The 111330-nt window shown below is 60.0% G+C and carries 116 protein-coding genes, 2 tRNA genes, 3 pseudogenes and 1 CRISPR repeat array (2 of these 122 only partly in view); of the genes and pseudogenes, 36 read left to right on the forward strand and 85 right to left on the reverse strand.

Annotated elements, in window-relative coordinates; translation table 11 throughout:
• The 5 genes from V7747_RS01025 to V7747_RS01045 all read left to right on the forward strand — a co-directional run.
• Positions 1-10, forward strand: partial view of an alpha/beta fold hydrolase gene (locus V7747_RS01025; RefSeq protein WP_442909163.1) — the final stretch only. Its footprint begins 1007 nt before the window's first position; the window shows 10 of its 1017 coding nt (coding positions 1008-1017); its start codon lies off the left edge, out of view; its stop codon occupies positions 8-10.
• Between the two features lie 227 nt (positions 11-237).
• Positions 238-1005: a helix-turn-helix transcriptional regulator gene (locus tag V7747_RS01030; protein ID WP_335614204.1), complete on the forward strand. Its 768-nt coding sequence runs from the start codon at positions 238-240 to the stop codon at positions 1003-1005.
• 107 nt (positions 1006-1112) lie between these two features.
• Entirely contained in the window at positions 1113-3515 is a 2403-nt protein-coding gene (locus tag V7747_RS01035) for a penicillin acylase family protein (protein WP_335614205.1), read from the forward strand.
• A gap of 598 nt (positions 3516-4113) precedes the next feature.
• Positions 4114-6105, forward strand: coding sequence for a carboxylesterase/lipase family protein (locus V7747_RS01040; protein WP_335614206.1), 1992 nt, complete (start codon positions 4114-4116; stop codon positions 6103-6105).
• Positions 6106-6366: 261 nt separating this feature from the next.
• Complete coding sequence (locus V7747_RS01045; RefSeq protein ID WP_442909164.1) at positions 6367-8307, forward strand: PAS domain S-box protein; 1941 nt, start codon at positions 6367-6369, stop codon at positions 8305-8307.
• Positions 8308-8360: 53 nt separating this feature from the next.
• A CRISPR array of direct repeats spans positions 8361-10308; the repeat unit is 28 nt; unit sequence TTTCTGAGCTGCCTGTGCGGCAGTGAAG.
• Between the two features lie 129 nt (positions 10309-10437).
• On the opposite strand, the gene cas6f is transcribed toward V7747_RS01045, so the two are convergent.
• The 9 genes and pseudogenes from cas6f to V7747_RS01095 form a co-directional block, all read right to left on the reverse strand.
• Positions 10438-10995 (reverse strand): type I-F CRISPR-associated endoribonuclease Cas6/Csy4, encoded by a 558-nt coding sequence (cas6f, locus tag V7747_RS01050; protein WP_335614207.1) that lies wholly within the window; start codon positions 10993-10995, stop codon positions 10438-10440.
• A gap of 3 nt (positions 10996-10998) precedes the next feature.
• On the reverse strand, positions 10999-12030 hold the full coding sequence (gene csy3 / locus V7747_RS01055) for a type I-F CRISPR-associated protein Csy3 (RefSeq protein WP_335614208.1): 1032 nt from the start codon (positions 12028-12030) through the stop codon (positions 10999-11001).
• Positions 12031-12042: 12 nt separating this feature from the next.
• Complete coding sequence (csy2, locus tag V7747_RS01060; RefSeq protein WP_335614209.1) at positions 12043-13014, reverse strand: type I-F CRISPR-associated protein Csy2; 972 nt, start codon at positions 13012-13014, stop codon at positions 12043-12045.
• Positions 13007-14314: a type I-F CRISPR-associated protein Csy1 gene (gene csy1, locus V7747_RS01065; protein ID WP_335614210.1), complete on the reverse strand. Its 1308-nt coding sequence runs from the start codon at positions 14312-14314 to the stop codon at positions 13007-13009. The genes csy2 and csy1 overlap by 8 nt, the downstream gene beginning before the upstream one ends.
• A 20-nt stretch (positions 14315-14334) precedes the next feature.
• Entirely contained in the window at positions 14335-17568 is a 3234-nt protein-coding gene (gene cas3f / locus V7747_RS01070) for a type I-F CRISPR-associated helicase Cas3f (protein WP_335614211.1), read from the reverse strand.
• Positions 17565-18541 (reverse strand): annotated as a pseudogene (gene cas1f / locus V7747_RS18595) (type I-F CRISPR-associated endonuclease Cas1f). The gene cas3f and the pseudogene cas1f overlap by 4 nt, the downstream one beginning before the upstream one ends.
• Before the next feature lie 318 nt (positions 18542-18859).
• Positions 18860-19291, reverse strand: a complete 432-nt coding sequence (gene hepT / locus V7747_RS01085; protein WP_335614214.1) for a type VII toxin-antitoxin system HepT family RNase toxin — start codon at positions 19289-19291, stop codon at positions 18860-18862.
• On the reverse strand, positions 19281-19676 hold the full coding sequence (gene mntA, locus V7747_RS01090) for a type VII toxin-antitoxin system MntA family adenylyltransferase antitoxin (RefSeq protein WP_335614215.1): 396 nt from the start codon (positions 19674-19676) through the stop codon (positions 19281-19283). The genes hepT and mntA overlap by 11 nt, the downstream gene beginning before the upstream one ends.
• Positions 19677-20008: 332 nt before the next feature.
• Positions 20009-20098 (reverse strand) — tRNA-Ser (locus tag V7747_RS01095).
• Positions 20099-20310: 212 nt separating this feature from the next.
• Between V7747_RS01095 and V7747_RS01100 the strand changes: the two genes are divergently transcribed.
• The 3 genes from V7747_RS01100 to V7747_RS01110 all read left to right on the forward strand — a co-directional run bounded on the left by V7747_RS01100 (position 20311) and on the right by V7747_RS01110 (position 23462).
• A complete protein-coding gene (locus V7747_RS01100; RefSeq protein WP_335614216.1) occupies positions 20311-21003 on the forward strand; it encodes a crotonase/enoyl-CoA hydratase family protein in 693 nt (230 codons plus the stop codon).
• Positions 21004-21095: 92 nt separating this feature from the next.
• Positions 21096-22160 carry a metal-dependent hydrolase gene (locus tag V7747_RS01105; RefSeq protein WP_335614217.1) on the forward strand — a complete coding sequence of 355 codons (1065 nt, stop codon included), beginning with the start codon at positions 21096-21098 and terminating at the stop codon, positions 22158-22160.
• Between the two features lie 138 nt (positions 22161-22298).
• Entirely contained in the window at positions 22299-23462 is a 1164-nt protein-coding gene (locus tag V7747_RS01110) for an MFS transporter (RefSeq protein WP_335614218.1), read from the forward strand.
• A gap of 13 nt (positions 23463-23475) precedes the next feature.
• On the opposite strand, the gene V7747_RS01115 is transcribed toward V7747_RS01110, so the two are convergent.
• From V7747_RS01115 to V7747_RS01130, 4 genes are all read right to left on the reverse strand, one after another.
• Positions 23476-23802, reverse strand: a complete 327-nt coding sequence (locus V7747_RS01115; RefSeq protein ID WP_335614219.1) for an AzlD domain-containing protein — start codon at positions 23800-23802, stop codon at positions 23476-23478.
• Positions 23789-24523: an AzlC family ABC transporter permease gene (locus V7747_RS01120; protein WP_335614220.1), complete on the reverse strand. Its 735-nt coding sequence runs from the start codon at positions 24521-24523 to the stop codon at positions 23789-23791. Before V7747_RS01120 ends, V7747_RS01115 begins: the two co-directional genes overlap by 14 nt.
• Positions 24524-24638: 115 nt before the next feature.
• On the reverse strand, positions 24639-28136 hold the full coding sequence (locus V7747_RS01125) for a hybrid sensor histidine kinase/response regulator (protein ID WP_335614221.1): 3498 nt from the start codon (positions 28134-28136) through the stop codon (positions 24639-24641).
• A 117-nt stretch (positions 28137-28253) separates the two neighbouring features.
• The gene (locus V7747_RS01130) at positions 28254-28907 is read right to left on the reverse strand and encodes a response regulator transcription factor (RefSeq protein ID WP_335614222.1); all 654 of its coding nucleotides are present in this window, start codon (positions 28905-28907) and stop codon (positions 28254-28256) included.
• A 182-nt stretch (positions 28908-29089) separates the two neighbouring features.
• On the opposite strand from V7747_RS01130, the gene V7747_RS01135 reads away from it, so the two are divergent.
• Complete coding sequence (locus V7747_RS01135; RefSeq protein WP_335614223.1) at positions 29090-30022, forward strand: DMT family transporter; 933 nt, start codon at positions 29090-29092, stop codon at positions 30020-30022.
• 4 nt (positions 30023-30026) lie between these two features.
• Here the strand turns inward: V7747_RS01135 and V7747_RS01140 are convergent, their stop codons facing one another.
• Positions 30027-30728 carry a tRNA-uridine aminocarboxypropyltransferase gene (locus V7747_RS01140; protein WP_335614224.1) on the reverse strand — a complete coding sequence of 234 codons (702 nt, stop codon included), beginning with the start codon at positions 30726-30728 and terminating at the stop codon, positions 30027-30029.
• 170 nt (positions 30729-30898) lie between these two features.
• On the opposite strand from V7747_RS01140, the gene V7747_RS01145 reads away from it, so the two are divergent.
• Together V7747_RS01145 and V7747_RS01150 are read left to right on the forward strand one after the other, a co-directional pair.
• Positions 30899-31297, forward strand: a complete 399-nt coding sequence (locus tag V7747_RS01145) for a PA3611 family quorum-sensing-regulated virulence factor (RefSeq protein ID WP_335614225.1) — start codon at positions 30899-30901, stop codon at positions 31295-31297.
• A 39-nt stretch (positions 31298-31336) separates the two neighbouring features.
• Positions 31337-32422, forward strand: a complete 1086-nt coding sequence (locus V7747_RS01150) for a TIGR00730 family Rossman fold protein (protein ID WP_335614226.1) — start codon at positions 31337-31339, stop codon at positions 32420-32422.
• On the opposite strand, the gene V7747_RS01155 is transcribed toward V7747_RS01150, so the two are convergent.
• From V7747_RS01155 to V7747_RS01165, 3 genes are all read right to left on the reverse strand, one after another.
• Positions 32382-32825 carry a regulatory protein RecX gene (locus V7747_RS01155; RefSeq protein ID WP_335614227.1) on the reverse strand — a complete coding sequence of 148 codons (444 nt, stop codon included), beginning with the start codon at positions 32823-32825 and terminating at the stop codon, positions 32382-32384. The genes V7747_RS01150 and V7747_RS01155 overlap by 41 nt on opposite strands.
• Positions 32826-32837: 12 nt before the next feature.
• The gene (gene recA / locus V7747_RS01160) at positions 32838-33872 is read right to left on the reverse strand and encodes a recombinase RecA (RefSeq protein ID WP_335614228.1); all 1035 of its coding nucleotides are present in this window, start codon (positions 33870-33872) and stop codon (positions 32838-32840) included.
• A 110-nt stretch (positions 33873-33982) separates the two neighbouring features.
• A complete protein-coding gene (locus V7747_RS01165) occupies positions 33983-34504 on the reverse strand; it encodes a CinA family protein (protein ID WP_335614229.1) in 522 nt (173 codons plus the stop codon).
• Positions 34505-34805: 301 nt separating this feature from the next.
• Between V7747_RS01165 and mutS the strand changes: the two genes are divergently transcribed.
• Together mutS and fdxA are read left to right on the forward strand one after the other, a co-directional pair.
• Complete coding sequence (gene mutS / locus V7747_RS01170; RefSeq protein ID WP_335614230.1) at positions 34806-37382, forward strand: DNA mismatch repair protein MutS; 2577 nt, start codon at positions 34806-34808, stop codon at positions 37380-37382.
• 157 nt (positions 37383-37539) lie between these two features.
• Entirely contained in the window at positions 37540-37863 is a 324-nt protein-coding gene (gene fdxA, locus V7747_RS01175; protein WP_092288098.1) for a ferredoxin FdxA, read from the forward strand.
• A gap of 593 nt (positions 37864-38456) precedes the next feature.
• Here fdxA and groL read toward each other — a convergent pair.
• The 3 genes from groL to V7747_RS01190 form a co-directional block, all read right to left on the reverse strand.
• A complete protein-coding gene (gene groL / locus V7747_RS01180) occupies positions 38457-40106 on the reverse strand; it encodes a chaperonin GroEL (protein ID WP_335614231.1) in 1650 nt (549 codons plus the stop codon).
• Between the two features lie 48 nt (positions 40107-40154).
• Complete coding sequence (locus tag V7747_RS01185) at positions 40155-40448, reverse strand: co-chaperone GroES (protein WP_092288096.1); 294 nt, start codon at positions 40446-40448, stop codon at positions 40155-40157.
• 202 nt (positions 40449-40650) lie between these two features.
• Positions 40651-41100 (reverse strand): FxsA family protein, encoded by a 450-nt coding sequence (locus V7747_RS01190; RefSeq protein ID WP_335614232.1) that lies wholly within the window; start codon positions 41098-41100, stop codon positions 40651-40653.
• 191 nt (positions 41101-41291) lie between these two features.
• On the opposite strand from V7747_RS01190, the gene V7747_RS01195 reads away from it, so the two are divergent.
• Positions 41292-42050, forward strand: a complete 759-nt coding sequence (locus tag V7747_RS01195) for an SDR family oxidoreductase (protein ID WP_335614233.1) — start codon at positions 41292-41294, stop codon at positions 42048-42050.
• Positions 42051-42120: 70 nt separating this feature from the next.
• Here V7747_RS01195 and V7747_RS01200 read toward each other — a convergent pair whose 3' ends face one another.
• On the reverse strand, positions 42121-43143 hold the full coding sequence (locus V7747_RS01200; RefSeq protein WP_335614234.1) for a DUF481 domain-containing protein: 1023 nt from the start codon (positions 43141-43143) through the stop codon (positions 42121-42123).
• Positions 43144-43189: 46 nt separating this feature from the next.
• Between V7747_RS01200 and V7747_RS01205 the strand changes: the two genes are divergently transcribed.
• The gene (locus V7747_RS01205; RefSeq protein ID WP_335614235.1) at positions 43190-43546 is read left to right on the forward strand and encodes an MGMT family protein; all 357 of its coding nucleotides are present in this window, start codon (positions 43190-43192) and stop codon (positions 43544-43546) included.
• Positions 43547-43577: 31 nt separating this feature from the next.
• On the forward strand, positions 43578-44951 hold the full coding sequence (locus V7747_RS01210; protein WP_335614236.1) for an AmpG family muropeptide MFS transporter: 1374 nt from the start codon (positions 43578-43580) through the stop codon (positions 44949-44951).
• Positions 44952-45034: 83 nt separating this feature from the next.
• On the opposite strand, the gene V7747_RS01215 is transcribed toward V7747_RS01210, so the two are convergent.
• From V7747_RS01215 to V7747_RS01225, 3 genes are all read right to left on the reverse strand, one after another.
• Positions 45035-45550 carry a hypothetical protein gene (locus tag V7747_RS01215; protein ID WP_335614237.1) on the reverse strand — a complete coding sequence of 172 codons (516 nt, stop codon included), beginning with the start codon at positions 45548-45550 and terminating at the stop codon, positions 45035-45037.
• A gap of 223 nt (positions 45551-45773) precedes the next feature.
• Complete coding sequence (locus tag V7747_RS01220; RefSeq protein ID WP_335614238.1) at positions 45774-46625, reverse strand: mechanosensitive ion channel family protein; 852 nt, start codon at positions 46623-46625, stop codon at positions 45774-45776.
• Between the two features lie 27 nt (positions 46626-46652).
• Positions 46653-47138, reverse strand: coding sequence for a YajQ family cyclic di-GMP-binding protein (locus V7747_RS01225; RefSeq protein WP_335614239.1), 486 nt, complete (start codon positions 47136-47138; stop codon positions 46653-46655).
• Positions 47139-47251: 113 nt separating this feature from the next.
• Here V7747_RS01225 and V7747_RS01230 point away from each other — a divergent pair, with 113 nt between their 5' ends.
• The 3 genes from V7747_RS01230 (at position 47252) to V7747_RS01240 (ending at position 49765) form a co-directional block, all read left to right on the forward strand.
• A complete protein-coding gene (locus V7747_RS01230; protein ID WP_335614240.1) occupies positions 47252-48208 on the forward strand; it encodes a GGDEF domain-containing response regulator in 957 nt (318 codons plus the stop codon).
• Between the two features lie 6 nt (positions 48209-48214).
• A complete protein-coding gene (locus V7747_RS01235; RefSeq protein WP_335614241.1) occupies positions 48215-49126 on the forward strand; it encodes a 2-dehydropantoate 2-reductase in 912 nt (303 codons plus the stop codon).
• A gap of 72 nt (positions 49127-49198) precedes the next feature.
• Positions 49199-49765, forward strand: coding sequence for a cob(I)yrinic acid a,c-diamide adenosyltransferase (locus tag V7747_RS01240; RefSeq protein WP_335614242.1), 567 nt, complete (start codon positions 49199-49201; stop codon positions 49763-49765).
• An 18-nt stretch (positions 49766-49783) separates the two neighbouring features.
• On the opposite strand, the gene V7747_RS01245 is transcribed toward V7747_RS01240, so the two are convergent.
• The 4 genes from V7747_RS01245 to V7747_RS01260 form a co-directional block, all read right to left on the reverse strand.
• Positions 49784-51802 carry a methyl-accepting chemotaxis protein gene (locus tag V7747_RS01245; protein ID WP_335614243.1) on the reverse strand — a complete coding sequence of 673 codons (2019 nt, stop codon included), beginning with the start codon at positions 51800-51802 and terminating at the stop codon, positions 49784-49786.
• A 174-nt stretch (positions 51803-51976) separates the two neighbouring features.
• The gene (ampE, locus tag V7747_RS01250) at positions 51977-52798 is read right to left on the reverse strand and encodes a regulatory signaling modulator protein AmpE (RefSeq protein ID WP_335614244.1); all 822 of its coding nucleotides are present in this window, start codon (positions 52796-52798) and stop codon (positions 51977-51979) included.
• A gap of 12 nt (positions 52799-52810) precedes the next feature.
• The gene (gene ampD / locus V7747_RS01255) at positions 52811-53371 is read right to left on the reverse strand and encodes a 1,6-anhydro-N-acetylmuramyl-L-alanine amidase AmpD (RefSeq protein WP_335614245.1); all 561 of its coding nucleotides are present in this window, start codon (positions 53369-53371) and stop codon (positions 52811-52813) included.
• Positions 53372-53440: 69 nt separating this feature from the next.
• On the reverse strand, positions 53441-55813 hold the full coding sequence (locus V7747_RS01260) for a DUF1631 domain-containing protein (RefSeq protein WP_335614246.1): 2373 nt from the start codon (positions 55811-55813) through the stop codon (positions 53441-53443).
• Between the two features lie 347 nt (positions 55814-56160).
• Here V7747_RS01260 and V7747_RS01265 point away from each other — a divergent pair, with 347 nt between their 5' ends.
• Positions 56161-57525, forward strand: coding sequence for an alanine/glycine:cation symporter family protein (locus V7747_RS01265; protein WP_335614247.1), 1365 nt, complete (start codon positions 56161-56163; stop codon positions 57523-57525).
• A gap of 116 nt (positions 57526-57641) precedes the next feature.
• Complete coding sequence (nadC, locus tag V7747_RS01270) at positions 57642-58499, forward strand: carboxylating nicotinate-nucleotide diphosphorylase (RefSeq protein ID WP_335614248.1); 858 nt, start codon at positions 57642-57644, stop codon at positions 58497-58499.
• A 7-nt stretch (positions 58500-58506) separates the two neighbouring features.
• Here nadC and V7747_RS01275 read toward each other — a convergent pair whose 3' ends face one another.
• Both V7747_RS01275 and tesB read right to left on the reverse strand, forming a co-directional pair.
• Positions 58507-59091 (reverse strand): HAD family hydrolase, encoded by a 585-nt coding sequence (locus V7747_RS01275; protein ID WP_335614472.1) that lies wholly within the window; start codon positions 59089-59091, stop codon positions 58507-58509.
• On the reverse strand, positions 59088-59951 hold the full coding sequence (gene tesB / locus V7747_RS01280; protein WP_335614249.1) for an acyl-CoA thioesterase II: 864 nt from the start codon (positions 59949-59951) through the stop codon (positions 59088-59090). Before tesB ends, V7747_RS01275 begins: the two co-directional genes overlap by 4 nt.
• 208 nt (positions 59952-60159) lie before the next feature.
• Here tesB and V7747_RS01285 point away from each other — a divergent pair, with 208 nt between their 5' ends.
• Together V7747_RS01285 and V7747_RS01290 are read left to right on the forward strand one after the other, a co-directional pair.
• A complete protein-coding gene (locus V7747_RS01285) occupies positions 60160-61080 on the forward strand; it encodes a histone deacetylase family protein (RefSeq protein WP_335614250.1) in 921 nt (306 codons plus the stop codon).
• A gap of 44 nt (positions 61081-61124) precedes the next feature.
• Positions 61125-62369 carry a TIGR03862 family flavoprotein gene (locus tag V7747_RS01290; protein ID WP_335614251.1) on the forward strand — a complete coding sequence of 415 codons (1245 nt, stop codon included), beginning with the start codon at positions 61125-61127 and terminating at the stop codon, positions 62367-62369.
• On the opposite strand, the gene V7747_RS01295 is transcribed toward V7747_RS01290, so the two are convergent.
• From V7747_RS01295 to dinG, 4 genes are all read right to left on the reverse strand, one after another.
• The gene (locus V7747_RS01295; protein WP_335614252.1) at positions 62344-63171 is read right to left on the reverse strand and encodes an SDR family oxidoreductase; all 828 of its coding nucleotides are present in this window, start codon (positions 63169-63171) and stop codon (positions 62344-62346) included. The two genes, V7747_RS01290 and V7747_RS01295, sit on opposite strands and share 26 nt — an antisense overlap.
• Positions 63172-63247: 76 nt before the next feature.
• Positions 63248-63889, reverse strand: coding sequence for a pyridoxamine 5'-phosphate oxidase (gene pdxH, locus V7747_RS01300; RefSeq protein WP_335614253.1), 642 nt, complete (start codon positions 63887-63889; stop codon positions 63248-63250).
• Positions 63890-63969: 80 nt separating this feature from the next.
• Entirely contained in the window at positions 63970-65142 is a 1173-nt protein-coding gene (locus V7747_RS01305) for a serine hydrolase domain-containing protein (protein ID WP_335614254.1), read from the reverse strand.
• Positions 65143-65256: 114 nt separating this feature from the next.
• Entirely contained in the window at positions 65257-67392 is a 2136-nt protein-coding gene (gene dinG, locus V7747_RS01310; RefSeq protein ID WP_335614255.1) for an ATP-dependent DNA helicase DinG, read from the reverse strand.
• Positions 67393-67520: 128 nt separating this feature from the next.
• Here dinG and V7747_RS01315 point away from each other — a divergent pair, with 128 nt between their 5' ends.
• Positions 67521-68012: a DUF6231 family protein gene (locus V7747_RS01315; RefSeq protein WP_335614256.1), complete on the forward strand. Its 492-nt coding sequence runs from the start codon at positions 67521-67523 to the stop codon at positions 68010-68012.
• Between the two features lie 11 nt (positions 68013-68023).
• Positions 68024-68494 (forward strand): YchJ family protein, encoded by a 471-nt coding sequence (locus V7747_RS01320; RefSeq protein ID WP_442909167.1) that lies wholly within the window; start codon positions 68024-68026, stop codon positions 68492-68494.
• A 12-nt stretch (positions 68495-68506) separates the two neighbouring features.
• On the opposite strand, the gene V7747_RS01325 is transcribed toward V7747_RS01320, so the two are convergent.
• Positions 68507-69052 carry a hypothetical protein gene (locus V7747_RS01325; RefSeq protein ID WP_335614258.1) on the reverse strand — a complete coding sequence of 182 codons (546 nt, stop codon included), beginning with the start codon at positions 69050-69052 and terminating at the stop codon, positions 68507-68509.
• 104 nt (positions 69053-69156) lie between these two features.
• Here V7747_RS01325 and V7747_RS01330 point away from each other — a divergent pair, with 104 nt between their 5' ends.
• Positions 69157-69627, forward strand: a complete 471-nt coding sequence (locus V7747_RS01330; RefSeq protein WP_335614259.1) for an LEA type 2 family protein — start codon at positions 69157-69159, stop codon at positions 69625-69627.
• A gap of 5 nt (positions 69628-69632) precedes the next feature.
• The gene (locus V7747_RS01335; RefSeq protein ID WP_335614260.1) at positions 69633-70073 is read left to right on the forward strand and encodes a DUF2489 domain-containing protein; all 441 of its coding nucleotides are present in this window, start codon (positions 69633-69635) and stop codon (positions 70071-70073) included.
• 34 nt (positions 70074-70107) lie between these two features.
• Here V7747_RS01335 and V7747_RS01340 read toward each other — a convergent pair whose 3' ends face one another.
• Complete coding sequence (locus V7747_RS01340) at positions 70108-70890, reverse strand: SDR family oxidoreductase (RefSeq protein WP_335614261.1); 783 nt, start codon at positions 70888-70890, stop codon at positions 70108-70110.
• Between the two features lie 148 nt (positions 70891-71038).
• Between V7747_RS01340 and V7747_RS01345 the strand changes: the two genes are divergently transcribed.
• Positions 71039-71482, forward strand: coding sequence for a hypothetical protein (locus V7747_RS01345; protein ID WP_335614262.1), 444 nt, complete (start codon positions 71039-71041; stop codon positions 71480-71482).
• Here the strand turns inward: V7747_RS01345 and dinB are convergent.
• Together dinB and V7747_RS01355 are read right to left on the reverse strand one after the other, a co-directional pair.
• Positions 71479-72531, reverse strand: coding sequence for a DNA polymerase IV (gene dinB / locus V7747_RS01350; RefSeq protein WP_335614263.1), 1053 nt, complete (start codon positions 72529-72531; stop codon positions 71479-71481). The two genes, V7747_RS01345 and dinB, sit on opposite strands and share 4 nt — an antisense overlap.
• 46 nt (positions 72532-72577) lie before the next feature.
• On the reverse strand, positions 72578-73624 hold the full coding sequence (locus V7747_RS01355; protein WP_335614264.1) for a GGDEF domain-containing protein: 1047 nt from the start codon (positions 73622-73624) through the stop codon (positions 72578-72580).
• Between the two features lie 385 nt (positions 73625-74009).
• Between V7747_RS01355 and V7747_RS01360 the strand changes: the two genes are divergently transcribed.
• Positions 74010-74086: transfer RNA gene (locus tag V7747_RS01360), tRNA-Met, on the forward strand.
• Here V7747_RS01360 and V7747_RS01365 read toward each other — a convergent pair.
• The 18 genes from V7747_RS01365 to V7747_RS01450 all read right to left on the reverse strand — a co-directional run bounded on the left by V7747_RS01365 (position 74065) and on the right by V7747_RS01450 (position 84023).
• Positions 74065-75624, reverse strand: coding sequence for a recombinase family protein (locus tag V7747_RS01365; protein ID WP_335614265.1), 1560 nt, complete (start codon positions 75622-75624; stop codon positions 74065-74067). The two genes, V7747_RS01360 and V7747_RS01365, sit on opposite strands and share 22 nt — an antisense overlap.
• Before the next feature lie 120 nt (positions 75625-75744).
• Positions 75745-75969: a hypothetical protein gene (locus tag V7747_RS01370; RefSeq protein ID WP_335614266.1), complete on the reverse strand. Its 225-nt coding sequence runs from the start codon at positions 75967-75969 to the stop codon at positions 75745-75747.
• Positions 75966-76406, reverse strand: a complete 441-nt coding sequence (locus V7747_RS01375) for a hypothetical protein (protein ID WP_335614267.1) — start codon at positions 76404-76406, stop codon at positions 75966-75968. Before V7747_RS01375 ends, V7747_RS01370 begins: the two co-directional genes overlap by 4 nt.
• Positions 76406-76759 (reverse strand): DUF4031 domain-containing protein, encoded by a 354-nt coding sequence (locus V7747_RS01380; RefSeq protein WP_335614268.1) that lies wholly within the window; start codon positions 76757-76759, stop codon positions 76406-76408. Before V7747_RS01380 ends, V7747_RS01375 begins: the two co-directional genes overlap by 1 nt.
• On the reverse strand, positions 76759-76995 hold the full coding sequence (locus tag V7747_RS01385) for a hypothetical protein (RefSeq protein ID WP_335614269.1): 237 nt from the start codon (positions 76993-76995) through the stop codon (positions 76759-76761). Before V7747_RS01385 ends, V7747_RS01380 begins: the two co-directional genes overlap by 1 nt.
• Positions 76992-77372 (reverse strand): VVA0879 family protein, encoded by a 381-nt coding sequence (locus V7747_RS01390; RefSeq protein WP_335614270.1) that lies wholly within the window; start codon positions 77370-77372, stop codon positions 76992-76994. The genes V7747_RS01385 and V7747_RS01390 overlap by 4 nt, the downstream gene beginning before the upstream one ends.
• 145 nt (positions 77373-77517) lie before the next feature.
• Positions 77518-77736, reverse strand: a complete 219-nt coding sequence (locus V7747_RS01395; protein WP_335614271.1) for a hypothetical protein — start codon at positions 77734-77736, stop codon at positions 77518-77520.
• Positions 77729-78136, reverse strand: a complete 408-nt coding sequence (locus V7747_RS01400; RefSeq protein WP_335614272.1) for a hypothetical protein — start codon at positions 78134-78136, stop codon at positions 77729-77731. The genes V7747_RS01395 and V7747_RS01400 overlap by 8 nt, the downstream gene beginning before the upstream one ends.
• Positions 78129-78737 carry a hypothetical protein gene (locus V7747_RS01405; protein WP_335614273.1) on the reverse strand — a complete coding sequence of 203 codons (609 nt, stop codon included), beginning with the start codon at positions 78735-78737 and terminating at the stop codon, positions 78129-78131. Before V7747_RS01405 ends, V7747_RS01400 begins: the two co-directional genes overlap by 8 nt.
• Positions 78738-78888: 151 nt before the next feature.
• The gene (locus V7747_RS01410; RefSeq protein WP_335614274.1) at positions 78889-79119 is read right to left on the reverse strand and encodes a hypothetical protein; all 231 of its coding nucleotides are present in this window, start codon (positions 79117-79119) and stop codon (positions 78889-78891) included.
• The gene (locus tag V7747_RS01415) at positions 79116-79499 is read right to left on the reverse strand and encodes a DUF7673 family protein (protein WP_335614275.1); all 384 of its coding nucleotides are present in this window, start codon (positions 79497-79499) and stop codon (positions 79116-79118) included. Before V7747_RS01415 ends, V7747_RS01410 begins: the two co-directional genes overlap by 4 nt.
• Positions 79500-79538: 39 nt before the next feature.
• A complete protein-coding gene (locus V7747_RS01420; RefSeq protein WP_335614276.1) occupies positions 79539-82229 on the reverse strand; it encodes a toprim domain-containing protein in 2691 nt (896 codons plus the stop codon).
• Positions 82229-82471: a hypothetical protein gene (locus V7747_RS01425; RefSeq protein ID WP_335614277.1), complete on the reverse strand. Its 243-nt coding sequence runs from the start codon at positions 82469-82471 to the stop codon at positions 82229-82231. Before V7747_RS01425 ends, V7747_RS01420 begins: the two co-directional genes overlap by 1 nt.
• A 13-nt stretch (positions 82472-82484) precedes the next feature.
• The gene (locus V7747_RS01430; RefSeq protein WP_335614278.1) at positions 82485-83033 is read right to left on the reverse strand and encodes a hypothetical protein; all 549 of its coding nucleotides are present in this window, start codon (positions 83031-83033) and stop codon (positions 82485-82487) included.
• Positions 83026-83316: an ogr/Delta-like zinc finger family protein gene (locus V7747_RS01435; RefSeq protein WP_335614279.1), complete on the reverse strand. Its 291-nt coding sequence runs from the start codon at positions 83314-83316 to the stop codon at positions 83026-83028. The genes V7747_RS01430 and V7747_RS01435 overlap by 8 nt, the downstream gene beginning before the upstream one ends.
• 30 nt (positions 83317-83346) lie before the next feature.
• Positions 83347-83526, reverse strand: a complete 180-nt coding sequence (locus tag V7747_RS01440; RefSeq protein ID WP_335614280.1) for a hypothetical protein — start codon at positions 83524-83526, stop codon at positions 83347-83349.
• A gap of 56 nt (positions 83527-83582) precedes the next feature.
• Positions 83583-83774 carry a hypothetical protein gene (locus V7747_RS01445; protein WP_335614281.1) on the reverse strand — a complete coding sequence of 64 codons (192 nt, stop codon included), beginning with the start codon at positions 83772-83774 and terminating at the stop codon, positions 83583-83585.
• A 12-nt stretch (positions 83775-83786) separates the two neighbouring features.
• Positions 83787-84023, reverse strand: coding sequence for a DNA-binding protein (locus V7747_RS01450; RefSeq protein WP_335614282.1), 237 nt, complete (start codon positions 84021-84023; stop codon positions 83787-83789).
• An 18-nt stretch (positions 84024-84041) separates the two neighbouring features.
• Here V7747_RS01450 and V7747_RS01455 point away from each other — a divergent pair, with 18 nt between their 5' ends.
• The 4 genes from V7747_RS01455 (at position 84042) to V7747_RS01470 (ending at position 85686) form a co-directional block, all read left to right on the forward strand.
• On the forward strand, positions 84042-84452 hold the full coding sequence (locus tag V7747_RS01455; RefSeq protein WP_335614283.1) for a helix-turn-helix domain-containing protein: 411 nt from the start codon (positions 84042-84044) through the stop codon (positions 84450-84452).
• A gap of 37 nt (positions 84453-84489) precedes the next feature.
• Positions 84490-85002, forward strand: a complete 513-nt coding sequence (locus V7747_RS01460; protein ID WP_335614284.1) for a BRCT domain-containing protein — start codon at positions 84490-84492, stop codon at positions 85000-85002.
• 132 nt (positions 85003-85134) lie between these two features.
• On the forward strand, positions 85135-85335 hold the full coding sequence (locus V7747_RS01465; RefSeq protein WP_335614285.1) for a hypothetical protein: 201 nt from the start codon (positions 85135-85137) through the stop codon (positions 85333-85335).
• A 12-nt stretch (positions 85336-85347) separates the two neighbouring features.
• On the forward strand, positions 85348-85686 hold the full coding sequence (locus V7747_RS01470) for a hypothetical protein (protein WP_335614286.1): 339 nt from the start codon (positions 85348-85350) through the stop codon (positions 85684-85686).
• Between the two features lie 15 nt (positions 85687-85701).
• Here V7747_RS01470 and V7747_RS01475 read toward each other — a convergent pair whose 3' ends face one another.
• From V7747_RS01475 to V7747_RS01610, 28 genes and pseudogenes are all read right to left on the reverse strand, one after another.
• A complete protein-coding gene (locus V7747_RS01475; protein ID WP_335614287.1) occupies positions 85702-86922 on the reverse strand; it encodes a phage late control D family protein in 1221 nt (406 codons plus the stop codon).
• The gene (locus tag V7747_RS01480; protein WP_335614288.1) at positions 86919-87350 is read right to left on the reverse strand and encodes a phage tail protein; all 432 of its coding nucleotides are present in this window, start codon (positions 87348-87350) and stop codon (positions 86919-86921) included. The genes V7747_RS01475 and V7747_RS01480 overlap by 4 nt, the downstream gene beginning before the upstream one ends.
• Before the next feature lie 10 nt (positions 87351-87360).
• Positions 87361-89844 carry a phage tail tape measure protein gene (locus V7747_RS01485; RefSeq protein ID WP_335614289.1) on the reverse strand — a complete coding sequence of 828 codons (2484 nt, stop codon included), beginning with the start codon at positions 89842-89844 and terminating at the stop codon, positions 87361-87363.
• On the reverse strand, positions 89834-89956 hold the full coding sequence (locus V7747_RS01490; protein WP_335614290.1) for a GpE family phage tail protein: 123 nt from the start codon (positions 89954-89956) through the stop codon (positions 89834-89836). The genes V7747_RS01485 and V7747_RS01490 overlap by 11 nt, the downstream gene beginning before the upstream one ends.
• Before the next feature lie 8 nt (positions 89957-89964).
• The gene (locus V7747_RS01495) at positions 89965-90375 is read right to left on the reverse strand and encodes a phage tail assembly protein (RefSeq protein ID WP_335614291.1); all 411 of its coding nucleotides are present in this window, start codon (positions 90373-90375) and stop codon (positions 89965-89967) included.
• 76 nt (positions 90376-90451) lie between these two features.
• Positions 90452-90967, reverse strand: coding sequence for a phage major tail tube protein (locus V7747_RS01500; protein ID WP_335614292.1), 516 nt, complete (start codon positions 90965-90967; stop codon positions 90452-90454).
• A 61-nt stretch (positions 90968-91028) separates the two neighbouring features.
• The gene (locus V7747_RS01505; RefSeq protein ID WP_335614293.1) at positions 91029-92198 is read right to left on the reverse strand and encodes a phage tail sheath protein; all 1170 of its coding nucleotides are present in this window, start codon (positions 92196-92198) and stop codon (positions 91029-91031) included.
• Between the two features lie 159 nt (positions 92199-92357).
• On the reverse strand, positions 92358-92642 hold the full coding sequence (locus V7747_RS01510; RefSeq protein WP_335614294.1) for a phage tail protein: 285 nt from the start codon (positions 92640-92642) through the stop codon (positions 92358-92360).
• Positions 92643-92652: 10 nt separating this feature from the next.
• Entirely contained in the window at positions 92653-93999 is a 1347-nt protein-coding gene (locus V7747_RS01515; RefSeq protein WP_335614295.1) for a phage tail-collar fiber domain-containing protein, read from the reverse strand.
• 42 nt (positions 94000-94041) lie between these two features.
• Positions 94042-94869, reverse strand: a complete 828-nt coding sequence (locus V7747_RS01520) for a hypothetical protein (protein ID WP_335614296.1) — start codon at positions 94867-94869, stop codon at positions 94042-94044.
• A 1-nt stretch (position 94870) separates the two neighbouring features.
• Positions 94871-96790 carry a hypothetical protein gene (locus V7747_RS01525; RefSeq protein ID WP_335614297.1) on the reverse strand — a complete coding sequence of 640 codons (1920 nt, stop codon included), beginning with the start codon at positions 96788-96790 and terminating at the stop codon, positions 94871-94873.
• A 4-nt stretch (positions 96791-96794) separates the two neighbouring features.
• Positions 96795-97427: a phage tail protein I gene (locus V7747_RS01530; RefSeq protein ID WP_335614298.1), complete on the reverse strand. Its 633-nt coding sequence runs from the start codon at positions 97425-97427 to the stop codon at positions 96795-96797.
• Positions 97420-98319: a baseplate assembly protein gene (locus V7747_RS01535; protein ID WP_335614299.1), complete on the reverse strand. Its 900-nt coding sequence runs from the start codon at positions 98317-98319 to the stop codon at positions 97420-97422. The genes V7747_RS01530 and V7747_RS01535 overlap by 8 nt, the downstream gene beginning before the upstream one ends.
• Positions 98316-98666, reverse strand: coding sequence for a GPW/gp25 family protein (locus tag V7747_RS01540; protein WP_335614300.1), 351 nt, complete (start codon positions 98664-98666; stop codon positions 98316-98318). The genes V7747_RS01535 and V7747_RS01540 overlap by 4 nt, the downstream gene beginning before the upstream one ends.
• On the reverse strand, positions 98663-99205 hold the full coding sequence (locus V7747_RS01545; protein WP_335614301.1) for a phage baseplate assembly protein V: 543 nt from the start codon (positions 99203-99205) through the stop codon (positions 98663-98665). Before V7747_RS01545 ends, V7747_RS01540 begins: the two co-directional genes overlap by 4 nt.
• 60 nt (positions 99206-99265) lie before the next feature.
• Complete coding sequence (locus V7747_RS01550; protein ID WP_335614302.1) at positions 99266-99727, reverse strand: phage virion morphogenesis protein; 462 nt, start codon at positions 99725-99727, stop codon at positions 99266-99268.
• The gene (locus V7747_RS01555) at positions 99724-100209 is read right to left on the reverse strand and encodes a phage tail protein (RefSeq protein ID WP_335614303.1); all 486 of its coding nucleotides are present in this window, start codon (positions 100207-100209) and stop codon (positions 99724-99726) included. Before V7747_RS01555 ends, V7747_RS01550 begins: the two co-directional genes overlap by 4 nt.
• A gap of 64 nt (positions 100210-100273) precedes the next feature.
• A pseudogene (gene lysC / locus V7747_RS01560) lies at positions 100274-100471 on the reverse strand (Rz1-like lysis system protein LysC); the annotation flags it as partial.
• A pseudogene (locus V7747_RS01565) lies at positions 100398-100757 on the reverse strand (Rz-like lysis system protein LysB); the annotation flags it as partial. The pseudogenes lysC and V7747_RS01565, both read right to left, overlap by 74 nt.
• Entirely contained in the window at positions 100754-100966 is a 213-nt protein-coding gene (locus V7747_RS01570; RefSeq protein ID WP_335614304.1) for a hypothetical protein, read from the reverse strand. The gene V7747_RS01570 and the pseudogene V7747_RS01565, both read right to left, overlap by 4 nt.
• Positions 100963-101796 carry an N-acetylmuramidase family protein gene (locus tag V7747_RS01575; protein ID WP_335614305.1) on the reverse strand — a complete coding sequence of 278 codons (834 nt, stop codon included), beginning with the start codon at positions 101794-101796 and terminating at the stop codon, positions 100963-100965. Before V7747_RS01575 ends, V7747_RS01570 begins: the two co-directional genes overlap by 4 nt.
• The gene (locus tag V7747_RS01580; RefSeq protein ID WP_335614306.1) at positions 101793-102089 is read right to left on the reverse strand and encodes a phage holin family protein; all 297 of its coding nucleotides are present in this window, start codon (positions 102087-102089) and stop codon (positions 101793-101795) included. The genes V7747_RS01575 and V7747_RS01580 overlap by 4 nt, the downstream gene beginning before the upstream one ends.
• 1 nt (position 102090) lies before the next feature.
• Positions 102091-102447, reverse strand: a complete 357-nt coding sequence (locus tag V7747_RS01585; protein WP_335614307.1) for a putative holin — start codon at positions 102445-102447, stop codon at positions 102091-102093.
• 8 nt (positions 102448-102455) lie between these two features.
• Entirely contained in the window at positions 102456-102665 is a 210-nt protein-coding gene (locus V7747_RS01590) for a tail protein X (protein ID WP_335614308.1), read from the reverse strand.
• Complete coding sequence (locus V7747_RS01595; RefSeq protein WP_335614309.1) at positions 102665-103123, reverse strand: head completion/stabilization protein; 459 nt, start codon at positions 103121-103123, stop codon at positions 102665-102667. The genes V7747_RS01590 and V7747_RS01595 overlap by 1 nt, the downstream gene beginning before the upstream one ends.
• Positions 103124-103220: 97 nt before the next feature.
• Positions 103221-103997 carry a phage terminase small subunit gene (gene gpM / locus V7747_RS01600; protein ID WP_335614310.1) on the reverse strand — a complete coding sequence of 259 codons (777 nt, stop codon included), beginning with the start codon at positions 103995-103997 and terminating at the stop codon, positions 103221-103223.
• Between the two features lie 69 nt (positions 103998-104066).
• Positions 104067-105083 (reverse strand): phage major capsid protein, P2 family, encoded by a 1017-nt coding sequence (locus tag V7747_RS01605; RefSeq protein ID WP_335614311.1) that lies wholly within the window; start codon positions 105081-105083, stop codon positions 104067-104069.
• A gap of 44 nt (positions 105084-105127) precedes the next feature.
• Positions 105128-105997 (reverse strand): GPO family capsid scaffolding protein, encoded by an 870-nt coding sequence (locus V7747_RS01610; protein ID WP_335614312.1) that lies wholly within the window; start codon positions 105995-105997, stop codon positions 105128-105130.
• Positions 105998-106154: 157 nt separating this feature from the next.
• On the opposite strand from V7747_RS01610, the gene V7747_RS01615 reads away from it, so the two are divergent.
• From V7747_RS01615 to V7747_RS01625, 3 genes are all read left to right on the forward strand, one after another.
• The gene (locus V7747_RS01615) at positions 106155-107918 is read left to right on the forward strand and encodes a terminase ATPase subunit family protein (RefSeq protein WP_335614313.1); all 1764 of its coding nucleotides are present in this window, start codon (positions 106155-106157) and stop codon (positions 107916-107918) included.
• Positions 107919-107931: 13 nt separating this feature from the next.
• The gene (locus V7747_RS01620; protein WP_335614314.1) at positions 107932-108975 is read left to right on the forward strand and encodes a phage portal protein; all 1044 of its coding nucleotides are present in this window, start codon (positions 107932-107934) and stop codon (positions 108973-108975) included.
• A gap of 1184 nt (positions 108976-110159) precedes the next feature.
• Positions 110160-111206 carry an enoyl-CoA hydratase/isomerase family protein gene (locus tag V7747_RS01625; RefSeq protein ID WP_335614315.1) on the forward strand — a complete coding sequence of 349 codons (1047 nt, stop codon included), beginning with the start codon at positions 110160-110162 and terminating at the stop codon, positions 111204-111206.
• A gap of 24 nt (positions 111207-111230) precedes the next feature.
• Here V7747_RS01625 and V7747_RS01630 read toward each other — a convergent pair whose 3' ends face one another.
• On the reverse strand, positions 111231-111330 hold the final stretch of the coding sequence (locus tag V7747_RS01630; RefSeq protein WP_335614316.1) for an error-prone DNA polymerase. The gene runs 3005 nt beyond the window's last position; only the last 100 of its 3105 coding nucleotides appear in the window; its start codon lies beyond the right edge, outside the window; it ends in the stop codon at positions 111231-111233.

The following is a 111330-nucleotide window of genomic DNA, read 5'->3' on the forward strand; positions in this document are numbered from 1 at the left end:
GAACCAGTAACACCGCCCCCCTGACTCAACGGGGCGTCAGGCGCGCCTCGTGCACAACGTACCGCTTCACGCCCCTGTGCTGTGCTGCGTGCGTTGCCGTGTGCGCCAACCAGCGCGTATGCTCAGAGATCGGCCAGGGGCTGTTTGAGCACATAACAGCAGCAGCCGAAAGCCGCTCACCAAGAAGAAAAAAGGAATTGGCACCGCAGTCGGGTGCCTGGCAGGAGTAACGGATCAATGCATTTCCGTAACCACTTGTACGTCTGGGACGACCGCTTTATTTACGTTACCCCGGGCATGGTGTCCGAGATCACCCAACGCCACACCGTCACCCTGCTGATTGCCCTGGACGAGCCGGGCTTCGTGCTCGGCGATACCCATGGCCAACAGCAGCGCTATCAGGCCGCGCTGATTGCCCGACATCGCGCCCGCTCGCTGGATGCCAGCCAGACTCGCCTGCTGTCGATCAACTTTGACCCGCAAAGCTACGAGCACCACGCGCTCAGCCATTTTCTGGGTGAGCATCAGGTACGCGCGGTGATTCTGCAACCGGGCGCGATTGACGCCACGGTCATGCAGCGACTGGGCTGCGGTCAATTGGACAGCGCCGCGCTATTCCGGCTCACCACCACCCTGCCGCGTGCCATCAGCGGCTATCGGCCGGTCACCATCAACCTCGATATGCGCGCCATGCACGTGGCCCAGAAAGTGAAGAAAGAGCTGCCGCTGACCAGCTCGGTGGCTGAGCTGGCCAGTGACGTTGGTCTGTCCGCCGACCGGCTGTCGCACCTGTTTTCTGCCAAGTTGGGCATTCCCATCAAAAGCTACATTCTCTGGTCCCGCATGCGCCGCGCCGTGCAGCTGATTGCGCAGGGCGAAGCCTTGAGCGCGGTGGCCTACGACGCCGGCTTCTCAGACTCGGCGCACCTGACCCGGACCATCAAACAATTTTTCGGCCTGACCCCGTCGTTCATCATCAAAAACATGCAAGTGCATATGCTCTAAAAAAGTGCACGGGTAGCAGCTACGTTCAATTCCCATTCGCATTGTTGGCCTATGCTGCCTGCTGATCACCCAAATGGGTGGCAGTACAACAATAAGAGGAACCAACCATGCACCTGCTACTTCAGCGCCGGGGGCTCACCCAGCTGAGTCTGTTGACCATCGCCCTGACACTCAGCGCCTGCAAGATCGGAGGCGGTGGCGGCAGCGACGACGATACGCCCGCCCAAACCAGTTACAAAGCCACCATCGAACGCACCACTTTTGGCATTCCGCACATTACCGCAGACGACATGGGCGGTGCGGGCTACGGTCACGGCTATGCCATTGCCGAAGACAACCTCTGTGTGCTGGCAGACGCCTTTGTCACTTTCAATGGCGAACGCTCACGCTACTTTGGCCCCACTGCCGCTGCCGCCACCATGGGCACTTTCGGCACCCCGCCCAATCTGGAAGCCGACTTCTTCTTCCGCCTGCTCACTGATCAGGCCGCGGTAGATGCCTTCAAGCAAGACCAGCCCGAGGATCTGATGGAGCTGACTCGCGGCTTTGCTGCCGGTTACAGCCGCTATGTGGAGGAAATTCAGGGCGGGGAACATGCGGGCCGTCACGCCGACTGCCGCAACGCCGAGTGGCTGCAGACCATCGACGAGGACGACGTGCTACGCCGTCTGATTGCTCTCAATCTTGCAGCCAGCAGCGCCAACTGGGTCACCGAAATCACCAGTGCGCAACCACCGGCACCGGCAGCGGCTGCCCGCGCGCTCAGCACACCAGCGGTGGCGCAAAGCCAGGCACTCAACGCCGACCGCGCTGCCGTGGGCCGTGAGGAGGGCATCGGCAGTAACACCTTCGCCTTCGGCGGCGACAGTACCGAAACCGGCCGCAGCCTGCTGTTCGCCAATCCCCACTGGTATTTGCTGGGCGTCGACCGCTTCTATCAACTGCACATGACGGTGCCGGGCAAGCTGGACGTCTCCGGCGCCTCAATCATGGGCGCGCCCATGGTGCTGATGGGGTTCAACGACAACATCGCCTGGGCACATACGGTGTCTACCGCCCGCCGCTTCACTCTGTATCAGCTGCAGCTCAAGGCCGGCGATCCCACCACCTACGTGAAAGACGGCGTCGACAAGCCCCTCACTGCACACGAAATTACCGTGCAGGTGATGGGCGACGACACCAACCTCAGTGACGTCACCCGCACCCTGTACAGCTCCGAATACGGACCAATGATCAACCTCGCCGGCCTCGGCCTGCCCGGCTGGAGCAACGGTGCGGCTTACACGCTGCGTGATGCCAACCTGGAGAATACCCGCGCCTTTCAGAACTTCTTCGCCTTCGACAAGGCCGAATCGCTGGACGATTTCTACGCCAAGGCCAAGGAGTACGTCGGCATCCCCTGGGTGAACACCACCGCCATCGGCCGTGATGACGACCGCGCCCTGTACTCGGACATTACCGTCGTGCCCAACGTACCTGACAGCATGCTTGCCGGTTGTCTGGTCCCCGGCTTGGGCCAGGCAGTACTGGGTCTTGTACCCGGATTGCCGCTGCTTGATGGCAGCCGCGCTGCCTGTGACTGGAAGACGGATGCCGATTCAGTGCAACCCGGCACCTTCGGACCCGGCAAGCTGCCCAGTCTGTTGAGCAAAGACTATGTCGCCAACATGAACGACAGCTACTGGCTGAGCAATCCCGAGCAGCCGCTGACCGGTTACGCCGGCATCATCGGCCGTGAAGACTACGCCCAGAGCCTGCGTACCCGCATGGGCCATACCCTGGTGCGCGAGCGTCTGACCGGCACCGATGGGCTTAACGGCTTCCAGGCCACCAGTGAGAACATCCGCGAAATCACCCTCAACAGCCGCAACTACAGCGCCGAGCAGTTCAAGGCTCCGGTACTGGCGACGGTCTGTGATCCTGAACCGACCGGTGCCGAGTTGCAGGCCTGCCAGATATTGAGCGCCTGGGACAACACCGGCAACCTGGACGCCGTTGGCGCGCATGTGTGGACCGCGTTCTGGGAAACCCTGCAGACCAAGCTTGATGACCAACCTGCCGTCAATCCGTATGCGGTGCCGTTCGACGCCAACGATCCGATCAATACCCCGCGCGGGTTGAGCACCGATGCCAGCGTGCAGAACTTGGTGCAACAATCCTTCAGCGAAGCCATCGCCCAGCTGCAGACCGACGGCGTAGCGCTGGATGCAAGCCTGGGTGAGGTGCAGTTCTACCTCAAGCCCGGCGAGCAGATTCCGCAATATGGTGGCGAAGGCTCAGAGGGCTACTTCACGGTGCTGCGCAACAGCTACATGCACGTGGTGGAATTCCCCGAGGGTGAGCCGGTCAACGCCTACACCTTGCTCTCGCACTCACAGTCCAGCGATCCGGCCAGCCCGAATTACAAGGACTACACCGAAGCCTACTCGCAGAAGCAATGGCACCGCTTCCCGTTCACCCGCGAGCAGATTGAAGCTGAGCGGGTCTCCAAGACCGAAATCAGCCAATAACCAACCGCTGAAAAAAGCCCCGGGCGCTGAATTGACCCGGGGCTTTTTTTCGCACGCAAAGTGCTCTCGCCATTTAAACCTGCAATGCTTGGCCTTGACCGCGCAGAAAACCCATCTATAAGCCACATGAATACAGCTTTATGCCAAACGATTTTACATAAAAACAAATTGCATTTATGTCTCAATCACCCGATTGAATCTTGGTTTGTTTAACCACCCCAGCCCGAACCAGAAGCCCTGAACAAGACACTAAAGTATACGACTGTATACGTATTTTTTCTGTCCGCAAACTCGCTACCGGGAATGCCCAACCCCAATGTGACCCAAGGGTCAATTTAAAAAAATGCCTCCTCATCGAGGCTATCGCACTTGTCCGTAAAAGCCCGGCGCAGCCGCCCTGGCGCCTTGGCGAGCCGACCAGACAGACCATATTCTGTTTGGCGATTGCCTTAACGGTAAATCCTAAGCACTGCCCAACCGACTTCAGAAAGCCGACTCAGCCCTGACCGACGTCGAGCGCATCCAACGCCGCCGACAGGCAGGCGGATACCTGAAACCGCAGGGCCACACCGCTCATCCAAATAACAAAAGGTGGAATATGAAACAGCGCAAAGGCACATTGGCAGCGCCGCGCAAAGCCCTCCCGCTCATCGCCCTGGGCGCCCTGATGCTCGCTGGTATCAGTGGCTGTAATGACGGCGATGGCAACGATGACAATAACCAGACACCCGCAACCCGTACCGGCGTCTTTACCGACAGCCCGGTAGCGGGCCTGCGCTACCAGACCGAGACCCAGCAGGGTGTGACCGGGGCTGATGGCACCTTTCAGTATCAGGATGGCGAACAAGTGAGCTTCAAACTTGGCCAGCTGGAACTGGGCAGCACCCTGGCGGCCGCACAGCTAAGCCCGCTTGACCTGGTTGAGAGCGCCACGCTGACCGATAACAGGGTCACCAACCGGTTGGTGCTGCTGCAAAGCCTGGACGCAGACCGCAATCTCAACAATGGTATCCAGATTTCTGCGGCCATTGCCGAGGCCGTGTCGGTCTGGGCCAGCGCCCTCGTTTTTGATCAGGACCCCGCCAGCTTCGCCAGCAGCCTGCCCGTTCAGTCGCTACTGGCGGAGCTTAACGCGGCAGAGCCAGCGGTATTCACCGAAAGCGACCCGCGGCCACGCAAGCTGCGTAGCGCAGGCGATGCCCGTGCGCACCTGGAGAACACCCTGAGTGAACGCAAGGTTGTCAGCACGCAAAGTGGCGATGTGGCCGGTTTCTCACCGGACGACGACGGCTGGGCTTGGTATGGCATTCCCTACGCCAAACCGCCGGTGGGCGAGCTCCGCTGGAAACCGCCAGTCGCGCCCGAGCCTTGGGACGGCGTGCGAGAAGCCACCGCCTGGGCTGACCAATGCGCGCAGCCTTCCTATCTGGAAGCCTTCGGCAAAGGCAGCATGAGCGAAGATTGCCTGTACCTGAACGTTGTAGTGCCCAAGGGTTACGACGGTGAAAAACTACCCGTTATGGTCTGGCTGCACGGCGGTGGTTACGCCATCCTTACCTCCAACAGCCTTTCCTATAATCATACGGCCCTGCCCAGCCAGGGTGTCATCGTGGTCACGGTAAACCATCGCCTTGGCGCTTTCGGTTACATGGCGCATCCCAAGTTGACCGCTGAATCGGAGCACCAGTCTTCCGGCAATTATTCACAGCTGGACCAGATAGCGGCGTTGGAGTGGGTGCGTGACAACATCAGCGAATTTGGCGGCGATCCGGATAACGTCACCCTCTTTGGCCAGTCGGGCGGCGGCATGAAGGTCATCTCGCTGCTGAATTCGCCTTTGGCAGAGGGGCTGTTCCATCGGGCGGTTATCATGAGCGCAGCGCCACCGCCAGACGATGAAATTCGCCCGATTTACAACCCTCTGGCCATCGAAGAGCAAGGCGGCATCTCATTGACAGAGCGCCTGGGCCTGCAGGATGAGCCTGACGTCATCGCCGCCATGCGTGAGGTGCCCTGGTTTGAGCTGGCCAGTGTGGCGAGCGCCTATGGCGTAGACTTCTTCAAACCCAACGTCGACAACTGGTACGTCAAAACCGATATCCGCGAGAACGGCTTTCACAATGACGTGCCGATCATTCTGGGTACACCCCGCAATGACGCCGAGTGGGTCATTCGCGGCATGCAGTGGTACCTGTCCTTCCTGCAAGACAAGCACGAGTCGGACGTGTTCGCCTACGTCTATGATCACGTACCCGAGAACTGGGCCAATCGCGGCGTGGGCGCCTACCACAGCATCGAGTTGACCTCCGTCTTCGGCTATCCGGACACCTACTACAACCATTACGTGCTTGGTTTGACCGGTCTGCCCAATGCCAACGCCGGCAATTACGCCGACAACCTGCCAGGCTGGGGCCCCGTCGACGAATCGATAGCGGACGACAGCATGGCGTTGTGGGCGCAGTTTGCCAAAACCGGCGATCCCAGCACGGCGGAGATCACTTGGCCGGCCTACAGCAACGCAGGCGAGGAGTTCCTGCTGATGAATTACGACATGCAGGCGCAGGATGATTTCATGAGCTTTTTCCCTTGATCAGGTGATCATCCAGACCAGCCACCTGGGCTGGATTACCGCCAAGCCGGCACCTGCCATCCGGTGCCGGTCTTTTTTTCTCCTGCCCGAAGCAGAGCCGTGCTTCTGCGCAGCCCAAGCGCGGCGCACTGCGCCAGCAAACAGTTGCCATCGGCAGCGCCATCGCGCTAAATATCCCCAGCCCCTTTGCAGGCAACCGGATCCGCTGAGCAGCACGACTCACCGGCCGCCTTATTACTTTTCATCTGAATCTGGACGTCCATGAGCCCCCAAGATGCCAGCGGCCGCGCGCTGCAAGCCGAAGAACGCTACCGCCTGCTGGTCGATGCCATTATCGACTACGCCATTTACATGCTGGCGCCGGACGGTACCGTCGTCAGCTGGAACGCCGGCGCCCAACGCTTCAAGGGCTACACCACCGACGAAATTGTCGGCGCGAATTTTACGCAGTTTTATACCCCGGCAGATCGTGAGGCCGGGCTGCCCGAGCGCGGGCTGAAGAACGCCGCGGAGCAGGGCCGCTATGAAACTGAAGGTTGGCGGGTACGCAAAGACGGCACACGCTTCTGGGCGCATGTGATCATCGACCCCATCCGCACCAGCAGCGGAGAGCTGATCGGTTTTGCCAAGGTCACCCGTGACCTGACCGAGAAACGCGCCGCCGAAGAATCCCTGCGCCAGAGCGAACAGCAGTTACGTCTACTGATTCAAGGCGTGACTGACTATGCCATCTACCTGCTCAGCGCCGACGGCCTTGTTACCAACTGGAACGCCGGCGCGCGGCGTATCAAGGGTTACGAACCGGAGGAAATCATCGGCCAGCACTTCTCGCGCTTCTATACCGATGAAGACCAGGCCGCCAACCGCCCCACCACCAATCTGGCGCTGGCCGCCCGCGAAGGTCGGCTGGAAGAGGAAGGCTGGCGCGTACGCAAGGACGGCACCCGCTTTATGGCCCACGTGGTGCTTGACGCCATCCGCGACGAGCACGGCCACCTGACGGGGTTTGCCAAGGTCACCCGCGATGTCACCGAGCGCTACGAAACCCAGAAGGCCCTCGACAAAACCCGCGAAGCACTCTTTCAAGCACAGAAGATGGAAGCGGTCGGCAGGCTTACCGGCGGCGTAGCGCATGACTTCAACAACCTGCTCACCGTCATTCTCATCAGCCTCGACCTGCTCCGTAAACGCCTTCCCGACTCACCGCTGCTGGAGCTGATCAACAACGCCGCCCAGGCCGGTGAGCGCGGGGCTGCCATGACCCGACGCATGCTCGCCTTTTCACGCCAGCAGACGCTCAAGCTCGAAGCTGTGGCCCTGCCGGAACTGGTGCTCGGTATGCACAGCCTGATCAAGCAATCAATCGGTGCCAAAATCGCCATCGATACCCACTTCGAGCTCGGTTTGCCGCGCATCAAAGCTGACGCCCACCAATTGGAAACCGCCCTCCTCAACCTGGTCCTCAATGCCCGAGACGCCATGCCCGAGGGCGGCAAGATCGTGATTTCCGCGCGCCCCGCGCCGCTCACCGAAACCCCTCCGGGCAGCGCCACCGCCGACCACTACCTGCTGATGGAAGTCGCCGACTCCGGCGAAGGCATGGATGCCGACACCCTGGAAAAAGCCATCGACCCCTTCTTTACTACCAAAGGCGTGGGCAAAGGTACCGGCCTTGGCTTATCCATGGTGCACGGCATCGTCGAGCAGCTGGGTGGCAAACTGAAGTTGCAGAGCATCCCCGGCAGCGGCACCACAGTGCAGCTGTGGTTACCCGTCGCCGACGCCGACAGCACGCCAATCAGCAGCGCCGCAACGCAGTCGCAACCCGCTCAGCCGGCCATCCAAGGGCTCCGCATACTGGCGGTGGACGATAATGAACTGGTGCTGATCAACACCTGCGCCCTGCTGGAAGAGCTCGGCCACCGCCCCATCCGCGCCCACTCAGCGCAGCAAGCGCTAGACATGCTCGAACGCATCGCAGTGGACCTGATCATCACCGACCACGCCATGCCCCGCATGACCGGCAGCGAACTGGCCGAGCACCTCGCCATCAGCCACCCCAACCTACCCGTCATCCTCGCCTCCGGCTACGCCGAAATCACCGACCAGCCAGCACGCGCACTACCGACCCTGGCCAAGCCGTTTGATGAGCGGGGATTGGCGTTGGCGATTGGGCGGGCGATGGAGCTTTCAGACTTCTAAGCAGACTGTGAAGAAGTGAAGCGGCACCCTCTGCAGACCGACGCCTTCCTCATCTTCTGAGCTGCCTGTGCGGCAGTGAAGACACGGCGCGCGTGTCGGCGGCCATCTTGGGATTTCTGAGCTGCCTGTGCGGCAGTGAAGAGGTCAACTATGAATAACCAATCGATGCCAGTTTTCTGAGCTGCCTGTGCGGCAGTGAAGTTATTCACCTGGATGTAGCGCTTACCCTCGCATTTCTGAGCTGCCTGTGCGGCAGTGAAGGAATCCCTCTTCCAGCCCTTTCGTTCGCGCTTTTTCTGAGCTGCCTGTGCGGCAGTGAAGTCGCGCTGGTCGAAGCCGGTGTGGCGAGACATTTTCTGAGCTGCCTGTGCGGCAGTGAAGTGGGGCCATGAGTACAGGACGCGGGGCACTGTTTTCTGAGCTGCCTGTGCGGCAGTGAAGCGGAAAGCTATCAGGGTGCGCGCCATCCCATATTTCTGAGCTGCCTGTGCGGCAGTGAAGGTTGAGGCGTATCGGGCATATGACGCTATACCTTTCTGAGCTGCCTGTGCGGCAGTGAAGGCGTGCCTTTAAATGTTTCCCGCTTCCATTCTTTTCTGAGCTGCCTGTGCGGCAGTGAAGACAGGAACCTGGCCAGAGGCAATAGCGGTGTTTTTCTGAGCTGCCTGTGCGGCAGTGAAGACTGTTTGCCGATGAGGATTTCTCGGAAGCATTTTCTGAGCTGCCTGTGCGGCAGTGAAGGCGTCTCTCTGCTGGCGAGCCTTCGCCTTCATTTTCTGAGCTGCCTGTGCGGCAGTGAAGTGCTGGGCTTGCTCTACCCACACCGGCCAGTCTTTCTGAGCTGCCTGTGCGGCAGTGAAGCCTGACGCTGTTTGATATCGACTCAGGCAAATTTTCTGAGCTGCCTGTGCGGCAGTGAAGCACTTCGGCAAAGAACTTGCCCTGGTTGCGCATTTCTGAGCTGCCTGTGCGGCAGTGAAGGCGCGCTCCTCGAAAGTCCCGGTGGGTGTGTATTTCTGAGCTGCCTGTGCGGCAGTGAAGTTTCCTTTGTTCGCCCGGCTCGACCGACCGCTTTTCTGAGCTGCCTGTGCGGCAGTGAAGTATCTTCAAACGCGCTGGACTTACAACGGCATTTTCTGAGCTGCCTGTGCGGCAGTGAAGAGCCTTGGTGCGCGTGACGTCGTTCTCGGGCATTTCTGAGCTGCCTGTGCGGCAGTGAAGCCAAGCTTGATTCTGTGCTGAATGACATCCAATTTCTGAGCTGCCTGTGCGGCAGTGAAGCGGCAATCTCAGGGATTGTCCCGTTAAGTTTTTTTCTGAGCTGCCTGTGCGGCAGTGAAGTGTCAGGGATAACCGTATACCCGATGAATTCCTTTCTGAGCTGCCTGTGCGGCAGTGAAGCAGGCGCAGCGCGTGAGCCAGGGCATTGTCGATTTCTGAGCTGCCTGTGCGGCAGTGAAGGACCACCCCTCAGCGCCCTATAGGATGCTGAGTTTCTGAGCTGCCTGTGCGGCAGTGAAGTACCCTGACTTTCATCAAATGCCGCGCCATTATTTCTGAGCTGCCTGTGCGGCAGTGAAGTCCAGCTGCGTGACCTACTGGGCCTGACCACGTTTCTGAGCTGCCTGTGCGGCAGTGAAGATCTGGTCGAAGCCGCTATGCGCCAATGTGATTTTCTGAGCTGCCTGTGCGGCAGTGAAGAATATTAAGCGCCGGCTGTGCCGAAGTATTGTTTTCTGAGCTGCCTGTGCGGCAGTGAAGGCCGCCGGTGACGCAACGCTGGCAATCGAGGCTTTCTGAGCTGCCTGTGCGGCAGTGAAGGGGTTTTACAGGCGGAGGCACTGTATCTCTGCTTTCTGAGCTGCCTGTGCGGCAGTGAAGGCTTTCCCCGGCAGTACCAGTGATCTGCAGATTTTCTGAGCTGCCTGTGCGGCAGTGAAGTCACTGCTCTGCGTGCAGAGGCGGCCACCAGTTTTCTGAGCTGCCTGTGCGGCAGTGAAGTAGCGATACTCGCATATAAGATACTGATTTTTAAAGAGCATCACCAATAACTTAGCGTTTCTCCCTTTTCCGGGTGAAATCGCCAAGCTATTGATTTATAAAGAGTTTCTGAGCGCCTCGAAAAAAGGGTCAGAACCAGGGCACGGTAGCCGTGCTGCTGAGGCCGTAGCTATTGAAGTCACCCGGCTGTTGCTGAGCTACCGGGCGTTGCTGAATAAACAGCAGAAACTGCTGATCAGAGCTGCTGCTCTTTATTCGCAGGTAGGGCAACGCCAGGCGACGCTCTGCTTCATCGGGGATCTGATGCACCACCGCCTCCTCGTCGACATCCGGATGACGCTTCAAATAGCGTCGACGCAACCGCTCAGCGCTGGATTTACTCTGAACGCGACGTACTTGGCAGTGCCCGGCGGCGTCAGGAACGGATGAAATAACCCCGATATCCAGGTGGTCGCGCATCCCTTGCAACCACTGTTGGGCCATATGCGTATCCAGCCGCACGGCGGAGCCATGCAACCGCATGACGTCTCCGAGGTGCGATGGCGCCGCACCTGGGAAGCTGATACCAATATCCGTCGTACGCTGGGCAACCAGTGCACGATGCAGTTTGGCAAACAGGGCGTTCATAAGGATAGGCGCTGGAAACTCCGGGTCGGGCAACAGCCGTATATCCAGGTAATGGTCCATGACTCAATCCTTGTCCGATGCGCCAAACACCCCGCCGCGAATCAGGGTAGCCATCACATAATGCTGATCCCCCTCCCCTGGCACCTGCCCTTTGAGTACCCAGCTATCCAGCAGGTTGTAAAAGTCGGCCTTCTGTTTCGGCTGGCGGTAAGCACGCCCCTCCGAGGTAACCGAGCCATAGGGCTCAACGGCAATAGGCCCGATGCTGCCTTCTTCTGCCGGATACCAGGTGTCTATTGTGCGCAGGGCATTGCCCACCTTCTGGCTGTGCATACCAGCTACATTATCGATTACATACAGGGTCTTACTTTTGCCCTTGCCCCTGTCAAGGATCAGCTCCTGTGATGGGTAGACTTCCTGCGCATCGCCCATGCGTGCATAGGCTTGCACGTCCAGCAGTGCGTAACCATCTGGCGAGGCCAGCCCCGCCTCAATGACTGCAGACATTGCAGCCAAATCCTTGCTGTCGTTACCACCAAAATCACGTAGCGAAAAGTCGTGCGCGCTGAATGTCCAGCTGGTTACCGCCTTGCCCTGCTCCAGATGACTTACCCGCACCTCAACAGCTTCCGCTCCCACGCGGTTGCGCCAGAGAAAGCGCCCATTGGCGATATTGCAGGCAAAGCGTTTGGACAACTCGCTGAAACCGTGAGACTGGCTGTAGCCATTCACTACCGCCAGCAACGCCGCCTGATAATCCGCGTTATTACAGGCGGAGGGCGTGCCTGCGCCGCCCAGCACCCGCAGGGTGAAACGTGCGCGCAGAGTGTCCGAGTCTGCCGGCAAGGTGGCAACATCGACCGTCTGCAGGTTGGGCGATTGAATCTGCGCATCCAGCTTGGCCGGGTCTTGGGCGTTTGCCTTTAAACGATTGGAAATGGTGCCGCGTACGGACTTCTCGCGCACGCTGACGGCCGGCCACTGGGCGCCGTTGTCGCGATCATCCCAGCGGCCCGCGCTAAACAGGGCGTCGGACGGGTCCAGCTTACGTTCAAATGCCAGTACGGATGCGGTTTTGAGTTCACTCTTGGCCATGTCACATGCTCCTTATGCTATGCCTTCGGCGGCATCGGTCAGATAGTCGGTGTAGCGATTGGTACAGCGATAGATTCCGCTTTGCGGGTCGGCATCGTGATGCCACAACAGTTGTTCAAGACAGGTAAGGCGGTGTGGGCTGACCCACTCACCCATGCTGTACAGGCTTTCTACAAAGCGGACGGGCGTTTCTGTATCCCGGCTGTTGAGCACTTTGCCGGGCGCGTGCAGCTCGGACAGGCCTGCATAGCCAATAGGCAAAGGCACCAGCCAGCCTTCGCGGCGGCGGATTTGCCATTCGGTAGTGCCATTTGGCTCTGGCTCGGCGCTGGGTTCCACATTCAGGCGCGACAGATCCAGCAGTGCGTCCAGCGCCGTAGCTTGGGGCTGGACTTCACGCAGCTGGTGCAGAGCTTGCGTCAACCGATCCTCGCGCAATGCGAGTGCAAAACCAGGCAACCAGTAGCGGCGCAAGCGCCTGAACAGCTCATGGCGATCAGTCTCGGCTGATGGCCACTCCTCCAGCCGGGGCGCAAAACGCGGACCGGGCCGCTGCGGCAGCAGACTACCGCCGGCCAGTCGCATCGACAGTACCGCTCGGTTTATACGCGCCAGCACGGCGGAACGGTCATCCTCTGGGATCCAGTCGGCCAGAGCGATAACCAGGGTAACCTCAAGATGCGCTTTTCCTTCCTCAACCAGCGACGCAGTGGCACCGTCCTTATCGACTGGATTACGCGTCAGGCAGAATGCATACGTGTAATTACCCGCTGCGCGGTACACCTGCGGTTCAAACCGGTGACAGATGATGCCCACGCCAGCAAAACCGCCGGGCAGCTCAGCTATCAACCTACGCTCAAGTGCATGGGCAAAGCCGGTGAACGCCGTCGGCGCCGGAAAGCCCCAGGTCAGCGGCCCCGACACAGCGTTAGCTGCCTGTACCTGCAAACGCGGCAATACCAACAAGCTATTGATCTCAGTCATGGCGCAACTCCCTGTGCAGCATAGTCAGCTCCCGGTCCAGCAGACGACGCCATTCCAGGGCCTCGTTCTCACCGACCGACAACCCATTGCCCGCATCGAACAGGCGAGCATTAAACCAGTTGGCAAAACGGCGAGTTATATGATCTTGCCAATCCGTCTGCTGATAACGCACGGCAAACTCCTCATCCAGCAGGCTGCGCTGCGGGTCCAGCCAGCATTGCTCTTCCACGCTCAGGCGGCAGTCCGGCTCAGCCGACCAGCCCGGCGGCAAGCTCCACAGCTGCGCCGCGTATTGCAGCAGCGCATCAAACACCGCCTGCACACGCCGTGCGCGCCCCTCGCGAACCGCTTTGTTATTGACGTTTTTGACGCGCTGCAGATAACTGCGCAAGTTATCCATGGCCTCCCGCACCGAGCGCTGGCTGGCAAAGCCCCGAACAAAAATGCTCTCGGCCTGCAGCGGCGGCCTTACCTCGGGTGACCGCCAGGATGGCGGCACCGACGGCAGAAGATGATTCTCGCCGTAGCGCTCACTGTTCAGCTGGCTAATATTCTGCGGCTTGGTACCGCCAAACTTCTGTACCGCCACATTGGGATATTCGTGATAACCGTGGGGGTGTGCGGCCTTGTTACGCGCGGCCTCACGGGCAGCCTTGGCCTGATCTGAAAAGCGATACTCCCGCACTTCTGTCCATACTGCGTTAACCAGTGAGCTGGGAAACAACGGCAGCAACAAATGGTATTGACCATCCGCTAGGGGCCAATAAAGCTGCTTGGCCAGCGTGTGCGAGGTCGGTTTGCCCTTGGCTTCAACCAGCCCGGCAAAGGCCCCCATCCATTCGTCAGCCTTGCTGGCATCTGCAGACAATGCCTCGCGCAGCGACGGATGCTGCTCCAGCGCCAATGCCAACAAAGTGTGGCCAGCCACCTCAACTCGAAGAAACTTGTATACATCCAGCGCGGCGGCGTTACCCACCACATCCGGCGCCAGCGCCTCTCCCAACACATGAGTGCCCACAAAAGCGTCACCCGCCTGCGAATTGCCAGCGCTATAAAGGTTGGTACCTCTGGCATCGGGGTGAATGTACTTGATCGCGTGGGTAACCTGCTGAATCTGCCCCACCCGCCGCGCAGCTTCCGCCAACCAGACCTCTGGCTCATGCGCAGCCTGCAATCGCTCACGTTCGTCGCGTTGATCAGCCTTGAGTTTGTCGAGCTTGGCTTGCAGGCGGGTTTGGATAAACTCCCCTATCGCTCGCCTTACGTCCGGCACGCTGACGGTGCTACTCGCCTCTTCCATGCACATCACTCCCTGCGTTGCTAAATACGTCGGTTAAAGCCCAGTACCGGGTTACAGGTCCATCCGTTCTCACACCCCTTCGCTGGCAAGTCTAGCCAGCCATAACGACGAGCTGCCTGCTCTGGAAACATGTCCAATTGCTCAGCTAGCCGTTCCAGTTCTGCCAAGTAATCTGTCACACCCCAGGCACTAACACCTTGCGCCAGCTCAAGGCTGATATCGGTCTTCAGGTTGTCTACCGCCACCAACTGCCCGTCCCTATCCAGCCTATGCAACACCGGCCGCTCGTCGTCGGGCAGGAGCACATAACGCTGACGTCCTTTGGGGTCAAAACGGAAAGGCTGTTGCCGCTGTAGCACCGAAGTAAGTGGGGCTGCGGTGCGCCACCACAGGCTGGCTGGCACCACTTTGAGCGGGGAGCCTTCCGCGGCTCCCTGCACCCATTGCCGAGTAACCTCATGTTCCAGGTCGACCAGATTGCCACTGGGATCTGCATTCTCTCGCTGCTGAATACGGGCGCGCGCGTCGATGTGCTGCCACTGCGCATCACTGAGCAGCTCACTCAGCAGATGACTACGCAAACGAAACTCGCGGCTTTCAAATCCGGGGCGGCAAAATGCTTCAACGGCCAAGCCGCTGCGCAAATGCTTAAGATTGGTATCCAGCAGATGAAGGTTCGGCGAGGCGACGGTGCCAGGACGATGGCGGCGTATACGCCCGGCCAGCTGAATGATTGAACGCATGGAAGATGGCTCGACGATGCCCCAGTCATAATCATGATCCCGACCCACCTCAGCAACAGGCGTCGCCAAGACCACCAGCACCTGATTGCCCTCGGTGTGCCCATCCAGCAGCGACCTGACCGGCTCGGATTGCCACCAGGTATCCGGGCTATGCCGGGCCAGCATCGCGTCCAACTGCCCTTCGATGGCCGAGCGGATCAGCAGCGGGTGTTGTGAGTGGTAGACGCATAGATGCAGGCGGCTGTCCGCCACTGACGGCAGAGCGCAGATTGCCTGCGCGACGCTAACCAGCGGCTGAATATTGGCCATGCGTATCAGGCCGATACTTAGCCGCTTGCCGCTCAGCGGATCAGTCAGAGCATGCGCCCTGTGCAGCTCGCTAACCTGCTGACGCAGATGGGAGGCAAAGGCACTATAAAGCTCCGCTTCCGGCAACCCCTGATGAATATGGAGCGGCGTGATAAGTGCCTTACGACGGTCATCGTCGGTCTGTTTACCCTCCAGCTTGCGCAGACGCTGGGCTACAAAGTCCTGATGCTGCGATAAAAAGCTAGCCGCGTCGGGATGCTCACCGGCCATCGGGGCAAACTCATCAAACCAGGCGCAGCACACGGAGAGCGGCCGGCCGGGCTGTCCGCGATTGTCCTGAAAGTGCCGTCTGCCAGCCAGATAAGCATCAAACAACCCTTGAATCAGGGCCGGTGGCAACGTGGCTGACGAGAGCAACACCCTGCTGCCGAGCATGCCGGCCCAATTTACCAGCCGCGTCAGCGCCGGAAGGTCTTCCAACCCAAAATCATCTGGCTCATCCAACACCAGATCAGACGTCATTAGCCGCAACATCGGCGCGATCTGCCGCCCGCCACGTACGCCTTCAGTCGCTGGCATCAGGTGGTCAATAGTGCAGGCCAGCACAGGGGCGTGCAGCAGCCGCTGGGTTGCCGGGCTTTCCGCCAACCAGCGACTTAGGGGCCCATCCACTAAACTGCCTTCAAAGTGCACATGCTGCCACTCAGGCAGCAGCGGTGCGGCCGATTCAGAGCCATTTCTAAGCTTGTGTTCGTACAGCTCACGCACCGCCGCGCCACCCACCATGACAGCCAGGTCCTGATCGCCCAGCCCTAAGCGTTCCCGATAGGCCTGCCCGGTCTGCAATGTCAAAGTGCGTAGTCCCAGCGCGATACTGAAACGGGCACCCCGTACGGGATTGGCAAGCGCATACATAATGCGCCCGTTCGCCAGCGTCTTGCCGCAGCCCGTGGACGCCATGTTGACGCCGAAAAAACCCTGCTCCGCACTTTTGCGCTGCAGCCCCTCTGCCAGGTCAAAGGCTTTGTCTTGCCAAGCGAAGCGCCTATCGGCACTGCGTTGGCGAAACCCCTTGTGGCGCGCAATGCTGGGCAGGCTTTCGGTCAGCTGCGGCAGGCTACGCAGAATGCGGCTGGCATTCACTTCCACCCCAATCAGGTGCTCGTCCAGCCGCTGTTTGAGCGCATGCGTTTGCCGGTCCGTGTTGGCATAAAGGGCAAAGTCCGCATCACCGTAGCGCGCATGACTGGGCTGGCCCGAATAGTAATGATCGGCCAGCATCAAGGTCAGCCTCGCGCAGTGCATAGCATAGGCGTTGCCACACCAATCGACGCCCAGCAACCCGGCGCGTCTCAGCATCTGGCCGGCCAACTTGCGCGCATGGTCGCACCAGTGGCGACTGTCGAACGGCAGGCCGGCCTTGAGATTCCAGCATTTTTTTAAGTCTGCGGTGCTTACGCCGGTCCGCTCACCGCACCAGCTCTTGGCGATGGCATCAGGCAAGACCTTGATGTGGTTGTAGTTGAACGGGTCCCCTGAAGCAGGCATACGGTGGTGGCTGACAATCAACCAACCGATGGCTTTGGCGAGTGGCGGTAAACCGGCGAAAGGGCCGCGATGCACCTCCAATCCGTCACACTTCAGCAGTTTGAGGCAGGCCTTGGTTGCCTTGCCATCGACAACAGCAAGCCGCTGTAGCCACTCATCGTCGCTCTGTCCAGCAACAAAGGCCTCAAATAAACGCAGGGATATCCACTCATGGCGGTAGGGGTCGGCAATCGCCAGGTTGTTACGCAACTTGTTCTGAAACGCCAGCACTGCCTTGCCAAAGTCGTGGAATAACGCGGCGATGCAGACCAGCAAACGAATATCTTCTGCGCTGTGCCAATCGTCTTCATCAGCGGCGCGCAACACGTCGCGATGGGTCATATTGGTTGGCGTAGCGCCATGGCTGTTGAACTGCCGAGCGTCGCCTACAATCCAAAGCAGCTCGCTATGGTCCTTGCCGCGAATCCAGTGGCAGGCAACCGCCGTGTTCTTGCGCGCGGTTTTGCGCAGTAGCTTATGCAGCGTCTGCAAACCCGCCAGAGTGATGGGCGTCTGCCAAGTGCGCTCGCCCCGGCGCTCAGCAAACTGATCCAGAATACGGCGCGTCTCGGTCAAGGCGCGCTTGCTGCACTGGGAAACCAGCAACACATTCATTGGCCGGCTACTCCCAAGGCGTCCGCGACCGCCTTGATCGAGTCGATCATAAAATCGAGGGATTCACTGCGGGTCAGACTCTCGATGCAGGCTTGACGAAACTCCTGCTCGTCATCACCCCGCATGGCGGAGATAAATGCCTGTGGAAGAATGCTCGCATCCTTCACTAGATCGGCCACATCAAACACCAGTCCGCCACGACGCGTCTTGCCGTGCAGCACTGACAAACCATGGGGCACACCCAGCACCCACGTTGCGGTAGCAGCCAAGCCATAGGCCAGATAATTGCCGTGATCGAGAAAACGGTTAGCGGGGTCGCCACCCGAGCCACGCTTGGCACGAGTGAAGTCGCCATAACCTGTCGTATCTACCGCCAGCTTGAACAGTGCTTTCGTCAGTCGCGCCTCTTCGGTCAACAGCATGGTGTTATCACCGGCCTCCTCGTTGCGGGCAGCAGCTTCCTTGAGCAGATGTTTGAGCCGTTCGGCAGGCACCTTGAAGCCGGCCTCTTCAAAAGCTCTATTGTTCAACCAGGTTCGCTCAATGCGCTGCAACCGCAGCTGTTGAAAGAACTTGGCTGCTGCCAGGCGCTGCGCATCGTCAAACCAGAACCGCACCCAGGCCTGCAGGTACTGGTAGGCCGATATTCACTCTGTGGCGAGAGCCAGGCCACCTCCACGTCTACCTCGTTGGCGCTGAACAAAGGAGTGCCGCCGCCCCCGCAGAACCCGACCAACACGCCCGCTTTGGCCAGCTCACGCATCGCCGCCTGAGTGATAGAGGTGCCTGTACCGAGCAGCACCGTTGTGGTGTTGGCAATTGGAATATTCCAGTACAGCGACTGCTTACCCTCGTCAGTCACGTACTCGACACGGCCGCCTTTTACCAGCACGCGACAATGCTGCAGGTAATAAATATTGGCGCGTTTGGAATGCAGGATAGTCTTCAGATCAGACGGAGAAAAATCATCCATGACGGCGCATCATCCCTATGCACGTTTCTTTTTAGTACCCCAGCAACTGACTTGAGCGTAGCGGACCAAACGAAGCCGTGCATTGTTTCTTAACGGCTGATCACAGCCTATCACGGGAAAATGATACTGAGTGATGTGAGCCATCTATCAACCGATATCAAATCGAATTCTACCACTCGGATAAACGGCCTAGCCCACAGATAGCGCTTGCCGAAGCAACTCAAAAAACCGCGCAAAAAATTGGGAATTTAGGGCTCAGATCATCAGCCCTTCGACCAAAAATGTACAACATCTTAATGGGACCAACATGGAGGGCGTTCAAACGGAGCGATCATCCCTGGCATCTTTCAACAGTAGCTGCTGGCTGTATTCGGTAAAATCGCTCAAGTGCCGCGTAATCACCGACACAACAATCGGTAGTTGCAGCGTCTGGTAGTCGTGTACGGCAATATTGCGGAAGCCGACCATGTTTTGCAGCGGCGTTATCAACTGTGTATCAATCCAGCGAGCTTTACCCAACAGCGCAAACACATCACGCGAGCTTTGCGGCACCCCCAATCCTTCGCGGCGAATCAAATGCTGCCCCATATCCAGGGCAGCTTCGCAGGCACGCTGGATATTCAGGATGGCGGCGTCCTGTCGAGTGTGATCTTCAATAAAGCTGTCTGGGCCTTTCTCGTATTCTTCACGCGCGCGTGCGACGCAACGCTCGATGGTGGCGGCTTTGTTGATCAGTACATCATCGGCCATAAACGGTCCCTGTGCGGCTAACGTCTTCAAGCACGCCAGCGCGTGCTTCATCCAGGTCAGTTTTCTCGCTCAATATAAAGCTTTCGTAGAGAGCAGCACCGCTATCGCGCTCCCACAAGCGCTCACCTGTGGTCACTATTCTGTATTGCATGACAGTGGATGCCGCGCGCAGGTCGAGCAGGTCTACATGACAACCGGCGATATCGGCAAGCTGGCCTGCCAGCGTCCAAAGCCCAACCGCATCTGGCGGCGTGTCAGCAAGAATCGCCAGGTCCAGATCGCTTTCCGGGCCGGCTTGCCCGCTAGCCTGGCTACCGAACAGGTAGACGGCGGATAGGCTGGGTACAGTATTGCGCAACAGCTTGAGGATGGCTTGGAAGTTCATGTTGGCTATCTGCGGTTTTGTATTGTTGCACCATACAACTGAATGGCTTTGGCTGCTACGGAGTTTGGGGCGGGTATGTAAGTACGATGCGGTTGTCACGCATATTAATAGGCACAGGTTAGAGGAGGCGCTGTGCATACTGAGAGCCCGAGAGGGATTATCCGGCGCGTAGCGCCTCACCCCTTCGGGCTGGGCCGGCACACCGGCCGTCGGCATGAATGCCGACGTTCTTCGCCTGCTGCGCAGGCTCGTCGAACCGTGAGGGTTCTCGTCCGCCTTTCCCCTGGACAAAGAAAAAGGCCCCAGCTTTCGCTGGGGCCCTTTTCTTTGTCTGGCGGAGAGAGAGGGATTCGAACCCTCGATACGGATTAACGTATACACACTTTCCAGGCGTGCTCCTTCAGCCACTCGGACACCTCTCCGGAACCGCTATGCGGCTTGGCGGCTGGGCGTGACCCGGCTACCAAGGCGCGCTAATTTACAGAACAAGCCGGAGTTTGGCAAACGCTTTTTCGGCTTTGTGCCATGCTGCTTGAGTTCTGAATGCAAGACTCGTCAGTCAGCATTAAGTTGATAAACTGCGGGTTTCCCCCGGCCGGCGCTGCCGCCTGACTTTGATATAGAGGACTGCCTCATGAGTGACCTGGTTTCCTATCGTTTTGCCGACGGCATCGCCCACTTGAGCATGGACAATGGCAAGGTCAATGCCGTGTCGCCAGACATGGTGGTGGCGTTGAACGCGGCGCTGGATCAAGCCGAGAAAGATCGCGCCGTGGTGGTGCTGAGCGGCAAGCCGGGCATTCTGTCCGGCGGCTATGACTTGAAGGTAATGACCTCCAGCGCGGATGCAGCCAAGGCGCTGGTGGCCTCCGGTTCTACCCTGGCGCGACGGATGCTGTCGCACCCGTTCCCGATCATCACGGTGTGCACCGGCCATGCGGTGGCCAAGGGCGCCTTCCTGCTGCTGTCGTCTGACTATCGTCTGGGTGTTGAAGGCCCGTTCAAGATTGGTCTGAATGAGGTACAGATTGGCATGACCATGCACCATGTGGGCATTGAACTGGCCCGTGCGCGGCTCACGCCCAGCGCCTTCAACCGCTCGGTAATCAACGCCGAGATGTTTGATCCAGCCGATGCTGTGGATGCGGGCTTCCTCGACAAGGTGGTACCGGCCGAAGAGCTGGAAGCCGCTGCCATGGCGATGGCCAAGCAACTGGCCGGGCTGAACATGACCGCGCACCGCAATACCAAACTGAAGACGCGCAAGGCGCTGCTGGAGTTGCTGGATAGCTCCATCGAGCTGGACAAGCAGCACGCGCTGAGCTGAGCCCGCCGCTGTAATACCGCGAATCGATTGCGCCGTGCTCTGCACGGCGTTTTTGCATTAGGCTGTTGACTGCCATCCGCGGAGAAGCTGTTTTGGACTCAGTCACCCAGATCGTACTCGGCGCCTCGATTCAGGGTGCCATGCTCGGCCGTTGGCAGGGCCGCAAGGCTCTCGTCTACGGCGGCCTGCTGGCGACCCTGCCGGATATGGACGTGTTGCTGGACTATGGCGACGCCGTAGCCGACATGACCTATCACCGCGGTTTCAGCCATTCCTTGTTTGTGCTGGCAGCGCTGGCGACGGCCATGGCGTTACTCATCCGCAGGTTCGGTCCACCAGCCGCCTACAGCGGTCGACGATTATGGCTGACCTTGCTACTGGTACTTTGCACTCATCCGCTGCTCGACAGCTTCACCAGTTACGGAACCCAATTGCTCTGGCCTCTGGATACGCCGCCGGTGGCCATCTCCAGCATTTTTATCATCGATCCGCTGTACACACTGCCACTACTGGCGGCGATGCTGGTGGGCCTGTGCCTAGGCCTGCGACGCAGCGGCTTACGCTGGCAGTATACCGGCCTGGCACTCAGCAGTGTGTATCTGGCCAGCAGCCTGGGCGGCAAATGGATGGCCGAATCGCAGCTGCAGCAGGCCCTGCAAGAGCGGGGTATTGAGGCGCAAAGCACCTTCAGCTCCCCTACCCCCTTCAATACGCTGCTGTGGCGGGTGGTGGCCATCGACGGTGACCAGTATTACGAAGGCCTGGTCAGTTGGCTCGATAGCGGCCCGCCGCAGCTGGTCGCGCTGCCGCGGCAGGCCAGTGCCGCTGATGCGGTCTTGGCCGGCTCGACCCAATACGAGCGCCTGCGCTGGTTTACCGGTGACCGCCTGCGTTTTGATCTGATCGACCAGCAGTGGGTGGCCACCGACCTGCGACTCGGCATGACCGGTTATCACCCCTTCCGCTTCGCACTGGCGGAACAAGCGCCCGGCAGCGCAAAACCCCGGGTGATCGAGCATACCCAACTCTGGCCGACGCCACCCGCCGACCTGTCCAGCCTGCGGGCCTTGGGTGCACGCGCGCTGGACACTCACTATGCTATATCCCTGAGCGACCTGGCGGCGCCATTGTCACGTCCGCCCCATCAACAACCGTGATGCTACAACCATCGCGCTTTGGGGCCGGTTCTTTGCGATAATGCCGCTCTTTTATCTCAGCGAGGGTACATCATGGCGGGCGCAGGACAGACCACAGGGACCAAAGATAGTCGCGGGCTAGCGATGTCGGCGGCGCTGATGGCTATCTTCACCACCATTTTTGCCTCTAACCTGCCCACTCCGCTGTATGCGGTATGGCAGGCGCAGTGGGGCTTTTCCTCAACGGCGCTGACAGCGGTTTTCTCTATTTATGTGCTGGGCGTGGTCAGCACCCTGCTTACCCTGGGCGCACTGTCCGACAAGCTGGGCCGTCGGCAGATGATGATTCCCGGCCTGCTGTTCATCATGGCCGGTGCGGTGATGTTTTATCTGGCCACCGATATTTACGCCCTCGGCATAGCACGCGTGCTGACCGGCATCGGCACCGGCATTGTTACCGGCGCCTCCTCTGCGGCACTGGTGGAGTTGGAACCCAACGAAAACTGGACGCGCGCTGCCACGCTCTCCGCGCTATTTTTCACCCTCGGCGCCTTTGCCGGGCCAACGGTGAGTTCACTGGCGCTCAAATGGGGCGCCAGCAGCGCGCTGAGCTGGCCGTTTCTGGTAGTGATTGCGCTGACGCTGGCGACCATAATATTGCTGTTGACCGCGCCCTGGCCGTCGCACATTGGCCAACGCCACCCGGAGTTTCGCTGGCGCGCCTGGCGGCCAACACCGGTAAAGGTACCGCGCGAACTGCTGGGCGCCTTTGCCTTTGCTGCCGCCGCCATTTGCCTGGCCTGGTCTACCGGTAGCTTGTATGCCTCGCTGGGGCCCTCGTTGGCAACCAAGCTGATCGGCATCAGTGATCGCGCCACCGCCGGTCTGTTTGCCGCGGCCTGGCAATTGATGGCAGGGTTCAGCCAGTTTGCCTGCCAACGCCAACCGGTGAACCGGTTGCTGATTGTCGGCCCGATGACGCTGATCATCGGGCTGGGTGTAATGGCAGCCGCCGTGATCACCAGCTCACCCTGGATGTTTGCGCTGGCCACCATGGCCACCGCCAGTGGTGCCGGAGCAACCGGCGTGGTGGCGATCGCCTCGATCAGTAACGTGGCGCCGCCGGACACCCGCGGCGGCATCATCTCGGCGTTCTATCTGATGGCCTATCTGACCATGGCGACCGTGGTGCTGGGCGTCGGTTTTGTCAGCGACCTGATCGGCTTTGCCTCTACCGTGATCGGCTTCACCAGCATCATTTCGGTAGCGGCGCTCAGCCTGTTGATCGTGGCGGTCAAGACCAAGCGCGTATCACTCTGGTGAGCCGTGGCTGCCGTTAACCCAGCAGCCAGCGCCAGAGAAAGAACACCAGCATGCCGCCAAAAATCGTTGCCAACAGATTACGGCTAAAGGCGGCGATCAAAATGGCCGCCACCCCACCGACCAGATAGCTGTTATGCCAGCTCAGCTGCAAACCGCCATCATTTGGTAGCAGCATGGCCGGCGCGATAATGGCGGTCAGCACCGCCACCGGCACATAGGTCAGCGCGCGACTCACCAGCGGGTTGAACCGTATCCGATGCCCGGCGGCGAACAGCAGATAACGAATGCCGAACGTAATCAGCGCCATGCCGGCTATCAGGGCGATCTCAAACGGATTCATCCGCACCTCCTGCCAGCCTGTTGGCATCCGCACTCCAGCGCTCCGCCCACACGCCCACGAGCACACCCGCCAACGCCGCGAGCATCAGTCCCAGCTTGTATGGCAGACCGTTGGCCCCTACCGCCACTACTGCGGCAACCACCGCCGCCAGCAACATCGGCCGGGTACGCAACAAGGGCACGACAATGCCGATAAAGGTTGCCACCATAGCGAAGTCGAGCCCCCAGCCGGCCATACCAGGCAAGGAGCTGCCCAGCAGCGCACCAATCAAGGTGCAGACAAACCAGTTGCTGTACATCGCTAGCGAAGAACCGAGGAAATACCAGTGCTTGAGCTCCTCAGGGGCGCTCTGATCGAGGTAATGCCGGTGCACCACCGCGAAGGTTTCGTCTGTCAGCCAAAAGGCCAGCGGCACTTTCCAGCGCTGTGGCAGGTGCCGCACATAGGGCAGCAGGCTGGCGCTGTAGAGCATGTGACGTAGATTGAGGATCAAGGTAGTCGCCAGCAACACCGCGAGCCCGGCGCCGGACGCTACCAAGCTGACCGCAATAAATTGCGCTGAACCGGCAAATACCAGCGCCGACATCAGCAGGGTGGCGCTCATTGACAGCCCGGAGGCAATCGCAAGAGTACCGAAGATAATGCCGAACGGCAGCGCACCCAGCAGCATGGGCAGGGTATCGCGGGCGCCGCAGGCGAAGGCTTTCAAGTGCGCCGACATAGCAGATAGTCCGTTGTGCAGGCCGCCACGCGGCCAGAATCCAACCGCGCACGCTAGCGCGCGCCAGCCGTACTCACAAGATACAGTTAGGCTGCAACAGTTGCCGCTGCGGGTATCAGGCCAAGGCGATATGCCGGCTGATCAACGCGCGCAACGCAGCGGGCTTGACGGGTTTGGGCAGGTAGTCCAACCCGGCCAGTTCGATCTGGTTGATCAGCTCCTGGCGCCCGTCGGCACTGATTACCACGCCCGGCAGGTCGACGCCCAGCTGCTCACGCAACCAGACCATGACCTGGGTACCGGTATCGCCGGCATCAAGATGGTAGTCCACCAGAATCAACTGCGGCACGAAACCGTCCGCCAGCACAGTACGCACCTCTTCACGGTTGCGCGCCACGGCCACGCGGCATTGCCAGCGCCCCAGCAGGCTCTGCATGCCGGCCAGAATGGTACTCTCGTTATCAATGCAGAGCACCGGCGCACCCTGCAGCTGGGGCTGCATTTCGCCGGGGCTATCAGCCACCCTAGGCAAACGGCTTTGCTGGGCGATGGGCACAGTGACGCTGAACACGCTGCCACGGCCCGGCCAGGAGCGCACATTGAGCGGGTGGCCGAGGACACGGCACAAGCCATCGGCGATTGCCAACCCCAACCCCAGGCCTTTCTCGGCCTGGGTGCGGTGGCTGTCCAAGCGTTGAAATTCCTCGAAAATTACCTGCAACTTGTCCTGCGCGATACCCGGGCCCTGATCCCAAACTTCCAGGCGCACCGTGTTGCGTTGAAGGCGTACGCCAAGCACCACACGGGCCGAGCCGGCATAGCGGAAGGCGTTGGTCAGAAAGTTCTGCAGCACGCGGCGCAATAGACGAATGTCAGAACGTACCCGCAGGTGGCTAGGGTGTACGCGCAAGTCCACGCCCTGCTCTGCCGCCAGCGCCGTGAACTCGATGCGCAAGGGCTCGATCAAAGCGCTCAAGGCAAAGTCGCTGAGCTCCGGGCTCACCCGCCCGGCCTCCAGGCGCGAAATGTCCAGCAGGTCAGTAATCAGCTCCTCCGCCGAGCTCAACGCGCTGTCCAGGTGCCGCACCAGCTCCGGCGCCTCGCCAGGTAGACCTGGCTGATGCGACAGCGAGGCAGAAAATAGCCGCGCCGCGTTCAGCGGCTGCATCAGATCATGACTCACCGCAGTGAGAAAGCGACTTTTCGACTGGCTGGTGCGCTCGGTCTGGGCCTTGGCCTGAAGCAGCGCCTGGTTGAGCGTCGACAGCTCTTGAGTACGCTCAGCCACACGCTGCTCCAAGCGCTCGTTGGCCTCCTGCAGCGCTTTCTCGGCGTGTCGGAAATCCGAAATATCCGTGAAACTCATGACAAAGCCACCGCTGGGCATAGGGTTGCCGATGATCTCGATCACGCTGCCGTTAGGGAACATGCGTTCGGAACGGTGCGCGGTGCCCTGTTGCATCCAGGCTATGCGTTTGTCGACATGGGCCTGCGGGTCGCCCGGCCCGCAGAGTCCGCGCTGGGCGTTGTAGAGAATGATGTCGGCAATCGGTCGGCCAATGGTAATCAGCCCTTCGGGGTACTCGAACATTTCCAGATAGCGGAAGTTCCAGGCCACCAGCCGCAACGATTTGTCGACCACACTGATGCCTTGGGTAATATTCTCGATGGCGCCCTGCAGCAGGCCACGGTTGAACTGCAGCACCTCGGAGGCTTCATCAACGATGCGCACCACATCATCAAACTGCATGTCGCGGCCTTCAATTGCGGCCTTGACCACAATGCGCGCCGACGAGGCGCCCAGTACACCCGCCAGCATGCGCTCGGTGAGCGTAATCCAGCCGGAGTCTGCGGTCTGGCTGCCGGAAAAATTGCTACCCTGGCTGCGGGCGTAGGCATCAAAACTGGCTTCAGCGCGCTCGCTACCAACAAAGCGTGCGGCCAACTCCAGCAAATCCTCCAGGCGTACGCGCAGCAGCACGCGGCTGGGGCTGTCGCTCCACGGCTCGGCATCCTGACTGACAAAGCGGCTGGCCTGCCAGTGTTCCAGCACTCGGGTACGGCTGAACAGTGAACCGCCGACGAACACGGCAAAGTTGCAGGCCAGCGATAACAGACTGCCCAGCGTGATCACATCCAGATCCCACCGGCCGGCGGCCGCCCGCATGCCCTCCACCAGAGGCCAGCCGCCCACCTGCCAATGCAGACCCGCACCCACCAGCGGCAGCACCAGCAGATACAACCATAAGCTGATGCCAACCATCAGTCCGGCCAGCACGCCAGTGCGATTAGCCTGCTTCCAGAACAGCGCACCGAACATCGCCGGCGCCAGCTGCGCTATGGCCGCAAAAGCGACTTGGCCGATGCTCGCCAGACTGGTGTCAGACCCTATCAGGCGGTAGACCACGTAGGCGAGCAAGAGGATGATCAGAATGCTGGTGCGACGCACATTCAGCAGCCAGCCACGGAATTGCTCGTAAGAGTGCTCAGGCCGAGTCTTACTGCGCAGCAGCACCGGCAGCACCACGTCATTGGAGACCATGGTGCTGAGTGCGATGGCGGCCACAATCACCATGCCAGAGGCGGCGGAGGCACCGCCCAAGAAAGCCAGCATGGCCAGTTCAGGGTGTCCTTGCAGCAGCGGCAGGCTGATAACGTAGGAGTCGGCAGACAGGCCGGAGCCCAGTGTCATTTGCCCTGCCAAGCTGATAGGAATCACAAAAAGCGCAGCGAGAATCACGTAAACGGGGAATACCCAACGAGCCAGGCGCAGATCGCCTGGCTCGCTGTTTTCGACCACCGCAACCTGAAACTGGCGCGGCAGACAGATGAACGCCAGCATGGCAATAAAGGTCTGGAACAACAGGCTGAGCACCGGCGTGTCACGCTGCCAATAGCTCGCCAGCGCCGCATTATCACGCGCATTGCTGAACAGCTCGGCGGCGCCACCAAACAGACCGAAGGTGACGAATACGCCCACCGCCAGAAAGGCCAGCAGTTTAACGATCGACTCGAAGGCAATGGCCAGCATCATGCCGCGGTGATGCTCGGTTACATCCAGGCTGCGAGTGCCAAACAGCACGGTAAACAGCGCTAGCACCAAGGTGACGATCAAGGCCGTGTCTTCCGCGCCTACCGCGTCGGTGGGTACACCGCCTACCAGCGGCGCAGCGCTGAGCAGATTGTAGCCAAGCACGATGCCCTTGAGCTGCAGCGCAATGTAGGGCAAGACACTGACCAGACAGAGCAGCGAGACCACAACCCCCAGACTCTGTGACTTGCCATAGCGCGAGGCAATGAAATCGGCAATAGAGGTGATGTTTTCTTGCTTGCTGATGGCGATCATGCGTGCATAAAGACGCCAGCCAAATAGGAACAGCAACACCGGGCCAAGATAAATCGGCAGAAAGCCCCACAGCTGATCCGCCGCCATACCCACGGCGCCAAAGAAGGTCCAGCTGGTACACCAAACGGCCAATGACAGGCTGTACACCCACACACGCAGGCGTGGGTTAAGCTCGGTACGGCGCCGGTCGCCCCAGAAGGCGATGACGAATAGCAGCGCCATATAGAGCAGAAAGATCAGGGCGACCAGGCCGCCGGAGAGGATCATTGCGGGGTTTTCATCTCGTTCTGTATCTGCGCTCCAGTCTGGCAGCGCGTTGCGCCTTTGCCCAGCACCCAACGATCAGACTTCAGTCGTAGAGGCCCTGGCGGAGGCCGCGACCCTTCAGGCGGTCCTGCTCAACTCCATCTGCTGCAGGGCCAGGGCCGCTTGGGTGCGGGTGCGCACCTCGAGTTTGCGGAAGATGGCGGTAACGTGCGCCTTGATCGTGGCTTCGGACACGTCCAGTTCATAGGCGATCTGCTTGTTGAGCAGGCCATCGCAGACCATAGTCAGTACACGAAACTGCTGCGGCGTGAGGCTGGCAACGCGGGCGCTGATGTTTTGCTGCTCTGGCGTCATACCGGTGGGATTGTCGATGCCGGGGGGCCAGCAAACGCCCCCCTCCAGCACGGCCTGCACCGAAGCCTGGATATTTTCCAGGGTGGCGGATTTGGGGATAAACCCACTGGCACCAAAATCCTTGGAACGGCGCACCACCGAGGCTTCTTCCTGAGCCGAGATCATGATGACGGGAATCTGCGGGTACTGGCCGCGCAATTGCGCCAGACCGGAGAAGCCATAGGCGCCAGGCATATTGAGGTCGAGCAGAACCAGATCCCAGTCGGCCCGCTCGGCCAGCTGTGTCTGCAGGTCGGCGATACTACCGACTTCATGCAAACTGATGGCATCGCCCAGCCCGGCAAACAGCGCCTGACGAAGGGCGCTGCGAAACAACGGATGATCGTCAGCAATCAGGATGTCGTAGCTAAGACCCATGCGGTTTTGTCCCAAGGCATCGTTATTCTTATGATTTTGTATCAGGCTGAGACTGCCAGCCGGCGCTGTTTCAGTCAATGCTGCTTTGGCCTAACTGCAGCACAGTAAGCGCGCTCAACTGTATCTGGCTTTCCACTTCACCGAAACAGGATAATGGTGGTTTTTCCTGCCGAGCCGCCTCCATGAATTTCCGTCACTACCGCGCCGACGCGCTGATGCTTCTAACTGCCATGATCTGGGGCAGTACCTTCGTGGCTCAGCGCCTGGGTATGGACCACATAGGCCCTTTTCTTTATACCGGTTTGCGCTTCATGGTAGGGGCGTTGGCGGTCATGCCGCTGATCTGGTTGCTGCGTAAACCCGCCTCGGCGAACGCGCCCTCACGCCTGAGCAAACCCATGCTGCTCGGCAGTCTTGCACTGGGCGGCGCCCTGACTCTGGGTATCAACCTGCAGCAGATAGGGCTGATGTTCACTACCGTCACCAACTCGGGCTTCATCACCGGGCTCTATGTGATTCTGGTGCCCGTGTTCGGCCTGTTTATTGGCATGCGCACCCACAAGGGCACCTGGGCAGGCGCCTTGCTGGCGGTCGTCGGCATGGTGCTGCTGAGCGTAGGTCCGGGCTTTACCGTCGCCTCAGGTGACTGGTTGCAACTGATTGGCGCCGCCTGCTGGGCGGTGCATGTGCTAATGGTGGGGGCGCTGGCCAGTCGTTACGACCCGATTCTGGTGTCTTTCATTCAGTTCATGGTTTGCGCTGTGGTGAGCCTGACCCTGGCGCTGGTGTTTGAGCCAATCCAGTGGCCGATGATTCAGCAGGCGCTGCCGGCGATCCTGTATGGCGGCGTGCTGGCAGTGGGCGTTGCCTTTACCCTGCAGGTGGTTGCCCAAAAAGACGCGATCACCTCGCACGCCGCGATCATTCTTAGTCTGGAAGCGGTATTCGCAGCCCTGGCCGGCTGGCTTATCCTGGGTGAAACCCTTAGTCCAAGAGGCTTGCTCGGCTGCGCACTGATGCTTGGCGGTATGCTAATCGCCCAACTGGTGCCCATCTATCTGGAGCGGCGCAAACAGCCGGCGCCGGTGCAACAGGAGCCGGCGGGCCACCACTGAACCACTAATCAGGCTGCTGGCGCTGCTCGGGCCTGAGGCGAATCGCGCTCAGATAAGCGTCGCTGAAAGTCTCGAAGTAGTGGTTGAGTTGCAGAGCAGCCGACTCATCTCCGGCCAGCGCCAGAGCAGCAATAGCTACCTCGACCGTGCACAGGTGATCATCCCGTGAGGAGCGCCGCAGCCGATAGCGTGACAGTTGCTCTGTCTGCATGCTCAACACGGGCAAGCTGGCCAGATAGGGGCTTTTGCGAAACATCTTGCGCGCCTGAGTCCAGGTCGCATCCAGAATGATCAACAGCGGCCGACGACCCGGCACTGCTTCAATCGTCTGAAACACCCTTTGCCCTGGCAGCGCATACTCGCCCGGGAACACAACATACGGCTGATTCTCAGGGTCGGCCAGCAGTGCAAGCAACTGCGGATCAACCTCGGTTCTGGCCCACACGAACGCCTGGGTATCATCTAGGCACTCGGCAATCAGCCGCCCGGTATTGGTCGGCTTGAGCGGCTCCAGCGAGTGCATCAACAGGCAAAAGGTAACGCTGGCGTCGAGCTGCGGGCGTTGCGCACAAATGCAGACCGCCAAGGCCAGCTGACAGGAAGCACACCGTTTGACCCGCGCACCGCGCGCCAGAAAGGGCCGCGTGGAGCGCGCGATGGCGTCCTCACGTAAACGCTGCACTGCGTTGTCTTGCTTCGCTGTCATTGCTTGGTATTCTCCAGAGGCGTGTCGGCTCGCCTGTTTGCCGGCGCCATTCTAACCGTGGATGTGCAGCGATTCAGTACAAGTTATTCAGCGGATGCCGAACCAGAGTCTACCCGCGCGGTCAGAAGCGGTGAGTCATGTCATATTGTCATCTGAACTGGAGAAATTACATGCGTTGGTTACCCCTGCTGCTCGCCGTCTTTTTGACTGCCCCCTCGCAAGCTGCGTCCCTGCGTGACATCCGTCTCGAAGAGACTCTGAAGCAAGTTGCCGAGGAAAGCAGCGAAGGCACCCCCCGCACCATCAACGACAACATCACCGACATGGGCTTTGAGGCCCATGGTGACGAGCTGATCAATCGACTATCAGTCGAAGCGGCCTATGCCGAGCGCATGCAGGAAGATCCACTGCTGATTCGTACCCAACTGCAAGCCAGTGTGTGCACCGACCTGCGCTTTCGTCGGCTGCTCGATATGGGCGCAACCCTGACCTACCATTTCATGATCAAGGACAGTGATCAGCCGGTACTGACCCAGAGCTTTATCGCCGAACATTGCCAAACGCTGTAGCGGTAAACGCCGCGCCACTGGCTCGACCGGAGGTTGGACATGAGCGACGATCAGGAACCCGTCGATTACCTTGCCCGCCACTGGCAAACCGGCAGCAGCCAACTGCCGGAAAAAATCGAAGAGTTGGTTGCCCTTTGCGCCGGCAGTAGTGAAAACGCGCAACTGTACCGCGATATGTTGCTTGAAGTGATCCGCATGGCCCAGGCGGACCGCAACCGCTGGGATGCAAAGATACTGCTGCAGACCATCCGTGAGCTGGAACGCAGCTTTGCCCGACTGGCCCTGTTCAAGCGCCGCCGCAAGGTCACCGTGTTCGGCTCTGCCCGCACCGCCCCCACTCACGCGCTTTACCAACTGGCCAAAGACATGGGCCAGACCCTGAGTCAGCATGACTACATGACCATTACGGGCGGGGGTGGCGGCATCATGGCAGCAGCCCATGAAGGTGCAGGGGTCGACAATAGCCTTGGCTTCAATATCACTCTGCCTTTCGAGCAACGCGCCAACACCATCGTCAGGGGCACAGAACACGAACTGGCGTTCAAATTCTTCTTTCTGCGCAAACTGTTCTTCGTCAAGGAAGCAGACGCGCTGATTCTTTGCCCCGGTGGATTCGGCACCCTGGACGAAACCCTCGAAGTGCTGACGCTGGTGCAAACCGGCAAAAGCCCGCTGGTACCGATAATTCTGCTCGACGAGCCCAACGGCCGTTACTGGGACAGCCTGCTCAGCTTCTTTCGCGAACAGTTGCACAGCGCAGGCTACATACAGGCAAATGACTTCAACCTGCTGACGCTGGTCAAGAGTCCGGCTGCGGCTATGCAGGAGGTTCTGGGCTTTTACCGCAACTTTCACTCGGCACGCTGGCTGGGCAAGGACTATCTACTGCGCTTGAACCAGCCACTTACTAGCGAAGCGCTGGCGCAATTGCCGTCGACATTCGGCAGCCTTTGCAGACAGGACGGGTTTATTCAGGAAGAACAGGGCATTGCAGGAGACGAGCCGGAGCTAAGTTCGCTGGCGGGGTTGCGGTTTGCTTTCAATGGCCGCGATCAGGGTACCTTGCGTAGTCTGATCGACTTCGTCAATCAAGCTGAAAACCTGAAAAACCGCGATACTGCATAAAGCGCAATTGCTTGGCGCGTTCAGCCGCATCACACGCTTCGCCCTCGGGAAAGCGCTTACTGAACACCTGTCGGGCCAACGCCTGCCAGTCCCATTGCGCTTCAGCCAAGGTCTTCTCTACCAGCAACTCAGCTACGCCGCGTTGCCGCAACTCCTCACGCAACCGGGCTGGACCGTAGCCCCGCTGACTGCGCGAATAGACATAGGCTTCGCAAAAACGCTCGTCACTAAGCAGGCCATCGTCCACCAGCCGATCAAGCTCAACCTCGGCTGCTGCAGTCGTTGCGCCGCGCTGACGCAGCTTGCGCAACAACTCACGGTAACTGTGCTCGCGCCGCGCCAGCAGGTCCATCGCTGAGCGGCGTATTGCAGCAGGGGTTTCCAGAACCGTGCGCGATAACATGGCCTGACGGTATTAGCCTTCCAGCTCGGCGTCGGCCTCGGCTTCTACCTTCTTAGTAGGCTTGGCCAGCAACTTGTCACGGATGGCCTTTTCAATTTCATCCGCAATCGCAGGGTTTTCTTCCATGTACTTGGCCGCATTGGCCTTGCCCTGACCGATCTTGTTGCCCTGGTAGCTGTACCAGGCACCCGATTTCTCGACCAGGCCGATTTGCACGCCCAAGTCTACGATCTCGGCATTGTGGTAAATGCCGGCACCGTAAAGAATCTGGAACTCAGCCTGACGGAATGGCGGAGCCACCTTGTTCTTCACGACCTTGACGCGGGTTTCGCTGCCAACCACTTCATCGCCGTCCTTCACCGCACCAGTGCGGCGAATGTCCAGGCGTACAGAAGAATAGAACTTCAGCGCGTTACCACCTGTGGTGGTTTCCGGATTACCGAACATGACACCGATCTTCATACGAATCTGGTTGATGAAGATCACCAGGCAGTTGGCGTTCTTGATGTTACCGGTAATCTTGCGCAGCGCCTGCGACATCAGACGTGCCTGCACGCCAACGTGGTGATCGCCCATCTCGCCTTCGATTTCTGCCTTGGGGACCAACGCCGCAACCGAGTCGACGATGATCACGTCAACTGCATTGGAGCGGACCAGCATGTCGGTGATTTCCAGCGCCTGTTCGCCAGTGTCAGGCTGAGAGACCAGCAGATCATCAACATTGACGCCCAACTTGCCGGCGTACTCGGGATCGAGCGCGTGTTCGGCATCGACGAAGGCACAAGTTGCACCGTTCTTCTGTGCCTGGGCAATGACAGACAGGGTCAGCGTAGTCTTACCAGAAGACTCTGGGCCGTAAATCTCGACAATCCGCCCCTTGGGCAGACCACCCAGGCCCAACGCGATATCCAGACCGAGTGAGCCGGTGGAAATCGACGGAATCGCCTGGCGCTCGTGATCACCCATGCGCATAACCGCGCCTTTGCCAAATTGACGTTCAATCTGACTCAAAGCAGCGGAAAGCGCCTTTTTCTTGTTGTCGTCCATTGTGCATCCTCTTTGGCTTGGCGGGGCTATGACACCCGAAAAGTGAAAGTACTGTATATTTGGTCAGTATTGTTCCACAGAAGTCTGGCGTTGCCTACCCCCTTTTTCGCTCAGACTGATAACCGGTTCGCAGCCCTTTTTTCTGCCTCATTTACCAGCCGTTCAAGTGCATGCAGGACGGTTTGCGCGCGCACTTCGCGGCGACCGCCCTGAAAACGCTTGCGCTCGGTAAGCACACTGCCATCGTCCAGCGCCCAGCCAAACCACACAGTCCCCACGGGTTTTTCCGGCGAGCCACCATCAGGGCCGGCTACGCCGCTTACCGCCACCGCAAACTGCGCCTCGGCCGCGGCTAGCGCACCACTGGCCATGGCGCGTACCACCTCTTCGCTCACTGCACCGTGAGAGTCGAGCAACTCCGCACCAACACCAAGCCAACGTTGCTTGCTGCGATTGGCGTAGGTCACAAAGCCGGTTTCAAACCAGGCCGAACTCCCCGCAACACGGGTAATGGCCTCAGCTATACCGCCACCGGTACAGGACTCCGCCGTTGCAACCCGTGCCTGCAGATGGCCGAGGACGCGGCCCAGGCGGGCCGCCGTGGAATCAATCAGCGGATCATAGTGCGACATGACTACCTCCCGGAAAAAGCCAACGATCAAGCATGCCATGGGTAACGCACGCTGCGAATACCCTGCGACCCCGGAATTGGCAACGGGTTTCAGCCATTTGGCCGCCCATTTCCAATGTGCGACTGCTGGCGCCCGCAAGACTGGTTTATCCCGGGCGGGCCACTCTGCGATTCGCCTGAAATTGCTTTACAGAACCTGCAGCCGGGCGGACCGACATGATAACCTTGCTGCCAATTCGACAGCGCGCGACATCCACCCCCGCTTGCGCCCAACCTCATTGACGATACTCGCTACAAACCCGATGAAAAAAGACAAGACCGCCGGCCAGCACACGCCCATGATGCAGCAGTATTTCAGCATCAAACAGGACCACCCCGAGCAGCTCCTGTTCTACCGCATGGGCGACTTCTACGAGCTGTTTTATGACGATGCCAAGAAGGCCGCACGCCTGCTGGACATCACCCTCACGGCCCGCGGTCAGTCAGGCGGCCAGCCTATCCCCATGGCGGGCATCCCCTACCACGCCGCCGAAGGCTATCTGGCCAAGCTGGTGAAACTCGGTGAGTCGGTGGTGATCTGCGAACAGATAGGGGACCCCGCGACCAGCAAGGGTCCGGTGGAACGCCAAGTTGCGCGCATCATAACCCCGGGCACGGTAAGCGACGAAGCCCTGCTGGACGAGCGTCGCGACAACCTGCTGGCCGCCCTGGTGGGCGCCGAGAAGGGCTTTGGCCTGGCCACTCTGGATATCAACAGTGGCCGCTTTGTGGCCATGGAGCTGCGCGGCTGGGAAACGCTGCTGGGCGAACTGGAGCGCCTGGCGCCAGCCGAGCTGCTGATCCCCGATGACTGGGAGAGCAACACTCCCATCGAGCGCCGTCGTGCGGTGCGCCGCCGGGCTCCCTGGGAGTTCGATCAGGACAGTGCGCACAAGGCGCTCACCCAGCAGTTTGGCACCAAGGACCTGGCAGGTTTCGGTTGCGCCTCGCTGTCCCTGGGCCTGGGCGCTGCAGGTGCCCTGCTGAGCTACGCCAAGGAAACCCAGCGCACAGCCCTGCCCCACCTGCGCAGCATTGCTCAAGAACGCTTTGAGGACAGCGTGATCATCGATGGCGCCAGCCGTCGCAACCTGGAGATCGATCAGAACCTGGGCGGCGGCCGTGACAACACGCTGCTGGAAGTGCTGGATCACAGCGCCACCGCCATGGGTAGCCGGCTGCTCTGCCGCTGGCTGAATCGACCGCTGCGTGACATGCAGGTATTGCAGGCGCGTCAGGCCAGCATCAGCACCCTCCTCGACCAGCAGTACTATCTCGATCTTCAACCACGCCTCAAGGGCATCGGCGACATCGAGCGCATCCTCGCCCGCGTAGCCCTGCGCTCGGCACGCCCGCGCGACTTGGCACGGCTGCGTGATGCGCTGTTGGCATTGCCGGAGCTGCAGGATTGCATGCAGGATCTTGAAGCCGAGCACCTGGTGAACCTGGCCGCACGGATTCAGACCTATCCCGAACTGGCCGAACTACTCAGCCGCGCGGTGATCGACAATCCGCCCGCGGTGCTGCGCGACGGCGGCGTGATCAAAGCAGGCTTTGATGCCGAACTGGACGAACTGCAAAACATCAGCGAAAACGCCGGCCAGTACCTGATCGACCTGGAGACCCGCGAACGCGAACGCAGTGGCCTCAGCAGCCTGAAAGTGGGCTATAACCGCGTACACGGCTACTTTATCGAGTTGTCGCGCAGCCAGGCTGAGCAGGCGCCAGCGGACTATATTCGCCGACAGACACTCAAGGGCGCCGAACGCTTCATCACGCCTGAGCTCAAGACCTTCGAAGATAAGGCGCTATCGGCCAAGAGCCGCGCCCTGGCACGTGAAAAACAGCTGTATGAGGAACTGCTGGATCGTCTCAACCAGAACCTGGCCGAACTGCAGACGACTGCCGCCAGCCTGGCTGAAGTCGATGTATTGGCGACCCTGGCTGAACGCGCCGCGACGCTGGGCTACAGCCGCCCACGCTTTGTTGAAGACAGCCGTATCGATATCCGGCAGGGCCGCCACTCGGTGGTCGAGCAGGTGCTGGAGACGCCCTTCGTGGCCAATGACCTGACGCTGGACGATGCCACCCGCATGCTGATCATTACTGGCCCGAACATGGGCGGTAAATCGACCTACATGCGCCAGACCGCGTTAATAGTGCTGCTGGCACATATTGGCAGCTTTGTGCCGGCGGCCGAGGTCGAGCTGTCCTGCGTGGACCGTATCTTCACCCGGATCGGCTCAAGCGACGATCTGGCCGGCGGGCGCTCGACCTTCATGGTCGAGATGAGCGAGACCGCCAACATCCTCAACAACGCCACCGAGCACAGCCTGGTGCTGATGGATGAAGTCGGGCGCGGCACCAGCACCTTTGACGGTCTGTCACTGGCCTGGTCGGCAGCAGAGTATCTGGCCAGGGTACGGGCCTTCACCCTGTTTGCGACCCATTACTTCGAGCTGACCAGTATGGCCGACACCGATCCGGGCGTCGCCAACGTGCACCTCAATGCCACCGAGCACAACGAGCGCATCGTCTTCCTGCACAAGGTACAACCCGGCCCCGCCAGCCAGAGCTATGGCTTGCAGGTGGCGCAGCTGGCGGGTGTACCGCGGCCGGTGATACTGCGTGCACGTGAGCATCTGGCCAAGCTGGAGCAAAGCAGCCTGGAGCAGCAAAACGGTGCGCGCGCTGCGCAAACAGGCCAGCCCATTCAGAATGATCTGTTCGCCAGTGCGGCACACCCGCTGGTCGAGCAGTTGCAGGGCCTGAATCCGGACGACCTCAGTCCTCGTCAGGCACTGGATCTGCTATACCAGATGAAGAAGGAATGGCTTTAACTTTGGCCAACACGCAGGTAAATGATACTTATTTTCATTAAACGTGCCGCAAACACCGCTTAATCTGTACAAAGCACGCGAGCGCTCTGTACCGGCACGCAAAAGCTGATAGACTACGCGCCAGATTTTGTTCGCCTGATTCGATGGAGACCCCACCATGACTTTTGTTGTTACCGACAACTGCATCAAGTGCAAGTACACCGATTGCGTTGAGGTCTGCCCGGTTGACTGCTTCTACGAAGGCCCCAACTTTCTGGTCATTCACCCGGACGAGTGCATCGATTGCGCACTGTGTGAGCCAGAATGCCCGGCTACCGCGATTTTCTCCGAAGACGAAATCCCGGAGGATATGCAGGAATTCACCGAGCTGAACGCCGATCTGGCGGAAGTCTGGCCAAACATCACCGAGAAGAAAGACGCCTTGGCCGATGCTGAAGAGTGGGATGGCGTACCGGACAAGCTGCAGTATCTGGAGCGCTGAGCAACAACACGCTCAATGCCTAAAAAAAACCGGCCTGGCGCCGGTTTTTTTGTGCCCAACAACAATGATGGCTCGGCGCACAGGCGCAGCTTCCGCACTCAAGGAATCTTCTAGCGCTTGGGGCTTGGGGCTTGGGGCTTGGGGCTTGGGGCTTGGAATCAAATTTCAGGCAAAAAAAAGGGGCGAGTAAACTCGCCCACTCTTCAGTCCATACGTGCTGTCCATGTCCAGCCATCCTGGCTTCATCATCCTGAAAATCCTTGGCTCAGGCTCCCTGCCGAGCAGCGCTATCCGTCGCGCTTGGATGTATCTTAACGTTTCATACGTTCCGCGCAACCCAACGAAAACAGCACAAATCACGGCGGAATAAAACAAAATACCTTAAAAAACAATGTCTTGTATTTTACCTTAAACAAAAACAACCAATTCCCCACGCATCCAAGTGGGAATCGCTTACACACCGTGTAGGCGATCTCTTACAAAATAGCCCTAACCGTTCATCACGCACCCAATCCAGCACCACCGTACTGTCTCGCACCAATAAAAAACCCGGCTCAAATGAGCCGGGTTTCGGGTCCTGCGGTGCAGCAATATTACATCATGCCGCCCATGCCACCCATACCACCCATGCCGCCCATATCAGGCATCGCCGGAGCGCCGCCCTCTTCTGGCAGATCAGCAATCATGGCTTCGGTGGTGATCATCAGACTGGCGACGGATGCCGCAGCCTGCAACGCAGCGCGAGTGACCTTGGCTGGATCGAGAATACCCATTTCGATCATGTCACCGTACTCACCGGTAGCAGCGTTGTAACCGTAGTTACCTTCACCTGCCTTGACGGTTTGCAGTACGACAGCAGCTTCATCACCAGCGTTGGTCACGATCTGACGCAGCGGCGCTTCAACAGCGCGGCGCAGCAGCTTGATACCGACGTTCTGGTCTTCGTTGTCGCCCTGCAGCCCTTCAATGGCAGCCAGGGTGCGTACCAGCGCAACACCACCGCCAGGTACCACGCCTTCTTCTACGGCAGCGCGGGTAGCGTGCAGCGCGTCTTCTACGCGGTGCTTCTTCTCTTTCATTTCAACTTCAGTTGCGGCGCCAACCTTGATGACTGCAACGCCACCAGCCAGTTTGGCCAGACGCTCTTGCAGCTTCTCACGGTCGTAATCGGAGGAAGTGTCTTCAACCTGCTTGCGAATCTGGGTAACGCGAGCTTCGATGTCAGCCTTGGCACCAGCACCGTCAACGATAGTGGAGTTGTCCTTGTTGATCTGCACGCTCTTGGCTTGACCCAGGTGCTCCAGGGTAGCGGTTTCCAGGCTCAGGCCGATTTCTTCGCTGATCACGGTACCACCGGTCAGTACAGCGATGTCCTGCAGCATGGCCTTGCGACGATCGCCGAAACCAGGTGCCTTGACCGCAACAACCTTGACGATACCGCGCATGTTGTTGACAACCAGAGTTGCCAGCGCTTCGCCTTCGACGTCTTCTGCAACAATCATCAGCGGACGGCCAGACTTGGCAACCGCTTCCAGCACCGGCAGCAGCTCACGGATGTTGGAGATTTTCTTGTCAACCAGCAGGATGTACGGCTGATCCAGATCGGCAGACATGGTTTCTGGCTTGTTGACGAAGTAAGGAGACAGGTAGCCGCGATCAAACTGCATGCCTTCTACAACAGACAGCTCGTTGTCCAGGCCGGAACCTTCTTCAACAGTGATCACGCCTTCCTTGCCAACACGGTCCATGGCTTCTGCGATGATGCTGCCCACAGAAGAGTCAGAGTTGGCAGAGATGGTGCCAACCTGCGCGATGGCTTTGGAGTCAGCGCAAGGCTTGGCCAGGTTCTTCAGCTCGGCAACGATAGCAGCAGTTGCCTTGTCGATACCGCGCTTGAGGTCCATGGGGTTCATGCCGGCAGCAACGGCTTTCAGGCCTTCGGTCACAATGGCCTGGGCCAGTACGGTAGCAGTGGTAGTACCGTCACCCGCGTCATCGTTGGCACGCGAGGCAACGTCTTTAACCAGTTGTGCGCCCATGTTCTCGAACTTGTCTTTCAGTTCGATTTCCTTGGCAACGGACACGCCGTCCTTGGTGATCAGCGGCGCGCCGAAGCTGCGCTCGATCAGCACGTTGCGGCCTTTTGGCCCCAAGGTAGCTTTTACTGCATTGGCCAGTGTGTTGACGCCATCCAGCATCTTGTTGCGACCGGAGATACCAAATTTAACTTCTTTAGCAGCCATTTTTGCTTTCCTTCAAATGAGTTCGTAAAGGGGTGCGGCGCGGCCGTTTCAGGCTTCCAGCACACCAAAGATTTCGGTTTCGCTCATGATCAGCAGGTCTTCACCATCAACCTTGATGGTGTTGTTGCCGGAATAGGGACCGAAAACAACCTTGTCGCCTTCTTTGAGGGCCAACGGGCGAACTTCACCGTTGTCCAGCACACGGCCGGTACCTACGGACACGACAACACCGGTGTTTGGCTTTTCTGCGGCTGAGCCTGGCAGAACGATACCACCAGCGGTTTTAGTCTCTTCTTCGCTGCGACGAACGACAACGCGATCGTGTAACGGACGAATTTTCATCGTTATGTGTCTCCCAATAGGTAATGTCAAATGCCGAAAAAACGGCTATCTCGAGTTAAAAACGAACCCTTACCGGGTCCGAAGGACGGGCCTAAGGCCGCGTCACTGTTCTGTTGCTCCCCTTCCGGGAGAGCCTGTCAAAACCGGTGCAATCTAGATGGGGCCCCGACTAGCTATTTCAAGGGGCTGCAGCAGATTTTTTTCACTGCCGATCAATCCGCTGATCCGGCTCAACTGGCTTTTCTTCACCCGGCTTCCACTCACCTTCGATGATAGTGTTGCCACCCTGCTTATAGACACCCGGACCGCCAGGCTCGCCGGGCGCGGGCCGGCCCTTGTTGAGCAGCGCCATCACCAGACAGGGCACCGCGAGCGCATCGGTAATCAGACCAGGGATCATCAGCAATACGCCGGCCAGCAACCACCACATACCGGTCTTGAGCACGGCAAAAGGCGAGCGATTCTCGGCCATCTTGATCTGTAATTGCTGCAGCATGCTCCAACCCTGACGCTGAATCAGCACCAGACCAAGCAGGCCGCTACCCAGCACCCACAACAGCGTTGCGCCGACGCCAATGCGGTCGCCGAGCAGAATGAGTGACGCCAGCTCCAGCAAGGGGAAGGCCAACATCAGTAAGCGAAAAAAGGGCATGCGCACCTCTGAAGGATGTATGTCCGGTGTATATGGGTATAAGACGCCAAAGTTTCAAGGTTTGGCGCCACAGAGCATACTGAAAACATAAGTCAAAAAGTGACCAGCCGATTGGTTTAGGTATTCAAAAGAAATTGAAACTCGGGCATTCTTGCCCACCTGAATAAATCACTCTTTCCGAGGAGCACCTCATGCAATTGAAAGACAGCGTCATCATTATCACCGGCGGCGGCCAGGGTCTGGGCCGTTCCATGGGCGAGTTCCTGGCGAGCAAAGGGGCCAAGCTGGCCCTGGTGGACCTCAATAAGGAAGCGCTTGACGCTGCGGTTAGTGCCTGCAAAGCAGCCGGCGGTGACGCACGCTCTTACATCTGCAACGTAGCCAACGAAGAGCAGGTTATTGATATGGTGAACCAGGTCGCAGATGACTTTGGCGCGATCAATGGTCTGATCAACAACGCCGGCATCCTGCGCGACGGACTGCTGCTGAAGGTCAAGGACGGCCAGACCCAGAAGATGAGCCTGGCACAATGGCAGGCAGTGATTGACGTCAACCTGACCGGCGTGTTCCTTGGTACCCGCGAAGTTGCAGCCAAAATGATCGAACTGGGCAACCAGGGCCTGATCATCAACATCTCCTCGATTTCCCGTGCCGGCAATGTTGGGCAGTCCAACTACACCGCCGCCAAAGCCGGTGTCGCGGCCATGACCGTTACCTGGGCGAAGGAGCTGTCGCGCTACAACATCCGCGTTGCCGGCATTGCCCCCGGCTTCATCGAAACGGAAATGACCGGCAGCATGAAGCCCGAAGCATTGGAAAAAATGACCTCCGGTATTCCGCTCAAGCGCATGGGCAAACCAGAAGAGATCGCCCACTCCGCAGCCTACTTGTTCGAGAACGACTACTACACCGGTCGTATTCTGGAGTTGGACGGTGGACTACGCATCTAGCACCCATCGCTGACAGAATAAAAAACGGGCGCTTGGGCGCCCGTTTTTTATTCTGCAGTGGTCCTCGGTTCTACCAGCCTACCCCCAGGCCCATGGTGTAGCGGGTGTCACGGTAACCGGTATCATCCGAGGTATTCAGATAATCAAGCTCGGCTTTCAGGCTGAGTGACGCCCAACTGGTCAGTAGGTAACGCAAGCCGGCCTCAGTATCAATCATGTAACGCACATGCGGGTCATCCGGGATCTGCGTCTCGGCCTTGTGGAACAACTCAAAGCGCTTACCCAGCAGGAAACGACGATAATCCCACTGCAGACCCAGTGCATTGTAGGCGTTCTCGGTGCCATCACGCTCTTCGGTCCAGATGCGGTCGAGTCGTGCAGAGGTCTCAAAGCGGCCCAGCGAGTTGTTCCACCACTCGTAACCGGGACCCATACCAAACTGACGCTTCTTGGCGATCTCGTTCAGGTAGTCTCGCTGATAACGCACACTGGTCATCCAGAACCAGTGTTCGGTGAGAAAGCGATTAAGGTCGTAGTCAGCCTCCCAGGCGTGGCGGCTTTTCACGTCGTCGCGGTAATCGCGCTCGTAGTCTAGGGCCACATCGTGACGCCAGGCGCCGTGACGCAGACGCGTGGCAAGGTCAACATCCAGATCTTCAGTTTCCGTACCTGAGGTATTCTTGAGTTCCAGCGAGGCGGTCGCGTCGCCCTCCCAGACCATGTCCTGAATAATGGGCTTGGGCACCAGCAACTGGCTGATCTGGGCTACCGGTACATTGCGCGCCCGGTTCTGCGATTCATCGAAGGCCAGCGTCACCTGGCCCTGCTGCTCTGAAGCATTAACTCGGGTGATGTACTGAGCTTTGTCACCCAGCTTGAGCAACAGGGGCTCGTCGCTCTCAAAGGTCTTGACCCGCGCGGTACTCACCACGATCAGGCCAGCGAAGTCGGTCTTGATCGACATCTTGCTGCCTTCAAGAAATTCGATCTTGCCAGTCAATCGATCCCCATTGTCCAGCCAGAGCGTATCGGCGACACTGCTCAACGGCACAAGTGACAGACTTAACAATAGTGCCTTGCGTACAAACAGCATGATCTCACCTTTCAAATGGAACAGAGGATAAAACGGGGCATTATCCATGAAAGACCCGCAAAAGGTGACAGTGTTCCCGCAAGCACCCGCAGCGGTTTCGCCAGATCAACACAAAGCAGCCTTTTTTCAAGTACTTGCCAGCATTCCGGCCGGCAAGGTTACCAGTTACGGCAAGGTGGCGGAGCTCGCTGGCATGGGTCGTGGGGCGCGCCTGGTTGGCCGCTGGCTAGGGCAGCTTCCTGACGGCACGCGCCTGCCGTGGCATCGAGTGCTCAACAGCCAGGGCAAGCTATCGCTGCCACCCGATAGTACCAGCGGCGCGGAACAACGCCGACGCCTGATGGCCGAAGGCGTATTGGTGCGCAACGACCGAGTTAACCTGCGTCAATACGGCTGGCCGTAACCCGGCGCCAAACAACATAACAAGGACATTCATGCACTCCCCTGCTTCCCCCCCCACTACTCCGCCCAAACCGGAAGGAATCAAGGTTTATCTGCAGCCGCGTGTTATCGGCATGCTGTTTCTCGGTTTCTCTGCCGGTTTGCCGCTGCTACTGGTAGGCGGCACCTTCAGCGCCTGGCTGCGCGACTTGGGGGTTGAACTGGCAGCCATCGGCTTTCTCAGTTGGGTCGGTATGGCCCATTCGATAAAGGTGCTCTGGGCGCCGCTGATCGACCGTTTGCCGGTGCCGCTGCTGACCCGCCTGCTGGGTCGGCGGCGCAGCTGGATGCTACTGGCTCAGGTACTGATAGCCGGGGGCCTGTTCGGTATGGCGGTGACCGACCCGCGTGAACACCTCGAACTGGTCGCCATCTGGGCGGTGCTGGTGGCTTTTGGGTCTGCCACCCAGGATGTCGCCATTGATGCCTATCGCGTAGAGGCCGAAGCAAAGCACCGGCAGGCAGCCATGGCTGCCACTTATGTAACCGGTTACCGGGTGGCGATTCTGGCGGCCGGCGCCGGTGCGCTGCACATTGCGGCGCTAGGCAACTGGAGCTTGGCTTACACCGGTATGGCGTTATGTATGCTGATCGGGATGCTGACTACGCTGTGCATTGCCGAACCCAAGGTACACATAACCCCAGACACCCTGGCGCAGGAAGCGCACCTCGCGCACTTTCTGAACCAGTCTCCGCATCGAGGCTGGCGCCTGTCGCTGTCGACCTGGTTCTTCAGCGCTTTTGTTTCACCCTTCACCGAGTTTTTCAGCCGATACGGCAAAGCCGCCCTGGTGATACTGCTGTTTGTCGCCACCTTCCGTATCAGCGACATTTTCATGGGCACCATGGCGAATCCTTTCTATTTGGATATCGGCTTCAGCAAGGAGCAGATTGCCAACATTGCTGCCGCCTTTGGCCTCGCCATGACGCTGACAGGTGCTGCGCTGGGCGGGCTGCTGGTCGCCCGCTTCGGCGTTGCGCCCATCCTTATCATGACGGCCTTCATGGCGCCGGCAACCAACCTGATCTTTGCCTGGCTGGCGCATATCGGCCCCCAACCTGACGGGCTGATGGTGGCAATCATCGCTGACAACATCACCGGCGGCCTGGCCATTTCGGTCTTCATAGCCTATCTCTCAAGCCTGACCAACACGGCGTACACCGCCACGCAATACGCACTGTTCAGCTCGGTGATGACACTGCCTGGGCAGTTTGCTGCGGGCTTTACCGGCGTGTTGGCGCAGAGCGTCGGGTGGATCGAATTTTTCATGCTGACCGCGCTGACCGGCCTGCCCGCCATAGTGCTGGCCTTCATGCTGTTGAAGTTCGCTCATCCGGACAGGATGAAACGCCCCGGCATCGACTGATGCGGGTCTGCGTTGACAAAAAAGAGGGGGGGGTTAGCAGTATTAAAGCAAGCGGCGCCCGTCAGGGCGCCGTGCTGTCAGGCTTAGTAGTTGAAACCAACACCTACGCTGTAGAAGATCGCGCCGTCGTCGTAGTTGTCGCTGGCGCCGTCGCTATTCTTGAACAGGAACTGGTACTCCATCATACCGGTGATGAAAACGTCATCCTTGACCCAGTACTTCAGACCCAGTTCCGGACCGGCCGTGAAGCTGTCGTCCACGCCATCACCGTAGATGCCACCGACACTGGCACCGATGAACGGCTTCAGCGCGCCGCTACCAAAGTGATAGTCGTAGAACGCGCGGGTAGAACCGGTGAAATCGGTGCTTTCGCCCTCAGAGTCGGAAATCCCGAGGCTTTGGCGAATACCCCAAAGGGAAGACTCACTCAGGTACTGACCCCAGCTACCCTGGAATGAAATCCCGTTGTTATCGAAATCCTTGTCGCTGGCACCAGCACCACTCAAGGTTATTTCATTATCACCCGCCGAAGGAGCGGCCATGCCCCAGGCTGGGATCAAAGCTGCTACAAACAAGGAGGTTCTCAAGACGTGTTTCATAGTGTTTACCTTCTCATGTAGTTCGTTAAGTAACGCGCCTAAAGGTGCGTTGGCCATAGATAAGGACAAAGAGAAAATAGAGACGTTCAGACTTTCTTACGCCTAGTATCGCGAACTGCGACGGGATCGACGAAAAGCGCGCTGATTGGGTTAGAAGGCTTGCGGTGAGCGCAAAAAAGAAAAACCCGGCGCGAGGCCGGGTTTTTGCGCACCGCTGAGGCGCTTACTCGGCAGCGGACTCCGCTGCTGGCTGCGCTACCATGTGCAGCGTGCGCTGCGGGAAGGGAATAGTAATGCCCTGCGCGTCAAACGCTTCCTTGGCCTGCTCCTGAATATCCCAGAAGACACCCCAGAAATCTTCGGTCTTGGCCCACATGCGCAAAGACAGGTTGACCGAGTTGTCGCCCAGCGACACCAGCCATACGACTGCTTCAGGGTCCTTCAACACGCGACTGTCTGCAGCCGCGAGACCCAGCAGAATCGAGCGCGCCTGCTTCACATCGTCACCGTAATCGATGCCGATATTCACATCCACACGGCGCGTTGCCTGACGTGAGTAGTTGATGATATTGCCGTTGGACAGGCTGCCGTTGGGCACTATCACTGTCTTGTTGTCCGGCGTTTTCAGGATGGTGTTGAAAATCTGGATGCTGTCGACGGTGCCTGCAACGCCCTGCGCTTCGATGTATTCACCCGCGCGGAAAGGACGCAGGAAAAGGATCAAGGCCCCACCGGCAAAGTTGGCAAGACTGCCTTGCAGCGCCAGACCAACCGCCAGACCGGCGGCACCCAACACGGCGATGAAGGAGGTGGTTTCGATGCCGACCATGCCAGCCACACTGACCAGCAGCAGTACCTTGAGCGCGATGCCGGCCAGCGAGCAGACAAAGCCGTGCAAGGTAGGCTCTACATTGCGCTTCTGCATCAACTTGTGCAGCGCACTGATCAGCCGACCGATCACCCACCAGCCGACTGCGAGTGTCAGCAGCGCCAGCAAAAACTGGCTACCGTACTCGATAACCAGCGGCAGCCAAGCTTCTTCCAGGCCCTTGAGCTTTTCCATCATCTCTTCCATCGTCTTCCCCCAGTTGGATAAATACAATCAATCGCGAAAATTGTTGAACTGCAGCGGCATATCGAGCGATGCCCCCCGCAACAGCGCCATAACTTCCTGAAGGTCATCGCGTTTTTTCCCGGTTACGCGAACCTGTTCACCCTGGATGGCCGCCTGCACTTTCAATTTGGCATCCTTTATCAGGGCAACAATTTTTTTCGACAGTTCCTTATCGATACCTTCTTTGAATACAACATCCTGCTTCACTTGTTTGCCAGAGGCAAATGACTCCTTGATTTCAAGACATTGGATATCAACCTTGCGCTTGACCAGACACAACTTGAGAATTTCGAGCATCTGCTCCAGCTGAAAGTCCGCATCCGCACTGATGGTGACCTGCAGCGCCTTGGGATTGAATTCGAACTCGCCCTTGCCGCGCAAATCGTACCGCCGCTCCAGTTCTTTCGTGGCATTATCCACAGCGTTGGTTACTTCATGTTTATCAAGCTCGGAGACAACGTCAAAAGATGGCATGCAGATAACCTCAAACAAAAGCGCAAAATTATGATGTTCAATACAAAACAACAGTATAACCTCGTGGCATTATAACGGCAGTCAGCCAACGAACAGCAGGGAGCACCTTCTATATGCCTAACCCCCAACTCAGTATCATGGTGGTAGACGATACGAAGTTCAGCAGCGCCGTTATCGGCCATACGCTGAGTCAGGCCGGCTACAACGATATCCGCTTTGCCAGCTCTGCGATGGATGCCTTGCGCATGCACGAACAGCGTCCTGCCAGCGTGATGGTAGCCGACTGGCTGATGCCTGAAATGGACGGCTTGGAGCTGACCACCCGCATCCGCCAGATGGATGAGCAGGACGACCATTACACCTATGTCGTGCTGCTGACCGCCCGCGAAGGCGACAACGTGCTCAGCGAAGCCTTCGACCGTGGCGTCGACGATTTCATCAGCAAGTCGTCGATGAACGAACAACTGCTCCCGCGCATCTTCGCCGCTGACCGCACCTCTCAGTTGATCAACCGCCTGCTGGATGAAAACCACCTGCTGGCCAACAACAACGCCCAGTTGGAAGAACATAATCTGGTCGATACCCTGACCGCCATCGGCAACCGTCGCTACCTGTTGCAACGTCTAAACGACGCTCTGCGGAATGTTGATGCCCGCGGCGGCGCCTGCTGCGTCGTTGTGCTGGGGGTGCAGAATCTGGCCTCGCTTGGCGAGCGCTTTGGCGAAGCGGTACAGCAGGAAGTGCTGCGCGGCACTGCACGCCGTCTGCAACAGCTGGTTCGTCCGACCGATGTGATTGCCCGGGTCGGCAACAACGCCTTTGCCATCGTCACCCTGGCCGATGACGCCAGCGACTGCAAACCCAACAGTTTCCGCCGCCTGCACGATGGACTCAATCTCAAGGCCTTCAAGACCACGGAAGGATATCTCTCCATTCGCGCCGGCATGGCCTTGAGCACCGTCACCAACAAACATGACCTGCCCAGCCCAGAGGCCCTGCTGGAACTGGTTGAAGAGCACTTGCACGAGGCCTACGAAACCAACCTGATTACCGAAGTACGCAGCAAGTAAGCCACCGTGTTTCATGTGCTTGGTGCCGGCAGCCTGGGCCTTTTATGGATTGCACGCCTGCAACAGGCCGGACTCGACTGTCGCTTACTGCTGCGCGATCAGGCTGCTCTGCAGCGTTGGCAAGCAGCCGGCAATCAGCTGCACTTCACCGCGCCCAGTGGACAACATCAACTGTGCATCAACAGCGAAGTGGCTGCCCAAAGCGATACACCCATCTCGATCCTGATCGTTGCCACCAAAGCACATGCGGTAATGACGGCGCTGGAGTCGCTACGCTACCGCTTGACCAGCGCCAGCCAGATACTGCTGCTGCAAAACGGCCTGGGTGCGCAGCAGCAGGTTACCCAGGCATTTCCCGAACAACGTGTGTTGTACGCCAGCGTTACCGATGGCGCCTGGCAACCCGCACCACAGCAGTTGGTGTGGGCAGGTCAGGGCCAGACGCTGATTGGCGATCCGGCGCAGCAGCCCGCGCCCCACTGGCTGCTGCAGCTGGATCAACGGGCAATCAATTGGCAGTGGAGCGAACAGATCCTCGCGGTACTTTGGCGCAAGCTGGCGGTGAACTGCGCCATTAATCCGTTCACCCTGCTGTTCGACTGCAGCAACGGCGAGGTACCGCAGCACGCTGGCGTATGGTTGGACCAGTGCATCGCTGAGTTGCAGGTATTGCTGGCCACGCAGGGCATTGCGGCCCAGGATCTTGACCAACAGATCCACGACGTGATCCGCCGGACCGCCAGCAACAGCTCGTCGATGCGCCAGGACCTGCACGCAGGGCGCCGTACCGAGCTGGCCTACATTCTGGGCTATGCCTGCAGTGAAGCGCAGCACAGCGGCGTGCCAGCGCCGGCGTTGGAGCGTTTGTTGACTGCCACGCGTCAGCGCCTTTCAGAGCTGGGTCTGCCGGTAGACTGAACAGGCCGTTTACCGCTAGGCTAACCGCCCGTTTCAGCTTCAAACATTCGCGCCAGCAGAGAGCATCCAACCATGGGCTACCGCCTCAGCAAACTCTATACCCGTACCGGCGATCAGGGCGAAACCGGTCTTGCCAACGGCGAACGCATTGCCAAGAACCATCCCCGCGTTGCGGCCATGGGCGATGTGGATGAGCTCAATTGCCATGTCGGGCTGCTGATCACCGAGTTGACCGACTATCGCCTGCACCCGCTGCTGGCGATACTCACTCCCATTCAACATCGCTTGTTCGATCTGGGCGGTGAGCTTGCTGTGCCAGGCTACGACATCATCGAGGCGGAGGATGTCAGTGCTCTGGAGCAGCATATCGACGCCCTTAACTCCGAGCTGGAGCCGCTGAAGAATTTCATTTTGCCCGGCGGCTCGCGGGCGATTGCTCAGGCCCATCTGGCGCGCAGCGTGTGTCGGCGCGCAGAACGGCAATACCTCGGCGTGGCACAGCAGGACAACGTGAACCAGCAGGCACTGATTTATCTGAATCGCCTGTCCGACCTGTTGTTTGTGATGGCGCGGACCATTGCCCGCCTGGAAGAAACACCGGAAGTACTCTGGGCGCCCAAACCCAAGCCAACGGCCTGAGTCCAGGCGCGTCGAGCCTTACACCTTGAAGGCGCTGATGATGCCCTGCAGTGATTGCACCAGCTGGGCCATGCGACCACTGGACTCTTCTGCCTTGCGCGCGCCTTCGGCAGTGCGCTCTCCGGCGTGGTTGATCTCGACGATATTCTGATCGATATCGTGGCTGACTGCCGTCTGCTCTTCTGCCGCCGCCGCAATCTGCTGGCTTTGATCAACGATGTGGGTAACCGACTTGAGAATATTGTCGAGACCTTCCTGCACCTTGAGAGAAGCATCCACGGTTTCAGCGGTCATGCTGTGGCTGCTGCCCATGGCCTTCACTGCCGCACCTACGCCGTCTTGCAGACGTACGATCATCTGCTCGATCTCTTCGGTGGACTGCTGGGTACGCCGTGCCAGAGTGCGCACCTCGTCCGCGACCACGGCAAAACCGCGGCCCTGCTCACCGGCCCGCGCCGCCTCAATCGCAGCGTTAAGCGCCAGCAGGTTGGTCTGCTCGGCGACACCCTTGATCACATCCAGCACCCGGCTGATGGACGAACTGTCATCGGCCAGCTGATTGATTACGCGCACCGAGTTTTCGATTTCACCGGACAACTTCTCGATACCATCCACTGAGGATTCCACCAAGCGGCGGCCGTTCAGCGTCTGGGTGTTTACTTGTTCGGCATTGGTGACCGCCAACGCAGCACTGCGCGCCACCTCCTGCGAGGTCGCGGCCATCTCGTTCATCGCGGTAGCAACCTGCTCGATCTGGCTGCGTTGTGAGGTCGCGGCCTGACTACTTTCGCTGGCAATGTTTTCAACCTGGCGCGACTGCTCCTGCACCTGATCCGAGGTAGAGCTGACCTGACGAATCAGCTCGCGTACCTTCTGTACCGTATTGTTGAAATCGGCCGCCAGATCACCCAGCTCGTCGCGACTGTCCACGTCGACCTGAACCGTCATATCGCCACCCGCGACCTGCCCCATCTGCGAGGACAAACGCTTGAGTGTGCGCCGTGTGGCCATGTAAAAGCCGGCGTACAGGTAGATGATCAGCAACCCCACCAGCGACAGCGACACAATCAGCACCAGCATGGCACTGCGGTTCTGCCCCAGGCGCTCGCTCAGCCGTTCGCTCAGGGCGTCGAAGACCTCGGTATCCAGCGCATAGGTCTTGTCTATTTCGGTGGTGATGCGTTGAAAATAGCCATCCCAGGTGCCTTCCAACGAGTTGGCCATGATGATTTCTTCATCAAAGATATTCTGCGCGATGCTCAGACTTTCCAGACTGGCATCAGCAGCCGGCTTGATACCTTGCAGGTCGCTGCTGGCAAGGGTTTGATGCAGAGTCTGCTGGTAGTTGGCCGTCAGTTTTTGCAGCAATTCAAACAGGTCGTCCATCGCACGGCTGGCGTCGGAGTTGATAAACCCCAGGCCCATGGAATAGGCACCCACCGCACGCCCCTCACCAAGCGCCGAGGTGACCTGAGGGGTAACATCGATCAACAGCTCGGTGAGCTGGCGCACATTGCGGTCAAAATCCTGCGGTAGGCCAGCATAGGCAGCGCTGAAATTAAGCAGGGTGCTGGCCTCGGCCAGGCCTTGCACAGCCAATACCTGCTTGCCGCTGACTGACTCGCTAGCCAGCCCTTCGTACAAGGCAAGCAGTTCGTCGCGCTTGGCAATCACGTCAACGGCGGCCTCATCTTCGGCATCCAACGGCAACGCACGCAGCTTGTCCATTGCCTGCTTGCGCAGCTCCGCACCGCGTGCTTCGAGCTCTGCGGCGAACTGTCCTTGTCCAAGCAGCGCGTTGACATGCTCCAGATCACGAATCAGCTCGGCATCACGCAGGATGTCGGAGGTCGCACGGACCAAGGCGAGATTGTCTTGTGCATGCTGGGTTACCTGCACACGCTCATAGGCCTGGTGCACAACCATACTGCTGACAATACCGAGGGGAACAAAGAACAGCACACTGATCAGGCAGAACTTCATGCCATAGCTCAGGCGATTCATCAGGGCAATGGCAGGCGCAAGAAGACTATTCACCCAGTTTTTCTCCTAAATTGACTGGCCTGCGGTGGGGCCTATCAGGCGCCCTTTTCAGACGCCTGTGTTTTGTTATGTGTGCTACCGCACTCGAGGACACGCGTTGTCGCGCCTCAATGTCTCATGCTGATTCTATCGGCCAGAGCGGAGACAACTTTACTGCTGGCGCAAAATCTAACCCAGTAACGCTAACAATGCCACGGGTACCGCCCAAGCTAGCATCGCACGCACCAATAACTGGTGGGTTGAAGCCAGCACTGGCGAATCCGGCGCCGTTTCTACCCCCCCTGCCAAGGCGGCATCCGCTGCCGTCATCAACAAGGATTCAGGCGCCTTGTCCCAGTCACTCCAAACACCACTCAGCGACTCGAACACTCGATCAAAGTGTCCTACCAAGGCAAAACTCGCGACCAGCAAACGGGCCGGCAACCATTCCATAGCGTGCACCAGGCTGACAGCATAGCTCTGTGAGTCCGCCGGCAACCGATCTACGAACAATCTTAGTAGACGGTAGCCCAGCGCCCCCATCGGGCCCAACAGTAAAAACCAAAAAACCGGCACAAAATAGCCGGCAAGCGCTGCCCACAGCAGCCGCCCGCGCACTCGAGCGAGCAACTCATCATCATCAACCGCCTGGATCCCCAGATCATGCTCTGCAATCAACGCTGCAGCCTCGCGATCCCCCCGCGCCCAAGCCTGATCGAAGCGCCGACTGACAGCGTAAACCAGTTTGGTGCTCCCCAACCCCAACAGCAGCACCAACACCCCCAACAACAGGGCGAATACGCCGTTGGCCACATCCACCAACAACCAGAAAGCAAGCTCAAGCGGCACTAAGGGCAAGAGCAGACACAGCAGCGCCTGCCAGCTGGGGCGGCGCTGGGCGAACCTGGCGCTATAGCCAGCCCATGCTGCCACGGGATCAGGATGTATACCTCCTCGCAATGGCGTGAAGCGCACGAGCAAAACAGTGATCAGCAGGATCAGAAAACGCATTGTCGGTGCCTTCTATTGGGTAAGTGGTGCAGCCAGCAAGCTGGAAAGATAGCGGCGCCACTCGAACGCCACTCCAGGGTCGGTCTTGCGCCCCGGGGCGATGAACTCGTGCCCGGTAATCCGGTGCCGGGTAATGGCCGGATAGGCAAGCTGCAACGCCTGGGTCAGATCACGCAGAGCAAGGTACTGCGCGTCGGTGTAAGGCGTAGTGTCGCTGCCCTCAAGCTCGATACCGATGGAAAAGTCATTGCAGTTCTCACGCCCGGCGTAGCGCGATGCGCCCGCGTGCCAGGCACGTTCATCGCAGCTGACAAACTGGGTGATATGCCCGTCACGTTCGATAAGAAAGTGCGCAGAAACTCGCAGCTCGGCTATCTCAGCGAAGTAGGGATGAAGGGAGGAGTCCAACTGACCACAGAAGAAACGTTGCACGTGACCGCCCCCAAACTCGCCGGGCGGCAAACTGATGTTATGAATAACCAGCAGAGAAACCACATCCCCTTCCGGTCGGGGATTGAAATGCGCGGAGCGGCAGATGTGTGCGCCCTCCAGCCAACCCTCTTGCAGGCGCATGACCCTGCCGCTCCCATCAGCCAAAACCTTATGCTAACAGGAGCTAACCGGTGGCGCATCCGCCTTTGTTCAGGGCTTGGCTGACTGCAAGCGGCGCAGGTTGCCGATGACCGATTCAAGCGCTCGATCAAATAACTGGTTTTCATCCAACAGGGTTATCAGCCCCTGCTCGAAATGATGCGCCAGTTCATTTTTGCCGAACTCGGCGACTTTCATGCCACCGCGATTTACGAATATGTATTTGCCGCTAAAACTGATAATAGCGGCCAGCTTGCAGCGCTGCTCTGGCTGGCCTTCGGTAGAACCGAGCCGAAACCAGCAGCCGGCACGCAGACTCTCTATCCAGCGCATGGCGCCGACACTGGGAAGATCATCAACGGTTTCGGCGAGAGGCTCAACCTCCTCATCTGCCTGCAGCACCGGAGCTTCTACATGCACCTGTTCAATAGGCTCGACAGCAGGAGCGACCACGTCCATTGCCGCCTGAAGCTGAGGCGCAACGGCAGAGACCTCAGCCGGTTCGGCGATGGTCGGCTGTTCAGGAGCAGGCCGCGACGGCGAGTCAGCAGGCCGCAGGGCAGCTTGCGCTTTGCGCACCCGCTGCTCTGCCGCCGCCTGTGCCTTGGCCAATACCAGCGCTTGCGGCTGCGCGAGGCGCGCGACCTGAACGGCCACTGCGGAGGCGTCCAGACCGAGCAGCTCAAGACCGGCACGCAGCGCTTGCAGCACCTGCTCGTTGCTATCGATGCGGTACTGCAACTCACCCGCAGGAACCGGCTCCACACTGTCGATCATCTGCTGTGCCGTACGAATAGCCTGATCCCAGGCCGTAGAATCAATCCCCTCGCGCAGACAGACCATCTGCAGCACCTGACTCCAAGCGTCACGCAGCAGATCCACCAGAGTAACCGGCAGGGTACGGCCGACCATCAAGCCGTTGACCGCCTTGGCAACGTGAGTGCGCGCCGCCTGCATACGCGCGCGCCCCTCTTCAGCATCGCGGGTGCGCTGCTCGATCCGGTCGGAGCGGCGCTGCTCGCTGCGCTGGAAATCCGTCAGCTCAGCGTGCAACGTTTCAAACAGCACATCCTGCGGTTCGCTAACGGCCAGCAAGCGCTCCACTATATTTTCCAGCAGACCATGCAGCTGATCCCGGCGCAGATCGTCATGATCGTTCCAGCCCATGGTGGCCCGCGCGAGTTCGTTGAGCAGACGGCGCGCCGGATGTGCGCCTCGACTAAAAAAGCTCTTGTCGGCAATCGCCACGCGCAGAATGGGCAGCTGCAAACGCCCGATCATGACCTTGACCGCTGACGGCAGCGCCGGGTCTTCAAGAATGAAATCGAACAACATGGACACCAGGCTGATGACATCATCATCCACCCTACCGACAACCTTTTGATCGCCCACCCCACCAGACTGGCGCTGCGCCTGCAAGGCATGCTGAATGCGCTGACGCATGTCAGACGGCCTGTCCGCAGTGGTTCCGGACATCTCATCCAAGGGTATATCGGCCAGCACCTGCAATAACTCGTTGCTGGGCATGGGTCGCGCAGTGTTCCCGGAAAGGCCTGCCAGCGCCATATCGCCACTGGCATGTCGCCAATTGCCGATCAACTCACTGAACATACTCAGCACTTCCTGCTGATCCGGACCGCCCTGCGGATTAGCTCGTGAGTCCTGTGCAGCGCCGTTACCGGCGCCCGCCGGCTGCACTCGACGACGTGGTGGCGTCACTTGGGCAAGACGCAAATCCGGCATCACACCGGCATTGATCAGCAGCGTGTTCAGCGCCTCATACTCTGCGTCGATGCCGTTGAAAACGTATCGCTCAAACAGCTTGAAGATGATCAGTCGAACCTTGATCTCCAACGCCAAGGGTTTGAGCGCATCAGCAAAATAGTCTGCCAGCGCTGCAGGGGCGAGTGGGTTATTGCGCTCATCAACCAGGTTCTTGACCAGGCTGTTGGTACGCATGGCCAAGTGCATCAACGGCTGCTGATTACGGTTATTGACACGACTGATCATGCCGTCGAGCGCGACCGACTGCTCTAGCTCATCCGGCTGCACCAGCGTCAGACTATCGAGTTCAAAGGAGGAGTAGGCGGGAGTGGCGGGAGATTCGCCGTTCATCTGCTCAGTCGCCTGCTGCAGATTGGCGCCGACGCTTTTCAGGATGGTGCCACGCTGCAGGCGCACCGTGCGCATGGCTTCAAAGAACAGCGTTTGTTCCGCGTTACTTGTCGCGCGATCAGCCATCTCGAACAGGTTGTCGTCTGCATTGTCGAACAACACGTTGAAGGCGGTGTGCAGATAGTGTTGCATGTGATCACGCACGGCGATCAACGGCGAGGGTAACGATGACGAGCCCGCACCGACGCCCTGAGCGCTGCGACTGGCGAGATTCGGTTTGATCGAGACCACCTTCGGGTCCTGGGACATGCTACCTCTCCTGATAAGCTTGGCTTATCGCGCACAACGCCTGGGGTGCTTATCCTGCTGACAAGGGCTATCTTCCGTGTGTCGTTAATTTGGCGTCAAAAATTTTCCTCAGTATACCGCTTTTCGATTGCCGCGCATCCCGACCAGCGAGATTTATTGAACCGCGTCACACTTCATATTCAGTTTAGCCAACGACGCTCCCAACATGACCCACATTCACGGTTTTTTGCTTACCCCGTAAATGGCAATCCTGGTATATCCTGACAACGGACCGCCCAAAAGGCACCCTCATAACACTGATGCGCCACCCCGCACATCAATACAAAAGATAATCAGGAGCAGCGTCAATGGAAGCACTCATCAGCCTGATCGGCGATATCAATGGCATTGTCTGGGGACCGGCCATGCTCGCCTTGCTGGCAGGTACTGGCCTTTACCTCACGCTTGGTCTCAAGCTCATACCTCAACGCAAGCTTTTCTATGGTTTCAGCATGCTCTGGCGTGGCCGCAAGAGCACCGAAGAGGGCGATATCAGCCCTTTCAACGCGCTGATGACCGCCCTTTCCGCGACCGTCGGCACAGGTAATATCGCCGGCGTGGCCACCGCCATCTTCTTTGGTGGTCCCGGCGCGCTTTTCTGGATGTGGGTCATCGCCCTGGTGGGCATGGCAACCAAATTCGCCGAGGCGGTACTGGCAGTGCGTTTCCGCGAGAAGGACGCCCTGGGCAACCACGTCGGTGGCCCCATGTATTACATCAAGAATGGCCTGGGCGCCAAATGGAAATGGTTGGGCATCCTGTTCGCCATCTTCGGCATGCTGGCTGGCTTCGGCATCGGCAACACCATCCAATCCAACTCGGTTGCTGACGCGCTGAGCAGTAGTTTCGGTATTCCACCGCTGGTGACCGGCATCATCATTGCCGTACTGGTTGCGCTGGTGCTGCTGGGCGGCATCAAGCGGATTGGTGAAGTGGCTGGACGACTGGTGCCGATCATGGCGCTGTTTTACGTCGGTGGCGGCCTGATCATTCTGATCATGCACTTCGACCGCATTCCGGCTGCCTTCGGCGACATTCTTTACTACGCCTTCAACCCCGCCGCCGCTGCCGGTGGTTTCGCCGGTGCCACTGTGTGGGCAGCCATGCGCTTTGGTATTGCCCGCGGCGTCTTCTCCAATGAAGCAGGCCTGGGCAGCGCACCCATCGCCCACGCTGCCGCACAGACCAACAACCCGATCCGTCAGGGCACCGTCGCCATGCTCGGCACCTTTATCGACACCATCATCATCTGTTCGATTACCGGCCTGGTAATCATGGTGACAGGCGCCTGGCAGAGCGGTGAGAACGGTGCACCGCTGTCGGCCCTGGCATTCAGTCAGGGTCTGCCCGGCGGCTGGGGGCAGTACATCGTGAGTATCGGTCTGGCGGTCTTTGCCTTCACTACCATCATCGGCTGGAGCTTCTACTCCGAGAAGTGCACGCAGTTCCTGTTCGGCGAGCGTTCCAATGTACCCTTCCGCGTACTCTGGATCATCGCGGTCCCGCTGGGCACCTTGCCTGGCATAGACCTGGGCAGCCTATGGCTGGTAGCTGATACCTTGAACGCCATGATGGCGATCCCCAACCTGATCGCGCTACTGCTGCTAAGCCCGGTAGTGTTCCGCCTGACCCGCGATTACTTCAAGGACCCGGCGAACTACCTGAACAAGTAACGGCCGCGCAGCAACATCTGTGCACCAGCAATACCCGCCTACCCGGCGGGTATTTTTTTATCGGTGGGGTATACTCGCGCCCATTCATATTGACTGTCACACCTGCTGGAGCCTCCATGCCGAACCTCACCCTCGACAGCCTGCAAGCCGTTATTGTTGACGATGTGCGTCGCGCCCTGAACGAAGACGTTGGCGATGGCGACATTACCGCCAGCCTGATCCCCGCCGAGCACCGCGCCGAGGCGAGCATCATCACCCGCGAGCCAGCCGTATTCTGTGGTCGCGCCTGGGCCAACGAGGTGGTACGGCAGGTGGACGCCAGCATCGAGATTGAGTGGCTGGTGAGCGATGGCGACCAGCTGATCGCTGACCAGACCTTGTGCCGCCTGAAAGGCCCGGCGCGCGGCTTGCTGACCGCCGAACGCTGTATGCTCAATTTCATTCAGACGCTCTCGGCCACCGCCACTCGCAGCCATCACTTTGCTGAAATGGTGAAAGACACCCCGGTGAAACTGCTGGACACGCGCAAGACCCTGCCGGGGCTGCGCATGGCGCAAAAATACGCGGTGACCTGTGGCGGCTGCCACAACCACCGCATCGGCCTGTTCGATGCTTTTCTGATCAAGGAAAACCACATCGCCGCCTGCGGTGGTATCGCCGCGGCCATCAGCAAGGCGCACCAGATTGCGCCGGGCAAGCCGGTGGAAGTGGAGGTGGAAAGCCTGGATGAACTACGCCAGGCCCTGGCCGCGGGTGCCGACATCGTCATGCTCGACGAGCTCAGCCTGGAAGATATGCGCACCGCGGTCGAACTGACCGCCGGCAAGGCCAAGCTCGAGGCCTCTGGAGGCATCAACGAGACCACCCTGCGCAGCGTGGCGGAAACCGGTGTGGATTACATTTCCATCGGCAGCCTGACCAAGGACGTAAAGGCGGTGGACCTGTCCATGCGCCTACGCTATCAGGCCGGCTGAAAGCGCCTTAGCACAGCGCCAGCAGACGCCGACAATCGGCTACGTGCCAGTCAGCCAGCTCAGGCCACAGATTATCGGCGTGTACCAGGCAGGTGCGGCTACCCGCCGCCCTGCCCGCCTCCAGATCAAAACGAAAATCCCCAACCATAACGGCCTGCGCCGGCAGCAAGCCCCAGCGCTCAAGCAGAAGTTGTATACCTTCAGGCTGCGGCTTGGGTGCAGCCTCTTCGCGGCCCAGCACATCCTCGGCAGCGAAACACTCGAGTATCCCCAGGTGCACCAGGGTCGATTGCGCGACCGCCTGCAAGTTGCGCGTGAGAATACCCAGACGCAGCCCACGTTCATGCAGATGGCGGATCAATTCAACCGCACCGGGCGCGGCTTCTACCTGTGCTGCCAGACGTAGCTCGATCATGTCCAGCTCGGCCTTCATGGCCAGGCGCTCCGAATCAGGCAACGCGGCCATATAAGTAAGAATATCCGCCTCGGCCGGCACGCCCAGCTCACGCCGAATCGCCGGAAAATCATGTTGTGCCAGCGTTAGCGTGCCATCGAGATCGAATACCCAGCCCTGCAGCTCACGCATGCTCAGCTCTTGACCTTGCGCATCAGCGATTCCTGCGCCACCGAGGCCACCAACTCGCCGGCCCGGTTGAAGATCTGGCCGCGAGACATACCACGTGAGCCAGCCGCCGAGGGGCTGTCCATTGCGTACAGCAGCCAATCGTCCATCCGCAGGGGGCGGTGATACCAGAGCGCATGGTCCAGGCTGGCCACCTGCAGCTTGGTCGACCAACTGGAGATCGCATGCGGTTGCATAGCGGTGCCCAACAGATGGAAGTCCGAAGCATAGGCCAGCAGGTAACGGTGCACCTGCGGGTCGTCCGGCAGCTGGCCGTCAGCGCGATACCACATGTAACGCACCGGCTCGGACACCTTGGGTTCAAAGGGGTTGAACTCGCCCACCGGGCGAATCTCGATCGGCTTGCCGCACAGCACCTTGTCGCGCACCTTTTCATGGATCAGGTGCTGGTACTTGCGCGTCCATTCGGTCTCGTTGGGCAGGTCTTCCGGGCCGGGGACATCCGGCATCTGTGCCTGATGGTCGTAGCCCTCTTCATCACCCTGGAACGAGCAGATCATGGTAAAGATCGGCTTGCCTTTCTGAATGGCCTGCACACGCCGGGTAGTAAAGCTGCCGCCATCGCGCAGGGGATCCACCTGATAAACGATGGGGTGGGTGGCGTCGCCCGGACGCAGAAAGTAGCCGTGTACCGAGTGCACATGGCGCTCAGTATCGACCGTCTGGCTGGCAGCGGAGAGCGACTGCCCCAGCACCTGACCGCCAAACAGCTGCTTGAAGCCCAGATCTTGGCTACGGCCGCGGAACAGGTTTTCTTCGATTTTTTCCAGCGCCAGCAGGTCAACCAGATCATCCAGCAATTGGCTCATATTCCTTCCTCACAATCGGCGCGACCACGGCTGTCGCAATACTTCAATCCAGTGACAGCGAGCCTGGTCGCTGCCGGAATGTCGGCAAGTTTAACCCGGATTGTCCCAAGTTAGCAGTTCAGCGTCCGCTTGATTCACCGGTGAGACTTGTTCCCACAGCGGCCACTCCAGCATACTCAAAGCCTTTGCGACAGTAAGGGGAGCACAGGTGGATCTGCCGCTGGTTTATCACCCCGACTACAGCTTTGCTTTCCCGGCACCGCACCGCTTTCCGATGGACAAGTTTGTGCGCCTGCACGATCACCTTAGCGCCACACGCCTATTGCATGCCCAAAACCTGCACCAGCCGGACGCCGCCAGCGACGAACTCTTGCTGCTCGCGCATGATGCCGACTATGTCTCGCGTTTCTGCAACAACGAACTGGACGCTGCCGGGCAGCGCCGCATGGGCCTACCCTGGAGCGAGCACCTGGTGGCTCGAACCAAACGCGCAGTCGGCGGCACCCTGCTGACCGCCGAACTGGCACTGCAACACGGCCTGGCCTGCCACCTGGCCGGGGGCACCCACCACGCGCACTACGACTTTGCCTCAGGTTTTTGCATCTTCAACGACCTGGCCATCACCAGCCGTTACCTGCTGGCGACCGGCAAAGCGCAGCGCGTGCTCATCTTCGACTGCGACGTACACCAAGGCGACGGCACCGCGCGCATTCTGGAAGACGATAGCGATATCATCACCGTCTCAGTGCACTGCGAGAACAACTTTCCAGTCCGCAAGGCGCACAGCGATTGGGATATCCCGCTGCCCCGCCAATTGGGCGATACCGGTTATTTGAAGGTAGTGGCAGACACCCTGGATTATCTGCTGCCGCTGTATCAGCCTGACCTGGTGCTCTATGACGCCGGCGTCGATGTGCACGCTGCCGACGCGCTCGGCCATCTTTCATTGAGCGATGCCGGTATTGCCGCCCGTGACAGCCAGGTGATCAACACCTGCCTGGCACGCGATATTCCGGTATGCGCCGTTATCGGCGGCGGCTACGAAAAGGACCGTGATGCCTTGGCCAAGCGCCACGGCATATTGCACCACAGTGCCGCGCAGATATGGCAGGCTCGTGCTTTGGGGTAAACTGCGCGGCTTGCGATGATCCACTTGCCACCGGGGGCGAAGACTTGAGCCAGCAGACGCCGTATACCGACAGCATCGCCGTAATCGGCGGCGGCCCGGCCGGCCTGATGGCCGCAGAAAGCGTCGCCAATGCCGGTTACCGTGTGGACCTGTTCGATGCCATGCCCTCGGTCGGACGCAAGTTTCTGCTGGCCGGGGTCGGCGGCATGAACATCACGCACTCGGAAGCCAAGCCCGCGTTTACCGCACGTTACCGCGAGGCGGCCCCCTGGGTCAGTGATTGGCTTACCGAACTGGATGCCGACAGCCTGCGAAACTGGATTCACGGGTTGGGCATCGACACCTTCGTGGGCAGTTCCGGCCGTGTATTCCCTACCGATATGAAAGCCGCGCCGCTATTACGCGCCTGGCTGAAACGCTTGCGTGAAGCTGGCGTACACTTGCACACCCGGCACCGCTGGCTGGGCTGGAGCGACGACGGCGCGCTACGCCTGCAAGGACCTGACGGTGAATTTAAAATGCACCCAAAGGCCTGCGTGCTGGCGCTGGGCGGCGGCAGCTGGCAACGGCTGGGTTCCGACGGCGCTTGGGTAAGTCATCTGCGCGACAAGGGCGTGGGGGTGCGCGATCTGGCGCCCAGCAATTGCGGCTTTATCTGCAACTGGAGTCCCTATCTGAGCGAACGCTTTGCCGGCCAACCGCTGAAGCCGGTGATCGCCAGCCTCGCCGATACAGACAACCAGCCGATCAGCCGACGCGGCGAATGCGTCGTCACCCGTGATGGACTGGAGGGTAGCCTGATCTATGCGCTGTCCGCACCGCTGCGCGAGCAATTGCAAACCCAAGGTAAGGCATCACTGACACTGGACCTCGCGCCCGACCGCAGCGAAGCGCAGCTTGCTGCTGCACTGACAGATACCCGCAAGGGTCAATCATTATCCTCGATGCTACGCAAGAAGGCGGGGCTGGATGCGGTGAAGGTGGCGCTGCTGCATGAGCGTTTCGAGAAAAGCCAGCTGTCTACGCCAGGCGATCTGGCCAAAGCGATCAAGCAGTTGCCTGTCACTCTGCATGCCACCCGCCCACTGGATCAGGCGATCAGCAGCGCCGGCGGCGTTGAACAGGCGGCGCTGACGAATGATCTGATGCTAAGAGCGCGACCGGGGACCTTCTGCGCCGGCGAAATGCTGAACTGGGAAGCCCCTACCGGCGGCTATCTGCTCACCGCCTGCTTTGCCAGCGGCAAGCGCGCCGGCGAGGGGGTTATTCGCTGGCTCGCGCCGGCTTGACGCCCGACAGGCGCGGCACCATCCAGCGTTCGAACAGCCGGGGAAACAAACGTGCTATCAGCCGAGCCTGCCAGTCGACGTTCGACAGCACCAACAGGCGCTTGCGCTTGCACGCACCCTGGTAGATGGCGTCTGCGACATCGGCTGGCGAGGCAACCTTGAACGGCAGATTAACCGTTCCCTGATTGATCGAACCATCACCCACCAACGCGTTTTTGCGAATATCCGTGGCGGTAAAGCCAGGGGTCACCAGCATCACGTTGACGCCCTGCTCGCGCACCTCCATGCGCAGGGTCTCGAACAGGCCATGCAACGCATGCTTGCTGGCGTTGTAGGCGCTGCGGTAGAGCAAGGGCGCAAAGCCGGACAGAGAGCTGAGGACGATCACCTGCCCGCCACGCGCCAGCAGACTGGGCAAGGCGTGACGGGTGCAATTTAGCGCGCCAAAGTAGTTCACCGCCATGATCCGCTGAAACACCCCGGCGTCGGTATCGGCAAAGCTGCTGCGATGGGTAATGCCGGCGTTGTTGATCAGCAGATCAATGCCACCGAAGCGCTCGGTGATCTGGCTGATGGCCTCTGCGCACTGCTGGTCGTCGGACACATCGCAATGCAGGGCCATGACATCGGCATTGAGTTTGTCTTCCAGTTGCTGGCGGAAGGCAACCAGCGACTCGTCGTGAATATCCAGTATGGCGATATGAGCGCCCGCCTGAGCAAAGCGCAGGGCCAGGGCCCGTCCGATTCCAGCGCAGCCGCCGGTAATCACCACCACTTTCTGCTGAAAGACTCGCCGGCCCATAGCGCCTCCTTGTTAACCGCTTTCACCTCAGCCTAAAGGCAGCCGAGAATGGCGGCAAGCCCATTGAGAAACGGGCTCAGGGTGCCAGACGCTCACGCAGCCAATGACCGTCCTGCAAACGATAGCGCAGACGGTCGTGCAGACGACTGGCACGGCCCTGCCAGAATTCAATCAGATGCGGCACTACCCGATAGCCGCCCCAGTGCGGAGGACGAGGCGGTTGCTCTTCCGCGTACTGGACTTCCAGCGCAGCCAAGCGCTGCTCCAACACCTCGCGACCGGCAATCACCTGACTCTGCGGCGACGCCCAGGCGCCCAGCCGGCTACCCGCCGGACGACTGTGAAAATACACATCGGACTCTTCATCGCTGACTTTTTCTACCTGCCCTTCGATGCGTACCTGACGCTCCAGGTCATGCCACCAGAAGGTCATGGCCGCCAAGGGCTGTGCCGTCAACTGCTCGCCCTTGGCGCTCTGGTAGTTGGTGAAAAACACAAAGCCGCGCTCGTCAAAGCCCTTGAGCAGCAGGGTGCGCACATGCGGCTGCCCCTGCTCATCCACCGTAGCCAGCATCATGGCGTTGGCCTCGGTGGTTTCGATCTCCACTGCCTGGGCAAACCAGGTAGCGAACAGCAAGTGCGGCTCGTCCGGCGCCTGGGCTTCGGTCAGCCCATCGCGGGTGTAATCACGCCGCAGATCGGCAATGGTCGGTTTCATCAGCATCACTCCTTCAGGCCAGTCGTCTCTAGGCCAAGCCTAGCATTCCCTGTTACAGACACCTTGATCTGCAGCAGTGTTCAGTCCAGCTCGCGCAGGCACTGATAAATCGACTCGCTCAAGGCCAGTGCGCGCGGGTCCATCAGCACGTAGGGGCCCATGGTGTTGGTAACGTAGCCAAAGCCAACCCCTGCCTCGGGGTCACAAAAACCCAACGAGCCGCCCGCGCCCGGGTGGCCAAAGGCCTGCGGACCCATGCCGAACCCACCACCGGGCGTGTTTTGCTCCAGCATCACGCCCAGCCCGAAGCGCGTGGGGCAAAGCAGGGTGCGATCCTGGCCCTGGCTGTGTTCCTGTTGCATCAGGGCAACCAGCTCAGCGTCCAGCAGTTTGACGCCGTCCAGTTCGCCGCCGTGCGCCAGCAGCTGCCAGAAGCGCGCCAGCGAGCGCGCATTGCCGGTGCCGTTGGCGGAGAGGATCTCCGCCTGCTGCCATTCGCGTTTATTGGTACTGGTCATCATGCTGGCCGGGTTGCCAAACGCCTTGGCGGTGAGCCCTTCAGGCTGCCCCATGGCGGCGAACAGGGCGCGGGCGCCCTCGTCGCCGTATTGGTTACGCAGGCGCGAAACATGCGCCACGCGTGCCAGATCCTGATCCGGCACGCCAACGTGAAAGTCCATACCCAGAGGCGCGCAGATATGCTCCTGGATATAGCCGCCGGCCCGCTGACCGCTCAGCCGCGCCAGCGGCTCACCCAGCAGCCAGGCATAGGTCACCGGCGCGTAGCCATGGGCCGTGCCCGGCTGCCACCACGGCGCCTGTTCGGCCAGGGCTTGGCTCATGGCGGCCCAGTCGAAGAGCGCTTCCGGTGGCAGGGGCTTGGCGACGGCAGATAGGCCGGACTGGTGACTGAGCAGCTGGCGCAGACTGATCTGCTGCTTGCCAGCCTGGGCAAACTCGGGCCAGACCTCGGCAATCGGCGTATCCAGCTCGATCTGTCCGGCCGCGACCTGTTGCAATAAGGCCACCGCGCCCAACGGCTTGGTACAGGAGAACACATTGACCAGGGTGTCCTGCTCCCAGACCTGCTGGTTTTCCTTATCCATTACGCCCTGCCAGAGATCCAGCACGGTGTCGCCACCCACAGTGACGCAAAGCGCGGCGCCGCGGGCCTGCTCGTCCTGCTGCTGTTCGGCAAAAATGTCGCGTACCCGCTCGAAGCGGGGATCAAAGTAGCCCTGCACGTTGCTCATGGAAATGGTCCTTGGGTCAGTGTCTTGTTGTATTGCCATTTAATCCTGTGCCGCCATGGAAAGCAGCGACCATAAGGCGCTGCGTCAGAGCAGTATCGAGCAGACTGATGACACTCAGTCGATCTGCTGGCGGAACGGCGGCAGTGCCCTGAGGATCGCCTTGCCATAGCGCTGAGTAACCAGGCGGCGGTCCAAAACGGTGATGGTGCCGGTATCCTGCTCGGTCCGCAGCAATCGTCCGCAGGCTTGAATCAGCCGCAGGCTGGCGTCCGGCACGGCAATCTCCATGAACGGGTTGCCGCCGTTCTTTTCGATCCATTCAGCCAGCGCTGCTTCGACCGGGTCATCGGGTACGGCAAAGGGGATCTTGGCGATCACCACGTGCTCGCAGTACTTGCCGGGCAGATCCACACCCTCGGCAAAGCTGGCCAGACCAAAAATCACACTCTGCTTGCCATCATCCACCGCGCTGCGATGCTGGCGAATCAGTTCCTGCTTGGACAGGTCGCCCTGCACCAGCACGCGCTCGCGGAAGGCCGCCGGCAGACCGGAATACACCTCAAGCATCTGCTTGCGCGAGGAATAGAGCACCAGGCTGCCGCGCTCGTCGGCCAGAATCTCGGGCAGGTGCTCGGTAATGGCCGCCGTGTGGCCGGCACTGTCACGCGGATCGGCGCCGTGGTTTGGCACGTGCAATAGTCCGGCTTCAGCGTGCTTGAAGGGGCTCGGTGCCAGGGTACACACGGCGCTTTTCGGCAGGCCGGCACGATGGCTGAAACGGTCGAACTTGCCCAGCGCGGTCAGTGTGGCAGAGGTAGCCAACGCAGCAAAGGCGCTGTGCCAGAGGTACTGGCGCAAGGTATCGGCGGCGAGTATCGGGCTCACGTGGACTTCAATGTCATTCGTCTCGGTCAGGGTCAGCCAGCGCGCCGTCGGCGGCCTGCCCTCCGGATCCTGCAAACAGAACTGGGTCCATAGCGTCCAGTTGGCTTCCGCGCGCGCCAGCAAGGCACCAAACAGCGGATACCACTCCTCAGCCTGGGACTCCGAGACGCCTACGGTTGCCTCGCCATCCATCGCCTCTTTCAGCATGTCGACCATGCGCTGCAGCAAATCGGTGATGCGGCCAAACCCGGCCTTGAGCTCCAGCCCCATCTCGACCAGCTCTTCCGGCACTACACCATGCTCAAAGCGGTGCTGGGGGCGCACATTGCCGCGCAGGTCTTCTGCGCTGGAGAAATCCGCGACATCACCCATCGCCTGCTGCATGAACTGCTGATGCGGCTTCAGTTCACGCGCCTCCAACGGCACTTTTTCCAGCACCCGGCCCAGTTCACCGGGCAACGGATGCTGGGCCAGCAGCTTGCTCAGATTCTTGTCGAGTTGCTCCAGCCAGTCGGCGGTCGCGTGCAGACGGGTATTGTGGGCAAAGTGCGAAATCGCCTTGTCGGGCAGGTGGTGCGCTTCGTCGAAGATGTACAGGCAATCGCGCGGGTCGGGCAGAATGGCGCCACCGCCCAGTGCCAGATCGGCCAGTACCAGATCGTGATTGGTCACAATCACATCCACCTTTTGCACACCTTCACGCGCCTTGTAGAACACACATTGCTGAAAGTGCCCGCAGCGGCGGTTGCTGCACTGAATGTGATCGGTGGTCAGGCGTGACCAGTCCTGATCCTCCAGCGCTTCAGGCCAGGAATCGCGCTCGCCGTCCCACTTGTTGCCGCCCAGAGCTTCAACCATGCGGGTATAGAGCTTGAGGCCGGCCTCATCGACATCCAGCTTGAAGCCGTCGTCGGCAAAGATCTGCTGCTGGTCGGCCATCGACTGGTTTTCCCGCAGCAGGTTATCGAGTTTGGACAGACACACATAGCGTCCCCGCCCCTTGGCCAGCGAGAAGCCGAATTGCAGTCCGGCGTTGCGTTGAATATCGGGCAGATCCTTGAGTACGATCTGCTCCTGCAGCGCGACCGTGGCGGTGGAGATCACCAACGGCTTGCCCAGATGCTTGGCAATCGGAATGGCCGCCAGACAGTAGGCCACGGTCTTGCCGGTACCGGTGCCCGCCTCGATGACCGCGACCGCCGGGTCGCCATCGCGATGGCCGTCGTCATCCAGCTTGACGCCGCCAAACAGCTTGGCCACCTCGGCAATCATCACCCGCTGGCCGTAGCGCGGCTTGAGGGATTTGTTCTCGAGAAAGGTGCGGTAGGCCGTTTGAATCTGGCCTTTGAGTTCATCGTTCAGCATGCGGGCTCCGGGCTAGCCGGCGATGATAACATTGAACCGTCCGGCAACCGACTGCCATCAGGCTTGCATCCGCCGGCAACTCGCTCTAGCCTCCGGCTGATCATTTGCCCGCCCACCCGAGGAGCCCCATGACGGCTACCCCCAACGCCACCCTGCTGAGTATTCTTGAGCATTATCAGCCTGCCCGTCTGCTCTGCGTCAGCCAATCAAGGGTTCCCGCGATAGAGGCTTACTGCGCTGCCCACCCGGCTACCCAGTTGGTCACCAGCGATCAGGCTCCCCTGCAAGCGGAGGTGGCCAACCAGCGCTATGATCTGGCGATCATTGCCGACCAGCTGGAGCATTTGCCACAACGCACCGGCATTGAACTGCTCGCCGGCCTGCGCAACCTGTCGGCCAGCCGGCTGGCGGTACTGGTTGATCTGGTGCAGGCAGCCGACTGGCAGGAAAACGATTTTTTCGCCCTCGCCCTGCAACGGCGCGCCAGCTTCACCGACACTGATGACAATCGCACCCTGTCGCTCTATACCTATGATTTGGCGGACTACAAACAGGTACCGGATTGGCTCAATTCCAAGTACTGGGCCAACCCCGAGATGTTCGACAAGTACTGGTGGTAAGCATGCACAAGATGATCAGCGCCCAGGACGCTTGCCCCTGCGGCCGCGCCCAGAGCTACGCCGACTGCTGCCAGCCATTGCACCATGGCAAGTCCGCAGAAAGCGCCGAACGCCTGATGCGCTCACGCTATAGTGCTTACACCCTGGGCTTGATTGACTACCTGGTCGGCACCACTCTGCCCGCCCAGCAAGCGCTGCTGGAAATCGAGCAGATGCGCCTGTGGAGCGAGCAGAGTCAGTGGCTGAGCTTGAGCGTTGAGCAGGTGGCAGACGGCGCCGGCAGCGACCGTGCCCAGGTCACCTTTGTGGCGCGCTGGGCCGACCCCGATGGCAGCCAGCAAAGTCACCGGGAATGTTCGGACTTCAAACGCATTGGCGAGCGCTGGTACTTTGTGGATCCCAACCACCCGATCCGGGCTGGCCGTAACGAGCCCTGCCCGTGCGGGTCGGGGCGCAAGTTCAAGCAATGCTGCGCGCCCTAGGCGGTTGCGCCGTCAGTCATCCTGCAATTTGAGGTGGTCGGTATTGGGTACCACCTCTGGCAGATCGCGTTTCAGCTCACCCATATCACTGCCCACCGGTGCCAGGCTCAGTGCACTGAGATCAATCGGTAGCGGTACAGGCGCCTCGTAGTCGTCCTGCATATCCGCACCCAATGGGGCAATATCGAAGTCGGGCGCTTCTACGTCGACAAAGGCAGCCATGTATTCGTCACGTGGCACTACCTTGCCTGCCCCCTTGGCTGCGGCAGCAGGTGTGGGTGCGGGTTCTGTTGCTGGCTGCGCAGTGCTGGCAGGCGCCGTCTGCGCAGGCTCCATCAACTCGATACTGCAAAGCGCGCCAGCCCGTTCGATGGCCGCACGGTACTTGGCCGCCGCCGCCTCATCCAGGCCCTGCTTGATCACAATACGGCGCCCGGAAAACAGCATATCCAGCTGCTCGCCCGCCAACTGAAAAAGTTGGCCAATGCGCGCGTGCGCCTGCTCTTGGGGCACACCCGGTTGCACCTGTCCTTGAAAAACAATCTCGAAACGGGCCATCTTGTCACTCCCTGTACGTCAATTAGGGTTAGTATGGTCCGAGGCAAGCTGATCGACAACTCCACATATAAGTCAGCCTGTATCGATCGCGGAGGGGGGAGACAATGAAGTCGCGTGTGCTGGGATCGCTGGTGCTGATGTCCTGCCTGCTGCTGCACGGTTGTGCCATGTTCATGCCGTCTTACAGCAAACCGGATGTCAGTCTGGCCAACGTAGAAATGCTCAAGTCCAATCTGTGGGAGCAGTCTTTCCGTCTGCAGCTGCGGGTCGATAACCCCAACAGCAAGTCGCTGCCGATTCGCGGCATGCAGTACAAGGTTTATCTGAACGACATGCGCTTGGCCACAGGCGTCAGCAACAATGTCTTTGACGTACCGGCCTATGGCTCGGAAACATTTGAACTGGAAGTACGCTCAAACCTCTGGCGGCATCTTGCCGACCTGGTCAAGCTGGTAGAAAAGCAGCAGTCCGTTAGCTACCGCATTGAAGGCCATATCAGCACCGGGCTGTTCCTTGCGCCCAACATCAATCTGAAAGAAGAAGGGACGCTGGATCCCTCGCAACTGAGTTTCTGACACCTATGCACCTATATCACTGGCTGCTGCTTGGCGGCCTGCTCATTATCGCCGCCCTGGCCGGTTATGCCTGGTACCTCTGGCGCCGCGTATGGCGTCAGCGTGCCGACCAACAGGCCCAGCAGGATCAGCGTAACGCTCGGCTGGCTGGCGACATCCAGTTCATTGCGCAAAGCCTGGTCAACGGCCAAGTGCCGATGATCGAAGGCTCGATTCGCCTGAAGGTGCTGCTGGATAATTATGCGGGGCCGCGTCGCGAAGGTCTGTCGCTGGACATATTTACGGAGGTCTACGATCAGACTGCCCACATCCCCACCCACGAGGCCTGGAAGCAGCTAAGCGCAGCAGAGCGAAAACTGCATTTGCGCCTGATGGACACCATCGAGCGTGACCATCAGCAACAGGTACAACAAGCCTCACGCCAACTGGCTGACGGCCTGCACTGAATGACACGGGCGGCATTGCGCCGCCCGGCCTGCTTCAGACTACCGAGTTACCACCATCGACGGCCAATGCCTGACCACTAACGTGGCGTGACGCCTCGCTGGCGAGGAACACGGCCGCGCCCTTGATGTCCTCTTCACCGCCAATGCGACCCAGCGGCGTGCCCTGCTTGATCAGCTCGGTGACCTTCTCCAGACCTTTGGCCAGCTTGGTCGGGAAGTAACCGGGGCAGATGGCGTTGACGTTGATATTGTAAGGCCCCCACTCGCCGGCCAGCGCGCGCGTCAGGTTGATCGCAGCCGCCTTGGAGGTGTTGTATGCAACTGTGTGAATGCCGGAATTGGCGCGATTACCCTTGAAGCCGGCAATCGAGGCAATGTTGATAATCTTGCCGGACTGGCGCGGAATCATGAAACGACGCGCGACTTCCTGAGCAACCAGGAAGCAGACATCCACGTTCAGCGTCATCACCTTCTGCCAACCTTCATAGCTGTGCTCTTCAGCCGGCTGACCCCAAGTGGTACCGGCGTTGTTGACCAGCACGTCCACGGTGCCAAAGGCCGCTTCGGCAGCATCAACCAGCGTCTTTACCGGATTGGTGTCCAATTTGCCCAGATCGCAGGCCACACCGGCAGCTTCGATACCCTGGGACTTCAGCTCGGCAACCACGGCGTCGATTTCTGCCGCATTACGTGCACTGATAAACACTTTGGCGCCCTGCTCGCCGAAGGCTTCCGCCATCTGCAGGCCCAGGCCCTTGGTGCCACCAGTGATCAGTGCGACCTTGCCGGTCATGTCGAACAGTTGCTTGACGCTCATGGAATATCCTCTTGTGTCGTTATGGATGACAATTCAACCTGGGCATAATAGACACCCGAGGGGTGCAGGCCGACCATCAGTGATCCGGGTGATATGCCGCCCCACACAGGTGTTATCATGCGCGCCTTTACCAACCTGGACCCCTGCCATGGCCGAGCACGACTTCAGACGCACTGCCTTCAACCCCTCTCACACCCTGATCGAGTGCCGCACATTGGGCGCAGGCCTGTTTCAGGTCACCGGTCAGGGCGGCGGCGTACAACCCGGTGATCGGCTGATCTGCACGGTCAAGGGTAGTCGGGATCTGCCGCTGCGCCTGACCGTGGACAAGGTTCGCTACCTGATCAATCCAGCCGGTCAGTGGACTGCCACCGCCAAAGGTCCTGATCTGCGCGGCCAATCGGTGCTGGGCTGGTCGATTACCTGTGATCAATGCGCACGCGAACAGGCCTTCGAGTTTCTGGCGGCAGAGCGCGATGACCTGCCGGCACGCACGCAGAAAGCTGTCACACGCATTGCCGAGCTGGGCTGGCAGCCGCAGGGTGAGAACCACCTGTGTCCTGCCTGCGCGCGCCAGCAGAACAACAGCTAAAACAGCGCCAGCTGCTCCCCCATGGGCGAGTGTGCGTTATCCAGGCGTACTCCCACGCCGATCAGCCGCACCGCGCGACCGCCGCGAGCGTAGGCCTGCCTGCACAGCTCAGCATACCCCTCCGGCGTAACCGGCGCGCCCGCCTGCTCCAGGGTGGTCTGGGTAAAGTCGTGAAACTTGAGTTTAATGAAGGGTTTGCTCACCCGATAGACGCTGTCCAGCCGCCCTAGCCGCTCGGCCAACTTGTCGAGCAGCGGCGGTAATGCCGCCAGACAGGCGTCCAGGTCCGGCAGATCGTGCTCGTAGGTATGCTCCACACTGACCGACTGGCGTTTGCTTTCCACAACCACTGGCCGGTCATCGATGCCGCGGGCCAGCTGCCACAACCGCTCGCCAAAACTGCCAAACTCGCGCGCCAGGTCCTGCTTGCGCCACGGCCGCAGCTCACTGCACACATCAATGCCCACGCGCTTCAGCCGCTCCGCCGTGACCTTACCTACACCGTGCAGCTTGGTGACCGGTAAATCACGCACAAAGGCTTCTACCTCGTGCGGCAGAATCACCTTGAGACCGTCGGGTTTGTTCCAGTCGCTGGCGATTTTGGCGAGAAACTTGTTTGGCGCGACCCCGGCAGACACGGTTATACCCTGAGTGGCCTGCACACGCTGACGAATTTCCTTGGCGATCAGCGTCGCGCTGCCGCGGCAGGCCTCTGCATCAGTGACATCAAGGTAGGCCTCATCCAGCGACAGCGGTTGAATGAGTTCGGTGTAGTCGGCAAAAATCGCCTGAATCGCCGCCGACACTTCTCGGTAGACCGACATCCGCCCCGGCACGATCAAAAGGTCCGGGCACAAGCGTTTGGCGTAGGCAGAGGCCATGGCTGAATGCACGCCGTAGGCGCGAGCCTCATAGTTGCAGGTAGAGATTACCCCGCGCTTGCCGGGATCACCGCCAACCGCCAGAGGGCGGCCGCGCAGACGGGGGTCGTCGCGCATTTCTATGGCGGCGTAGAAGCAATCACAATCGACATGGATAATCTTGCGCACAGCACACTGCACCAGCTCGCAACAGGGAGGCTGCCAGTGTAACCGATCAGGCGGTCATAACCCGATTCCGGCCTGCACCCTTGCCCTCATAAAGACCCTGATCGGCGCGCTTGATGACTGCCTCAATAGTCTCGTCTCCTGTGAACACCTGAGTCACACCAAAAGTCGCAGTCAATTTGATATCCCCCGCCGCAGACGGCAGCGGCGTGATCTCCAGCTCCTGCCGCAGGCGACTGATCACCGCTACCGCCTGTTCAAGATCGGTATCGGGCAGAATCAGTACAAACTCCTCGCCGCCAAAACGCCCCACCACATCCGACTGGCGCAACAGGTTGCTGAACAGGTCGGCGGTGTGCCGCAACGCCAGATCGCCTATGTCGTGCCCGTAGGTATCGTTGATTCGCTTGAAGTGATCCAGGTCCGCGACGCAGAGACAGATGTACTTGTGCTGCCGGCTGCAACGCTCGCGCTCACGGTTGAACAGCATTTCATACTGGCGACGGTTGAACAGGCCGGTCAAGGGATCCGTGGTGGCCTGGCGTTTGAGTTCTTCCTCCAGCGCTTCGCGGCGCTTTATCTCGTTCTGCAGATTGCGATTGATGGAGGTGACCTGCTGGTATAGCGCGTACTGCTGCCGCTGTCCCGCTTGCAGCCGCAACGTGAAGAAAAAGCCCACCACCGTCGGCAACCCAAGAATAAAAAACAGTCCTGTGAGTTCAGCGGCGCCAAAGCCATTCAACCAGACGGAGTACATCATGCCGCTGATGCCAAAAGCCGCGGTTGCCGTGGACAGGTAGACCCGATTGGGGATAAAGACGTACAAGCTGAGAATCATCATCGCGGCCACGCCGATAACCCAGCTGACAATGTCGTGACGGATAAAATAAAGAAAGAAGAAGAGCACAAACCCAAAGATCTCGATCGCAGTAACGGCATAACCATCACTTGCCAGTGAGGGCTTGCGTTTGAGCTTTAACGCCAGCACCAGCAGCGCTGCGACTGTGGCCAAGCGCAAACCGGCAAGAATGCCCAGTTCAACACTCATCCCCAGTGCCGGATAGTCCAGCAACCCAAAAAGCAGTAGCAGTACCATCCAGACAACCAGACCTCTGCGCAGGTTGCGCGCGGTCGACGCCTCCGTGTGCTGACGATAGGCCTGTTCAGTGTGAGGATCAGAGAACTCACCACGCCATGCTGATATCTGATACGTAGGCTGTGTCGTTTCCACGTGAGCTGTTTACCTGTTCTGCGATACGGCTTTGGCCGTTTTATTATTCTGCGTCTCAACTGCAAGACAGCGATTTTGCCCAAAGGGCAGAGTAAGTCAAATCCGCAATGATGTCATTATGACGTCAAATAAACCTGATCCCTTTTGCCACCTCCCGACCGATAAAACAGACGCCAGCCGTCAATAAAAAAATCTTTTCTCTTCAATCGCTTGACAGAAAACTTTCTGCCAGTAGAATGGCCACCTCTGACGCGGGGTGGAGCAGTCTGGTAGCTCGTCGGGCTCATAACCCGAAGGTCGTAGGTTCAAATCCTGCCCCCGCAACCATCATTACAGCCCGAGGCCCCGACTGCTATTTGCAGGGCGGGGCCTCTTGCTATCTGGGCCCATACTTCGCGGCCTTTCAGTTCGATATCGACCCTTCCCAGAATGTCACCTGCAGCCTTTCTCGCTTCCCGCGGGCTGGACTCTAGCGCTGTGCCCAGATTCATCAGCAGAGCTTTGAATGTGCTGCGCACGTCGATCATTGGTGCGTCTGCTGCTTCCTGGTGGGCGATCTCGTTCTCGATGGTGCGCAGCTCGCGCTCCGCGTGGCGGATCCGCTGTTCGATCGGGGCTGACATGCCCAGCCGGGCGATCGCATCTACCAGCCTGTCGATCTCTGCCTGGATCTCGTCACGGCGGTCTGCCAGGGAGCTGGTCGGGTCTGTCTCTCTGGCGGCCTCAAGGCGTTCGGCTACCAGGATCTCGAACAGCTGTGCGGCGTCGTCTGACAATAGCTCTGAACGTATTGCGCCGAGCAGGCGCTTTTCTGCTCGAGCACGGCCAACAGTGAAGCCCTTGCAGACAGTGGCGCCGCGATCATGGCCACGTGAGCAGCCATAACGGGTGCTGCCGAACGATGTGAGCGGCCCTTCACAATGAGGGCAGCGCAGGATCCCGCTGAGCAATGCCGAGGGTGGCCGCTTGGATTGCTTGTGGCCGTTTGCCGCTCTGCCTTCATCTATACGGGCGCGGGCCTTGGCCCAGGTGATGTCGTCGATGATGCGCAGATCCGGGAGATTGCTCTCGCGCCACTCGTGCCGTGGCCGATCGATGCGCTGCCGCTTGCCGGTGTCGGGATCCTTGATCCACTGCGATCGGTTCCAGATGTAGTTGCCTATGTACAGAGTGTTGTTAACCAGGCCGGATCCTTTGACTGGGCTGCCGTACAGCGTCGAAACCGCCCAGCTGTTACCCCTGGGCGACTGGACACCCTTCTCGTTGAGCTCGTACACGATCTGCCGGTATGGCCTGCCTTTGATCACCTGGGCGAAGATCCAGCGTACCCAGTGCGCCTCGAGCTCGTTGATCACATAGCGGCTGCCGTGGTCATCCTTGACGATGTCGTACCCGTAGGACTTGCCGCCGGCAATGTAGCCGCGGTCAACCTGGCCGTGCAGGCCGCGCTGGGTTTTGTGGCGCAGGTCGTCGAGATAGAGCTCGTTGATCAGGCCACGCACGCCGCGCATCACCTTGCGGCCGGAATGCTGGGAATCGTAGCCATCGGACACACACACGATGCGGATCCCGCGGTGCTCGAATCGGCGGACGATGGATTCCTGCTCGACCTGGTCGCGTGACAGGCGATCGAGTGATTCCAGAATCAGGATATCGAAGCGGCCGGCCAGCGCATCGGCCAACAGCCCTTTGCCCCCTGGGCGGCTGCTGACCTGACTGGATCCGGAAATTGCGGTGTCGGTATGGGTTGCCACCACCAGCCAGTCTTCACGCTGGGCGTGTTGCTGGCAGATGGCGACCTGGTCACTGAGGGAGGTTTCGCTCTGCTTGTCGGAGCTGTACCGCGCGTAGATTGTTGCTCTCATTATTTCTATCGCTCTGGTTGGCCGTTTGGGCCAGCCAGCGATCGACCGCTACGTCTGCGAGTAGCGACAGCAACTGGATCTGGCCCGGAGTAAGTCGGGACATGATAGCTGCTTTGCTTTTCATCCAGAGCCACCGTCGGTCATCCACTCACGCCGGCGCGCCCACTGCCGGCGCATTTCATCCACCAGGTTGGTGATGTTGGCCTGCGAACGGCCCTTCTCTTTCAGCAGCTCGCGCAGCTGCTCGATGCCGGCGGCGTTGTTGTAGCCTTTCTTCAGCCAGGTCTGTGCTTCGAGCTCGAACATTTGCTGCTTGATGGGCTTCACGCCCGGATCCACCATCATGGCTTGCGCTCCAGCATCTTCTGGTTGTGCACCACCTCGATCAGGCGCTGGCCGTTGGGCAGCATCAGGTCTGGCATGAATGCCTCCTCGAAGGTACGCACGCCGCAGGCCACGGCGGTGACCTGTGCCTTGATCCAGTCGCGCAGCAGCGAGCAAACCGCGCCCTGGGCAACGTCCATGGCCTTCTTGTTCCAGCCGTCTTTGTCCAGTTGCCGGCGTGATGACCAGGGGTTCTCCTTGAGCCAGAGGCTGGCGTATCCACCCCAGCTGACCTTCATCAGCACATCGCGGCCCTGATAGCTGAACTGCACGATGGTTTCCTGCCGGCCTTTGTCCTGCATTGATCCGAAGCGATCGCAACCGAAGTGATCCAGCGTTTTCTGGATATCGTCGAAGGCGCGGGTACCGGCCTTGGCGTCTTGATATGGCAAGGGCATCAGACCACCTCCGAATTAGTGTAAAGATCGAGAGGCTTCAGCTTGAACCGCTCCCTGGCCCAAGCGACGGCCACCTCCGGGGCGCATAAGTGACCGTGGACCTTGCGATGTAAATTCATGCATCCGCACTCCCGGAGCGTCACTTCCTTTGCGCCGGCTTTGACCGCCAACGCCCGCTTTGAAAGGGCGATATCGTAATGACTGCCGCTGGTTGACTCCGGGGATTGCCACCAACGACGGCTGACACCGATCGCATCTGCCATCTGGTGCAGTTCCTCCTCGGTGTCAGCGATCATGTGGCACATGATCAATCGTCCGAAACGGGCCTTCATATTGTCGACGTAGACAGCCATCAGACCACCTCCGGTTGTGCGATCCAGTGGGTGTAAAAGCCCTTGGCCCAGACGGCGGTGTACAGCAGCGACAGGGTAAAGATCCCCCACTGCTCAGCGGTGACCGAGGCGTAGAACCAGAAAGGCTGGCTGATCAGGCCGAAGACACTGGCCCAGCGGCGGCTATCTCGGCGTTTGTCCTGTGTGAGGTAGATGGCGATCAGGCTGAATAGGGTAATGCCGATTTGGGTGATCATGGTTTGGCACCTTTGTGGGCTAGCCTATGCGCCTCGGCTTCATCCTTGCTGGCCAGTTCGAACAGTGGGTGACGGTTTCCGTCGGGAGTGACCACTTCGAACTCATGCATCTGGAAAAGACCGCCCAGCGTCCAGTTACAGCCGTGATTCTTGCCTTTCTCTTTAGAAGGGCCACCCTTGCCGGTGAATCGGCCAACGCAGGAAAAACCAGCGTACTTACTCACTGCCTCGTAATCTTCACCCGCTCCGGCCGCGATCAAATCATTGCCGCTTTGCAGCGTTCCACACATCGGGCACTTGTAAACTACCTCTACCGATGAAGGCGATTGTGCCTTAGCTGCATTGCGCACCTCTTCTAGCGTCATGGTAAGCATCATGCCCCTGCCCTCCGGTACCGCTGCTGGCGGATCTTTGAGCACTTTGGGTGGTGGCGGGTTCTGCGGGATTCGCCGCAGACGTCGCAGATCACTGGAATGTGCATGACGACCTTGTCTGCCGGCGTTGCTGCTTGTTGAGTGCGGGTCATGGTTGGTTACCTCCTGCGCAGTATTGGCAGCCGGTTATTTCGTCTGTCTCGGATTTGAGGGCGCTGCACTTGGGGCAGCGGTGGGGGTTGGGATCGACCTGGTCGCTGTCCAGGGCGTCGATATCGTCGGCGCAGCCGCGTACCAGTGCCCAGACGACGAAGAAGCCGCAGAGCAACAGCAGGCCGATCACTGTCAGCAGGTTGGCGTTATTCATTGGGCATCCTCGACGGCACATGGTCGGTCAGCATCTTAAAGACGTCATTCCCGACCATCATGGTCATCGGGGGCAGCATGGGGTTGCTCATTACTTGAAAGCCGTTAAATTTCACCCCCGTCGAGGTGGCGCGCTCTGGGCTGGCGATCTTTGGCTTTGCATCGCTTACACCCAGTGTTCTGCGGATCTCGTCAAGACGCACCTGGTGCGCCAAGTTATCGCGCAGAAGCTCGTGCAGCAGCTTGGTGGTTTTGCCGTAGGCGCGGCCACCGGTGGTGATGGTTACGGGCTTCGGCTCTTCGTCCAACAGGCGCTTGACAGCTTCGAGTTGGTCCATGGCGTTGGCATACATGGCGCGGAGGTCGCCGGCGGGGATGTTCAGCAGGTCGGCGTTATTCATTGGGCACCTCACTCATGCTCTGATTCTTCGCCTCACGCGCCGCGAGATACTCGGTTGCGGTCAGTTCTTCGGCCCCTTCGATCCAGCCGTAGCTGGGCTGCTTCGCTGCGCGCTTGCGCTCGTCCTCGGTCTGGTTCATTGGGAAGCCCAGGTGGAAGTAGGCGGTGCCGTTGAGCTCGAACATCACGCCGCCACACATCATGACGCTGCCGTTGTTCACGCCCAGCTGATCCCAGACGTCGAGCCTGTCTACCCTCGGCGGGTAGTGGTCGCGCCAGAGTTCGATTAGCCGCTGGTGCTCGGCACGGATCGCGGCTGACTGCTCTTTCGGGGTGCCTTTCGGGATCACGGCCTTTGAGCGGAGCTTTCGGTACCCGTGGTCGCAAGGCCGCGTCCAGTGGGGGCTGGGGTCTGACAGGCCGCTGATCTTGATACCGCCCACAAAGTGCCGGCTCAGATCCACCATGGTCACTGCTGAGCCACCGAACCGCAGACCGAAACGAACTGCTTGGCTTCTCATCTCTGTGAGCCTGCGGTCGTAGTCGGTGACGATGCCCACGACAGCAGGCGATTTGGACTTGAAATAGTAGGAATCAGACATTGGCCACCTCCTCTACCCGGTATCGCTTGATGTGCGCGCTGCTGGTACTCTCTAGCGCGCTGCTGCTTTGATCTTCATGCGTTTGCATGGGGTTCTCTCCTTGTGTAGTAGCGGGCCCCGGGGAGTTGCCGCTCCCTGGGGCTTTTTTGTTTCAGGCCCTGGCTTCTTCCAGCGCCTGCAATGCTTCTTCTAGCGAATCCATGGCCGTGCCCATCTGCTCGGTGGCCATCTCCATCGCTTGGCCGCGCTCACCCTCCTGTAGGCTTTCGGGTAGGTTGTCGAAAGCGGCCTGCTCTTCGTCCTTGGCTGTCTCGATCTCGTCGCGCAGCTCCTGCAGCTGGTCTGCGATGTCGGTCAGTTGCCTGCGGCGGGCCTTGTTCATGACCGCTTCCCCCAGCGCGCTTTGAATTGCTCCCAGATCTGGTGGCCACCGACGACGAGCTCGTGCACTTCCTGCTCTGGCGCGTAGTCCATGGCGAGCACGCACAGGCAGTACTGGTGCAGGTCGTAGTCGATGCAGCGCAGGCTGGAAGGGTCCAGCGGGTAGGCGCGGCCGTTGTAAAGGCTGAGCAGGAACCGGCCGATGTGCGCGCTCTGGCCGGTATTGCCCTGGGCGACCTTCACCAGGCGCACCAAGGCGGGCAGGCCGAGCTCGCGGGCCTGCGTCTTGCGCTGTTCCATGGCGGCTATCTCGGCGTAGATGGTGGCCGTTCTGGCGTATTTCTGGGCCTTGGTTAGGGGCTCATCGGGTATGTATTGCATGGGGTTCTCTCCTTGCTGTATTCGCAGGCGTTGCCGCGCCTACTTCTTGAAGATCCAGCACTTGAGGGTGCTGGGTCTGGGTTTGTCGAATGCGCCGTTGCGCTCCTGGGCGTGGTTGGCGCGGATGGCGCTGTGTACGGCGCGGTTGGAGTCGATGAATTTGTGGGTGCGGCTGTCTTTGAGCAGCGAGCGCAGCAGCGTTAGCTCCGCGATCTGCTGGCGGTGGCCTGCGGCGCGGGCGGCGAACTCGTTGAGGTTGATGGCGATGAGGTTGGGGTCGGTGCTGTGGTTGACGACCGGATCCTCTTCGAGCCCTTCGAGGTAGTCGTACACCTCCCAGAACTCGGCAACCAGGCGGTGATCGGCGCTGATGGCCTGCTGGCGTTCCATGGCCATGGTGCGCAGCGTGAGCACCACTTCATTCTTGCGCTCCTCGCCCAGGGGCAGCACCTGGTCCAGGCAATCGACCAGGGCCATCATCTGGGCGTGGTTCTTGATGATGCGCTCCACGCGGATCTCTTTCAGCGCCCGCAGCGCCTTCTCATAGGCCAGCACGCGGGTACCGAACACGCCCATCAGCTGCTCTTCCATCCGCAGGGCCTTGATCATGAAATAGCTGAGCTCTTCGGGCTGCATCAGGTTGAGGTTGTCTGCCGCGGCGCGGCTTTCATCGGTGACCACTGGGCGCTGGAAGTGCAGCTTGACGATACGGGTGAGAATGGCCTCTGAGGCCGACACGTCGGCGTTCTGGCTGATGCAGATAGTGCCGCGGAATGGCGGTTCGTAGGTCTCGTTGCCGCCGGTCTTTACGCCCCGGGTGCGCAGCGTGCCGCCGCCAAAAAAGTCTTTCAGCTCGTCCCAGTCGAATGACTTGGCGTGTGCGCGATCGGGCTCGTTGCGGTCGCCCTCGATCAGTACCACCGGCATGCCGGACACCTGCCCCATCAGGCGCGAGCGGCCGGCCACCGATGACTTGGACGGGTCGAAGCCTTCATATTCGCGGCCCATCAGCTTCCAGAGGAAGGTGATGAGTGTGGTCTTGCCCGCTCCGGCCTCGCCGGTGGCTTCGAGGAACGGGAAGGATTTGTACTGTTCGCGGATCTGCTCGGCGAACAGCGAGCCCAGCCAGAACGCCAGAGCGATCACGCCCTTGGCGCCGAAGGCGGTCCAGAGCATGGCCAGCCAGTCGTCACGGTACTTGCTGGCGTCACGGTTGATGTGCAGGGGGATGGTTTTCAGCAGGCTCTTGAGGCGCAGCTTGCCGAACTCGAAGAAGTCCTCGTCGTTCACCTGGTACATCTGCCCCGCTTTGATGGCCAGATCGCCCAGGACGTAGCAACGGTACTCGCGGCTGTACCCGATGTAGTCGATCGTCTCTACCGTTTTGATGCCGTAGAGCTGGTCCTGCATGATGCGGTCGAGCTGCTGGCCGCTGCCGGTGAACACGGCGCCGGCGGCGATCGAGAGCATGCGCTTTTTGAACTCGCTGGCGGCGGACACCTGGCCACCGGTGAAGGTGTTCTTGATGCTGCCGCCGTCATGGGGAAAGTCGACGCGGAAATAATACCAACTCTCATCGGTCACCTCGTTGCGCTGGAAGTACAGCGCCTGCGGGTAGCAGTTGGCGATCTGCACTACGCTGCCGGACTGCTCGAGCGCTTTCTCACGCCGCTGGTGGTCATTCATGGCGCGGATCTCGACGTGCTCGGACTCCTCCAGGTCGTTGAACGCCTTGTTGTACTTGACCATGTCGAGCTTGAACCAGTACAGACGGCGATCGAACTGGAAGTGGAACTCGTGGCGCTCGCGCCAGGTGTACATCAGCAGGGCTTTTTCGGTCGGGCTCTGGGCCAGCAGCAGTTCACCGTGATGCCGATACTCGGCGATGTTCTGGCCGTTCAGCTTGTCGCGCTGGTGCGCCTCGTTCCAGTCGATCTTCTTGTCGCGCTGGGGGATCTGCATGGCCGAGCACTTCCAGCCAGCTTCGCGCGCCTTGGCTGCCCACTTGCGGGTGTAGCGCCGGCCGGCGGCGTCACCGTCGAGCGCCCACACCAGCTTCGGGCGCTTGGTGCCGGCCTCGTCACAGTCGCGGGCGAGCTTGGCCAGGGCCAGTTCGGGGTAATTGTTGCTGCTCAGTGCGGTGACGGCCGTGATGTCGTTATGGGCCAGGGCGATCGCGTCGAAGATGCCCTCGACAATCCACAGCTCGTCGACCTGCAGTAGATCCACACAGGGCGGGCACCACCACCAGCCGTTGTGCTTGCTCTGAAACTTGAACCGCGCCTTCTTGCCGAAGCGGTGCGGCCGATCGATCAGGCGTTCCCACCAGCTGTCGTTGGGCAGCGAGAAGCGCACGGTGGCGGTACCGATGCCCAGTTCACGATCGAAGTACTGCTCTTGCGTGTACCAGCCGTGGATCAGCTCTTCGCGGAAGCCGCGGTTGAATTCCAGGTACGCCCGGGCGGTGATGGTGGGGTCTTCTGGGCTGGGCTTGTAGCGGTTGCTCCAGTCGTCGAACAGATCGTCGTACAGATCTTTTACGTGTAGCTCGGCGTTGCATTTGCTCTCGCGGCCACAGCGCAGCACCCAGGGCTCATCCTTGTGGGTGTAGAGCTCCTTCTTACTGCAGATGGGGCACGTGCCGCCGCGCATCCAGTTACCGGAGACCTTTTTCAGGCCGTAGTCACGGTCGATGCGTGCGAGCACTTCACGGTGTATTTCAGATTGCATCAAGCGCCCCTGGCGGATTCGATTCTGCTGCCCTGGGCGAGTGCGCCGAGCAGTTTCTTGTTGGCTGACATATCGGGGCAATGCGCCAGGATGCTGCCGTGCCGCATGGGGTGCGGAATGTTGCGGTAGCGGTCGTCCCAGAACTCGGCCTGCAGGCGCAGGCGGTAGGCAGTGCGCTGAGCCTGCACGAGCGCGGCGGCTTCTTCCCGGGTGAGCTCGAGCACGACTTTGACGGTATCCATGGCGCGCTCCGGATCAGTTGACGAGGTGCAGCGTGTGGCGGGCCGGGTTCTGGATAACGTGGTGAACGATGAACGACACCGGCACCGCGTAGGTGACCCCGCGCTCTGGATCGCGCAGCATGACCAGCTGGGCGTCACTGCGGCTGACGTCGTGGTAGAGGTGCGATGGGCGCAGGCGGGCAAAGGCGACGGCGGCGGCGTCTTGTGCTGTCTCCAGGCTCATATCGAACAGGCCCTTGAGGTATTGCGCGGTGCTGTGGCACATGACGCTGGCTGATGTGGCGGGGTCCATGCGCTGCATGAAGTTGACCGCCTCCTTGGCGACGGTATCCAGCCCGAAGCCGGATACGGAGGGCGAAAGCTGCATGCTGGCCTTGCCTGCGATGTTCTCTGCCGATGCGCGGGAAATCTCATGGGTGCCCATGAGATGTGCGACGGCACGGTCAAACAGCGCCTGCTCATCCGTCAGGTATTCGCCCTGGTGGCGGGCCAGAAAGCTGGCAGCGCACTGCTGCAGCACTGAGTGGTAGTCGTTTACGGATAGGGCGGCGCGGCTAAGCATGGTCGTGCTCCTTGTGGTCCAGCATGTCGAGTTGCTCTTCATCGTTCTGCGGCAGCGCCGCCCGGCGCATGGCACTGGGCGCGACGGGCAGCAGGGCGTTGGGGTTGGGGGTTGAGCTGGGGCTCAGCTCGTGGGTCATCTCGAACGTGGCCCGGCAGGACCAGCTGCAGGCTTCGTTGGTGCACTGCAAATACGCAGTGCGCAGGAATATGTGCTCGCCGTCTGACGTGCGGATGCGCATCTTGCCGCGGCAGTGCGGACAAACCAGCTTGTAGACGCTCATCGTCCCTCCCCTGAATCAAGTAATGGTTGGCTACCGGCCGACCGGGTACAGCGCCCGCCCGCGACCGGTGATGCTTTTGGCTGCACGGCGCAGCCGCGCTCTGACCAGCCATTCGGCTGCCTGGGCGCAATCGTCCAGACCGTAGCGTTGGCGGATCCGCTCGAGCAGTTCGCGCTCTGTTTCATCGAATTCAACATGGGCTTCTGGCATCAGTGACTCTTTAGTAACTATTTGGTGACCCGCTAGCGACTCGCTGGTCACTCGCTTCAGGCGCGGGCCAGCTCTACAGTGGATTCAGGCAGCAACAGATCGCGGGCTTCCTTCATCACGATCAGATGCAGCAGCTCGGCCTGGCTCAGGCCGGTGTAGTCGACCAGGGCGTTGATCAGCTTCTGCTCGTATTCATCGAAGTTGAGCGTGGCGCGATGAGTGCGGAGGCGTTTGGGGTCGGATTTCATGGCGGCTGATCCTTACTGGCTGATCTGAGCAGGTACAGGTTGAAACGGTGGCAGGGGCATTTCGCCCTGCTTGATACCCAGCGCGACGGCGGCTTTATGCGCCTCGCCCCGCTTGCCTTTCTTGGCGCCGGAGAGCACCTGGTAGGTGGTGTGCAGGTCCAGATCATGTTCAGCGGCAAACTCGGTCACGGATTTGCCCTGCTGATCCAGCCATTTGCGCGCTTGCTCTGGGGTTCTGAGGTTTGGCATAGTCTTCAAAGGGTTCAAATGGATTCAATTAAGTTCAATTATGCACACGAATATGTGCATGTCAAAGGATATTGCGCGCAAATGTGTTCAATAGGCGATCGGCTGCGCGCGGAACGCGAGCGGCTAGGGCTCAATCAGGAGGAGTTCGGACAGCTGGGAGGCGTTAACCGGAACTCGCAAGCGAACTATGAGAAGGGCAAGCGGAGCCCGGATGCCGAGTACCTGGCGGCCGTGGCAAAACACGGTGTGGACATCCTGCATGTGGTCACTGGCAGCCGTGCTCCTGCTGAGTATTTTGGGCTCTCGATAAAGGAATCCGATGTTGTTGCCAACTACCGGGATATGCGCGATCCGGACCGGGCAACCTTCGAGCGTATTTCCGAGGCGCTGCGCCGAATGGACGACGAAACGCAAGAGAAAGACCGCTAGGGAGCCGACACCGGCAGACAAGACAAGGAGGCCAATGATGGCCGTAACGGAAAGCAAGGAACGCCCGAACACCCCCATTGCGTTCAGATATTGCGACGCCAAAGGGGCGAATCGCACCTGGATCCTGATCTGGTGGACTGAAAAAGGTGCCTACATTTGCGGGGGTGAGACGTCAGGATCCAAACCCCGCACCTTCCGCAAAGACCGTGTGATCGAATACCTGTCTGGCTCCGCTCAGCTGGTCGATCCTTTCACCCCGGCTCCGCCGCGCATATCGAAAACCACAGCCACGGACGCGCGTCCGCAGATCCTCTTCACGGGCTTTGCGAAGCAGGAGAAGAAAGACCTCGAGGACAAGGCAACCGAGGCCGGACTGCGGGTTGTGAGTGGCAGCACCCTAGCACTTACCTTCCTCTGTTGCGGGCCCAACGCCGGCTGGAGAAAAGTCGAGCGGGCGAGAGAGTCCGGGAGCTTCATAATGACCGCGGGCCAGCTCAGCCAGCTGCTGGAGTCCGGCGTTTTGCCAGATGATCATCTCCATGAATCGTGAGTTATGACGAGAATTAGACGTTTATACGGCTTCTGACACAGTCAAATGTGTCGAAAATAGATCACTCCTAGGCGAAGGGAGGTACCAGCCCGGTACCGGCGCCTGTATTAGGATTGGGATCAGGAGTGGCAGATGCTGGATAAAAAAAACAACCAGGAGCTTGGATTCAACAATGACAGCGCAGGCACCGAGCAGGTATTCCTGGATTTGTTCCGCAGACTAGATGACCTTTGCAAGGCTGACGTGTTGGTGGTTATGCGCGCCCTGGTAGGCACGATGCCACGCAAGCAATGTGATTCAGCCATACTGGCCGACGAAGAAGACGACCAATGAGGAGTAACCGTAATGGATATACGAAAAGCATCACGCTCAACCGCTCGTCTTGTGATTGCCAGTGTGGTGATCGCGGCGGCAACGGCTGCTGCACCAGTGGCCGCCCAGTCGCTCAAAGATGGCTATGCCGGCTGCTTGACCGAAGATTACCTGGACCAGTTCATCTCTGCGGCTGTGAAGGATGACATGCGGGCAATCAATTACCTGCTGGAGAAGAACTTGTGTGTACCGCTGAGCAGCCAGTTTGACATCAGCGTGCTGGATCCAGGCTTCACCCAGGTGAAGATCCGCGTTTACGTAGGCAATGACGCGGTAGACCTCTGGACCGTGCGTGAAGCTGTGAAATTCTAACCAGGTATTCCCCGCTCAACCCACGGGGCTCAGCTCAACGGGCCCCACTTCCAACCGCTCGAACTCCCGCTCAACCGCCCTCTCCGCGCTGCTCTTGGTGGCGTACAAGTGCGTCAACCGCTTGGGATTGGTCTGATCGCCCTGGGTGATCTTCTTCTGGGCCCCGTCCTCATCCCGGTACCAGGCGAGCACGCCGGTGTAGCCACCCTCTACCAGGGCTGCCAGATCCTCGTCTTCGGCCAGTTGGTTTTCCAGCTCCAGCTTGTTGGTGTAGCCGCTGTCGCTGAGCTCGTGGGTGAGCCGGCTGCACAGCCAGACCACCTCGGTGATCTTCTGCTTGATGCCGACCAGGCTGAAGGTCATTTCGGGGATCAGGTCGGGCCGGCCGCGGGCGATGGTATAGCTGAGCGTGGCCAGGCCGCGCTGCAGGCGGCGCCATTCTGCCCGGGCCGCCTGCAGGGCGCTGTCCTTGTCTGCGTACACGTGGCGCAGGGTCTTTATGTTGTCCTCAGTGCCGATGATCGCCTCGAGGCGCTCCGCGCTGTTGGGGTCGTAGTAGTGGGCGCGCACGCCTGTATAGGCGTCCCGGTCGGCCTCCAGAAAGCGGTGGCTGTCGCCGTCGCGGCGCGTGAGCGTGATGTGCGGCAGGTTGACCCCGCTGGCGGTCTGGCTGCCACCGACGGGCAGCAGCAGCATATGGCCGGCCTTGACGGTGGCCACCGCGTCGTGGTCGGCACCCAGGCGGGTGAGCAGGTTGGCGTCCGATTCGTCCACCTGGTCCAGGTGCGGTACCGGGATCTGGCCGAGCACCAGGTCGATCACTGGCTTGAGGCTATAGGCTGCGGCCACGCTGGCGATGATCTCGCCCAGGGTGGTCTGGTGCCAGCTGCGTTCGCGTTTGCGGGTGAGGCCGGCGCGCATGTCGGCGCTGCGGGCGCGGATGCTGACCACATCCGGGGTGCCAGAGTGCTCTACCTCGTCCACCGTAAAACTGCCCTTGTACACCAGGGCGCTGCCCTGCCAACCCAGCCACAGGTCAATCACTGCCCGCCGTGGCGGTATGGCGAGCAGGCCGTCGTGGTCGTGCAGGGTCAGGTCGAGCTGGTCGGCCTCGATGCCGCGGTTGTCTGTGAGGGTGAGGCGCAGTAGGCGGTTATTGATCTTGGGGGTGATGTCGCGGCCTTCCACGGCCAGGCGGAAGGTGGGCGCGGTGTGGCTGGTGAGCTGCTCGATCATCGGATGATGTCCCCTATGGTTTCAGCCAGGTTGCCGAGCAGCTCGAGGCGGCTGTCGTCCTCACGCCCCAGGGTGATGCTGAAGTCGATCCGCCGCGGGCTACCGTCGCTAAAGAACAGCGTGTTGGTTTCGCTGATGCTGTCGATGCTCCATAGCCCGTAAATGCGGCCCGTGCCCTCGACCATTGGCCAGGCCTTGCCGGTGTCGGCCATCAGCCGCAGCGCATCGAGCGACAACCGCTTGCCGCTGAACTCGGGCAGGATCAGGCCCGACAGGGTGATTGTGTCTTCCCCTTTGCCCAGGAACTGACGCACCGGCGCTGCGCCCACGCGGTTGCTGCTGGGGTGCCGCCAGCTGGTTTGCCGCTGAAAGTCCTGGTATGCGGCGGTATCCAGGCTGAACACATACAGCCCCAGGGCCATCATCATTGTGGGTACCTCATTCGTTATCTTGAAGTGCTGAGCGCTGGCGCGCCTGGGCGGCTTGCGTGGCGCGCTGGATCTCTTGAGCCACCAGGCGCGCGAGTGCGCCCTCGTTCATCCCGGGCTGAGCGCTGACGCTCACACTGATGTGGTAGACCGGCGCGCCGGCAGCAGGCGCTGACGCCGACAGGGGCGCGCGGTTGTCTACCGCCAGCGCCGGCGTGCCACCACCCACGCCCAGGGCGATGGCACCGGCGCCAGCCAGGGATTTGCCGGCCTTGAGGATCGAGCCCAGCGGGCCCTGCTGGCTGCGGTCGAGCCCCACCTTGAGGCCGGCCATGGTGTCGTCGCCCAACTGGGCGAACACGCGCGAGGGTGACCGTATGCCGAGCTTTTCCTTGAACCAGCCCACAGTGTTGCTGCCGGCGTCAGTGATGGCGGTTTTGACCGAGCCCATGGCGTTTTTGATGCCGTTGACCAGCCCACCGATGATCATGCCGCCGAACTCGGTGAATTTACCGGGCAGATCCACGCCGAAGTAACTCATGGTGCCGGCGAAGATCTTGTAAAAGATGCCCAGCGGCGACCAGTTGAGCAGCGTAGCGCTGATGTTGCCGATGCCGCCGCTGAAGGCTTGCTTGATGTTCTCCCAGATGCCGCTGAAAAACGCCGTGACCTTGTCCCAGTGTTTGTAGAGCATGTATGCGCCCACCGCGAGCAGGGCAACGGCCGCAATAATGGCAAGGATCGGCCAGGTGGCGGCGTTGGTTGCCACGGCAAACAGAGTCATGCCGTACCTGATCATTGCCAGCGGGCCGAGAATGCTGGCCAGCGTGAGCGCGATGGTACCGCCCACCGTGATGAGCACGGCCAGTATGGCAGCCAGCTTGATCAGCCCGCCGACCAGCCGGGGGTTCTCTGCCACCCAGCCTTTTACCGAACCAATGAGCCGGGTGATGCTTTGCGTGGTTTCGCGCAGTGGGCCGTCCTGCTGTTCCTGCAGCTCGATGCCCAGATCCTGCCAGGCGCTGCCCATCGCGGCCAGGTCGCCCTTCATGTTGTCGGCCATTACTCGGGCAGTCTTGCTGGCTTCGCCCTCGGTCTGCTTCAGTTTGCCGATGAACTCCTGCAGCTCGCCGCCGCCCGCCTGCTTGACCAGTACCTGCAGGGCGCTGACGGCCTCTTCACCGGCAATGCCCTTGAGCAGCCCTGCCCGCTCAGTGTCGCCCATGTCCTTGGTTTTTTCGTAGATCTCGGTGAGGATCTCGGGCATGTCGCGCAGGTTGCCCTGGGCGTCGGAGGCGCTGATGCCCAGCTCATCCAGCGCATTGGCTGCAGCCTTGGGTGGCGCTGACAGGCGGTTGAGAATGGAGCGCAGCGCGGTGCCGCCCATGCTGCCCTGGATGCCGGCATCACCGAGCTTGCCGGCCATGGCTGCAACCACCTCGATGTCCTGCCCCAGGCTGGCAGCGATCGGGGCGGCGTACTTCATGGTGTCGCCGAGCATGGCCAGATCCACGTTGGCCCGGGTAAAGGTGCCCACCAGCACGTCACCCACCCGGCCCATCTGGTCCGCGCCAATGCCGAACCCGGTGAGGATGTTGGATGCGATATCGGCCGTCTCCGCCAGCTCGGTCCCGCCCGCCTTTGCCAGATCCAGCATCCCGGGCATGGCTTTCTTGATCGCGTCAGGGCTGAAACCAGCCATGGCCAGAAATCCCTGGCCACCGGCGGCATCGCCTGCGGTGAATTGCGTGCTGGCCCCCAGCTCTCGCGCCTGAGCGCGCAGGGCTTTCATCTCTTCGGAGTTCTTGTCCAGCCGGGTGAGAGACTGCACCTGGCTCATGCTGGCGTCAAACTCCATGCCTGGCGACAACATGCGGGCGCCTGCATACAGCATCGCGCCGCCCGTGGCAGCGCCGCCCGCACCGGTGGTGGCCATGTTGCTGGCCATGCCCTGGGTGCGCTGGTAGCTGCGTTTTGCGTTTGCCAGGCGCTGCTGCTGGCGTGTTACCTGCTTGAGCCTGTCTTCTTGGCGGCTGAGTGACTGGTTGGTTTTGGCGATGTGTTGGCGCAGTTGCCGCTCATGCTGCCCCAGATTGCGCGTACTGATACCCGCGCCTTTGAGCTTGGTGCGCAGCTCCTGCAGGGCACGCTCCTGCTCGCCGTGCTTTTGCTTGAGGGCATGCCCCTGGCGCACAGCGGTCTTGAACTCGTTGGTAAGTGCCTTGGTGGGCCGCGCGGTGTTGGCCAGCTGCTGCGAGAGCTTACGGACTTTGTCCCGGTTGGCCTGCATGGCGGCAGAGGTTTTCTCCGACGCGCCCTTGAGCGTCTTGAAGCTGCTGATGTCCTTCTGCTGGGTCTGCAAGCCCTTGAGGGTATCGCGGGTTTCCTTGAGGGATTTGGCCAGGCCGGCGCTGCTGCCCATAACCTTCTTGATCGGCGCGGTTGCCTTGTCGATCGCGGCCAGCACCACCTGCAGTTTCAGATCACGTGCCATGCTTGGCCTCTACTCGCTTGCGGGCGCGCTCGCGCCACTCCATCAGTTCGGCGAGGCCGAGCGGGTCCATATCCGCTGGGCCCCAGTGGAACACGACGGCGATATCGGCCATCGCATCTTCTACTCGTCGCGGAAGGCTTCCGTCTTCGCCGACCTCTGCAGCAAAAAACCGGCGATCGCTACCCCGCACTGCAGCAGGTCGGCGGGGTCCATGCGGCCGGTCTCGTGATCGAGCAGCGCGGGGGTGGTGATGCGTGGCAGCACCTTGCGCAGGGCGCCCACTTCCATCTGGATCAGCTCAGTCAGCGATATGCCCCGCAGCTCGCCGGCGGTGGGCTTGCGCAGGGTGATGCTGTCGATCTTCTGCTCGCCACGGATGATGGGTTCGTCCAGGGCAACGGTCTCTTCGTTCGGGTTCTTTGCCGGTTTGGGCTGGGCTTCAGGGCTGGCGACGGTGGGCGCTGCTGTAGGTGCTGTGCCGCTGTCGATCGCTTTGTGGTCCGGTGCCTGATCGGCGTCTGGCTTGTGCATGGGGTTCTCCTTGCGATTGAAATACCGCCCTTTGATCCGGGCGGCGGGTGTTCATCTGAGCGCGGGCGTGCCCTGGTTACAGGCTGAGCGCGGCGCGCTGCTCGGCCAGGCGGTCATCGCCGTCGACCATCTCGATCATGTTGGCGATGTCGATCTCGATGATCACTTCGCCGTCGATCGTGAGCTTGTAGTAGCTGCAGGTGGTTGTCATGGACTGTTCGCTGTTCTCACCGGGGGAGGCTTCGCCCATGTTGATTTCTTCATGCCGGCCGCGCACGACGATCTCAACGGCGGTCACGCTGCCATCGTCGTCGCGTTGGTAGGCGCCGGTGAAGCGCAGCAGCACGCCGTCGTGCCGGGTGATGCCGTATTGGCGCAGGGTCTGCACGTCGAGCCCGCCGGCGGTCCATTCAAGCTGGATACCGTCGTCGCTCATGCCCATGTCGATCTTGACGGGGCCGTTCATGCCGCCGCCTCGGTAGGCTTCCATCTTGCGGCTGAGCACCGGCAGGGTGACGGTTTTGGCAATGCCGGCGTAGCTGATGCCGTCATTGAAGAGGTTCATGTTCTTGAGTTTGCGTGGCATAGCCATTGCTGGGCTCTCCGGGAGTGTGGGCCGTGGCGCCGGGGTTAGCGGCGCGCTGGGTCAGGCATCAGGCATTGATGCGGCTGGCGAAGTCCATCAGGTAGCGGTCGGTGATGCGCTGCTGGAAGGTGAGGTCTTCCAGCGGGGGCACCGGTGTGTAGTCGTAGTCGATCGCGAGCTTGCCGGCCTTGAGGCGCTCCGGGGTGTTGAGCTCGGGGTCGTACCAGGCGCTGCCGTCGATGATGTAGCCGCGTGTTTTCCACTCGCGGAACTTGGCGTTGATGCCTTCGATCATGTCTTTCACCAGGGACGGGTGCATGGGCTGGTCGATGGCCCAGAGGTGCGCCTCTGCCATGGTGTCGGCCACTACGTGCGCGGTGCGGGTGTAGTTCTCGAACGCGAAGAGCGGATCCTCGGAACAGGTGCGCGAACCCCAGAAGCGGAACCCGCTCTGCTGGATCAGGGTGGTGATCTCGTTCTCGTTCAGGTAGCCGGCGTCGGTGGCGGGGTTCTGCAGATCCCAGAACACATCCTTGCTGATGCCGGTAACGCCGTTGACCGGTACGTTGCTGAGTGTCTTGTGCCAGCCGACTGTCTGGTCGATCTTGGCGCGCAGGCCGAGGGCGCGGGCGACTGCGGGTGCATCTACTGTGGCGGCTGCGGTGGTGTCGAAAGCGCGGAAGTCTGGCCAGAGGAGCATCAGCTCCCGCGCGCCGAAGGTGTCGCGGTAGGCAACGGCTGCTTCTTTGTCGGCACAATCCCAGGCGCTTGCGTAGGCGAAGGCGCGCAGGGACTGGGCAACGGTGACCAGGGCGGCGGTAACCGCTGGATCATCCAGACCAGGTACACCGAGAATGCGCGGGGTTACGCCCAGGCGCGCCTTGGCTGCGAGCAGCGCCTGCATGCCGGTGTATTCACCACCTGTAGCGCCGCCAATGATGTTGGCGGTAGTTGCTGCCTCGTCCAACCCCTCTTCCACCCGCACGACGATGGTGAAGGGCTTGGTCTGGTCTGCTATGGCGCGCAGGCTAGCGGCAAGCGTGCCCTCGGTACCGGCATCGCCGATGGCGCTGAGCACGTTGGTGAGCAGTACGGGCTGGTTAAGCGGAAATACAGTGGCGTCTGCATCGGAGGCGGTGCACACCATACCCACAACGGCGGTGGAAATGGAGCGAATGGGGCGCGTGCCCTCATTGATCTCGATGACTCGGACGCCGTGATGATATGAATCGGGCATGGTTGGCTCCCTGCAGGGCGGTAATGGCTGTCAGGGGTCATGCTGTCGCGTAGGCGCGGGGATTGGGAGCGGCTGGGGTTGTGGGGAGCGTGTTTACAGGGGCAGGCGAAGAACCCCGCCGAAACGGGGGCGCTTACTTCGACCTAAGCATTGCCGATGCTACACCGGCTCCGGCGGGGCGACCAGCTCCGCAACATCCGGATTTGCCTCCAGGAAGGCCGCGAGCTTTTCCACCGCGCTGGGCTCGGCCGGGGCGGTGGGCTTGTTCACAAGCTGCCAGGCTGAGAAGTTCCAGCGCGGCCACTTGTCATCCGGCCAGGTCTCTGGCGGCGGTGTGGCGATGCAGCCCGCCGGCATGTGGTACACGCCCGGTTCGAGCGGGCTTTCGTCTGCCTCGGTGATGCCCAGGAACAGGCCGGCGGCGTTGAGTTGGTAGGCTTGCATGGGTTGGCCCTCAGTATTTGATGCAGGCGAGGAATGCGCGGTTGCGTGGGTGGTTGCTGCCGGTGATGATCCGAGCACCGCCGGCTTGCTTGACGCTCTCCAGGATCTCTGCGTGTTCCCGCACGCCGGACCCAACTATCAGTGTGCCTTCGGTCGCGGTACCCAGCGCCCCACCGGCACCGCCCCAGCTATCCGAAGGTATCGGTGGGGTGGCCCCGTTCTGCCAGCTGCCCAGAGCACGGCCGACATCCACGCCCTTGCCGTCGTCCCAGCCTCGGATGAATTCGCCGCGCAGATCAGGAAGGTTGAAAGTATTGAATCCGTCGCCGGCGCCGAAGGTGGTGCCAATCGCTGCGAACAGATCCGCATAGGCTACCCGACCAACTGCTGCACCATTGGCCTTGAGCCAGCCAGTGGGAGCGATGGTGCGTGCGAAGTGAGCGAGCATGCCGGCTGGTGACATCTGCCGGGTTTCAGCTCGGCTGAAAATGTCCAGGTTATCCCGCGAGGTGGCTTTGCTTTCGACGTCTGCCAGGTTCTTGCTGCGCTCCAGCGGCGCGGGCGCGTTGCCGGTCGGTTCGTTCTGCGCGCAGATCAGCTCATGCGTGCCGACAATCGCGGTGTTGAAGGTGAACTCGGTGGGGTCAGTAGGGTGCGGGGTCCATTCGTCACTGGGTACCCGCTCACCATCGACGTACACGGCAAGCCCGCGCGTGGTGCAGATCGCCAGGGTGACCACGGTTTGCCCGTCGACCAGCTCCTGTTTCTCTTCGATGGTGTCAACAGTGATGTTGGCCTGGTCCGGATCCGCCCAGATGATGTCCCCGTCCGCGTTGGACTGCTTGCGCGCCACCTGGCCGGTGGTACCGCCCGGCAGCAGCGTGGCCATGGTGATGTTGTTGAGGATCCACGACTGGGTGGCCACCGCGACGTTGGGGTCCACCTGCAGCGTGACTACCGTGGCGTTGGTTACCAGGAACTCGAAGCGCACGATGGTATCGGCAAAGGCACCCTCGCCCTCTGCTGGCTTGACCGAGGCCGGCACGTTGCCTACGGCGAACAGGTTGCCATCCACATCGAACAGCCCCATCTCGCGGATCGTAAAGCCACCCACGCTGACCGGGATCACCAGCTCGGCCGTGTATTTGTTATCCCGCTCCGGATCCTGGTAGACGCGATTGACCTCAGCGCGAAAGCGCTCATTCACCAGGGCGGTCATGTCGTCGGCGAGATCCACAAAGTTGCCATTGCCATCACCCACGGCCATGTGGGTCAGGTTGATCGGCGTGCCGGCGGCCTCGGCTGCAGCCATGGCCTGCAGGCCGTGGGCGGTGTGGATGGATTTGTAGGTTGGCATTTTGGCTTAGATCCCCTGTCAATAAGTGCTGAGCTTCAGTTATCAAGAACCAGTGGCGTTTAACCGATCAGCGGTGGCTTTCAGGGATCGCCGAGCTATTTCGAGCTCTTTAGCAGTCAACAGTCGGTCGTACTTGAGCGCCTTTTTCCAGCTATTCCTGTACACCGCCGTCGCTAAATAACTAGTTGCGTTGTGCCGCCCAAGGAATCCACAACCCGCCCCCGCAGGAGTTCCGCTGGCACCACTGAAGCCAGCGAAAGCGCTTTTTTGCACTAGATTAGAACCCACTATCTCTAGCGACATTCTATTGCCGGTGTAGTCGACTACAGCGATCAGGGGCAACCATGTGTCTGCTGAACAGGCAGCATCCAGAATGTCGACCGTATTAGCTTCGTCGCTGTGTCGCGCAGCGAGCGTGACGACACCATTCGAGGAAAAACCAAAAGCGAGCATTGGCTTGCTACTGTTTGAGTGATACCCGGAAAAGATTTGGTGATTGTATGTGTCAGCGCTTTTTCTGCTCTTAACTACCGCAAACATTGTTATAGCGTTTTTGCCCGTAAAGAAGTTGTTAGGCAGAGCGTACCCAGCTCGCCTTTTCGGTTGATCTTGCGCGTCTATGTACTTTGCAGATTCTACGCCATTAACCGCAGCGGTATAGTGCCCGGCCAAGTCTTTTGCGGCATAACTTGCTGCTGTAGATACGTCAATAGCATTTGTTATCGTTTGCTCTCCTGAGTAGTTAACAGATGGCGAGGTCAGCACCGATCCCGCATCTATATTAACTGCCAGATCAGGGAATTTAAGAAGCAAATCATCGAGTGTAACGCCGGTATTGAAATTGCCAGGGATAGTTGTTACGCGAGTCATTTTAAACCTCCAATATTTTTATGTTCGTTTTCCATTCGCGGTACTGGGTGTAAGTCCCTTCAAGGACAGCAACTCGCGGGCGAACGGTTTGTTCGGTTGCAGTGACGTAAGCCATAGCGACCGGCCTTGCAACCTTTTGTTTGCTTTCTAGTAGCGCTTCTTTTAACCACGCCCCGCCCGAAAGTTTTGCCCGTGTCAATACGCCGCCCTCGGAGGTGTTAGACGCAACAGCGACTAGTCCGGCACCACAAATAGCCCCGCCGCCGATGTAGTAATTCGCGCCAGTAACTTCGATTGGCGAACCTGTCTCACCGATATCCGGGCTTAGTGTTACCGTTTCTCCATCGAGCACGAGATGCTTGTATTGCCCTGTTGAAGCTGGAGCGCCGAGAGTGAATTCTGACCAGAGAAACTCTATTCCAGCGCTGGTTTCGAGTCCGTCCGCTAGCCTGGTGTCGTAACCAACTGCCGGAGTGTGGACAATGTAGAGGCCGTCATCCGCCCATGGGTCTACGGCGGCAAACCCAGCATCGTAAACATCGGCAACGTATGTCCCGTCAGGCGTTGCGATAGAGCCATTCCAGTTAAACTTGAGATACCCAATACGCTGATCTGGCCGGTCAGGGCGTTGATGGCAGAACAGATGTACGCCGCTGTCATCTAGCGTGGGTTTGCCGAGGAAATAAAGCTGCTCACTTGCAAAAACTGCGCGCTCTGTCCACGTTGCTCCGTTGTCCAGAGTTCGCCACAGCCACCACGTTGCGTTGCCGCTGCCGCCCGTGCGAGTCCACAGTATTATTTCGTCCCAGTTGTTGGGGTTGCGGTAAACCATCGAGTAAGAGAGCCCGGTGCGGCTCGGCATAACTCCAGACACACGCTCCAAATCACTCATTGAATATGTCGCGGAGCGCCAAAACTGCATGACGGAATCCGCCCCGTTATGGCCAGTACAAAAAACCATCAGCGGATAATCGGCGTTACTGCGCGGGTCTGCTATCACTGCTCCAGCGTTGTGGTCATCGCTATACAATGGTTCAATCAAATAACCGTTTGTGACGCTGAATACTCGCTGCTGAGTTGGAGCTCCTTTAATCTTCTCTGCTGCCCATTGATCGCCAGGCGTGCCGTCCGAATCTCCAGGGGCAACTGGGGCCATGTAACTGTTACCCCTAAATCCCAAATGACGCGGATATATCCAGTCATTCCAAATTGCGTCGCGCACACCGTCAAAAAGTTCTTCAGCTTCTGCGCTATCACTTTCCTTTGTTGTAAAATCCAACGGTGGCCCGCCGTCATACCGAACAACAACAATATTCCCGTTTTCGTCAATAAAAACTTCTGATACTCCCGCTATCAAAGCATAGCTCAGACCGTTGTCTATTGATTCAGCAGTGTAAGGGAGCAAGGATTGACGCTTATCTTCGGGGCTTATAAGTTCAATAACGTTTTCATTTTCGTCTATGAAAACTCGGTCATATGGATCTATTTCCATAAACCTGTTTACGTAGTCAAACACCTCTTTGACTTCTTTGCCGCTAGCAATGTTGAGTGTCACACTTTGATCAACAGCTACTCCGCCTTCGTTTAGCCATACTTCATATATTTGCGGGCTGGCGGTGCGCATCAGAAACATAGCACCGGAAGGCACCCCGTTTTCAGAATCAACCCCTCCTTCTGGCGTGGTGTACGTCCTCCCAGAAGCCAGCGCTGTAATGGCTGCAGCTTGCGACGCGACGACTGCTTCCTCAGCTTGTGACAGTTTCCCGCTTACTACTTCGATCATTTTAGGTAGTACAGGCACTGTCTCGCCTTGGCTGGTCTGAAAACTCTCCTCACCACCAGGCGCATTGACGAATTTGTTGATGCGTTCTTCGTTGCCTTGAAAGCGGGCGACCGCTTCGTCCAGGGGCAGTTCTGCCATGTTCTTACTCTCCTAAATTCTGGGCCAGATTGACGTTGACGATGGTGTCGAGCAGGGCTTCGGCGGCGTAGAAGTCGTTCAGGATCGCTACCTCTTGAGCATTGCTTGGCGCGAGCCGCAGCTCGGTACCTACCATCACGGCCGACGCCAGCACTGGCCCGACTTGGCTGCGGATGATAGGAACGATCTCTGTGAGGTGTGAGCGCAGGTTCTTCGCGCTGCCGACGACTTCCAGCAGCAGGGCGACGTCTTCGAGATCAAAGCCGACCTGGTCGACTTCGATGATCAGGCGGTAGGTGTAGGGATCGGCCTGGGGGATCTGGTTGAACCATTCCTGCACCTTGGCGGTGAAGCCCAGCGCGCCCAGGGCGTCGAGTACGGCGCCGATGGTGCCTTTTTTGCGATGTACGCCGAGCGATGCCTTGATCGCGGCGCGTTTCTGCTCCGTTGTCCACTCCGGATCCCAGACATCGATCGATACGGCGCGGGCCAGCCAGGGCAGCAGATCGGCGGGGCTGGTGTCGGCGTTCCAGACTTCACGCACGATCACGGGCACGTCATTGACGTGGCCAGCGACCAGGGCGAGATGGCGCTCAGCCGGGGTCGCGTTGGGTGGCAGGGGCGTGTAGCTAGACATCGGGCTGGCCTGCGAGGGTCAGGTTAATCGCGGTGCAGAATGAAGCCTCACCCTCACCGTTGACGATGTTGGCCAAAGGTGCTTGCAGATCCACCGACTGGACGCCCGCTATGTGCAGCGCGGCATGCACTCCGGACACGGCGACGTCGTAGGCCATGCGGTGCATGGATGCCACGTAGGCCTGGGCGCTGGCGTAGGCTGCGGCGCGCACCACTTCGGCATCTGGCCCCGGGTAGACGGTGAGCTCGGCGGTGATGACGTACTCATTCACCGAGGCAGACAGCACGCTGACCTGGTCTGTCATCGGGCGCACGCTCTTTTCATTCACGGCAGCTGTGACGGCGTCGAGCAGCTGCTCGGATGCGGTGCCGTTGCCTTCCTGGGAGAGCACGAACACCGAGACCAGGCCCGGTTCTGGGCTGCTGGCGTTGGCGTCGCGCACCAGACCGCTGGCACCGAGGGCGGCGAAAATGTAGCTGCCCTGGCTGCCGGCCGTGGTGAACGCCTCGAAGCTGAGCTGCACGCGCCGGCGCAGGGCTTCGTCCGATTCAAACACGGCCGGTACCGGCGGCACGGCCTGCGGGTTGGCCGGGGTGATCAGCAGGCGCTGCACGTTGAAGTTGGCGGCGATCTGGTCGAGATCTGCGTCGACGGCATAGGCCAGCATCACAGCCCGGGCTGCTTCGTTCACGCGCTGGCGCAGCAGCAGCTCGTCATACGCTGAGACCTGCAGCACTTTGTAGGCCGGATCTGACTCGACCAGGGCATCGAACTGCGGATCCAGCGCGATCAGCTGGGCGAGTTTGCGGGCGAGGATGGTTTCGTAGTCCAGCGGTTCGACCACCTTGGGAGGCGGCAACTGGCTGAGATCGACGGCGGTGAAGCTGCTCATGTGACAGCTCCCAGTTGCAGCGGTACGCGCAGCTCTACGCGGTTGCCGGTGTCTGCATGCTCACCTTCTAGATCCATGATCGCGGATCCGTTGGCGTTGCCCTGCAGGCTGACTCGCGATAGGCGCAGGCGCGGTTCCCATGTCATCAGGGCGCTGCAGGTGGCTGCGTACAGGCGCAGGGTGGTAGCGGCGTTCTGGGGCTGGTCGATCAGCTCGGGCAGCAGTGACCCGTAGTCGCGGCGCATGACGCGCGAGCCGATCGGCGTAGTGAGGATGTCGGCTATGGACTGGCGCAGGTGGCCAAGGCCGTCCAGCGGCTTTCCGGTGTTGCGATCCATGCCGTTCATTGCGGCACGTCCGTGGGGCCGGGTGCTGAGCTGCCGCCGGTGATCCCATGCTTGTGATTGACCAGGCTGACGCCGTTGGCGACCACGTCGTCGCCGACGGTGACCAGGCCGGTTATGTTGACCGGGCCGGTGATGTTGATCCCGCCCGGGGCGCTGATGTGGATCTGACCTTCTGCCGTCATGACCACCGTATAGTCACCGCTGCCCTGGTCATATCCGAACCAGGCGCCGTCTGCATAGCTGGTGCTGTCCAGGGCCGGGTTGGTGCTGGGCCCGGGGAATTCGTCGCTGTTGAGCCCGACCAGCACAAAACCGGCGCCCATCTCGCCGCTGGGGCTGAAGACGACACATTGTTCGTTGAGGGTGGGCAGGCTATGACGGCGCGCGGTGCCGGCGCGGCCGACGAAATAGCGCAGCCAGTCGGTGAGCAGCTCGCCAGATTTGACGCGGCAACGGTTGTTCTCCACGTCCAGGGCATAGATGGTGCCCGGGCGGATCATGTTGTCGAGGCGGCGGCGGAGTTCGGCGGTTGGGTTCATGCCGCTATGCTCACGCGGGGGCGCGAGATTTGGCAGTTGCTGGCGTTGTAGGTTGGGGTTTTACAGGTCGCGGGCTGCGAGATGAGCGAGTAGCTCGTCGCGAATCATGTCGCGTTCATCGGCAGTGAAGCCCAGCAGCTTGCGCTCTTCGTATTTGACGCGGGGGGAGTTGAGCCCAGGGCGATCGCGCAGGCCGTACTGGTGCACCCGGGCCAACCGGGCGGTGCGACCCATGAAGGCCAGGCCGATGGTGTTGGCGTCTGCCTGCAGCTTGAGGTACTTGGCGGTTTTGAGCGTGGTGAACATCTTGCGCTTTACCCTGCCCTTTTTGGCTCGCAGATCCCGCTCTTTACGCGGGGCGAAGGGCGTGCCGTCGGGGTTGCGCTGGGCGGTTATGCGCTGCTGCTGGCTCTTGCGCAGCTTGCGGGCAATCGACTGGTTGAGCCGCCGCCGTTCGCCGGGCTCCAACTTGGCCAGCATTCCGCCGGCCCAGTCTTCGAGTGCTTCCAGGTCATCGGTCACGGCGCGGGGCTCGTCCAGCTGGCCAGCACGTTGCCGTCACCGTCTTCGAGATCCCAGACGGTGGCCTCGTAGGGCTCTTCAGGCTGCGGCTCTGGCGGGTGGGTGATCAGCAGCTGCCCATCGCCCTGCTTTTTCACTATCACCCGCTCGGTGAGCGGCAAGGTGAACGACAGGTCCACCTTCTTGTTGTCGAGTATATCGGCTTCGAACTTGACCGAATCCTTGGCGCGATCCAGGTTGGCCATGAGCTCGTTCTGATGCACCAGCAACCATGCGAACAGGGGCACGGCTATGGAATCCGGATGGCCGGCGAAGTCGGTGAAGATCAGGTTGAGCGTGTAGGCGTATTCGAATGACAGGCCCGGCGCTGATGTGGCCCGCAGTGTGCCGTTGTCGATGAACACCAGCATGCGATCGGGGTTCTTGCGCAGCTCGGGGATCGCTGATTCCAGGTGTTGGCGTAGGGACTCTGGCTTGTTCATTGTCGGCCTTCAGTTTCTGTTGGCATTCGTAAGTCATATCGACCTGGGCGGCGCATGCGGCCCAGTCGGCCTCAATCACATCAGCGTCTTTCAGCAGGTTCCCGTTGCGTGTCGGTGCCGTGGCGCTCAGCGTGCAGGGCACCACTTCCGGACAGCCAACTTTCATAACCAGCGGCGCCGGTAATGGCGGGGCGCTCCCGCAGCCGACGAGCAGCAGCAGGCAAAGGCACATTAGACCAATCCCGTAGTTCCTGATTTTCATAGCGTAGATCCTCGATCAGTTTTTCTCGTGCGGCCAGCTGCTGCCTGATGCCGGCCTGTTGGGTTCGCAGCTTGCTCTGCGCTGCGCGTTCGCCGGCGAGCGACTGCTCGAGCTCGCCGATCGTTGCCTTGTGACCCAGGATGCTTTGCTCTGCCGTGGCGGCGCGGTTCTGGGCGGTGATTTTGTCGGCCTGGGCTGATTCGATCCGGATCTGCTGCAGCCATATGAGCGCCACGATGGCTCCGATCAGGCCGAGGCCCAGCACGATCTGGCGTAGGGTGCTCATTTGCGGTACCAGCCGGCGGCGGCCATGTCCTGTTCATCCAGCTGCTGCAGCTCCAGGCCGTTGACCAACAGCACGTTGCCCCTGGGTTGCACCTTGCGCAGGGCCTGCGACAGTTCCTGCATGGTTTCAACGTCGGTGCCGCCGGGGATCAGCAGCACGGCGTTGGGCTGAATGTTCAGCTGGCGGATCTTGTCCAGGTCGATGTTCATGCGGCCTCCTGCAGCAGTGCTTTGTGGCGGGCGTAGGCGCGGGCGAGCTTGACGTCGTACAGGTTGCGGGCGTAGGCCGGGCCGTTGTAGATCCGGGCGAACTTGGCCCACTGGCGATTCTTGAGCGCCTTGTGCAGCGCGGGATCTGCCTCGATGAAGCGCACGAACGCGTCCAGCTGGTTGGCTTCGCTGGTCTGCATGGCGGAGGCGAACGCCTGCTCGCTGGGGTAACCCAGGTGGGCGAAGTGGTAGCCCATGATCTGGAACAGGCCCCAGCTGCAGGAGCCGATCGCGGCGCCGGCGTCGATCATCTTGGCGCGGGCCAGGCGGGCATGTTCTGCCATGCCACCGCTATAGCCTCCCGGCCGGGGGTTGACCAGATTGGGCAGTGTGGCTACCAAGTCGGCCACTCGGGCTTGTACCTGGTGTGCGTCGTCTTGCTCAGTCACCAGGCTGAGCTGGCGGTGCATTACGTGGCGCTCAAAGAGAATCGCTGGTTTGCCGGGCTCAAAAAACCCAGAGCCGCGGCTCTCGACTTCGTTCACTGCTTTGACGCTGGCCAGATCCGTGCCCAGGCGGTCGGCGGCGCGGATAAGGTCGGATTCCTTGAGCAGGCAGCGGCAATCAGCGCCGGCCAGGGCGGCGAGTGTCTTGGGGCCAGCGATGCCGTCGACGACCAGCCCGACCTTGCGCTGATAGGCCATTACGGCGAGCTCGGTTTTCTCGCCAAAGTCGCCGTCGACGTACACTTCTATGCCGGCGCGCTTGAGCGCGGCCTGCAGGTCACGCACCTGGTGGTTCTTGTCGCCGATGATCATCACGCGGTTCATCTGTTGGTCCTTATCAGTGCGGCCAGGTTGCCGTTGGCCCGGTAGACCAGGAAGCACAGCAGCACGGCGGGCAGGGCTTGCCAGAGGCTGACGGCGGTGGGGTTGAGCAGCAGGTCGATGGCGGCGCAGAGCAGGACGCCAATCACGACGGTGGCGAGCAGTGAGATGCCGCGCCGGCAGCGGTAACCGCGGCGGTCGAAGGCGACCAGGCGCAGGGCCGATATCAGATAAGCGAGCGTGGCGACGGCCGGGTAAAGCGTGGCCTCCAGTGCAGTTGCAGGTTCAATGGCCATGTCAGCCTCCCGGGCCGCGCTTGATCAAGCTGGCGATATCGAATTTGTCGATCTGCTGCATGAGCTTGATGCCCAGCGGCACGATGATGATGGAGCCGATGAACGCGCCGGTGCCGGTCTCGGTGACGGGCGTCTGGGTGACCAGCTCGGAGCTCATCAGGTAGCCGACCAGGGCGCTGAAAAACAGGCTGCCGATGCGCTGCCAGGCCTTGAGCTCGGATTTGTTGTAGGCCACCAGGGCGGCGCCCAGTACTGCACCCATCACCGCGTTGGCGTCGATGGACGGCACCATGGCGGCGAGGGTGACGCCGGCCGCGGTGGTAGCGGCTACGGCTGTGCTGCTGGTCGGTTCTGGCATCTTGCCCCCTAATCCCAAAGGTTTACTGCGGTTTTCTGCTCGGCCTGCTCGGTGATCTCGGGCAGGGTGACAACGTGGCCGATCGGAACGATGGGCCCCAAATCCGCCAGCCCTGGGTTGGCCTCGAGCACGGCTTCGGTGACGCCGGCGGTGCGGCCGTAGTAGCGAAAACAGATCGCGTCTACGGTGTCGCCCTGGACGGCGCGCACGGTGGCCATCAGATCAGCTCTACCCGGGTGCGGCGCTTGCCGAGCAGGTCACTGATGGCCCAGCGCGCATCGCGGCGCAGGTCATCGATGTTGGGCGCGCTGGACTCGGCGTTCTTGTCGCCCTCGGCGCTGGCGGAATAATCCCGGTACCGCTCGACCAGCTCGGCGCCGGCAGTGCAAATGACGGCACGCTGGTAGAGATACACAAAGCGGCTCTGGCCGTTGATGTCGGTACTGGGCACGTCTTCCAGTGACGGATAGAGCAGGATGTGCAGCGCTTTGAAGTCGCGCAGCAGGTTGTTGACGGTGAGCATGCCGTTGACCAGGGCGGCTTCAAGGCGCTTGTCGGTAACGTCGCCGTGAATGCGCAGCTGCTCGCGGGCAACGTGGGCGTCCAGGTCAGGAAACCAGCCGTCGTTGCTCAGCTGGAAGGTTTCGGTGGTGCCGCTTGCTACGAATGCACTCATGGTTCAGTTCCCAAGTCGCCGGTGGGCTGGTGTCTTGGCTGGGGAAAGGAGAGTAACCCTGGCCAAGACCCCAGCGCCGGCGGGCGTCGGGGGACGCTCATTTAGCGGGTTTCTCGTCGGTGTCCGAGGCGGGCGGTGTTTCACCGGTACCGGGCTTAGACTCGACGTGTTCCGCATGTTTCTTCAGCAGGCGATCGATCTTCTCGAGGTCTTTTTTGCCGCCGCATTTGTCGTGCAATTCAATGGCGCGGGTGATGTGGTTCTGCGCTTCAGACAGGGATGCCAACGACTCGGCGGTGACTTCCTCCTCGTTAAACGCAAGTAGCCGGGCCTTGCCGATCGCCAGATGAATCTTGGCGCGGGCCTGGTCGTGCATATCGTGTTTGCGGGTGATCGCTTCAGCCGCTTCCAGGATGGCCAGATCGAACGGCTTGTCGGCCTTGAGCTTATTCAGTGCCGAGGTGGCGATCTCTTCGGCAACCATGGTGGCTGGCGGTCGCTCGAAGCGATCGGCGAGCTTGAGCTCGTGCTCGAGCACGTACTCGGCCATCAGCAGCGCCTGATCGTACTGCTCGGCATCGATCGCCCAGAGCATGATCGTGGTGAATACCTCGTCCTGCACCCCTGCCCCGCTTTCAAGCACGCCCTTGACGTAATCGTCATATCCATCCAGCAGCTGCTTTTTGAGCGCAACCTTGCCCTGGGTGGATGAGATGTTCTTGAGGCGCGAGCGGTCCTGGTACAGCTTGGCCAGGTGCTGTTCGTACACGGTGGCATCGGCCATGCTGCCCTGTTGAGCCGCGGCGATGGTAGCGGCGCTGGCGGCGGCTACCCTGGCCATGTGACGTGCGGCAGGGCTGAGTTTTCGTTCCATTGTTCGGTCTCCTTGGTGTAAAAAAGCTGCCGGATCGCTCCGGCAGCAAGGCTCTACTCATCAGGCAAATCAGGGCGCGACGTAGGGGGTGATGTTCTCGATCAGGCAGCTGTTGCCGTAGTCCTCGATGACATAGGCCTCGTTGCTGGATTCGAAATTCTCGATCCGGTCACGTTTGGCGTTGTCGACGATGGTCCGGCGGCGGGTTTCTTCCTGCCAGTAGATCGACAGGTTATCCAGGCGGGTGACCATCACGGCGTTGGCCGGGAAGAACGGAACCCGTACTGCAGGCAGACCACCGATACGCTTCTGGCTGATGATGATGTCCCGGGCGAGCTGCTCGGTCGGTGCCTGCTCGGAGTCAACCAGGGGGAAGTACTTGTCGTGCATCAGGTTGCGACCACAGATCGCCACCATCTCGGTGTCTTCCTGAAACCAGGGGTCAACCAGGTTGTTGACCGCGTCATAGACGATCGCGTCCAGGTTGGCGTAGTCACCGCCGGAGCCATAGGTGACTTCACCGCTGGCGGCGATAACTTCATCCAGCACGCGCTGCGGGGCAAACTCGCGGATCTTCTGCAGCCAGCCCTTGTTCACGTCCTGCAGCATGGGGTTGGCCACGCGATCAGACGTGGCTGCGCGGGAAGTACCGTTGAAACCGATCATGATGCGGTCGAGCGCCTGGCGCTGGATGATCATGTTGCGGATCCGCACCTGGAAGTCCTGGAACTTGCGCCATGCGTCGAGCTTGGCGTAGGTCAGGTGGGTGTCGAAGTTTGTCTGGGTGCAGAAGTAGCCGTTTTCGTCCAATTCCGCCGGGTCGCTGGTGGTGCGGTCAGTGGTGGCGGTGTTGGTGGTGCCCGCAATCGGGCCACCTACGCCCAGGCCAATCTTGGCGCCGGCCTGCTGGCCCACACCCATCATGTTCACGCGCTGCAGGAATGCGCTGGACTCCTGAATGCGATCTTCCAGGGTCTGCTGCACACTCGGGTCAACCGAGAATGACTGCATCGCGTTGTCTACGCCGTTGAGCTGTGCAAGCGCAGCGCAATAGGCGTTGAAGAGGCGGCGTGTATCGTTACGCATGTTTGTTACTCCGTGGCTAAAAGGGCCTTACCTGGGGTTTGTGGTTAGCAGTCGGTGGTGACCTGCCCATCTCCGCCCGTCGCCTCGGGGCGCTGACGATGCTGGTTGCTGGGGGTGTTATCGAGCGTCTTGACCAGCTCGGCAAAGTCGTTTGCCAGCTTTTCGTAGTCGCTCTTCAGTTGGGTAAAGGCCTTGAACTGATCCTTTGTCGCCGTGTGCTCTTGCTGCAGCTGGGCGAACTTGTCGGCCTGCTCTGCACCATGCTTGGCCAGCGCAGTAACGGCCTCACGGATGTCCGCAAATTGGGAGTCATCCTTGACGTTCTTATCCTTGCTCTTGCCGAGCAGGTCGTTGACGGTGCTGAACAGCTTTTGCGTCATGCTGGGCGTGTCGTCGACCTCCTCGAATTCGAGTTCCACCTCTACTGCCTCGGTGAACAGGTTGTCGGGGTTTTCCTTCCGCGCTTTGAGCGGGCTTTTCTCGGGGTTCTTGGCCGAGAATTCCAGAATGTCGGTACCCAGGCTGGCGGGGGAGTCGGTCACGCCCAGACCCATGAGATAGGCCTTGCCGGAATCAGCGAACTTCTCGCGGATCTCTATGCTGGAGTAGATCTTCTGCTTTGCCTTGTTCATCGCGACCAGGTCGTCGGTCGGTTCGATCTGGGCGAATAGAGCGAGCTTTTTCTTGCCGTCGATATCGACCTCTTCAGCCTTGACCGCGAGCACGTCGCCGTAGGCCTTGAACGGGCCATCAGCAAACATGCCGCGCATGTGCTCCAGCCAGATCCGTGCGCCGTAAGTGCTGCGGTTGTAGGTCGATGCCATCTCCTGGATCCAGCTCCGCTCGATCGTGCGGCCGTCGGTGGTCATACCTTCAACTGCTACGCGGAAAAACTTCGACTTGAACTTGCTCATGCTCATCCCTCGGATCTGGTTGCGGCTGCTGATTCGCTCTGTGATGTGGGCATGGTCGGCAGTGGGCGCGTGAGCGGCAACGAGGCGCATTTGTAGCGCTCGGGGCTACAGGGGGACGGGCGGGTAAGGAGCTGGGGCGGGCTGGATCATTGCGGGCATGAATAGCCCACTTGATAGCACATCGATGGACCCGCGCCGGCTAGGGAAATTCCTCTACTGGCAGGGTTGGCGCATCACGCAGATAGCTGAATACATTGGCGAAAAAGAGCCAACGGTTCACAGCTGGAAAAAGCGTGACGAATGGGATCGCGCCGATACCGTCGAGCGGGTGGGCGGTGCCCTCGAGGCCAGACTTGTACAGCTCATTTTGAAGGATGGCAAGACCGCCGGCGACTTCAAGGAAATCGATCTGCTACACCGCCAACTGGAACGCCAGGCGCGGATCCAGCGCTACAACGAGGGCGGTACCGAGACCGATCTGAACCCTAAACTGGCGAACCGCAATACCGCCGATCGCAAGCGCAAGCCACGCAACGAATACAGCGAAGAACAGGCCGAGCAGCTGCTCGAGGCGTTCCGCGATTCGCTGTTCCAGTACCAGCATGACTGGTTCATGGCTCGCAACCAGCGCACCAGGGCAATCCTCAAGTCACGCCAGATCGGGGCCACCTTCTACTTCGCCCGGGAAGCACTGATCGACGCGATCGAGACCGGACGCAATCAGATATTCCTGTCGGCTTCGAAGAGCCAGGCGCACCTGTTCAAGCAATACATCGTGCAGTTTGCGCGGGAATCTTGCGGCCTGGAACTCACCGGTGACCCGATCGTGCTGCCCAACGGCGCGCACATCTACTTTCTGGGAACCAACGCGCGCACCGCCCAGGGCTACCACGGCAACTTCTACTTCGACGAGTTCTTCTGGACGTTCCGCTTCGAGGAGCTGAACAAAGTGGCCAGCGGCATGGCGATGCAGAAGCAGTACCGCAAAACCTACTTCAGCACGCCCAGCTCGATGGCCCATGAGGCCTACACATTCTGGACCGGCGAGCGGTTCAACAAGCGCAGGGCGAAAAAAGACCGGATCGAGATGGACGTCAGCCACCAGGTGCTGCAGCAGGGCCGGCTATGCGAGGACAAGATCTGGCGGCAGATCGTCACCATCCTGGATGCCGAGGCCGGCGGCTGCGATCTGTTCGACGTCGAGGAGTTGCGCGACGAATACAGCGCAGAGGCCTTCGAAAACCTGCTGATGTGCCAGTTCGTCGACGACGGCGCGAGCATCTTCCCGCTGGCCATGCTGCAGCCGTGCATGGTCGACAGTTGGGAAGCCTGGGCGGAAGACTACAAACCGTTCGCCACCAGGCCCTTCGGTGACAAACAGGTCTGGGTGGGCTACGACCCGGCAGAAACCGGTGACAGCGCCGGCCTGATCGTTGTCGCGCCGCCGGCGGTACCGGGCGGCAAATTCCGCGTGCTCGAGCGCCATCAGTTCCGCGGCATGGACTTCGCCGCACAGGCCGAGGCGATACGCGCCGTCACCAAGCGTTACTGGGTCACGTACATCGGTATCGACATGACCGGCATGGGTAGCGGCGTGGCGCAGCTGGTGAAGCAGTTCTTCCCGGGCGTGACCACCTTCAGCTACTCGCCAGAGGTGAAAACGCGCCTGGTGCTCAAGGCATACGACGTGATCAACAAAGGCCGGCTCGAATTCGATGCCGGCTGGACCGATATCGCCCAGGCGCTGATGGCTATCCGCAAAACCACCACCCAAAGCGGGCGCCAGTTCACATACACCGCAGGGCGCAACGACGAGACAGGCCACGCCGATCTGGCATGGGCGCTGTTCCACGCAATACACAACGAACCACTCGAAGGGCAGACCGGCCGGAACACTGGCCGGATTGTCATGGGCGATTGACGGAGAACGCACGATGAGCACAGCAACAGACCAGCAGCACACCCAGGCACCGGGAACGCCACCGGCCGACGCCGCGACTCAGTCCCAGGGCATATCGTTCAGCTTCGGGGATCCGGTACCGGTGCTGGATGGCCGCGAGATCATGGACTACTCGGAATGCTGGCTGAACGGCAAGTACTACGAGCCGCCGATCAGCTGGGGCGGGCTGGCCAAGGCGTTCCGCGCCGGCACGCATCACAGCTCGGCGCTGTACTTCAAGCGCAACCTGCTGATGGGCTCATTCATTCCGCACAAGCTGCTGTCCCGCAATGCGTTCGGCCGCTGGGCTCTGGACTACCTGACCTTCGGCAATAGTTACGTCGAGCGTAAAGAGTCGATGACCCGCCGCACCATAGATCTGACCCCGCCGCTGTCAAAATACATGCGTCGCGGAAGAGATGCAGGGCAGTACTTCATGGTTCACGGCTGGAAGCAGGAGCACGAATTCGAGGAGGGTTCGATCTTCCATCTGCTCGAGCCCGACATCAACCAGGAGATCTACGGCCTGCCGGAGTACTTGAGCAGCTTGCAAAGCGCCTGGCTAAACGAATCCGCCACCCTCTTCCGCCGCAAGTACTACAACAACGGATCGCACGCCGGGTTCGTGATGTACATGACCGACGCCGGCCAGAATGAAGACGACATCGAGGATCTGCAGCAAGCCTTCAAGGATTCGAAGGGGCCCGGCAACTTCCGGAACCTGTTCGTGTATGCACCCAACGGCAAGAAGGACGGGATCCAGATCCTGCCGATCAGCGAGGTGCAAGCAAAGGATGAGTTTTTCAACATCAAAAACGTCTCCCGCGACGATCAACTGGCCAGCCACCGGATCCCGCCACAGCTGATGGGTGTGGTTCCGAGCAACGCCGGCGGCTTCGGCAGCATCGTTCAAGCCGCAGAGGTCTACGCGATGAACGAACTGGCCCCGCTGCAGCGACGTTTCGAAGAGTTGAACGAGTGGCTGGGTGACGAGGTGGTGCGCTTCAAGGAGTTTGAGCTGCCCACCGAGAAAAAATAAAGCATCCAGCAACACCAAAGGCCGCTATTCAGCGGCCTTTTTTTGTGTCCTGGGCGTGATGATTCGCCTTGCTGCAGCGCGATAAAACCCCAGCAAATCATATCATTTCAACTATTCAACCACCACCCCTAAAACGCCTGCGCCCCAATAAACACGGGGCCTCCAGCCATCCGCGCCGCCAGCTATCTGCTTCTGCCAACCACCACGAGCTGCGACCCACACCCCAGCACCAATGCCGACCCCCGGCACCCCTCCTGCACCCGGCGCGCGCCGTCATCCCCCCTCCCCTCCTCCGCTCTAAATGCGTCTAGTTTGTTGCACTCACGCACCCAGTACGGCGTCAGGCAGGCTGCTGGCTGCACGTAGAGGTGGTGAGGCGGTATTTCATGCGGTTTCAGGCGCAAAGGCTCTATATCGAGCCTAAGAGTCTCAGGCGCTCAGGTTTTCAGGTCGGCATCGGAAACAGGTTAGAAGGTAATGAGGGAGCCAAAACGGAAGTTAAGTTGTTGATATATATGCGGATATTTTATTACCTAAAGAGGTAATTTGAGGTAAGTAGAGAGGTAATATTTTTGTAAGTTATTGATTTAATTGGATATGGATAATTCAGTTTCTAACCTTTAAGAGAGGTAAGTTTATTACTTCTATATTACCTATTCCTAACCTTTGCCAAACTCGTACAAACCATTGAAAACACTGGTCTATCTCAATTTTTCAAAGCCGTATTACTTTTCTAACCTTTTTCCGATGGCTCCATGGAAAACTGGGCATAGCCTCACAGGTGCCCGTGCATGCGCGTAATAGGCATACCAAACACTCACGCACAAAAAAGCCCGCACACTGGCGGGCTCTCTGACTAACAGGCTTATTTGAGGCGTATGGGTAACGGTGGAATCCTGCCCCCGCAACCAGGTTCAAAACCGTTGAATGATTAACCTCATTCAGCGGTTTTTTTTCGTCTGAGATTCAGCCTTCTTGCTCCTCAGCATAGCAGCACATCGACTGCAGCCTCATTCGCCTCACCTGCCGGTCTCGCCAAGCTGTTATCGTGGCGCGCTCCAGGGTTCAGACTCGCCACTTGCTCCCCTATACTCAAGCACTTCCGCCAGACAATCATCGGCGGCGCCTCTTACTTGCCTTGGCATATCCATTCGCAGCCTGACTGCAGTTGTTGGAGTTGATTCATGAGCACTATCCCCTGCCCTGTTCTGTCTGAGCTACGTGGCCGTATCGGCCATCTCACGCTCAACCGCCCTGCCGGACTCAATGCGCTGACGCTGGAAATGGTGCGACTGCTGCGTACCCAGTTGGAGCAATGGGCGCAGGATCCTGCCGTGCTCGCCGTGGTATTGCGTGGTGCCGGCCAGCGCGCCTTCTGCGCCGGCGGCGACATTCGCGGTATTTATGAACAACACCTGGCCGGTGAAACCGGCATAGAGGCCTTCTTTGAGGAGGAGTACGCGCTGGATGACTATATTCACGGCTACCCCAAGCCCGTAGTGGCACTCATGGACGGTTTTGTTTTGGGGGGCGGCATGGGGCTGGCTCAGGGCGCCAGCATTCGGGTTATTACCGAGCGCTCTCGGCTGGGCATGCCGGAAACCGGTATCGGTTATTTCCCGGATGTGGGCGGCAGTTACTTTCTCTCACGGCTACCGGGTGAAATCGGGCTCTACCTCGGCGTGACCGGCGTGCACGTCAAACCCGCCGATGCGCTACAGATTGGCCTGGCCGACCTGTGCCTGGCGAGCGAGCGCCTGGCTGAGCTGGATCAATTACTGGATGACTTTGACGGCAGCGACACCAGCCTGCAGAACCGGATCGCCGCGATAGCCGACGCTGAGCTACCAGCCGCTGAACTTGCCCCACTACGCGAGGCAATTGATCAGCATTTCGCTCAGCCGGACATAGTGGCGATACGACGCTCACTGGCTAACGAAACCCGTCCGGCGTTTGCCGCCTGGGCCGAGAGCACCACGGCGGTGATCGACAGCCGCTCTCCCATCGCCATGGCCGTCACCCTGGAGCTGCTGCGTCGTGGCCGCCAATTGACGCTGCAGCAGTGCTTTGCCATGGAACTGCATCTCGACCGCTTGTGGTTTGACGGCGGCGATATCATGGAAGGCGTGCGCGCCCTGCTGGTCGACAAGGACAAGCAGCCCAGGTGGAACCCACCCCACATTGACCAGCTCGATCCAGAGCGAGTTGCCGCCTTTTTCGCTGATCTCTAGCGCGCAGCTCCTTGCCGCAGCCGTTTAATGAAAGTCACGGCTGCGCACCTTGATATCGGAAAGCAGCTCATCGAGGTCATGTAGCCGCCGGGCAATGACATGGCGGACACCATCGCGTGCCTCG

Origin of the sequence: Halopseudomonas sp. (assembly GCF_036960865.1) — a bacterium.
Classification (GTDB): Bacteria; Pseudomonadota; Gammaproteobacteria; order Pseudomonadales; family Pseudomonadaceae; genus Halopseudomonas.

Bases quoted from the DNA above. Each gene is read 5' to 3' on its own strand.
- V7747_RS01150 (WP_335614226.1), top strand. From the start codon at position 31,337: ATGAGCGACGATCAGGAACCCGTCGATTACCTTGCCCGCCACTGGCAA.
- V7747_RS01515 (WP_335614295.1), bottom strand. From the start codon at position 93,999: ATGCCAACCTACAAATCCATCCACACCGCCCACGGCCTGCAGGCCATG.
- V7747_RS01420 (WP_335614276.1), bottom strand. From the start codon at position 82,229: ATGCAATCTGAAATACACCGTGAAGTGCTCGCACGCATCGACCGTGAC.
- V7747_RS01230 (WP_335614240.1), top strand. From the start codon at position 47,252: ATGCCTAACCCCCAACTCAGTATCATGGTGGTAGACGATACGAAGTTC.
- V7747_RS01320 (WP_442909167.1), top strand. From the start codon at position 68,024: ATGATCAGCGCCCAGGACGCTTGCCCCTGCGGCCGCGCCCAGAGCTAC.
- pdxH (WP_335614253.1), bottom strand. From the start codon at position 63,889: ATGAAACCGACCATTGCCGATCTGCGGCGTGATTACACCCGCGATGGG.
- V7747_RS01510 (WP_335614294.1), bottom strand. From the start codon at position 92,642: ATGCAAGCCTACCAACTCAACGCCGCCGGCCTGTTCCTGGGCATCACC.
- V7747_RS01400 (WP_335614272.1), bottom strand. From the start codon at position 78,136: ATGAATAACGCCGACCTGCTGAACATCCCCGCCGGCGACCTCCGCGCC.
- V7747_RS01380 (WP_335614268.1), bottom strand. From the start codon at position 76,759: ATGGCTGTCTACGTCGACAATATGAAGGCCCGTTTCGGACGATTGATC.
- V7747_RS01225 (WP_335614239.1), bottom strand. From the start codon at position 47,138: ATGCCATCTTTTGACGTTGTCTCCGAGCTTGATAAACATGAAGTAACC.
- V7747_RS01595 (WP_335614309.1), bottom strand. From the start codon at position 103,123: ATGAGTGCATTCGTAGCAAGCGGCACCACCGAAACCTTCCAGCTGAGC.
- V7747_RS01535 (WP_335614299.1), bottom strand. From the start codon at position 98,319: ATGAGCAGCTTCACCGCCGTCGATCTCAGCCAGTTGCCGCCTCCCAAG.
- mutS (WP_335614230.1), top strand. From the start codon at position 34,806: ATGAAAAAAGACAAGACCGCCGGCCAGCACACGCCCATGATGCAGCAG.
- V7747_RS01540 (WP_335614300.1), bottom strand. From the start codon at position 98,666: ATGAACGGCATGGATCGCAACACCGGAAAGCCGCTGGACGGCCTTGGC.
- V7747_RS01265 (WP_335614247.1), top strand. From the start codon at position 56,161: ATGGAAGCACTCATCAGCCTGATCGGCGATATCAATGGCATTGTCTGG.
- V7747_RS01210 (WP_335614236.1), top strand. From the start codon at position 43,578: ATGCACTCCCCTGCTTCCCCCCCCACTACTCCGCCCAAACCGGAAGGA.
- V7747_RS01525 (WP_335614297.1), bottom strand. From the start codon at position 96,790: ATGGCAGAACTGCCCCTGGACGAAGCGGTCGCCCGCTTTCAAGGCAAC.
- V7747_RS01340 (WP_335614261.1), bottom strand. From the start codon at position 70,890: ATGAGCGTCAAGCAACTGTTCGACATGACCGGCAAGGTCGCACTGATC.
- V7747_RS01165 (WP_335614229.1), bottom strand. From the start codon at position 34,504: ATGTCGCACTATGATCCGCTGATTGATTCCACGGCGGCCCGCCTGGGC.
- V7747_RS01415 (WP_335614275.1), bottom strand. From the start codon at position 79,499: ATGCAATACATACCCGATGAGCCCCTAACCAAGGCCCAGAAATACGCC.
- V7747_RS01185 (WP_092288096.1), bottom strand. From the start codon at position 40,448: ATGAAAATTCGTCCGTTACACGATCGCGTTGTCGTTCGTCGCAGCGAA.
- V7747_RS01195 (WP_335614233.1), top strand. From the start codon at position 41,292: ATGCAATTGAAAGACAGCGTCATCATTATCACCGGCGGCGGCCAGGGT.
- V7747_RS01040 (WP_335614206.1), top strand. From the start codon at position 4,114: ATGAAACAGCGCAAAGGCACATTGGCAGCGCCGCGCAAAGCCCTCCCG.
- csy1 (WP_335614210.1), bottom strand. From the start codon at position 14,314: ATGGAAGAGGCGAGTAGCACCGTCAGCGTGCCGGACGTAAGGCGAGCG.
- gpM (WP_335614310.1), bottom strand. From the start codon at position 103,997: ATGGAACGAAAACTCAGCCCTGCCGCACGTCACATGGCCAGGGTAGCC.
- V7747_RS01480 (WP_335614288.1), bottom strand. From the start codon at position 87,350: ATGATGATGGCCCTGGGGCTGTATGTGTTCAGCCTGGATACCGCCGCA.
- V7747_RS01205 (WP_335614235.1), top strand. From the start codon at position 43,190: ATGAAAGACCCGCAAAAGGTGACAGTGTTCCCGCAAGCACCCGCAGCG.
- V7747_RS01295 (WP_335614252.1), bottom strand. From the start codon at position 63,171: ATGGGCCGGCGAGTCTTTCAGCAGAAAGTGGTGGTGATTACCGGCGGC.
- V7747_RS01545 (WP_335614301.1), bottom strand. From the start codon at position 99,205: ATGAACCCAACCGCCGAACTCCGCCGCCGCCTCGACAACATGATCCGC.
- V7747_RS01030 (WP_335614204.1), top strand. From the start codon at position 238: ATGCATTTCCGTAACCACTTGTACGTCTGGGACGACCGCTTTATTTAC.
- ampD (WP_335614245.1), bottom strand. From the start codon at position 53,371: ATGCGCCTGCAAGAGGGTTGGCTGGAGGGCGCACACATCTGCCGCTCC.
- dinG (WP_335614255.1), bottom strand. From the start codon at position 67,392: ATGCTGAACGATGAACTCAAAGGCCAGATTCAAACGGCCTACCGCACC.
- V7747_RS01395 (WP_335614271.1), bottom strand. From the start codon at position 77,736: ATGAATAACGCCAACCTGCTGACAGTGATCGGCCTGCTGTTGCTCTGC.
- V7747_RS01365 (WP_335614265.1), bottom strand. From the start codon at position 75,624: ATGAGAGCAACAATCTACGCGCGGTACAGCTCCGACAAGCAGAGCGAA.
- V7747_RS01590 (WP_335614308.1), bottom strand. From the start codon at position 102,665: ATGGCCACCGTGCGCGCCGTCCAGGGCGACACCGTAGACGCGATCTGT.
- V7747_RS01260 (WP_335614246.1), bottom strand. From the start codon at position 55,813: ATGTCCCAGGACCCGAAGGTGGTCTCGATCAAACCGAATCTCGCCAGT.
- V7747_RS01190 (WP_335614232.1), bottom strand. From the start codon at position 41,100: ATGCCCTTTTTTCGCTTACTGATGTTGGCCTTCCCCTTGCTGGAGCTG.
- V7747_RS01500 (WP_335614292.1), bottom strand. From the start codon at position 90,967: ATGGCTATGCCACGCAAACTCAAGAACATGAACCTCTTCAATGACGGC.
- V7747_RS01520 (WP_335614296.1), bottom strand. From the start codon at position 94,869: ATGACTCGCGTAACAACTATCCCTGGCAATTTCAATACCGGCGTTACA.
- V7747_RS01375 (WP_335614267.1), bottom strand. From the start codon at position 76,406: ATGCCCTTGCCATATCAAGACGCCAAGGCCGGTACCCGCGCCTTCGAC.
- V7747_RS01405 (WP_335614273.1), bottom strand. From the start codon at position 78,737: ATGTCTGATTCCTACTATTTCAAGTCCAAATCGCCTGCTGTCGTGGGC.
- V7747_RS01475 (WP_335614287.1), bottom strand. From the start codon at position 86,922: ATGATCGAGCAGCTCACCAGCCACACCGCGCCCACCTTCCGCCTGGCC.
- V7747_RS01470 (WP_335614286.1), top strand. From the start codon at position 85,348: ATGGATATACGAAAAGCATCACGCTCAACCGCTCGTCTTGTGATTGCC.
- V7747_RS01200 (WP_335614234.1), bottom strand. From the start codon at position 43,143: ATGCTGTTTGTACGCAAGGCACTATTGTTAAGTCTGTCACTTGTGCCG.
- V7747_RS01610 (WP_335614312.1), bottom strand. From the start codon at position 105,997: ATGAGCAAGTTCAAGTCGAAGTTTTTCCGCGTAGCAGTTGAAGGTATG.
- fdxA (WP_092288098.1), top strand. From the start codon at position 37,540: ATGACTTTTGTTGTTACCGACAACTGCATCAAGTGCAAGTACACCGAT.
- V7747_RS01335 (WP_335614260.1), top strand. From the start codon at position 69,633: ATGCACCTATATCACTGGCTGCTGCTTGGCGGCCTGCTCATTATCGCC.
- V7747_RS01485 (WP_335614289.1), bottom strand. From the start codon at position 89,844: ATGGCACGTGATCTGAAACTGCAGGTGGTGCTGGCCGCGATCGACAAG.
- V7747_RS01490 (WP_335614290.1), bottom strand. From the start codon at position 89,956: ATGGCCGATATCGCCGTCGTGTTCCACTGGGGCCCAGCGGATATGGAC.
- V7747_RS01430 (WP_335614278.1), bottom strand. From the start codon at position 83,033: ATGCTTAGCCGCGCCGCCCTATCCGTAAACGACTACCACTCAGTGCTG.
- V7747_RS01555 (WP_335614303.1), bottom strand. From the start codon at position 100,209: ATGAACAAGCCAGAGTCCCTACGCCAACACCTGGAATCAGCGATCCCC.
- V7747_RS01045 (WP_442909164.1), top strand. From the start codon at position 6,367: ATGAGCCCCCAAGATGCCAGCGGCCGCGCGCTGCAAGCCGAAGAACGC.
- V7747_RS01445 (WP_335614281.1), bottom strand. From the start codon at position 83,774: ATGAAATCCGACCCCAAACGCCTCCGCACTCATCGCGCCACGCTCAAC.
- V7747_RS01120 (WP_335614220.1), bottom strand. From the start codon at position 24,523: ATGTCGGCGCACTTGAAAGCCTTCGCCTGCGGCGCCCGCGATACCCTG.
- V7747_RS01625 (WP_335614315.1), top strand. From the start codon at position 110,160: ATGAGCACTATCCCCTGCCCTGTTCTGTCTGAGCTACGTGGCCGTATC.
- V7747_RS01530 (WP_335614298.1), bottom strand. From the start codon at position 97,427: ATGTCTAGCTACACGCCCCTGCCACCCAACGCGACCCCGGCTGAGCGC.
- V7747_RS01355 (WP_335614264.1), bottom strand. From the start codon at position 73,624: ATGGTACTGCTACTGCTTTTTGGGTTGCTGGACTATCCGGCACTGGGG.
- V7747_RS01460 (WP_335614284.1), top strand. From the start codon at position 84,490: ATGGCCGTAACGGAAAGCAAGGAACGCCCGAACACCCCCATTGCGTTC.
- V7747_RS01585 (WP_335614307.1), bottom strand. From the start codon at position 102,447: ATGCCAGAACCGACCAGCAGCACAGCCGTAGCCGCTACCACCGCGGCC.
- V7747_RS01345 (WP_335614262.1), top strand. From the start codon at position 71,039: ATGGCCGAGCACGACTTCAGACGCACTGCCTTCAACCCCTCTCACACC.
- V7747_RS01125 (WP_335614221.1), bottom strand. From the start codon at position 28,136: ATGATCCTCTCCGGCGGCCTGGTCGCCCTGATCTTTCTGCTCTATATG.
- V7747_RS01495 (WP_335614291.1), bottom strand. From the start codon at position 90,375: ATGCACAAGCCAGACGCCGATCAGGCACCGGACCACAAAGCGATCGAC.
- V7747_RS01440 (WP_335614280.1), bottom strand. From the start codon at position 83,526: ATGCCAGAAGCCCATGTTGAATTCGATGAAACAGAGCGCGAACTGCTC.
- V7747_RS01410 (WP_335614274.1), bottom strand. From the start codon at position 79,119: ATGAACAAGGCCCGCCGCAGGCAACTGACCGACATCGCAGACCAGCTG.
- V7747_RS01455 (WP_335614283.1), top strand. From the start codon at position 84,042: ATGGATTCAATTAAGTTCAATTATGCACACGAATATGTGCATGTCAAA.
- V7747_RS01155 (WP_335614227.1), bottom strand. From the start codon at position 32,825: ATGTTATCGCGCACGGTTCTGGAAACCCCTGCTGCAATACGCCGCTCA.
- csy2 (WP_335614209.1), bottom strand. From the start codon at position 13,014: ATGACTGAGATCAATAGCTTGTTGGTATTGCCGCGTTTGCAGGTACAG.
- V7747_RS01620 (WP_335614314.1), top strand. From the start codon at position 107,932: ATGAGCACAGCAACAGACCAGCAGCACACCCAGGCACCGGGAACGCCA.
- V7747_RS01385 (WP_335614269.1), bottom strand. From the start codon at position 76,995: ATGATCACCCAAATCGGCATTACCCTATTCAGCCTGATCGCCATCTAC.
- V7747_RS01130 (WP_335614222.1), bottom strand. From the start codon at position 28,907: ATGGGTCTTAGCTACGACATCCTGATTGCTGACGATCATCCGTTGTTT.
- V7747_RS01370 (WP_335614266.1), bottom strand. From the start codon at position 75,969: ATGATGGTGGATCCGGGCGTGAAGCCCATCAAGCAGCAAATGTTCGAG.
- V7747_RS01240 (WP_335614242.1), top strand. From the start codon at position 49,199: ATGGGCTACCGCCTCAGCAAACTCTATACCCGTACCGGCGATCAGGGC.
- V7747_RS01390 (WP_335614270.1), bottom strand. From the start codon at position 77,372: ATGATGCTTACCATGACGCTAGAAGAGGTGCGCAATGCAGCTAAGGCA.
- tesB (WP_335614249.1), bottom strand. From the start codon at position 59,951: ATGAGCCAATTGCTGGATGATCTGGTTGACCTGCTGGCGCTGGAAAAA.
- nadC (WP_335614248.1), top strand. From the start codon at position 57,642: ATGCCGAACCTCACCCTCGACAGCCTGCAAGCCGTTATTGTTGACGAT.
- V7747_RS01465 (WP_335614285.1), top strand. From the start codon at position 85,135: ATGCTGGATAAAAAAAACAACCAGGAGCTTGGATTCAACAATGACAGC.
- mntA (WP_335614215.1), bottom strand. From the start codon at position 19,676: ATGAACTTCCAAGCCATCCTCAAGCTGTTGCGCAATACTGTACCCAGC.
- csy3 (WP_335614208.1), bottom strand. From the start codon at position 12,030: ATGGCCAAGAGTGAACTCAAAACCGCATCCGTACTGGCATTTGAACGT.
- V7747_RS01315 (WP_335614256.1), top strand. From the start codon at position 67,521: ATGACGGCTACCCCCAACGCCACCCTGCTGAGTATTCTTGAGCATTAT.
- groL (WP_335614231.1), bottom strand. From the start codon at position 40,106: ATGGCTGCTAAAGAAGTTAAATTTGGTATCTCCGGTCGCAACAAGATG.
- V7747_RS01325 (WP_335614258.1), bottom strand. From the start codon at position 69,052: ATGGCCCGTTTCGAGATTGTTTTTCAAGGACAGGTGCAACCGGGTGTG.
- V7747_RS01115 (WP_335614219.1), bottom strand. From the start codon at position 23,802: ATGAATCCGTTTGAGATCGCCCTGATAGCCGGCATGGCGCTGATTACG.
- cas3f (WP_335614211.1), bottom strand. From the start codon at position 17,568: ATGAATGTGTTGCTGGTTTCCCAGTGCAGCAAGCGCGCCTTGACCGAG.
- cas6f (WP_335614207.1), bottom strand. From the start codon at position 10,995: ATGGACCATTACCTGGATATACGGCTGTTGCCCGACCCGGAGTTTCCA.
- hepT (WP_335614214.1), bottom strand. From the start codon at position 19,291: ATGGCCGATGATGTACTGATCAACAAAGCCGCCACCATCGAGCGTTGC.
- V7747_RS01570 (WP_335614304.1), bottom strand. From the start codon at position 100,966: ATGAACATCGACCTGGACAAGATCCGCCAGCTGAACATTCAGCCCAAC.
- V7747_RS01140 (WP_335614224.1), bottom strand. From the start codon at position 30,728: ATGACAGCGAAGCAAGACAACGCAGTGCAGCGTTTACGTGAGGACGCC.
- V7747_RS01580 (WP_335614306.1), bottom strand. From the start codon at position 102,089: ATGGCCATTGAACCTGCAACTGCACTGGAGGCCACGCTTTACCCGGCC.
- V7747_RS01330 (WP_335614259.1), top strand. From the start codon at position 69,157: ATGAAGTCGCGTGTGCTGGGATCGCTGGTGCTGATGTCCTGCCTGCTG.
- V7747_RS01220 (WP_335614238.1), bottom strand. From the start codon at position 46,625: ATGGAAGAGATGATGGAAAAGCTCAAGGGCCTGGAAGAAGCTTGGCTG.
- ampE (WP_335614244.1), bottom strand. From the start codon at position 52,798: ATGCGTTTTCTGATCCTGCTGATCACTGTTTTGCTCGTGCGCTTCACG.
- V7747_RS01305 (WP_335614254.1), bottom strand. From the start codon at position 65,142: ATGAGCAACGTGCAGGGCTACTTTGATCCCCGCTTCGAGCGGGTACGC.
- V7747_RS01145 (WP_335614225.1), top strand. From the start codon at position 30,899: ATGCGTTGGTTACCCCTGCTGCTCGCCGTCTTTTTGACTGCCCCCTCG.
- V7747_RS01135 (WP_335614223.1), top strand. From the start codon at position 29,090: ATGAATTTCCGTCACTACCGCGCCGACGCGCTGATGCTTCTAACTGCC.
- V7747_RS01435 (WP_335614279.1), bottom strand. From the start codon at position 83,316: ATGAGCGTCTACAAGCTGGTTTGTCCGCACTGCCGCGGCAAGATGCGC.
- V7747_RS01035 (WP_335614205.1), top strand. From the start codon at position 1,113: ATGCACCTGCTACTTCAGCGCCGGGGGCTCACCCAGCTGAGTCTGTTG.
- V7747_RS01425 (WP_335614277.1), bottom strand. From the start codon at position 82,471: ATGGATACCGTCAAAGTCGTGCTCGAGCTCACCCGGGAAGAAGCCGCC.
- V7747_RS01110 (WP_335614218.1), top strand. From the start codon at position 22,299: ATGGCTATCTTCACCACCATTTTTGCCTCTAACCTGCCCACTCCGCTG.
- V7747_RS01575 (WP_335614305.1), bottom strand. From the start codon at position 101,796: ATGAACCGCGTGATGATCATCGGCGACAAGAACCACCAGGTGCGTGAC.
- V7747_RS01450 (WP_335614282.1), bottom strand. From the start codon at position 84,023: ATGCCAAACCTCAGAACCCCAGAGCAAGCGCGCAAATGGCTGGATCAG.
- recA (WP_335614228.1), bottom strand. From the start codon at position 33,872: ATGGACGACAACAAGAAAAAGGCGCTTTCCGCTGCTTTGAGTCAGATT.
- V7747_RS01605 (WP_335614311.1), bottom strand. From the start codon at position 105,083: ATGCGTAACGATACACGCCGCCTCTTCAACGCCTATTGCGCTGCGCTT.
- V7747_RS01615 (WP_335614313.1), top strand. From the start codon at position 106,155: ATGAATAGCCCACTTGATAGCACATCGATGGACCCGCGCCGGCTAGGG.
- V7747_RS01505 (WP_335614293.1), bottom strand. From the start codon at position 92,198: ATGCCCGATTCATATCATCACGGCGTCCGAGTCATCGAGATCAATGAG.
- V7747_RS01100 (WP_335614216.1), top strand. From the start codon at position 20,311: ATGAGTGACCTGGTTTCCTATCGTTTTGCCGACGGCATCGCCCACTTG.
- V7747_RS01215 (WP_335614237.1), bottom strand. From the start codon at position 45,550: ATGAAACACGTCTTGAGAACCTCCTTGTTTGTAGCAGCTTTGATCCCA.